The 115,343-nt window shown below is 73.3% G+C and carries 88 protein-coding genes and 3 tRNA genes (2 of these 91 running past the window's edge); 61 read left to right on the forward strand and 30 right to left on the reverse strand.

The features are described from left to right. On the forward strand, window positions 1-533 hold the 3' portion of the coding sequence (locus tag Sfr03f_RS19690; RefSeq protein ID WP_108955275.1) for a tyrosinase family protein. The gene continues 331 nt to the left of window position 1, outside the view; the window shows 533 of its 864 coding nt (coding positions 332-864); the start codon falls outside the window, past its left edge; it ends in the stop codon at window positions 531-533. Window positions 534-699: 166 nt separating this feature from the next. On the opposite strand, the gene Sfr03f_RS19695 is transcribed toward Sfr03f_RS19690, so the two are convergent. Then, on the reverse strand, window positions 700-1,005 hold the full coding sequence (locus Sfr03f_RS19695) for a chaplin (protein ID WP_108955276.1): 306 nt from the start codon (window positions 1,003-1,005) through the stop codon (window positions 700-702). A gap of 290 nt (window positions 1,006-1,295) precedes the next feature. Here Sfr03f_RS19695 and Sfr03f_RS19700 point away from each other — a divergent pair, with 290 nt between their 5' ends. Next, window positions 1,296-1,937 carry a hypothetical protein gene (locus Sfr03f_RS19700; protein ID WP_308216739.1) on the forward strand — a complete coding sequence of 214 codons (642 nt, stop codon included), beginning with the start codon at window positions 1,296-1,298 and terminating at the stop codon, window positions 1,935-1,937. A gap of 118 nt (window positions 1,938-2,055) precedes the next feature. Here Sfr03f_RS19700 and Sfr03f_RS19705 read toward each other — a convergent pair. Then, window positions 2,056-2,128: transfer RNA gene (locus tag Sfr03f_RS19705), tRNA-Arg, on the reverse strand. Window positions 2,129-2,436: 308 nt separating this feature from the next. Between Sfr03f_RS19705 and Sfr03f_RS19710 the strand changes: the two genes are divergently transcribed. The 7 genes from Sfr03f_RS19710 (at window position 2,437) to Sfr03f_RS19740 (ending at window position 11,948) form a co-directional block, all read left to right on the forward strand. After that, complete coding sequence (locus tag Sfr03f_RS19710; protein WP_108955277.1) at window positions 2,437-4,095, forward strand: dynamin family protein; 1,659 nt, start codon at window positions 2,437-2,439, stop codon at window positions 4,093-4,095. An 813-nt stretch (window positions 4,096-4,908) separates the two neighbouring features. Continuing rightward, the gene (locus Sfr03f_RS30815) at window positions 4,909-6,768 is read left to right on the forward strand and encodes a GTPase (RefSeq protein ID WP_108955492.1); all 1,860 of its coding nucleotides are present in this window, start codon (window positions 4,909-4,911) and stop codon (window positions 6,766-6,768) included. Between the two features lie 97 nt (window positions 6,769-6,865). Next, on the forward strand, window positions 6,866-7,414 hold the full coding sequence (locus Sfr03f_RS19720) for a single-stranded DNA-binding protein (RefSeq protein WP_108955278.1): 549 nt from the start codon (window positions 6,866-6,868) through the stop codon (window positions 7,412-7,414). Between the two features lie 201 nt (window positions 7,415-7,615). After that, on the forward strand, window positions 7,616-9,067 hold the full coding sequence (locus Sfr03f_RS19725) for a thioester domain-containing protein (RefSeq protein ID WP_108955279.1): 1,452 nt from the start codon (window positions 7,616-7,618) through the stop codon (window positions 9,065-9,067). Between the two features lie 130 nt (window positions 9,068-9,197). Beyond that, the gene (ettA, locus tag Sfr03f_RS19730) at window positions 9,198-10,862 is read left to right on the forward strand and encodes an energy-dependent translational throttle protein EttA (RefSeq protein ID WP_108955280.1); all 1,665 of its coding nucleotides are present in this window, start codon (window positions 9,198-9,200) and stop codon (window positions 10,860-10,862) included. 7 nt (window positions 10,863-10,869) lie between these two features. Beyond that, window positions 10,870-11,295 (forward strand): acyl-CoA thioesterase, encoded by a 426-nt coding sequence (locus tag Sfr03f_RS19735; RefSeq protein ID WP_108955281.1) that lies wholly within the window; start codon window positions 10,870-10,872, stop codon window positions 11,293-11,295. Beyond that, complete coding sequence (locus tag Sfr03f_RS19740; protein WP_108955282.1) at window positions 11,295-11,948, forward strand: DUF8010 domain-containing protein; 654 nt, start codon at window positions 11,295-11,297, stop codon at window positions 11,946-11,948. The genes Sfr03f_RS19735 and Sfr03f_RS19740 overlap by 1 nt, the downstream gene beginning before the upstream one ends. Before the next feature lie 116 nt (window positions 11,949-12,064). Here the strand turns inward: Sfr03f_RS19740 and Sfr03f_RS19745 are convergent, their stop codons facing one another. From Sfr03f_RS19745 to Sfr03f_RS19795, 11 genes are all read right to left on the reverse strand, one after another. Then, complete coding sequence (locus Sfr03f_RS19745; protein ID WP_108955283.1) at window positions 12,065-12,475, reverse strand: globin; 411 nt, start codon at window positions 12,473-12,475, stop codon at window positions 12,065-12,067. A gap of 96 nt (window positions 12,476-12,571) precedes the next feature. Beyond that, entirely contained in the window at window positions 12,572-14,329 is a 1,758-nt protein-coding gene (locus Sfr03f_RS19750) for an FHA domain-containing protein (protein WP_108955284.1), read from the reverse strand. A 47-nt stretch (window positions 14,330-14,376) separates the two neighbouring features. Beyond that, entirely contained in the window at window positions 14,377-15,756 is a 1,380-nt protein-coding gene (locus Sfr03f_RS19755; protein ID WP_108955285.1) for a vWA domain-containing protein, read from the reverse strand. Window positions 15,757-15,805: 49 nt separating this feature from the next. Beyond that, window positions 15,806-16,996 (reverse strand): PP2C family protein-serine/threonine phosphatase, encoded by a 1,191-nt coding sequence (locus Sfr03f_RS19760; RefSeq protein WP_108955493.1) that lies wholly within the window; start codon window positions 16,994-16,996, stop codon window positions 15,806-15,808. Window positions 16,997-17,007: 11 nt separating this feature from the next. After that, complete coding sequence (locus tag Sfr03f_RS19765) at window positions 17,008-19,977, reverse strand: serine/threonine-protein kinase (RefSeq protein ID WP_170145118.1); 2,970 nt, start codon at window positions 19,975-19,977, stop codon at window positions 17,008-17,010. Between the two features lie 37 nt (window positions 19,978-20,014). Beyond that, entirely contained in the window at window positions 20,015-21,343 is a 1,329-nt protein-coding gene (locus Sfr03f_RS19770) for a hypothetical protein (RefSeq protein ID WP_108955286.1), read from the reverse strand. Window positions 21,344-21,438: 95 nt separating this feature from the next. Next, on the reverse strand, window positions 21,439-22,626 hold the full coding sequence (locus tag Sfr03f_RS19775; RefSeq protein WP_471996892.1) for a glutamate ABC transporter substrate-binding protein: 1,188 nt from the start codon (window positions 22,624-22,626) through the stop codon (window positions 21,439-21,441). Between the two features lie 14 nt (window positions 22,627-22,640). Then, window positions 22,641-24,065, reverse strand: coding sequence for a GlnX family signal transduction membrane protein (locus Sfr03f_RS19780; protein WP_108955287.1), 1,425 nt, complete (start codon window positions 24,063-24,065; stop codon window positions 22,641-22,643). Window positions 24,066-24,249: 184 nt separating this feature from the next. Continuing rightward, window positions 24,250-25,119: a 5-oxoprolinase subunit C family protein gene (locus Sfr03f_RS19785; protein WP_108955288.1), complete on the reverse strand. Its 870-nt coding sequence runs from the start codon at window positions 25,117-25,119 to the stop codon at window positions 24,250-24,252. Then, window positions 25,116-25,730: a 5-oxoprolinase subunit B family protein gene (locus tag Sfr03f_RS19790; RefSeq protein WP_108955289.1), complete on the reverse strand. Its 615-nt coding sequence runs from the start codon at window positions 25,728-25,730 to the stop codon at window positions 25,116-25,118. The genes Sfr03f_RS19785 and Sfr03f_RS19790 overlap by 4 nt, the downstream gene beginning before the upstream one ends. Then, a complete protein-coding gene (locus Sfr03f_RS19795) occupies window positions 25,731-26,510 on the reverse strand; it encodes a LamB/YcsF family protein (protein WP_174721615.1) in 780 nt (259 codons plus the stop codon). A 117-nt stretch (window positions 26,511-26,627) separates the two neighbouring features. Here Sfr03f_RS19795 and Sfr03f_RS19800 point away from each other — a divergent pair, with 117 nt between their 5' ends. From Sfr03f_RS19800 to Sfr03f_RS19810, 3 genes are read left to right on the forward strand one after another with little or no spacing between them, the layout of a single operon-like run. Further along, window positions 26,628-27,161: a PadR family transcriptional regulator gene (locus tag Sfr03f_RS19800; RefSeq protein ID WP_108955290.1), complete on the forward strand. Its 534-nt coding sequence runs from the start codon at window positions 26,628-26,630 to the stop codon at window positions 27,159-27,161. Beyond that, window positions 27,158-27,847: an ABC transporter ATP-binding protein gene (locus Sfr03f_RS19805; RefSeq protein ID WP_108955291.1), complete on the forward strand. Its 690-nt coding sequence runs from the start codon at window positions 27,158-27,160 to the stop codon at window positions 27,845-27,847. The genes Sfr03f_RS19800 and Sfr03f_RS19805 overlap by 4 nt, the downstream gene beginning before the upstream one ends. Then, complete coding sequence (locus Sfr03f_RS19810; protein ID WP_108955292.1) at window positions 27,844-29,181, forward strand: FtsX-like permease family protein; 1,338 nt, start codon at window positions 27,844-27,846, stop codon at window positions 29,179-29,181. Before Sfr03f_RS19805 ends, Sfr03f_RS19810 begins: the two co-directional genes overlap by 4 nt. An 82-nt stretch (window positions 29,182-29,263) precedes the next feature. Here Sfr03f_RS19810 and Sfr03f_RS19815 read toward each other — a convergent pair whose 3' ends face one another. Further along, a complete protein-coding gene (locus tag Sfr03f_RS19815) occupies window positions 29,264-30,367 on the reverse strand; it encodes a mechanosensitive ion channel family protein (RefSeq protein ID WP_108955293.1) in 1,104 nt (367 codons plus the stop codon). Window positions 30,368-30,717: 350 nt separating this feature from the next. Between Sfr03f_RS19815 and Sfr03f_RS19820 the strand changes: the two genes are divergently transcribed. From Sfr03f_RS19820 to Sfr03f_RS19830, 3 genes are all read left to right on the forward strand, one after another. Further along, the gene (locus Sfr03f_RS19820) at window positions 30,718-31,254 is read left to right on the forward strand and encodes an HNH endonuclease (RefSeq protein WP_108955294.1); all 537 of its coding nucleotides are present in this window, start codon (window positions 30,718-30,720) and stop codon (window positions 31,252-31,254) included. Between the two features lie 177 nt (window positions 31,255-31,431). Further along, window positions 31,432-33,504, forward strand: a complete 2,073-nt coding sequence (malQ, locus tag Sfr03f_RS19825) for a 4-alpha-glucanotransferase (protein WP_245967652.1) — start codon at window positions 31,432-31,434, stop codon at window positions 33,502-33,504. 63 nt (window positions 33,505-33,567) lie between these two features. Then, window positions 33,568-33,834, forward strand: a complete 267-nt coding sequence (locus tag Sfr03f_RS19830; RefSeq protein WP_108955296.1) for a hypothetical protein — start codon at window positions 33,568-33,570, stop codon at window positions 33,832-33,834. Window positions 33,835-33,982: 148 nt separating this feature from the next. On the opposite strand, the gene Sfr03f_RS19835 is transcribed toward Sfr03f_RS19830, so the two are convergent. Next, window positions 33,983-34,576: a TetR/AcrR family transcriptional regulator gene (locus Sfr03f_RS19835; RefSeq protein ID WP_108955297.1), complete on the reverse strand. Its 594-nt coding sequence runs from the start codon at window positions 34,574-34,576 to the stop codon at window positions 33,983-33,985. Between the two features lie 127 nt (window positions 34,577-34,703). Between Sfr03f_RS19835 and Sfr03f_RS19840 the strand changes: the two genes are divergently transcribed. Beyond that, the gene (locus tag Sfr03f_RS19840) at window positions 34,704-36,176 is read left to right on the forward strand and encodes an FAD-dependent monooxygenase (protein ID WP_245967653.1); all 1,473 of its coding nucleotides are present in this window, start codon (window positions 34,704-34,706) and stop codon (window positions 36,174-36,176) included. Window positions 36,177-36,372: 196 nt separating this feature from the next. Here Sfr03f_RS19840 and Sfr03f_RS19845 read toward each other — a convergent pair whose 3' ends face one another. Next, window positions 36,373-36,903 carry a MarR family winged helix-turn-helix transcriptional regulator gene (locus Sfr03f_RS19845; RefSeq protein WP_108955298.1) on the reverse strand — a complete coding sequence of 177 codons (531 nt, stop codon included), beginning with the start codon at window positions 36,901-36,903 and terminating at the stop codon, window positions 36,373-36,375. A gap of 92 nt (window positions 36,904-36,995) precedes the next feature. On the opposite strand from Sfr03f_RS19845, the gene Sfr03f_RS19850 reads away from it, so the two are divergent. Together Sfr03f_RS19850 and Sfr03f_RS19855 are read left to right on the forward strand one after the other, a co-directional pair. Next, window positions 36,996-38,306 carry an MFS transporter gene (locus tag Sfr03f_RS19850; protein WP_245967654.1) on the forward strand — a complete coding sequence of 437 codons (1,311 nt, stop codon included), beginning with the start codon at window positions 36,996-36,998 and terminating at the stop codon, window positions 38,304-38,306. Window positions 38,307-38,431: 125 nt separating this feature from the next. Next, a complete protein-coding gene (locus Sfr03f_RS19855) occupies window positions 38,432-39,349 on the forward strand; it encodes an EamA family transporter (RefSeq protein WP_108955498.1) in 918 nt (305 codons plus the stop codon). Between the two features lie 467 nt (window positions 39,350-39,816). On the opposite strand, the gene Sfr03f_RS19860 is transcribed toward Sfr03f_RS19855, so the two are convergent. Beyond that, window positions 39,817-40,287 carry an NUDIX hydrolase gene (locus Sfr03f_RS19860; RefSeq protein ID WP_108955300.1) on the reverse strand — a complete coding sequence of 157 codons (471 nt, stop codon included), beginning with the start codon at window positions 40,285-40,287 and terminating at the stop codon, window positions 39,817-39,819. 289 nt (window positions 40,288-40,576) lie between these two features. Here Sfr03f_RS19860 and Sfr03f_RS19865 point away from each other — a divergent pair, with 289 nt between their 5' ends. Further along, window positions 40,577-43,882, forward strand: a complete 3,306-nt coding sequence (locus tag Sfr03f_RS19865; RefSeq protein ID WP_108955301.1) for a S8 family serine peptidase — start codon at window positions 40,577-40,579, stop codon at window positions 43,880-43,882. Between the two features lie 201 nt (window positions 43,883-44,083). Here the strand turns inward: Sfr03f_RS19865 and Sfr03f_RS19870 are convergent, their stop codons facing one another. Beyond that, window positions 44,084-44,818, reverse strand: coding sequence for a hypothetical protein (locus tag Sfr03f_RS19870; RefSeq protein ID WP_108955302.1), 735 nt, complete (start codon window positions 44,816-44,818; stop codon window positions 44,084-44,086). Window positions 44,819-44,820: 2 nt separating this feature from the next. Then, window positions 44,821-45,354, reverse strand: coding sequence for an RNA polymerase sigma factor (locus Sfr03f_RS19875; protein ID WP_108955303.1), 534 nt, complete (start codon window positions 45,352-45,354; stop codon window positions 44,821-44,823). A 347-nt stretch (window positions 45,355-45,701) separates the two neighbouring features. On the opposite strand from Sfr03f_RS19875, the gene Sfr03f_RS19880 reads away from it, so the two are divergent. After that, window positions 45,702-46,721: an aspartate-semialdehyde dehydrogenase gene (locus Sfr03f_RS19880; RefSeq protein ID WP_108955304.1), complete on the forward strand. Its 1,020-nt coding sequence runs from the start codon at window positions 45,702-45,704 to the stop codon at window positions 46,719-46,721. Window positions 46,722-46,899: 178 nt separating this feature from the next. Then, window positions 46,900-49,482 carry an aminopeptidase N gene (gene pepN, locus Sfr03f_RS19885; protein ID WP_108955305.1) on the forward strand — a complete coding sequence of 861 codons (2,583 nt, stop codon included), beginning with the start codon at window positions 46,900-46,902 and terminating at the stop codon, window positions 49,480-49,482. A gap of 233 nt (window positions 49,483-49,715) precedes the next feature. Here the strand turns inward: pepN (Sfr03f_RS19885) and pepN (Sfr03f_RS19890) are convergent, their stop codons facing one another. Continuing rightward, window positions 49,716-52,286: an aminopeptidase N gene (gene pepN, locus Sfr03f_RS19890; RefSeq protein WP_108955306.1), complete on the reverse strand. Its 2,571-nt coding sequence runs from the start codon at window positions 52,284-52,286 to the stop codon at window positions 49,716-49,718. A 161-nt stretch (window positions 52,287-52,447) separates the two neighbouring features. Between pepN (Sfr03f_RS19890) and Sfr03f_RS19895 the strand changes: the two genes are divergently transcribed. Next, window positions 52,448-53,107, forward strand: coding sequence for a mycothiol-dependent nitroreductase Rv2466c family protein (locus Sfr03f_RS19895; protein WP_108955307.1), 660 nt, complete (start codon window positions 52,448-52,450; stop codon window positions 53,105-53,107). A 141-nt stretch (window positions 53,108-53,248) separates the two neighbouring features. On the opposite strand, the gene Sfr03f_RS19900 is transcribed toward Sfr03f_RS19895, so the two are convergent. Continuing rightward, the gene (locus Sfr03f_RS19900) at window positions 53,249-53,833 is read right to left on the reverse strand and encodes a biotin transporter BioY (RefSeq protein ID WP_108955308.1); all 585 of its coding nucleotides are present in this window, start codon (window positions 53,831-53,833) and stop codon (window positions 53,249-53,251) included. A 335-nt stretch (window positions 53,834-54,168) separates the two neighbouring features. Here Sfr03f_RS19900 and Sfr03f_RS19905 point away from each other — a divergent pair, with 335 nt between their 5' ends. Both Sfr03f_RS19905 and Sfr03f_RS19910 read left to right on the forward strand, forming a co-directional pair. Beyond that, entirely contained in the window at window positions 54,169-55,599 is a 1,431-nt protein-coding gene (locus Sfr03f_RS19905; protein WP_108955309.1) for an amino acid permease, read from the forward strand. A gap of 114 nt (window positions 55,600-55,713) precedes the next feature. Next, window positions 55,714-56,757: a hypothetical protein gene (locus Sfr03f_RS19910; protein ID WP_108955310.1), complete on the forward strand. Its 1,044-nt coding sequence runs from the start codon at window positions 55,714-55,716 to the stop codon at window positions 56,755-56,757. 65 nt (window positions 56,758-56,822) lie between these two features. Here the strand turns inward: Sfr03f_RS19910 and Sfr03f_RS19915 are convergent, their stop codons facing one another. Continuing rightward, window positions 56,823-58,271 carry an amino acid permease gene (locus Sfr03f_RS19915; RefSeq protein ID WP_108955311.1) on the reverse strand — a complete coding sequence of 483 codons (1,449 nt, stop codon included), beginning with the start codon at window positions 58,269-58,271 and terminating at the stop codon, window positions 56,823-56,825. Window positions 58,272-58,541: 270 nt separating this feature from the next. Here Sfr03f_RS19915 and Sfr03f_RS19920 point away from each other — a divergent pair, with 270 nt between their 5' ends. From Sfr03f_RS19920 to Sfr03f_RS19930, 3 genes are all read left to right on the forward strand, one after another. Beyond that, the gene (locus Sfr03f_RS19920) at window positions 58,542-59,027 is read left to right on the forward strand and encodes a ribose-5-phosphate isomerase (protein ID WP_108955312.1); all 486 of its coding nucleotides are present in this window, start codon (window positions 58,542-58,544) and stop codon (window positions 59,025-59,027) included. Window positions 59,028-59,111: 84 nt separating this feature from the next. Next, window positions 59,112-59,936, forward strand: coding sequence for an Fpg/Nei family DNA glycosylase (locus Sfr03f_RS19925; protein WP_108955313.1), 825 nt, complete (start codon window positions 59,112-59,114; stop codon window positions 59,934-59,936). Between the two features lie 140 nt (window positions 59,937-60,076). Beyond that, window positions 60,077-61,234: a PP2C family protein-serine/threonine phosphatase gene (locus Sfr03f_RS19930; protein WP_108955314.1), complete on the forward strand. Its 1,158-nt coding sequence runs from the start codon at window positions 60,077-60,079 to the stop codon at window positions 61,232-61,234. Between the two features lie 68 nt (window positions 61,235-61,302). Here Sfr03f_RS19930 and Sfr03f_RS19935 read toward each other — a convergent pair whose 3' ends face one another. Continuing rightward, a complete protein-coding gene (locus tag Sfr03f_RS19935) occupies window positions 61,303-62,442 on the reverse strand; it encodes an acyltransferase family protein (protein WP_372514239.1) in 1,140 nt (379 codons plus the stop codon). A 560-nt stretch (window positions 62,443-63,002) separates the two neighbouring features. On the opposite strand from Sfr03f_RS19935, the gene Sfr03f_RS19940 reads away from it, so the two are divergent. Beyond that, entirely contained in the window at window positions 63,003-63,197 is a 195-nt protein-coding gene (locus Sfr03f_RS19940; protein ID WP_108955315.1) for a hypothetical protein, read from the forward strand. A 147-nt stretch (window positions 63,198-63,344) separates the two neighbouring features. Here Sfr03f_RS19940 and Sfr03f_RS19945 read toward each other — a convergent pair whose 3' ends face one another. Together Sfr03f_RS19945 and Sfr03f_RS19950 are read right to left on the reverse strand one after the other, a co-directional pair. Further along, entirely contained in the window at window positions 63,345-63,773 is a 429-nt protein-coding gene (locus tag Sfr03f_RS19945; RefSeq protein WP_108955316.1) for a hypothetical protein, read from the reverse strand. A 111-nt stretch (window positions 63,774-63,884) separates the two neighbouring features. Continuing rightward, window positions 63,885-63,958, reverse strand: a tRNA-Gly gene (locus tag Sfr03f_RS19950). A gap of 198 nt (window positions 63,959-64,156) precedes the next feature. Here Sfr03f_RS19950 and Sfr03f_RS19955 point away from each other — a divergent pair. The 5 genes from Sfr03f_RS19955 (at window position 64,157) to clpX (ending at window position 68,942) form a co-directional block, all read left to right on the forward strand. Further along, a tRNA-Pro gene (locus Sfr03f_RS19955) sits at window positions 64,157-64,230 on the forward strand. A gap of 202 nt (window positions 64,231-64,432) precedes the next feature. Continuing rightward, window positions 64,433-65,806 carry a trigger factor gene (tig, locus tag Sfr03f_RS19960; protein ID WP_159105688.1) on the forward strand — a complete coding sequence of 458 codons (1,374 nt, stop codon included), beginning with the start codon at window positions 64,433-64,435 and terminating at the stop codon, window positions 65,804-65,806. A gap of 312 nt (window positions 65,807-66,118) precedes the next feature. Then, complete coding sequence (locus tag Sfr03f_RS19965; RefSeq protein WP_170145125.1) at window positions 66,119-66,724, forward strand: ATP-dependent Clp protease proteolytic subunit; 606 nt, start codon at window positions 66,119-66,121, stop codon at window positions 66,722-66,724. Window positions 66,725-66,777: 53 nt separating this feature from the next. Then, on the forward strand, window positions 66,778-67,458 hold the full coding sequence (locus Sfr03f_RS19970) for an ATP-dependent Clp protease proteolytic subunit (protein ID WP_108955319.1): 681 nt from the start codon (window positions 66,778-66,780) through the stop codon (window positions 67,456-67,458). A 194-nt stretch (window positions 67,459-67,652) separates the two neighbouring features. Beyond that, window positions 67,653-68,942 (forward strand): ATP-dependent Clp protease ATP-binding subunit ClpX, encoded by a 1,290-nt coding sequence (gene clpX / locus Sfr03f_RS19975; RefSeq protein WP_108955320.1) that lies wholly within the window; start codon window positions 67,653-67,655, stop codon window positions 68,940-68,942. Window positions 68,943-69,024: 82 nt separating this feature from the next. Here clpX and Sfr03f_RS19980 read toward each other — a convergent pair whose 3' ends face one another. Then, window positions 69,025-69,999, reverse strand: coding sequence for a hypothetical protein (locus Sfr03f_RS19980; RefSeq protein ID WP_108955321.1), 975 nt, complete (start codon window positions 69,997-69,999; stop codon window positions 69,025-69,027). 133 nt (window positions 70,000-70,132) lie between these two features. Here Sfr03f_RS19980 and Sfr03f_RS19985 point away from each other — a divergent pair, with 133 nt between their 5' ends. From Sfr03f_RS19985 to rodA, 10 genes are all read left to right on the forward strand, one after another. Then, entirely contained in the window at window positions 70,133-72,760 is a 2,628-nt protein-coding gene (locus Sfr03f_RS19985) for a valine--tRNA ligase (protein WP_108955500.1), read from the forward strand. A gap of 107 nt (window positions 72,761-72,867) precedes the next feature. Further along, window positions 72,868-73,914, forward strand: a complete 1,047-nt coding sequence (locus Sfr03f_RS19990; RefSeq protein ID WP_108955322.1) for an acyltransferase family protein — start codon at window positions 72,868-72,870, stop codon at window positions 73,912-73,914. Between the two features lie 121 nt (window positions 73,915-74,035). Continuing rightward, window positions 74,036-75,556, forward strand: coding sequence for a bifunctional tetrahydrofolate synthase/dihydrofolate synthase (gene folC, locus Sfr03f_RS19995; protein WP_108955323.1), 1,521 nt, complete (start codon window positions 74,036-74,038; stop codon window positions 75,554-75,556). 6 nt (window positions 75,557-75,562) lie between these two features. After that, window positions 75,563-75,904 carry a DUF4233 domain-containing protein gene (locus Sfr03f_RS20000; protein WP_108955324.1) on the forward strand — a complete coding sequence of 114 codons (342 nt, stop codon included), beginning with the start codon at window positions 75,563-75,565 and terminating at the stop codon, window positions 75,902-75,904. A gap of 155 nt (window positions 75,905-76,059) precedes the next feature. Further along, window positions 76,060-76,470, forward strand: coding sequence for a nucleoside-diphosphate kinase (gene ndk, locus Sfr03f_RS20005; RefSeq protein ID WP_108955325.1), 411 nt, complete (start codon window positions 76,060-76,062; stop codon window positions 76,468-76,470). A 270-nt stretch (window positions 76,471-76,740) separates the two neighbouring features. Beyond that, window positions 76,741-77,760 carry a rod shape-determining protein gene (locus tag Sfr03f_RS20010; protein WP_108955326.1) on the forward strand — a complete coding sequence of 340 codons (1,020 nt, stop codon included), beginning with the start codon at window positions 76,741-76,743 and terminating at the stop codon, window positions 77,758-77,760. A gap of 231 nt (window positions 77,761-77,991) precedes the next feature. Beyond that, a complete protein-coding gene (gene mreC, locus Sfr03f_RS20015; RefSeq protein WP_108955327.1) occupies window positions 77,992-79,017 on the forward strand; it encodes a rod shape-determining protein MreC in 1,026 nt (341 codons plus the stop codon). Between the two features lie 18 nt (window positions 79,018-79,035). Further along, window positions 79,036-79,683 carry a rod shape-determining protein MreD gene (gene mreD, locus Sfr03f_RS20020; RefSeq protein WP_108955328.1) on the forward strand — a complete coding sequence of 216 codons (648 nt, stop codon included), beginning with the start codon at window positions 79,036-79,038 and terminating at the stop codon, window positions 79,681-79,683. Window positions 79,684-79,791: 108 nt separating this feature from the next. Further along, window positions 79,792-82,128: a penicillin-binding protein 2 gene (mrdA, locus tag Sfr03f_RS20025; RefSeq protein ID WP_108955329.1), complete on the forward strand. Its 2,337-nt coding sequence runs from the start codon at window positions 79,792-79,794 to the stop codon at window positions 82,126-82,128. Beyond that, on the forward strand, window positions 82,125-83,327 hold the full coding sequence (rodA, locus tag Sfr03f_RS20030; protein ID WP_108955330.1) for a rod shape-determining protein RodA: 1,203 nt from the start codon (window positions 82,125-82,127) through the stop codon (window positions 83,325-83,327). Before mrdA ends, rodA begins: the two co-directional genes overlap by 4 nt. Before the next feature lie 74 nt (window positions 83,328-83,401). On the opposite strand, the gene Sfr03f_RS20035 is transcribed toward rodA, so the two are convergent. Further along, complete coding sequence (locus Sfr03f_RS20035; RefSeq protein ID WP_108955331.1) at window positions 83,402-84,316, reverse strand: hypothetical protein; 915 nt, start codon at window positions 84,314-84,316, stop codon at window positions 83,402-83,404. Window positions 84,317-84,592: 276 nt separating this feature from the next. On the opposite strand from Sfr03f_RS20035, the gene Sfr03f_RS20040 reads away from it, so the two are divergent. The 5 genes from Sfr03f_RS20040 (at window position 84,593) to Sfr03f_RS20060 (ending at window position 95,130) form a co-directional block, all read left to right on the forward strand. Beyond that, the gene (locus Sfr03f_RS20040; RefSeq protein ID WP_108955332.1) at window positions 84,593-86,095 is read left to right on the forward strand and encodes a CYTH and CHAD domain-containing protein; all 1,503 of its coding nucleotides are present in this window, start codon (window positions 84,593-84,595) and stop codon (window positions 86,093-86,095) included. Between the two features lie 123 nt (window positions 86,096-86,218). Beyond that, window positions 86,219-88,171 carry a TIGR03960 family B12-binding radical SAM protein gene (locus Sfr03f_RS20045; protein WP_108955333.1) on the forward strand — a complete coding sequence of 651 codons (1,953 nt, stop codon included), beginning with the start codon at window positions 86,219-86,221 and terminating at the stop codon, window positions 88,169-88,171. Between the two features lie 122 nt (window positions 88,172-88,293). Then, window positions 88,294-89,499: a hypothetical protein gene (locus Sfr03f_RS20050; protein WP_108955334.1), complete on the forward strand. Its 1,206-nt coding sequence runs from the start codon at window positions 88,294-88,296 to the stop codon at window positions 89,497-89,499. Window positions 89,500-89,545: 46 nt separating this feature from the next. Beyond that, complete coding sequence (locus tag Sfr03f_RS20055) at window positions 89,546-90,307, forward strand: TIGR03936 family radical SAM-associated protein (protein WP_108955335.1); 762 nt, start codon at window positions 89,546-89,548, stop codon at window positions 90,305-90,307. 248 nt (window positions 90,308-90,555) lie between these two features. Further along, the gene (locus tag Sfr03f_RS20060) at window positions 90,556-95,130 is read left to right on the forward strand and encodes an Rne/Rng family ribonuclease (protein ID WP_108955336.1); all 4,575 of its coding nucleotides are present in this window, start codon (window positions 90,556-90,558) and stop codon (window positions 95,128-95,130) included. Between the two features lie 151 nt (window positions 95,131-95,281). On the opposite strand, the gene Sfr03f_RS20065 is transcribed toward Sfr03f_RS20060, so the two are convergent. Beyond that, on the reverse strand, window positions 95,282-96,421 hold the full coding sequence (locus Sfr03f_RS20065) for a glycosyltransferase (protein WP_218028161.1): 1,140 nt from the start codon (window positions 96,419-96,421) through the stop codon (window positions 95,282-95,284). Next, entirely contained in the window at window positions 96,418-99,312 is a 2,895-nt protein-coding gene (locus Sfr03f_RS20070) for a bifunctional glycosyltransferase/CDP-glycerol:glycerophosphate glycerophosphotransferase (protein ID WP_245967655.1), read from the reverse strand. Before Sfr03f_RS20070 ends, Sfr03f_RS20065 begins: the two co-directional genes overlap by 4 nt. Window positions 99,313-99,485: 173 nt before the next feature. On the opposite strand from Sfr03f_RS20070, the gene galE reads away from it, so the two are divergent. The 8 genes from galE to Sfr03f_RS20110 all read left to right on the forward strand — a co-directional run bounded on the left by galE (window position 99,486) and on the right by Sfr03f_RS20110 (window position 108,832). Then, window positions 99,486-100,457, forward strand: coding sequence for a UDP-glucose 4-epimerase GalE (gene galE, locus Sfr03f_RS20075; protein ID WP_108955337.1), 972 nt, complete (start codon window positions 99,486-99,488; stop codon window positions 100,455-100,457). Between the two features lie 218 nt (window positions 100,458-100,675). Beyond that, window positions 100,676-100,996 carry a 50S ribosomal protein L21 gene (gene rplU, locus Sfr03f_RS20080; RefSeq protein ID WP_108955338.1) on the forward strand — a complete coding sequence of 107 codons (321 nt, stop codon included), beginning with the start codon at window positions 100,676-100,678 and terminating at the stop codon, window positions 100,994-100,996. Between the two features lie 14 nt (window positions 100,997-101,010). Beyond that, window positions 101,011-101,265: a 50S ribosomal protein L27 gene (gene rpmA / locus Sfr03f_RS20085; RefSeq protein ID WP_108955339.1), complete on the forward strand. Its 255-nt coding sequence runs from the start codon at window positions 101,011-101,013 to the stop codon at window positions 101,263-101,265. Between the two features lie 131 nt (window positions 101,266-101,396). Continuing rightward, window positions 101,397-102,836 carry a GTPase ObgE gene (gene obgE / locus Sfr03f_RS20090; RefSeq protein ID WP_108955340.1) on the forward strand — a complete coding sequence of 480 codons (1,440 nt, stop codon included), beginning with the start codon at window positions 101,397-101,399 and terminating at the stop codon, window positions 102,834-102,836. A gap of 268 nt (window positions 102,837-103,104) precedes the next feature. Next, window positions 103,105-104,604: a bifunctional cytidylyltransferase/SDR family oxidoreductase gene (locus tag Sfr03f_RS20095; RefSeq protein WP_108955341.1), complete on the forward strand. Its 1,500-nt coding sequence runs from the start codon at window positions 103,105-103,107 to the stop codon at window positions 104,602-104,604. Between the two features lie 235 nt (window positions 104,605-104,839). Continuing rightward, window positions 104,840-106,879, forward strand: coding sequence for a CDP-glycerol glycerophosphotransferase family protein (locus Sfr03f_RS20100; RefSeq protein WP_108955342.1), 2,040 nt, complete (start codon window positions 104,840-104,842; stop codon window positions 106,877-106,879). 136 nt (window positions 106,880-107,015) lie between these two features. After that, a complete protein-coding gene (locus Sfr03f_RS20105) occupies window positions 107,016-107,504 on the forward strand; it encodes a MarR family winged helix-turn-helix transcriptional regulator (protein ID WP_108955343.1) in 489 nt (162 codons plus the stop codon). Next, on the forward strand, window positions 107,501-108,832 hold the full coding sequence (locus Sfr03f_RS20110; protein WP_108955344.1) for an MFS transporter: 1,332 nt from the start codon (window positions 107,501-107,503) through the stop codon (window positions 108,830-108,832). Before Sfr03f_RS20105 ends, Sfr03f_RS20110 begins: the two co-directional genes overlap by 4 nt. 176 nt (window positions 108,833-109,008) lie before the next feature. Here the strand turns inward: Sfr03f_RS20110 and Sfr03f_RS20120 are convergent, their stop codons facing one another. Further along, window positions 109,009-111,018 (reverse strand): hypothetical protein, encoded by a 2,010-nt coding sequence (locus Sfr03f_RS20120; protein ID WP_108955346.1) that lies wholly within the window; start codon window positions 111,016-111,018, stop codon window positions 109,009-109,011. 265 nt (window positions 111,019-111,283) lie between these two features. Here Sfr03f_RS20120 and proB point away from each other — a divergent pair, with 265 nt between their 5' ends. The 5 genes from proB to Sfr03f_RS20145 form a co-directional block, all read left to right on the forward strand. Next, complete coding sequence (gene proB / locus Sfr03f_RS20125; RefSeq protein ID WP_372514241.1) at window positions 111,284-112,411, forward strand: glutamate 5-kinase; 1,128 nt, start codon at window positions 111,284-111,286, stop codon at window positions 112,409-112,411. A 158-nt stretch (window positions 112,412-112,569) separates the two neighbouring features. After that, window positions 112,570-113,037, forward strand: a complete 468-nt coding sequence (locus Sfr03f_RS20130) for a DUF8830 family protein (RefSeq protein ID WP_174721618.1) — start codon at window positions 112,570-112,572, stop codon at window positions 113,035-113,037. A gap of 77 nt (window positions 113,038-113,114) precedes the next feature. Continuing rightward, window positions 113,115-114,425: a glutamate-5-semialdehyde dehydrogenase gene (locus Sfr03f_RS20135; protein ID WP_108955349.1), complete on the forward strand. Its 1,311-nt coding sequence runs from the start codon at window positions 113,115-113,117 to the stop codon at window positions 114,423-114,425. A gap of 114 nt (window positions 114,426-114,539) precedes the next feature. Then, entirely contained in the window at window positions 114,540-115,226 is a 687-nt protein-coding gene (locus Sfr03f_RS20140; protein ID WP_170145119.1) for an SCO2584 family spore wall biosynthesis protein, read from the forward strand. A gap of 93 nt (window positions 115,227-115,319) precedes the next feature. After that, on the forward strand, window positions 115,320-115,343 hold the start of the coding sequence (locus tag Sfr03f_RS20145) for an SCO2583 family membrane protein (RefSeq protein WP_108955351.1). It continues 1,164 nt past the right edge of the window; 24 of the gene's 1,188 nt are visible here — the first part of the coding sequence; it begins with the start codon at window positions 115,320-115,322; its stop codon lies beyond the right edge, outside the window.

The raw sequence follows: 115,343 nt of genomic DNA on the forward strand, positions 1-115,343 counted from the left end.
GCTCCGACCGCCAGGTGACCACCGGGCCGTTCGCCCGCCGCGAGGGCTGGGTCCTCGACGTGAACGTCACCGATACCGACTACCTCACCCGTGACCTCGGCCGGTCGCACGATCCGATCGCGCTGCCCACCGTGCGCGACGTCGCCTCGGCGCTGGAGGACCCGGTGTACGACACCGCGCCCTGGGACTCCACCGCCACGCGCGGCTTCCGCAACAAGATCGAGGGCTGGGGCCGCGGCGCGGGCTCGGCCTCCTGGCGCAACCACAACCGGGTCCACCGCTGGATCGGCGGCACGATGCTGGGCGCCGCGTCCGTCAACGACCCGGCGTTCTGGCTCCACCACGCCTACGTCGACCTGCTGTGGACCCGCTGGCAGCAACGGCACCGCCGCTCCCGGTACCTGCCGGCCCGGCCGCCGGGGCGGCGCGACGGCCAGTTCGGCCGCATCGTCGCGCGCAGGGAGCCGGTCCCGCCGTGGGAGTTCACCCCGGCGGACATCGAGAACGTCGCGGAGATCTACGTCTACGCCTGACGGCCGCCTTCCGCCCGTCCCCCGTGCCTCTCACGGGCTTGCGGTGGTTCCGCGGCACCGTCGGCGCAGCACGGGCGCATCACGCGGCGCGGACGCGCGGGAGGGCCCCGACGGGGAAACCGTCGAGGCCCTCAACGCATTACCGCAAGAGCGGAACGGCGTGGTCTCAGCGACCGTAGCCGTGGCCCTTGTTGTTGTGGTGGTCCTTCTTGCCGTGGTCCTTCTCGAACTCGCTGTCGATCGTGCAGACGTTGCCCGCGGACGGGTTCAGCAGACCGATGATGTTGATGGTGTTGCCGCACAGGTTGATCGGGATGTTGATCGGAACCTGGATCACGTTGCCCGAGATGACACCCGGGGAACCGACGGCCTGGCCCTCGGCCTCGGCGTCCGCCAGCGCCATGCCGGCGCCACCCAGAACCACAGCACCCGTGCCCAGAGCGACAACGGCAGCCTTCGCGATGCGAGACATCACGTACTCCTTCTTACTCGGTGAGGTCGGCAGCAGGTCAACGCCGCCGCACTCCCCCTTCAACGCGCCTCGGTCGTCCTGGTAACGGCATGGTTCGAGGCAATCACCCGTTTTGAACAGGAGGCTGTCCCCGATGGACGAACCGTGCCCCCGAACAGGCGGAACACCACCGCCGGACGGGTGAATCCCGCCTCCGGAGAGAAACGTCCGGGCCGGACGCCGGTCGCCGGACGCCGGTCGCGACCGTGGAGACCCGCTCGGGTGTCCGAGGGCCCCCTTACCGTGACGCCATGACCCAGGACAGGGGCGGCCGGCCCTACGCGCGCAACGCGAGCGACCCGCGCCCGGTGCCCGCGCCGATGTCGGCCACCCGCGCCGGGGCGGTGGGCGGTGCGGAGGCCGGCGTGACGGCGGAACCAGGGGAGGAGGCCGGGACCGTCGCGTACGGCGTGGCCGCGGCGACCGCCGTGCTGGAGACGCTTCGGGGCCTCCTCCCGCTGACGGTCGCCGGCGCCGCGGAGCGCTTCGCCGCCCAGGGGTGGACGCCGGGCGGCCGGTCCCGGTCCGGGGACGGCGTCCCGACGGGCTGGGGCAAGGACGGTGTGCGGGCGTCGATCCTGCCGTTCGGCGACGGGGCGATCGACGTCTCCTTCGCCGTCTGGATCCGCGACGTCGACGCCTCGGGCTACTTCGACGACCTGGACGCCGTCTACGAGGAGGGCGAGCGGGTGCTGGCGGCGGTGGTGCGGCGGATCGAGCGGTCCCCGCTCGCGCGCCGCCTGCTCCCGACCGGTCAGGAGGCGACGGGAGAGGACGAGTACATCGCGTTGCGGAGGTGGGACCTGGAGGGCCGCTGTCTCACCGCGGGCGCCGTCCAGCACGACGGCGACCTCCCGGTGATGGTCGTGATCACCCTGAACCAGCCGGCGTGACGCCGCGCTCCGGGGCGACACGCCGGTGAAGGCGCTTGGCCACGCCATCCTTCCGCCGCCCCGGCCGACCGGCCGGAAAAAGAAATGACCAGCGTTTCCGCTGGTCAGGAGGTGTTTGCGCCCCCGGCAGGACTCGAACCTGCGGCCAAGCGCTTAGAAGGCGCCTGCTCTATCCACTGAGCTACGGGGGCCGGTGTGCCGGCCTCTGTCGTGGTGCCCGGGTCCGGGCATGTCCGTGACGTTGCCGGGGACCAGGATAGGCGTCCCATCCTGTGCGTCCCCATCGCCTCGCCTCCGTGGCTCGTTGTGGAGGTTCGGTGAAGCGGTCCTGATAATCCCAGGCAGTACTGGTTCGCGCAGCGCTTTTCGCGCCTGACGCGCCGGGTGTTGTGCACTCGTTATGCGTGCGGCCCGGTCGTCCCTTCCGTATCCGGAGACGGCGGCACGCAGACATGCCCATATGCTTCAGAAAGTCCGTAAAATTGGGCATTCTTCACATGTGGTGACCTTGGACGTACGGCCTCAGCTGCTCGACGCACTCTCCGCCCTGCGGGACCGCGTCGCCGCCGCACGCTTCCCGCTGCCGCTGGCGGGCGCCCCACGGGCCCGGGCCAACCGGGACGAGTTGCTCGCCCAGCTCGACGACTACCTGGTGCCGCGCCTGCGGGACCCGGAGGCTCCGCTGCTCGCGGTGATCGGCGGTTCGACCGGCGCGGGGAAGTCCACCCTGGTCAACTCCCTGGTGGGCCGGCAGGTCAGCGAGGCGGGGGTGCTCCGGCCCACCACCCGCACCCCGGTGCTGGTCTGTCACCCGGAGGACTGCCACTGGTTCAGCGGCATGCGGGTACTGCCCCGGCTCGCCCGGGTCAGGGGCGACGACCCGGCCGAGGATCCGGTACCGGGCCGGCGCGGCGGCATGCGCGGGACCCGGACCGGACGGGGCGAACGCAAGGCTGGCACCACGACGCAGCGGGCGCTGCGGATCGAGACGGCCGAGACGCTGCCGCGCGGACTCGCCCTGATCGACGCCCCGGACGTGGACTCCCTGGTCGCCGAGAATCGGGTGCTGGCCGCCGAACTGGTCTGCGCCGCCGACGTCTGGATCATGGTGACCACCGCCTCCCGGTACGCCGACGCGGTGCCGTGGAACATGCTGCGCGTCGCCAAGCAGTACGACGTCACGCTGGTCACCGTCCTCGACCGGGTGCCGCACCAGGTGGTGAACGAGGTGTCCCGCCAGTACGCGGCGCTGCTCACCAAGGCCGGCCTGGGCGACGTGCCCCGCTTCACCGTGCCGGAACTGCCCGAGTCCGCCTCCGGCGGCGGCCTGCTGCCGGCCACCGCCGTGGCCCCGCTGCGCGAGTGGCTGACCCGGCTCGCCGAGGACCCCGCGGCACGCGGCTACGCGGTGGCCCGCACCGCCCGGGGCGTGCTGGACTCGCTGCGGACCCGCATGCCGGAGCTGGCCGGCGCGGCCGCCGCCCAGTACGCCGCCGCGCTGCGGCTCACCAACGCCGTGGACAAGGCCTACGACGCCGAGCACACCCGGGTCCGCGGCCGCATCCAGGCCGGCGCCGTCCTCGCCGGGGACGCGCTCAAGCGGTGGCGGGCCTACCCGCTCGACTGCGACCCCGCGGAGCTGCTCGACGCGCTCTGCGACAGCCTGACCGAACTGCTGCTGTGCGCCGTGACCGCCGCCGACGAACGCGCCGACGAGACGTGGCGGCGGGAGCCGGCGGCCGGTGCGCCCGGCCTGCTCGGTGACGCCCCGTCGGACGGCGGCGAGAGCGCGGAGCACCGCATCGGGATGGCCGTGCGGCGCTGGCGCCGGGAGATCGAGGAGTACGCCGAGGACGAGGTCCGCGAGCTGGAACGCGCCGCCGCGCCGGACCCGGAGGCGGTCGCCGCGCTGGCCGTCACCGCCCTGCTGGGCGGCCGCCGCGCCCGGTCCTCCGGCGAACGGCTGGCCGAACGCATCGGCCCGCACGGGGCGCTGAGGCTGCGTGACCGCGGATCGCGGCTGCTCACCTCGCTGGTGGACCGGGTGATCGGCGCCGAACGCGAACGCCGGCTGTCGCCGCTGGAGGCCCTCGACGTGCACGCCGAACCACAGGCCGAACTGATCGCCGCGCTGTCCGTACTGCAGAAGGAGAGGTGACCGGTGACCGCCGTCACTGACCACGACCCCACGGACCGCCCCGACCGCCCCGGCAAGGGGGGCGACCCCGGCCGGGAGCCCGACGGACGGGGGAGCGCCCACGCCGACGAGGCGGCGGACCCGGCCGCCGGCCACGGCGCCGACCCCGACGCGGGCGACGGGACGGGCTCCACCGGGGGCTCCGGGACGGACACGGGCGCGGGTCCGGGTACGGAACCGGGCGCGGGCCCGGGCACGAAGCCGGGTGCGGGTCCGTCCGGCTCCGACTCCGACTCGGACTCGGGTTCTGGATACGGCTCGGGCAGGGACGCGGGCGCGGGCAGAGGTTCCGGCGCGGGCAGGCCGTCCGGCACGGGACCGGGTGCGGAACCGGCCGACCCGGGCTCGGGTTACGGCCCGGGCGGGAAATCCGGCGGGGGCAGGCCTTCTGCTTCGGGCAGGGACGCGGGCGCGGCCGCCGGTACGGGCGGGGCCGCGACCGGAGGGACCGATGGGGGCCGTCGGGGTGTCCGGGGGTGGCTGCGGGCAGGTGAGGACGGCGCATCCTCCGAGCGTCAGGCCTCCCGCCGGCAGACGTCCGCCCGCCGTGACACCCCGCGGAACGCCGGCGAGGCCCCCGGCGAAGGCCGACCCGAGAGCGGCCGTGACACCGACCCGCGTGGGGCCGGGGAGGCCCGTGGGCCACGTAAAGGCCGTGAGGCACATGAGGCGAGCGAGGCACACGCGGTGGGGGAGACGGAGGAGGACCCGGGAACGGTTCCCGGGACGCACGTGCGGCGGGTCCGGGTCGACGCCCCCGGAGCGGCCAGCGCCATGGCCGACGCCGACGGCGGGGTCCGGGCCGAGGACCGCTTCGGGGTCCGCAGGGGCGCCGCCGCACCCGGCTTCCCCGGGCCCGGCGGGTCCCTCGTCCGCCGCGCCGGCCTGGCCACGAGCCCCCCGCAGCCACCCGTCTCCCGGCCGCTGATCTCCCGGGTGACGCCGTCCGCCTCCGCCGCCTCCACGCCGCAGGCCGCCGAACCGGTCTACGGGAGCCAGCTCCGGGGCCGCCTCGAGGCGTTGCGCGAACTGATCGGCATGTCCAGGGCACGCCTGGACAGCCGGGTCCTCGCCGAGGCCGGTCAGGTCCTGGACCGGGCCGCCGAACGCGGCTCGCTCTCCGGCCGGCACACCGTCGTCGCCATCGCGGGCGCCAGCGGCAGCGGCAAGTCACAACTGTTCAACGCCCTGGCCGGGGTCGCCATCTCGGAGACCGGCGTCCGGCGTCCCACCACCGCCGCCGCGCTGACCTGCAGCTGGAGCGACGGCGCCGCCCCGCTGATCGACCGCCTCGGCATCCCCGGACGCCTGCGCCGCCGCCCGCTGCAGAACGCGGAGGACGAGCAACGGCTGCACGGTCTGGTCCTGGTCGACCTGCCGGACCACGACTCGGCCGCCGTCCAGCACCGCGAGCAGGTGGACCGGCTGCTGAAGCTGGTCGACGCAGTGATCTGGGTCGTCGACCCGGAGAAGTACGCCGACGCGGTCCTCCACGAGCGGTACCTGCGGCCGATGGCCGGACACGCCGAGGTCACCTTCGTCGTGCTCAACCAGGTCGACCGGCTGTCCGGGGAGGCCGCCGACCAGGTCCTCGACGACCTCCGGCGGCTGCTGGACGAGGACGGCATCGCACTCAGCGAGCACGGGGAGCCCGGTGCGACCGTGCTGGCGCTGTCCGCGCTGACCGGCGACGGCGTGGACGACCTGAAGGACGCGCTCGGCCGGTTCGTGCGCGAACGGGGCGCCGCCGCCCGGCGCATCGCCGCCGACGTGGACGCCGCCGCGGCCCGGCTGCGGCCCGCCTACACCACGGGCGTGCGGGCCGGGCTCACCGAGGAGGCGCAGGACGAGTTCGCCGACGGCTTGGCCGCCGCGGTGGGCTCCCGGGCCGCCGGTGAGGCCGCCGAACGAGCCTGGATGCGCGGCGCAAACCAGGCCTGCGGCACGCCGTGGCTGCGGCTGTGGCGCTGGTACCAGGGGCGGCGCGCCCCGCTCACCACCCGGCGGTTCGCCGTGGCCCAGCCCGCGGACGACGAGGCGACGGCCCGGCAGCGGGTGGAACAGGCGGTGCGGACGGTGACCGAGCGGGCCTGCCAGGGCATGCCCGAACCCTGGGCGCAGGCGGTGCGCGAGGCCGCGCTGCGGGCCGCCGAGGGACTGCCGGAGGAACTGGACGAACTGTCCCGGAGGTCGGCGCCGCCCGCACGCACGCCGAGACCCTTCTGGTGGCCCGCGGCGGTGCTGGTGCAGGCGGCGATGACGCTGGTCCAGGTCGTCGGGGGGCTCTGGCTGGTGGGGCAGATCGCCGGCGTGCTGGGCGCCGAACTGGGCGTCCCCGTGCTGCTGATGGTGATCGGCATCGTGGGCGGGCCGGCGGTCGAGTGGGCCTGCCGGGCGGCGGCGCGGGCCCCGGCGCGGCGCTACGGCCTGGAGGCCGAACTGCTGCTGCGGGAGGCGGCCGAGGAGTGCGGCCGGATCAAGGTGCTGGAGCCGATCGCCGAGGAGGTCGCCCGCCACCGCGAGGTGCGCGAACAGTACGGGGTGGTCAGCGGGGCCGTACCGCTGGGCCCGGGCGGCCCGGGCGGCAGCCGTTCACCCTCCCGGGTGGGGGAGTTGTCCACAGTCTCGCTCTGAGTCCACAGCCCCCGACGGGCCCGCCCCATCGGCCGCACCCTGGTGGGGAAGCCGAACGGGACGGGCCCGTCGGCGTCCGCGGCGAAAGGGACGAGCCATGAACGAGACGGTGATCTGCGCGGTGGGGAACGTGGCGACGCAGCCGGTCCACCGGGAGGACGAGCGGGGTCACGTGGCCCGCTTCCGGCTGGCCGCCACACCCCGCTACTGGGACCGGGAGAAAGCCGTGTGGCAGGACGGGCACACGAACTTCTTCACGGTGTGGACCCGCCGCTCCCTGGCGGCGAACGTGGCCGCCTCACTGTCGGTGGGCGACCCGGTGGTGGTCCACGGCAGGCTCAAGGTGCGCACCGAGACGCGGGACGGCCAGACCCGCAGCGACGCGGACATCGAGGCGGTCGCCGTGGGGCACGACCTGGCGCGCGGCACCTCGGCGTTCCGCCGCACCACCCGGACCGAGGCGGCGACGCCGCACGACGCCGGGGCCGGCGCGGCACGGCAGGCGCCCGCGGCGCCTCCGGCGGCCGCATGGACCCGGCCCGGTGCGCCTCCGGGTGCACCTCCCGGTGCACCTCCCGGTGCGCCTACCGGCGTGCCGGACGATCCGTGGGGCGTACACCCGCCAGCGGGCGCCTTGCTGACGTGATGTCACCGGAGGTCGTCCGGATTGGCTCCGGTTGGTCCCGCTTCGGGCGGTAACAATTGCGAGTCGGAACCCCTCCCGCACCAGGCTTCCCGCGGGACGCGGCCGAGGCTTCCCTAGGATGCCGGAGTGGGTCATGGGTCGATGACGCCGCGTACGGCTCCTGCGGCCCGCGTCACCAGGCCCTGACCGGAGGGGAGTTCCGTGAGTTCGTCGTCGCAGACGGGGTGCGCGCGCCGGTCCGGCGCGGTCCGTGGCGCCGTGGTGTCGTTGCTGTCCGGCCTGCTCGCCGTCCAGGGCGCGGCCGTCGCGGTCGCCGCCACCGGTGAGGCGGGCGGTCCCACGACACCGCAGTGGAACGCGGGCGGGGCCTCGGCCGTCGCCGGCGACCTGCGCGCGTTCGGCACCGCGGTGATCCACGGCGAGGACGGCGACCGGGAGGTCCCGGCCGGGCTGTTCGAGCTCTCCGTGGACGGCGGCGGGACCCTGCAGACCTACGGCGTCGACATCGAACGCACCACCCAGCCCGGAGTCGTCTACCAGGAGAGCGACTGGCGGGGCACCTCGCTCGCGGGCAACCGCGACGCCGGGCGCATCGTCTGGGTCCTGCGGCACTCCTACCCGCAGGTCGACGACCTCGCCGACCTCGCCGCGCGGGCCCGCGCGAAGGGGCTGACCGAACAGGACGCCGCGGCCGGCACGCAGGTCGCCGTCTGGCGCCTCTCCGACGGTGCCGACGTGACGGCCGCCGACCCGCAGGCCGAGCGGCTCGCCGACTACCTGGTGAAGCACGCCCGCACGCAGAAGGAGCCCCGCGCCTCCCTCCGGCTGGACCCGCCCGCGGCCGCCGGGCGGCCCGGCGGCCGAATAGGCCCGCTCACCGTCCGCACCGGAGCCGACGACGTGACGGTCCTCCCGCCCGCCGACAACAGCCCGGCGTGGATCACCGACAGGGACGGAGGAACCGTCGAGACGGTGGACGACGGCGAGAAGCTGTACGTCGACGTCCCGGCCGAGGCCGACGACGGAGCGGCGACGCTCACCGTCGAGGCCACCACCACCGTCCCGGTCGGACGGGCCCTCACCTCCGACAGCCGCAGCCAGACCCAGGTGGTCGCCGCCTCCAGCGAGACCACCGTGCGCGCCACCGCCACCGCTGCGTGGCGGCGCGGCGGCGCCGTGCCGGCCGTGTGGGGGCGCGAGCGCTGCGAGGCCGAGGGCTCCGACAAGGCGTCCGGGCTCGACGTCACCCTGCTCAACCGGGGCGACATGGACCTCGCCTACCGGGTGGCCGGCACCGACTACGTGCTGGCCCCGGGCGAGCGGCGCACGGTCTCCCAGCCGCTGGCCGAGGACCAGGCGTACACCGTCGGGGTGGAGGCGGCGGACGGCAGGACGCTGCGCCCGGTCGTCTTCGGCGGCGTCCTCGACTGCCTCACCGAGAGCGCCGCTGCGGCCGCCCTGCGGACGCAGACGGCGTCCGGGCCGCCCAGCCCGCTGCCCACCGCCCCGCTCCCGGCCGGCGAGGACCTCGCCACCACCGGCGGAGGCGGCGGCACCGAACTCTTCATCTCGATCGGCGCGGGCCTGCTCGTCGTCGGCGCCGCGGTCCTCAGCGTCGCCCGCCGTCCCCGCCAGGACGCCCACCCGGAGTGACCGTCCGGCGACGTTCCGCGCGCACGCCGCACGGCGTCGCCCGGACGGGCCGTTTTCGTCCTGGGGTGGCGGTACGGCAAGATGGGGTGTATCTGCCCACCGCGAGTTTCAAGCTGCCGGACGGTTTCTCTTGGCTGAGTTCATTTACACCATGCGCAAGGCGCGCAAGGCGCACGGCGACAAGGTGATCCTCGACGACGTCACCCTCTCCTTCCTCCCCGGGGCGAAGATCGGCGTCGTCGGCCCGAACGGCGCCGGAAAGTCGACCGTCCTCAAGATCATGGCCGGTCTGGAGCAGCCGTCCAACGGCGACGCGTTCCTGACCCCCGGTTACACCGTCGGCATCCTGCTGCAGGAGCCCCCGCTCAGCGAGGACAAGACGGTCCTGGAGAACGTGCAGGAGGGTGTCGCCGAGGTCAAGGGCAAGCTCGACCGGTTCAACGAGATCGCCGAGCTCATGGCGACCGACTACTCCGACGAGCTCATGGCGGAGATGGGCAAGCTCCAGGACGACCTGGACCACGCCAACGCGTGGGACCTGGACGCCCAGCTGGAGCAGGCCATGGACGCCCTGGGCTGCCCGCCCGGCGACTGGCCGGTCAGCAACCTCTCCGGTGGTGAGCGCCGCCGCGTCGCGCTGTGCAAGCTGCTGCTCGAGGCGCCCGACCTGCTGCTCCTCGACGAGCCCACCAACCACCTCGACGCCGAGTCGGTCAACTGGCTGGAGCAGCACCTCGCCCAGTACGCCGGCACCGTCGTCGCCGTGACCCACGACCGGTACTTCCTGGACAACGTCGCGGGCTGGATCTGCGAGGTCGACCGCGGCCGTCTGCACGGCTACGAGGGCAACTACTCCAAGTACCTCGAGACCAAGGCCGCGCGCCTGAAGGTCGAGGGCCAGAAGGACGCCAAGCGCCAGAAGCGCCTCAAGGAGGAGCTGGAGTGGGTCCGCTCCAACGCCAAGGGGCGGCAGGCCAAGTCGAAGGCGCGTCTGGCCCGCTACGAGGAGATGGCCGCCGAGGCGGACAAGATGCGGAAGCTGGACTTCGAGGAGATCCAGATCCCGCCGGGTCCGCGCCTGGGCAACGTGGTCGTCGAGGTGCAGAACCTCCGCAAGGCCTTCGGTGACAAGGTCCTGATCGACGACCTGTCCTTCACGCTGCCGCGCAACGGCATCGTCGGCATCATCGGTCCCAACGGCGCGGGCAAGACCACGCTGTTCAAGATGATCCAGGGCATCGAGGAGCCGGACGCCGGCAACATCAAGGTCGGCGAGACGGTCAAGATCAGCTACGTCGACCAGAGCCGCGCCAACATCGACGCCAAGAAGACGCTGTGGGAGGTCGTCTCCGACGGCCTGGACTACATCAACGTCGGCCAGGTCGAGATGCCCTCGCGCGCCTACGTCTCCGCGTTCGGCTTCAAGGGTCCGGACCAGCAGAAGCCGGCCGGTGTGCTCTCCGGCGGTGAGCGCAACCGCCTGAACCTGGCGCTCACCCTGAAGCAGGGCGGCAACCTGCTGCTCCTCGACGAGCCGACCAACGACCTCGACGTCGAGACCCTGTCCTCGCTGGAGAACGCGCTGCTCGAGTTCCCGGGCTGCGCCGTGGTCGTCTCCCACGACCGGTGGTTCCTGGACCGCGTGGCGACGCACATCCTCGCCTACGAGGGCGACTCCAAGTGGTTCTGGTTCGAGGGCAACTTCGAGTCCTACGAGAAGAACAAGATCGAGCGGCTCGGCCCGGACGCGGCGCGTCCGCACCGCGCCACCTACAAGAAGCTGACCCGGGACTGATCGACTCGTGCGCCACCTCTACCGCTGTCCCCTGCGCTGGAGCGACATGGACGCGTACGGACACGTCAACAACGTCGTGTTCCTGCGCTACCTGGAGGAAGCCAGGGTGGACATGCTGTTCCACCCCGACCAGGACCATGCCTTCGCGCGGGGGACGGTGGTGGCGCGGCACGAGATCGACTACAAGCGGCAGCTGGTCCACCGGCACGCGCCGGTGGACGTCGAGGTGTGGGTGACGGAGGTCCGCGCGGCCTCCTTCACCCTCGCCTACGAGGTCAAGGACACCGGGTCCGGCGAGGAGCCGGACCTGGTGTACGCCAGGGCGTCGACGGTGATGGTGCCCTTCGACTTCGCGCTCCAGCGGCCGCGCCGGCTGACGGAGGGCGAGCGGTACTTCCTGCAGAAGTACCAGGACGACGAGGCCGCCGGCTGATGACGAAGCTCCGGTTCGCCGACGAGGGCGAGGCCGCCGATCTGTGCGCCTTCCTCACCCGGCTGCTCCACTACGACCGCGCGGCGGCGGTAAGGCTCCAGGGCGCCGGTGAGGCGGTCGCCGTCTACGGCAGCCCCGCCTCCTTCGAGGTGCTCGCGGTGCGGGCGGTGCGGCTCGCCGAGCCGGCGGAGTCCCTGGACGTGACCGTCTCCGCGGGCGAACTGCTGGAGGCGGTGGACGAGGGCGCGGCCGCGGCCGTCGTCCCGGCCGCCGTCACCGGTCCGGCGTGGGCCGGGCTGCTGCCGCCGCGTGGCGGATGGCGCACCGAGAGCGCGCTCACGGGTGAGGAGTTGCGGGGGCTGGTCGCCGCCGCGGTGGCCGAGTTCCGCGCGCTGGTCGAGGAGATCCCCCCGCAGGAGCGCACCCGTTCCGCGCTGGACGGCACCGGACGCCGCATATGGTCCCGCACCGTGGACGGCACCGGTCTTCCCGTCCGGGCCGTCCATGCCGCGCAGTCCCTCGGGTTCCTGCGCCCCGGGCCCGGTCCGCAGATCCTGTCCTGCGGCTCCTGGCTGAGGCTGCGCACCCCCTACGGCTCCGTCGCCGTGCGCCGCGCCGGCCGGCTGGGCGGTCTGGGCGTCGGCGTTCTCTGACCGGCCTCGGCTTACGACCGGCCTTGGGGCGATCGGTCTTGGGCTGACCGGTCTCGGCGTGACCGGCCTCGGCCCCGGGGTGACCGGCCGGCCGCCCTCCTTGGCGGAGGCGCCGGTCAGTCCGTCTCGGCGGTGTTGACCATGGAGGCGGCCGCGTAGGTCAGGTAGCTCCAGAGCGTGTGCTCCTGCTCCTCGGTGAGGCCCAGGTCGTCGACGGCCGCGCGCATGTGCCGCAGCCAGGCGTCGTGCGCCGCGCGGTCCACCTTGAACGGGGCGTGCCGCATCCGCAGCCGGGGATGACCGCGCTGCTCGCTGTACGTGGTGGGACCGCCCCAGTACTGGATGAGGAAGAGCCGCAGCCGCTCCTCGGCCGGGCCCAGGTCCTCCTCCGGGTACATGGCCCGCAGTTCCGGGTCTTCGGCGACCCCCTCGTAGAAGCGGCGGACCAGGCGGGTGAAGGTCTCCTCACCGCCGACCTGTTCGTAGAAGGACTCCGTCTGCAGTGTGCCGCGCCGAATCTCTTTCACCCCTCCATCGTCTCAGACGGCCGCACCCGGTCCTCAGGTCCTGTGGACAAAGGTCCGAAGGGCCCGGGGACCGGGTGCGGGTGGGTGTCCGGTCTTTCAGCCGCGGTGGACGGTGATGGTCGTCCAGGCGCCGACGTGGACGCGGTCGCCGTCCCGCAGGGGGACGGGGACGAACGGCTGGATCGGTTCCTCCGCGCCGTTCACCGTGGTGCCGTTGGTGGAGTTCTGGTCGATGACCGCCCAGGTCCCGTCGGCCTGCTGCACCAGCACCGCGTGCTGGTGCGAGACGCCCGGGTCCTCCGGCGGCACGGACAGGTCGATGTCGGGGGTGTCGCCGGTGGAGTGCCGGCGGCGCCCGATGGTGACCTGCGGACCGGTGAGGGTCAGGCTCTGCTCGGGGGAGTACGCGGGCAGGTTGAGCCCGGCGGCCTCCGGTCCGGAGCGCTGCATCATCGCCATGAAGTACGCGCGGTCCGGTCCGACGGTCGCCGTCCAGGTCGCCTGCTGCGACGGACCGGGCTGCGGGTAGCCGTACGCCCCGCCGGGACCGCCGGGACCGCCGGGTCCCCCCGGACCGCCGGGGCCCTGACCGTGCGAGGGGCCGGCACCGGGCTGGCCCTGGCCGGGGGCGCCGGGCCACGGCGGGGGACCGGGGTGGGTCGCGGGACCCGCGCCGGGACCGCCGAAGGCGGCGTCACGGCCGCCGGGACCGCCCTGGCCGCCGGGACCACCCTGGCCGCCGGCACCACCCTGAGGGCCACCGGGTGCACCCGGACCACCCGGGCCGAACGGGTTGCCGGAGCCGCCGGGACCGTCCGGGCCGCCGAAGGGGTGCGAAGGACCACCGGGGCCGCCGGAACCGCCGCCCGGGCCGCCCTGACCACCGGGACCGAACGGACCGCCTGGACCACCCGGGCCGCCGGGGCCACCAGGGCCGCCGGGACCGAACGGGTCGGCGAAGCCGCCCGGGCCGCCCGGACCGTTGCCGGGACCGCCGAAGCCGCCGCGCTCACCCTGACCACCGGGGCCACCGGGGCCACCGGGGCCAGGACCGCCAGGACCGCCGGGTCCACCGGGACCTCCAGGGCCGCCGAAGCCGCCGGGACCGCCCGGACCACCACCCGGCCCACCAGGCCCCCCGTAACCACCACGGTCACCCGGACCACCCGGACCGCCGGAACCGGTACCCGGACCCCCCGGACCGGCACCGGGACCACCCGGGCCAGGACCGCCGGAACCCCCGGGCCCCCCGTACCCGCCCGGCGCGCCGGGACCACCGGAACCGGGTCCCCCCGGACCCCCGGGCGGCGGCAGCGTCCAGTCGTCGCCCGCCGGGGCCCCGGGACCGCGCCCGGGTTCGTAGAAGGACGGCGGCGGCCCGCCCGCGCCCGGACGCCCCTGCTGGAAGGAGGCCGGCGCGCCCCCGGGCTCGCCGCCCAGCGGCTCGGCGGGACGGTTCAGCTGCGAGGGCCGCGAGGCCTGGTACTCCGACGGGTCGGGCTGGTACGCCCTCCCCCCGGGAGGCGGCGGCACCGGACCGCCGGGGCCGCCGGGACCGGGACCGCCGGGGCCCCCGCCCCCGCCGTACGACGGAGGCGGCGGCGTGTAGGAGGTCGCCGTGTTGGTGAGGAAGTTCCACCGGCACTCCTCGCAGAACGGCGCCACCCCCTCGCGGGGGGTGCGGCACTGCGGGCAGAGCTCCGGTGCGCGGCCCCCCTGGCCGCCCGGCGGCGGAAAACCGTATCCGCCGCCGGTCGGCGGAGGCGGCGGGGGCACGGTACCCGCCATGCGGTGACCGCAGACCTCGCACCAGTCGTCGGAACCCGACTGGTGTCCGTTCGGGCAGGTCGGCATGTCGGCGCTTCCCCCTCTCCCTCCCGGCCGCTCGGTGGCCGGCTCGCTCAACTCTCGTGCGGACGCCGCTTGACCCGGACGGTCTTGGTGGACCGGGTCTCCAGTGTCATCTCGTCGGCTTCCGCGACCTTCGTCTTCAGTCGCACAGTACCTGCCGCTTCGTCGACCACGTCCACCACCTTCGAAAGCAGTTTCGCCGTATCGGCGTTTCCCGACAGTCCGGCCAGCTGCACGGCCCGCCCGAGTTTGGCGGTCGCGGCGTCCGCGTCGCCCGCCTTGCGCGCCTCCAGTCCCTGCCGGATGGCCTCGGCCAGCTCGGCCTGTCCCGTGTAGTGCGCCACCTGCGGATCGATGGAGGTGGAGGCCGCCAGGTCGTCGGTCCACACCGCCCGTACCAGGCCCTGCGCGCCCAGGCTGTCCGCGCCCCCGTCGGGGCGCGGCACGACCAGCGAGACGCGGGCGGCCAGCATCTCCCGGCCGATTCCGGCGGGCGGCACCTCCACACAGACGTGGTAGTCCCGTGACTCGTCGCCCCATGACCCGGTCGGATAGTCCCCGGCCCGCGGTCCGGCCTCGCTGCGACGGTCCGTCAGGTCCTCGACCGAGGGCGCGACCTGCTTGACGAAGCGCAGCCGCGCGCCCGCCGGGGTCCACAGGCGCAGCGCGACGTCGGCGACGCCCTTGCCCATCGCCGTCTCCATGACCGAGGTGAAGTCGGCCGCCAGGTTCTGCGGGTCGGCGACGATGTCGGCGGTGCCCAGCAGCGCGGAGGCGATCGCGGTCACCTCCTTGACCTCCCAGTCGGTGCCTACGCCCCGCGCGTCACAGGTGAACCGCCCGGCGCAGTGCTCCAGCGCGGACGTCAGCGCCTCGGGGGTCTCGTGCTCGTTGCGGCCGTCGGTGAGCAGGATGCCGTGCCGGATCGTCACGTCGGCGGTCGACAGCAGGTGGTCCGCCAGTCGCAGCCAGGTGCCGATGGCGGTGCCGCCGCCCGCGGTGAGCCGGCGCAGCGCCTGCTTGGCCTGCTCACGGGTGTCCGGTCCGGCGACGGCGAGCCGCCCCTCGCCCGGGTAGATCTCCCGGGCGACGTGGGTGCCGCCGACCACCGCGAACCGCACCCCGTCGCGGAGCGTGTCCACGGCGGCGGCGGTGGCCTCCCGGGCGCCGCGCATCTTGGCCGGCGGGTAGTCCATCGAGCCGGAGCAGTCCACCATGATCACCACGGCGGCGTCCGGAGCCCGGTCCCCACCGCCCCGCTCCCCGTGACCCCCGTGACCGCCGGCGAAGGCGGGGCCCTTGAGGGTTCCCCCGCCGCTCGCCGTGACGGTCACCACCGCGTTGACCTCGCCGGCCCCCTCCGGCAGGTACTCGTTCTGGTAGACGTCCACGGAGAACCGCGGCACGTCCGGTTTCGAGAGAATCGCCATGCGTACTTCGCCCCCTCGCGCGCCCGCGGCTCCCTCGGCCAGGCACGCCTCAGCCGGATCCTGCCCCCTTGGCGGGACCGGGGAACGGCACCACCGCCACTGTTACGTTGTCGTGGCCCCCTCCGTCCAGGGCGTGACCGACCAGGACGCGGGCGCTGTGCAGCGGGCGGGTCGCGGCGTCGGCGGGGAGCACCTCGGCCATCTGCTCGGCGGCCTCGGCGTAGTTCCACAGGCCGTCCGTGCAGACCACCACCACACCGGGCCGGTCCGGCTTGAACGAGACGGTGTGCGGGTCGAGTTCGTAGGAGTCGGCGCCCAGCCAGCCGGTGATCGCGTGGGCGCGCTCGTCGGCGTACGCCTGCGCCTCGCTCATCAGCCCGGCCGCCACCATCTGTGCGGCCCAGGAGTCGTCCTCGGTGAGCCGGGCCGGGGCCGAGCGGTCGTCGGGCACCCAGTAGGCCCGGCTGTCGCCGACCCAGCCGACCACCAGCAGGCCGTCGGCGACGACCGTGGAGACCAGGGTGCAGGCCGGGGCGTTCTGCTGGACCGCGTGCTCGCGGGCCTCGGCCGGCTCGCCGGCCAGCGCGTCGACCGCGCGGGCGGCGGCCAGGATGGCCTCGTGCATCGCGGTCTGCGGGTGGGTGCCGCGGGGCAGCGCCTCGCACAGCGTGTCGGCGGCGGTGCGGGAGGCGGCGGCGGAGGCCTCGTCGGGCCGGGTGGCCGAGGAGACGCCGTCGCAGACCACGGCCACCGAGGCCGGGGTGCCGTCCGGCAGGGTGGCGACGGCCAGGGCGAACGCGTCCTCGTTGCGGTGGTGGCGCAGCCCGCGGTCGCTGACCGCGGCGACCGGCCCGGACTCCTGTTCCATGTGGTCCCGTTCGCGCGGCTGGGCGTGGCCGCAGTTCTCGCAGTATCCGTCCCCGTCGACCCGGCCGGCCCGGCAGGCCACGCACGCCTGCCCGCCGGGGGCGGCGGCCCCCGCCTCCCGCGGGTCCGCGGAGCGCGGCGCGGGAGGCTGCAGGGTGAAGCTGTCGGTCCCGGGATCGGCGGCGGGCGGCGGGACGGCGGACGGTGCGGACGGCGTGTCGTCGCGCGTCTGCAGGGCGACCGTCGGCGTGTCGGCGGCCGGGGCCGCCGCCGCGGACAGGTCCAGGCCGCAGGCGCCGCAGAAGAGGTCGGCCGGCTCCACCGGCTCGGTGCAGCCCGGGCAGACGGACAGACGGTGCTGGTCGGCAGTCATCGGAGGCACCACTACACCCACGTCCGGGGACGGTAACGGTTGGCGCGTTCCACCAGGTCGATCCTCTCCTCGCCGCCGTCCGCGAGACGGGCCAGCGTGCGGTACGAACGTTCCAGGCCGAGACGGAGTCCCCGCTCGTCCAGTACTTCGCCGAGCACCCCGCGTCCGGACGCCGCCGGTGCGGAGCCCCGGCCTCCGGAGAGTACCCAGTCGAGCGCGCAGCCCAGCACCTCCGCGGAGAGCCGCTCGCGCCGCACGGCGTCCAGGCCGTATCCGCCCAGCGCCTCCACCTGCGCGGCGGCGGCGGTCAGATCGTCGAGGAACCGCGTGTCGGCGCCCACCACCGTACGCCCCCGCAGACGCGCCCGGACGGCGGCGACCCGGGCCGCGGTGTAGTGGATGGACGCCTCCGGCACCGACTCCAGGGCGGTGACCGAGCCCTCCCGGTCACCCGACGCGAGCCGCACCCGGGCCAGTGCGAACGCCGCGCTCACGTAGCTCGGATCGGTCGACCAGACCAGGCGGTAGTACTCGGCTGCGTTGTCCAACTGCCCCAGCACCTCGGCGCACAAACCCAGGGCCAGCTTCGGCGCGGGCTCGCCCGGGAAGGCGTCGTAGAGGGCGTCGAAGGCCAGCGCGGAGGCCACGTACTCGCCGGTGACCAGCGACGTCACACCCCGGTACCAGACCACCCGCCAGTCGTCGGGCTCCTCGGCGGCCACGCCGGTGAGCTCCTCCACGGCGGCCGCCGCCTCGCCCGCCTCCAGCCGGGCGCGCACCAGCCGCAGCCGGGACTCGGGGGAGGGGGAGGGCGTCGCCGCGAGGGCGGCGATCACCTCCTGGGGCGCCGCGGTCGTCAGCGCCGCCAGGAAACCGGCGTTGGGGTCGTCGGGGTTCACCAGGGGCACCGGGAGGGCCAGCGCGGCGGCCGCGGCGTCCACCGGTTTCACCGGTCCGGGTGACACCGGCGGTGGCGGCGCGTCCGGCGCAGGCGCGAGGGCCGGACCGCGCTGGGCGGGGAAGACCGGTGCCGGAGCGTGCGAGGGCGCCGCGCCGACGGGCGGAACCGTGCCGGGCGGCCCGCCCTGGGACGCCCGGCCGTGCGGCGGCGCCCCGGTGGGCGGCGCCCCGGTGGGCGGAACCCCGACGGGCAGGGCGCCGGCGCGGCGGCGTCGGGCGAGCGGTCCGCCCGCCGGGTCGCGGCGGACGCCCAGGCGGGAGACCACCGGATCGGTGGCGTCGAACAACTGGCTGTCGGTGACCCGTAGTTCCGGGCCGAACAGGGTGGACAGCGCGGGCCGCGGCCGTCCCGTGCGCAACGAGACCACCTCGCGCAGCACGCCGGTGAGCTGTTCCGCCATCTCCTGGGCGGAGGAGAAGCGGCGCGCCGGGTCCGGATCGGTGGCCCGCACCAGCAGCCGGTGGAAGGACTCGTACCGCCGGAACACCTCGATGTCGTCCGGGTCGGGCAGCGAGTCGGCGTACACGGTGGTGTAGCCGTGGAAGTCGAGACTGAGCACGGCCAGGGTGCGCGCGACGGTGTACAGGTCGGAGGCGACGGAGGGCCCCAGCGTGGAGACCTCGGGCGCCTGGTAGCCGATCGTGCCGTAGATGGCCGACGCGTAGTCGTCCATGCGGCGGACCGCGCCCATGTCGATCAGCTTCAGCTGGTCCTCGGTCTGTATCGCGTTGTCGACCTTGAAGTCGCAGTACAGCAGGTTGCGGCTGTGCAGGTGGCCCAGCGCCTCCAGCGCCTCGATGCCGTAGGCGCAGGCCTGCTCCACCGGCAGCGGGTCACGCCGCCCCTCCGGGGTGCGGCGGTCGTTGGCGATGTCCCTCAGCGACTTGCCGCCGACGTACTCCATGACGATGTAGCCGTCGAGGGACCCGGTCCGCTGGTCGAGGTGCTCGACGAAGTTGTAGATCCGCACGATGTTGGCGTGCTCGATCTCGGCGAGGAAGCGCCGCTCGGAGATCGCGGCGGCCATCGCGTCCTGGTCGCCGGTGTCCAGCAGGCCCTTGAGGACGACCCACCGGTCGGAGACCGCGCGGTCCACGGCGAGGTAGATCCAGCCGAGTCCGCCGTGCGCCAGACAGCCCACCACCTGGTACTGGCCGTGCACCACGTCGCCGCCGCGCAGCTTGGGCACGAAGGAGTAGGGGTGGCCGCACTTGGTGCAGAAGCCCTCGGTGCGGCCGGGTCGGTCGCCGCGGGCCCGGCCCACGGGGGCGCCGCAGTCGGAGCGGGAGCAGAACCGTTTGCGCTCCGGCACCCGCGGGTCGTCCAGCACCATGGCCCGGGGGTCGGGCCGTGGCACGGCGGGCACGTCGACCAGGCCCGCGCCCAGCCGGCCGCGGCGCGAACCGCTCGACTGGGCGCCGGAGCTGCGCACCGACACCGCGCCGACGGTGGCGGCGCCGCCGAGCGTTCCGGACAGCCGGCCGGAGACCGACCGCCGGGAGCGGGACGACGACCGCGACGACGGCACGGACCCCGTCGAGCCGCCCGAACCGCCGGAGCCGGCAGGGGCGTTCCCGCCCTCGGAGCCGCCGGGGACGCCGGAGCCGCCGGAGCCGGGGACGCCGAGGCCTCCGGAAGCGCCGGAGCCGCCGGAGCCGGGGACGCCGAGGCCTCCGGAACTGCCGAAGCCGCCGGGGACGCCTGAAGTGCCGGGGACGCCGGGGGCACCAGAAGTGCCGGGGACGCCAGGGACGCCGAGGCCGCCGGAAGAACCGGAGCCGCCCGGGGTGCCCGTCGGGCCCGGTCCGCCCGGCGCAGGTCCCGCCGCCTGGCCTCCTGGGCCGGTGGGCCGGCCCGACGTGCCCGGCATGCGGCCCGTGATGCCGGTGGGCGCCGCGCCGACCATGCCGTCCGGCGCGACCACCGGCGCGAGCCCGCAGTGGTCGCAGTACAGCTCGCCGCCGCCGACGTCCTCGTAGGCCCCCTCGCAGTCCGCCCGCTGACACTTCACGTCACTCACGCCCCGTCCCTCCGCACAGCTCCCCCTCCGTCGGCGCTCACGTCTGGGCCTCCTGCGGCCGCCCGGCCCCGTCCTGGGAGGGCATCACGGGCCGCAACAGCTCGACCGCCGTGTGCTGGTAGCGCAGCACCGCCTGTTCGGCCACCCGCAGGTCGCAGGGGGCGCTCCACAGCATCCGGCGCGCGATGTCGTACCGCTCGACCAGCAGCGGGTCCTCCGCCAGCCCGTGCCGGGCCACCTTCGCCCGGTAGGCGTCCAGCCGCCCCCGCAGCTCGGCGCGGATCGCCAGCGGCGCGGTGACCGCGGTCAACGACTCGCGGGCGCGCAGCAGTTCCTCCTCCGCCCTGCGCTCCAGGTCCTCCAGCAGCGGCGACAGCCGGTGCCACAGGCCCTGGCGCCGGTACTCCGCCGCCGTCGACAGCTCCTCCTGCAGCGCGGTCGGCGGCCCGCTCACCGCGGGCACCTCGGTGGCGGCGATCTTCGCCAGCACCTCGCCGCGCGCCAGCCGCGCCTCGGCCAGCGTGCGGTCCGCGCGGCTGAGCACGTCCCGCAGCCGCATCAGCCGCGACTCGGCGTCCTGCCGGACCGTCAGCACCGCCTCGATCTCCCGCCGCACGTCCTCCAGTTCGCGTGCGTGACGGTCGTAGGCGGTGGTGTCGGGGCGGCCCGCGCCGGGCGCGGAGCTGCCCCGGTCCGGCGTCCAGAAGGACAGCGGGTCGGAGATCACCGTCCCGCGCAGCCGGGTCAGGGCCCGGGTGATCCGCTCCAGGTCGTCGCCGGCCGGGTGCTCACCGGGACGCACGCCGGCCGAGCGGGCCAGCTCCCGGGTGCGGCGCAGTTCGGCGGAGAGCATGTCGATCCGCGCGGGCAGCGTCGACCACACCGCGTCGGCGGCCACCACCATGTCCAGCGCGGCGGCGTACAGGTCGTTCATCCGGTCGACCAGCGCGGCCAGCGTGTAGCGGCGGCTGAGGCGCACGGCCGAGGTCCCGGCGAGCGCGCCGGTCCCGACGGCGGCGGCGCCGGCCACCGTGACGCTCGGGCCGCGCAGCAGTTCGGTGAGGGCCACCAGGTCCTCGCGTCCCGCCCAGCGACGGCGGGCCCGCAGCTCCCGGGCGGTGCGCAGGGTGTCCGTGTAGGCGTCGAACCAGCTCCACAGGAGGGTGATCGACGCCTCCGCCCGTTTCCAGCGTTCCGCCGTGGCCCCGGTGAGCTCGGCCCCTTCGAGAAGTCTGCGCCCCGCGTGGTCCTGCAGCGCGAGGAGCGAGGACTCCATGGCCTCGTGCTCCGCGCCGAGCCGCGCCAGCGCACGGTCCACCTCGTCCCGGTCCATCACCGGACCCGGGGCGTGTCCCGTGTCGCCCATCGATCACCTCTCAGTGCGCAGTCGGTGCGTGCGGTCGGTCGGCCCGGGGCTCCGTCGGCCCGCGCCGGTCAGACCCTGCCCAGGGCGGGCAGGGGTCAGTCGCGGTAGACGGCGGGAGGCGGGTCGGCGGGCTTCTTCATGGTCGCCTCCAGCCACTCGTCGTAGGCCCGCTCCCAGCCGCCGTCCGCGACGTAGTCACGCAGCACGGCGTTCACCCGGCGGACCAGGTCCTCCGAGTCCCGCGACATCGCGACGCCGTAGTACTCCTCGGTGAACTCCTCGCCCATCAGCGTCACCGACGGGTCCTGGGCCGCCTGGCTGGCGGCCAGCGCGCTGTCGGTGACCACCGCGTCGACCTCGCCGAGCTGGAGCCGCACCAGGCAGTCCAGCTGGTTGGGGACGACGGGGCGGATGTCCGCCTCGGCGACGGCCGGCTTGCCCGCCGCCCGGTCCTTCTCCAGCCGCAGGCGCGCCGTCGATCCGTCCGCGGTGCAGATCTTCTTCCCGGCCAGCGAGCGGTCGTAGCCCGTGATGCCGGAGTGCGCCGGGGCGAGGACCTGCTGGCCGGTGGTGAAGTACGGAGCGGAGAACGCGACGTCGTCGAGGCGGTCGCAGGTGATGGTCATGGTGCGCACCACCATGTCGACCCGGCCGTCCTGCACGGCCGGGATGCGCTGGCTGGTGGGGACGGCGGCGAAGCGGATGTTGGGCGGCTCGCCGGGCGCGCGGTGGCCGAGGATCTCGTCGGCGATCCGGCGGGCCAGGTCGATGTCGAAGCCGGAGAGCTCCACCCGCTCCTGCGAGCTGTTGGGGTCGCGGTAGCCCCAGCCGTAGCTGTTCTGGTCCACCCCGACGCGCAGGTAGCCGCGTTCCTTGATCCTGCGGATCGTTTCCCCGGTCTCGTCCCTCGACGGGGCGGGGCTGCGGGCCTCGGGGCGGTCGCACGTCTCGTCGGCGGCGAAGCGGCCGCGGCCGGTGCCGCCGCCGATCCCGTCACCGGTGCCGCCGGTGCCGCCGGTCATGCCAGTGTTTCCGGTGCCGCCCGTCATGCCGGTGTCGCCGGTCGTGCCGGCGCGGCCGGTCGCGTGCGAGCCGGCGGTCCGGGCCGCGTCGCCGCCGTCCGCGCCCGTCCCCGGGGGCCGTGGCAGCAGCAGGGCGCCGGCCGCGGCGAGCGCGCAGACGCCGGCCAGGGCGCCCACGATCAGTCGGCCCCGCCGCGGGCGGTGCTGCCGCGCCCGCGCGCCGCCCTCGTCCCCGTCCCCGTTCCCGTGCCGGCGCTGCATCGCCGTCCCCCCGTTCACCGGTACTCCGAAAGCCTGCGGCCGATCCCCAGCAGCCCCGCCGCCGCGGCCAGCACGGCCAGGGCGGCGGCGCCGACGGGCAGCCCGGTCAGCGCGGCCCGTCCGTCGGACGCGGCCTGCTCGAACTCCGTCTCCTCGTGCTCCAGCGCCTGCCGCAGGGACCGGTCGACGTTGTCGAAACAGACCCGGGTGGGCGACTTCTCGTCCGGTCCGATGATCCGGTCGAGGGCCTCCTGGTAATTCCCCGCGTCGTCGGCCTTCCGGGCCTCCGTGTGGCGCTTGCGCCACTCGAGCATGCTGCTCCGCGCCTTGTCGACCGGCTTCGCGCCCTGCGGGTCGTCGGCCAGGCGACCGGCCGCGTCCAGACCGCGGGACAGGCCCCGCATGGACTTCTCGAACGCCACCTCGAACTTGTCGCGCCGGACGGTGTCGGACACCTTCACCGTCTCCGCGCCCCGGCTGATCAGCGTCAGGTTCTCCGCGCCGCGGGCCTGCAGGGAGGCGGCACGGGTGTCGTTCAGGACGTTCAGCGACTTCACGCCGTGCTCGTAGGAGTCGTTCAGCCCGGCCCGGGCCAGGGAGTGCCCGGCCAGCAGCCACAGCAGCATCACGGTGGTGGCCGCGGTGGCGGTCACCAGGCCGGGGCTCAGCACCCGGTTGGTGCGCAGGTACTCGCGCCGCTGGGCGCGGCCGAGCGCGACGAGCGCCACGGCGCCGAGGGCCAGCGCGAACCACGGGTAGGGCGTGGCCTCGGCGTAGTCCTCGGTGAGGCGCTGGTTCTCCTGGTGGTAGAGGTCCTCGGCGGCCGGGAGCATCTCGTCCTGCATCAGGTGGTCGGCGTACCGCAGGTAGGCCCCGGCCAGCGGGTAGCCCATCCGGTTGTTGGCGCGGGCGCGTTCCACCAGTCCCTTGTAGCGGGGCAGCAGTTCGTTGAGCCGGGCCACGGTGCGGCCGGACGCCGAGTCCGGGTCGGAGCTGGCGGCGGCGGTGGCCAGGCCGGAGGCGGCCGTCCGGATGTCCCTCTCGTAGCGCTCGCGGCTGTCGGAGGTCTCGTTGCCGCCGGCCAGAAGGCCGTCGGAGGCCGCGGTGTTGGCCCCGGCGAGCGCGCGGTACACGTCGGCGGCGGCCGAGCTCAGCGGGCCGCTGTGGTGCAGCACGTCGTCGGCGGCGGCACTGCGCGCGGAGGTCTGCCAGGTGGTGACGGCTCCGAAGGCGACCACCAGCAGGGCCAGGACGGCGCCGATGATCCGCAGCCGGCCCGGCTCGGTGGTCGCGGCGGCCCGCACCCGGGCGGCGGTCTCCGCGACGGCGGTGGTCCGCCGGGGAGCCGGGGCCGACGGGGCGGCGGCCGGGACCGGTGGCGGGGGTGGCGGTGCCGCGGGCGGCGGCGGGGCGGCGCCGGGCGCCTGTGGGTATGTCATGAGACCTCCCCCGGGGTCATCGTGTCGCCGCAAGTATCGCCGTGACGGGGCGATGACGCACGGGCGTTGCGGGATCCCGCGGCTCGGCCCGCCACGACACCACACGCCCCCGGCCCGCCGCGCGGTTCCTGCGCCCCCCGGCGGGGCCGCCCGGGCCCGGCGGCGGGCCGTCCCGCGCGGAGGGTCAGGTGCCGGGCGGGGAAACCGCGGCCGGGACGAAGCGGAGGATCTGGCCCGGCCTGGCCTGGGCGGCGCGGTCGAGGTCGCGGCGCAGGACGACGGCGACGACGGGGTAGCCGCCGGTGACGGGGTGGTCGGCGAGGAAGAGGACCGGGCGGCCCCCCGGCGGCACCTGCAGCGCACCCGGGACCATCCCCTCGCTGGGCAGCTCCCCCTCCCGCGCCCGCTCCAGCACGGGCCCGTCGAGCCGCATGCCCACCCGGTCGGACGCCGCTCCGACGGTCCACGTCGCGGACAGCAGCTCCTGGACGGCGCGGGGCGTGAACCAGTCGTCGCGCGGCCCCGGCCGCACCCGCAGCGCCACCTCGCCCGCGGTCGGCGCGGCCACCGGCGCCAGGTCCACGCAGGGCGGCGGCCCCGACGCGGGACCGGCGGGGAGCACGTCGCCCACCGCGAGCGGCTTTGGCCCGAGCCCCGCGAGCACGTCCCGCGACCGCGATCCCAGCACCTCGGGCACCGTGATCCCGCCCCGCACGGCGAGGTAGTTGCGCAGCCCCGCCGTCGGCGTCCCCAGCGTGAGCCGGCTGCCCGCCGCCAGGTGCGCCACCGCGTTCACCGCGCCGCCGTCCACCGGGCACACCGCGCCCGTCACGGCCACCGTCACCGGCCGCAGCGCCCGGACGGACAGCCCGCCGAAGGTGACCTCCACCGCCGCCGCGCCCTCCGCGTTGCCCACCAGCCGGTTGGCCAGCCGCAGCGAGCCGCGGTCGGCTGCGCCGGAGAGCCCCACGCCCACCGCGGCGAGTCCCGGCCGCCCCAGGTCCTGCACGGTGGCGTGCGGTCCGGTCGCCAGTACCTCCAGCGCCGCCGTCACGAGGGGCGCACCTCCTCGAACCGCACGCGCGCCCCCGGCCGCAGCAGGGCCGGCGGATCGCGGTCCTCGCGCCACACCGCCAGGTCCGTCCGCCCGATCAGCTGCCAGCCGCCCGGCGAACTGCGCGGGTACACCCCGCTGAACTCCCCGGCCAGCCCCACCGCCCCGGCCGGCACCCGGGTCCGCGACTCGGCCCGGCGAGGTACCCGCAACTCCCGCGGCCCGCCCGTCAGATAGGCGAAGCCGGGCGCGAACCCGCCGAAGGCGACGGTCCATTCGCAGCCGGTGTGCAACCGCACCACCTCCCGCACCGGCAGGCCGGTCAAGTCGGCCACCTCGCGCAGGTCTTCGCCGTCGTAGTGGACCGGAACGCGCACCAGCGGACCTTGTTCGTGCGCCGCCGCCGTCATGTCGCGTGTGCGCAGGTCACGTTCGACCAGGGCGGGGTCCGCCGCCGGGCCGAGACGGAGCAGGACTGTGCGGGCGGCCGGGACCAGGTCGGTCACGCCCGGCGGGGACTCGCGCCGCAGGGAGCGGTACAGGCCCAGCGCCTCCTCCAGCGACTCCGTCTCCACCAGCAGAGCCTGGTCGCCGCACGGCAGGACGCGCACTCAGCCCTCCCCGCCCGCGGTGAACGCCCGCAGCGTCACGCCCGCCTCCGTCAGCCGCTCCCGCACCGCCCGGGCCACCGCGACCGCGCCGGGGCTGTCCCCGTGCACGCACAGCGAGTCCGCCTCGATCCGCAGCGGCGTGCCGTCCACCGCCGCCACCGGCTCGCCGAGGGCGATCCGCACGCAGCGTTCGGCGATCTCCCGCACGTCGTGCAGCACCGCGCCCGCCTCGCGCCGCGGCACCAGCGTCGCCTCCGGCGTGTACGCCCGGTCCGCGAACGCCTCCCGGAACACCCGCAGTCCCGCCTCCGCGGCCAGCGTCAGCCACCGCGACCCCGGCAGCCCCAGCACCGCGCAGGCCGGGTCCCAGTCCCGCACCGCCGAGACCACCGCGGCGGCCTGCTCCTCGTGCCGCACGATCGCGTTGTAGAGCGCGCCGTGCGGCTTCACGTACCGCACCCGCGTGCCCGAGGCGCGGGCCAGGGCGTCCAGCGCACCGATCTGGTACAGCACGTCGTCGGCCAGGGCCCGCGGTTCCATGTCGATGAAGCGCCGCCCGAATCCGGCCAGGTCCCGGTACCCCACCTGCGCGCCCACGGCGACGCCCTCGGCGGCGGCCCGTTCGCAGGCCCGCCGGATCACCGAGGGGTCGCCCGCGTGGAAGCCGCACGCCACGTTCGCGCTGGTCACCACGGTCAGCAGCGCGTCGTCGTCACCGAGCTCCCACCGCCCGAAGCCCTCGGCGAGGTCGGCGTTGAGGTCGATGCGCACGGGGGTCACCCTTCTCCGGTCCGGTCGGCTGTGATCACGCTTCCACGTCGCCCGGCCCGGCTCAACACCGCACGACGGCCGAGCGACTATTCACTCAGTACATGTACGTGGTGCATACTGGCGGACATGAGCACCCGTCACATCCTGCTGGGCCTCCTCTCCTCGGGGCCGAGCCATGGCTACGACCTGAAGAGGAGGCACGACGAGAGGTTCCCGCAGGCCCGCCCCCTGGCGTACGGGCAGGTGTACACGACGCTGCAGAGGCTGGTGCGCGACGGACTGGCCAAGGTCGAGGGGACCGACTCCGACGGCGGCCCGGAGCGGACCGTGTACCGCGCCACCGACGACGGCGAACGCGAACTCGCCCGCTGGACCGCCCAGACCGCGCCGCCCGCGCCGTTCGTCGCCAACGAGATCTTCGCCAAGGTCGTCGTCGCCATCCTGGCGGGCGGCGACCCGGTCGCCTACCTGCGCGACCAGCGCGCCGCCCACATGGCGCGGATGCGGCAGCTCACCAAGGTCAAGACCACTCCCGGGGCCGACCTCGCGACCGTCCTGTCGGCCGACTACGCCCTCAGCCACCTGGACGCCGACCTCCGCTGGATGAGCACCACAGCGGACCGGCTCGCCACCCTGACCGCGGAGGTCACCGCACGATGAGCACCACCACCGGCCCGCTGCTCGCGGCCCGAGACCTCGTCAAGTCCCACGGCCGCACCGACGCCCTGCGCGGCGCCTCGGCCGAACTCCACGCGGGAGAGATCCTCGCCGTCACCGGTCCCAGCGGAAGCGGCAAGTCCACCCTGCTGCACTGCATGGCCGGGATCGTCCGCCCCGACGGCGGCAGCGTCCACTACGAGGGCCTGCGCCTCGACATCTGCACGGAGGACCGGCTCAGCGAGCTGCGCCGCACCGACTTCGGCGTGGTGTTCCAGTTCGGCCGGCTGATCCCCGAACTCACGCTCACCGACAACGTGGCGCTGCCGCTGATGCTCGCCGGCACTTCCCGGCGCGAGGCCCGCGCCCGGGCCGGCGAGTGGCTCGGACGCTTCGGCGTCGGCCACCGGGGGGACGCCCGGCCCGGTGAACTCAGCGGCGGTCAGGCCCAGCGCGGCGCGCTGGCCCGCGCGCTGGTCACCGGCCCGCGCGTCGTCTTCGCCGACGAACCGACCGGGGCGCTCGACTCCCTGGCCGGCGAACAGGTCATGGCCGAGCTCGTCTCCGCCGCCCGCGCCTCGGGCGCGGCCGTCCTGCTGATCACGCACGACGCCCAGGTGGCCGCGTACGCGGACCGCGAGATCCGGCTGGCCGACGGCCGTGCCGCAGCGATGGAGGGTGCGATATGACCGACGACGTGAAGCTGGCCTGGCTGTTCACCCAGGGCTCCGACCGGCGGGAGTGGTGGCGCTTCGGGCTGACGGCGGTGGGGGCGTTCTGCGCCACCGGGTTCGCCGCGGCGGCCGCCGCGCTCGCCTCGCTGCGCGGCGGGGTGTACCGCATCCCCTACGCGGAGGGACTGTTCGACCGGTCGGGGGAGCGGTCCGGGGTCATCCTGGCCCTGCTCCTCCTGCTGATCCCGGCGCTGGGCTTCCTCGGCCAGTGCGCGCGGATCGGCGCGGTCCACCGGGACCACAGGATGGCGGGGCTCCGCCTCGCCGGTGCGTCGGCGTCGCGGGTGCGGCGGATCGCGGCGCTGGAGACGGGCCTCGCCTGCCTGGCCGGATCGGTGCCCGCGGCGCTGGTGGTGACGGCCGTCGTGCTGGGCGTCGGCACGCCGCCGCCGCTCCTGTGGGTGGCCGTGGCGGTGATCGTGCTGCTGGTGCCGGTGGCCGGCGCGCTGGTCAGCGTGCTGGCGCTGCGCCGGGTGGTGGCCTCGCCGCTGGGCGAGGTGCGGCGGGAGCGCGTGAAGGCCGGCAAGGGGACGGCGCTGGGGGGTGCCGCCGTCGTCACCGGGGCGATCCTCCTCGGCATCCTCGCCGTGGCCCGCGGTGTCGGCGTCAACGGGCCCGTGGTGCTGTTCGTCGCCTTCCTGCTCGTCGGACTGGGCGCGGTGTGGGTCAGCGGTTCCTCCGCCCGGCTCCTGGGCGGCCGTCTCGCCGACCGCACCGAGGACCCGGCCGTGCTGATCGCCGCCGAACGGCTCCGCGACGACCCGTGGGCAGCGGCCCGCACCCACGCGGCCGTCCTGCTGCTCACCGTGGTGGCGACCGGGTACACGGGCGTCCGCCAGGCGATGATGGACGACATCCTCGCCCCGGGGTCCTACACGCCGAAGACCCTCGCCTTCTACGTCACCGGCCTCGACCTGGCGGCCGCCGCGGTCGGGATCGGCCTGCTGATCACCCTCGCCGCCGTGGCCGTGGGCGCCGCCGAAGGCATCGCCGCCCGGCGCCAGGGGCTCGCCGAGCAGGTCGCGGCCGGGCTGCCGCGGCACACGCTGAGCCGGGCGCTGCTGCTGGAGACCGCGCTGCCGCTGCTCCCGGCGGTGGCCCTCGCCTCCGTCGGCGGGCTGGCCGTCGGTTCCTTCTACGCGACGCTGGCGAGCGGCAGCGCGTTCACCCTCCCGTGGACCGCGCTTCCGGTGCCCTTCGCGGTGTACGGCACCTGCCTGCTCGCCGCCGCCACCGCGATGCCGCTGCTGCGCCGCACCGTGCGTCCCACGGAGCTGCGGCACACCTGACCACCGCGACGGGGGAACGGGGGAGGGGCGGCGCCCGGAGTGATCCGGGCGCCGCCCCTCGTTCATCGTCCCTCGGGGGGTGTCACAGCCCCTTCGGCGGGATCGGCGACGCCGCCACCGACTGGGGCGAGCTGCTGCTGGCGAAGGCGGACGGCGCGGCCATGCCCGCGGTCGGGTCCACCGCCGGTTCCTCGGTGGCCTGCTCCGGGACGCCGAGCATCCGGATGCCCGCCGCGTCCAGTGCCCGCTTCATCCGCCAGCGCAGCTCCCGCTCCACGGTGACCGCCTTGCCGGGCATCGTCTTCGCGGTCACCCGGATCACCATCGAGTCCAGCAGCACGTCGTCCAGGCCCAGCACCTCCACGGGACCCCACAGGACCTCGTTCCAGGGCTCCTCCTTGGCGATCCGCTCGGCGACCTCGCCCAGCACCGACTTGACCCGGTCCAGGTCCTCCTCGGGCCGCACGGTCACGTTCACGCCGGCCGTGGCCCAGCCCTGCGAGGCGTTGCCGATCCGCTTGATCTCGCCGTTGCGGACGTACCAGATCTCGCCGTTGTCGCCGCGCAGCTTGGTGACCCGCAGGCCGACCTCGATGACCTCGCCGGTGGCCACGCCCGCGTCGATGGTGTCGCCGACGCCGTACTGGTCCTCGAGGATCATGAAGACGCCGGAGAGGAAGTCGGTGACCAGGTTCCGCGCGCCGAAACCGATGGCGACACCGGCCACACCCGCCGAGGCGAGCAGCGGCGCCAGATTGATCTGGAAGGCGCCGAGCACCATCAGGAAGGCCGTGCCGAGGATGACGAAGGACGCCACCGACCGCAGCACCGAGCCGATGGCCTGCGAGCGCTGACGCCGCCGCTCGGCGTTGACCAGCAGGCCCCCCAGGGTGCTGCCCTCGGCGGCGGAGGTGTTGCGGTTCATCCGGTCGATCAGCCGGGTGATCGCGCGGCGGACCAGCATCCGCAGGACCAGCGCGACCGCGATGATCAGCACGATCCGCAGACCCACGGCCAGCCAGGACGCCCAGTTCTCCTGGAACCAGCCCGCCGCCTCGGAGGCGCGTTCGTGCGCCTCCTGCAGGGTGGGCATGGTCGGCGCCGGGGCGGGCGAGGTCGACGAGGCGGGGGCGGGCGTCGTGGACGGGTCCGGGCCGGCGGCCGGGAAGGCGGCGGACAGGGACACGGTGCGATACCTCCAGGTGCGGTGGCTGCCCCGGTGGGGGCACGGCGACGGCCAAGGAGGCCGAAGGGGCAGCCCGACCACACTAACGGGGCAAACCGGGTGGCTTCGCCGCTTCACCGGGAAGAGAGACGGGCCTCACCAGAGGATGAGGAAGGGATAAGGGGTGACCTGGTGCACCGGGGGACGCCCCGCGCCGGGCGGGACCCGTGGTGCGTTCCTGTGGTCAGGACCACTCCGCGGGCGGCCACCCCGTTGTTGCCACGTGGTGGCGCCGCGACCAGGGCAGAGGGGAAACTGACTGCAGATCGTCCCGGCGCGAGCCACGCGCCGCCGGCGTACAAGGAGGCACCGTGCCGCACGTCCTGGTCCTCAACGCGTCGTACGAGCCGCTCGGCGTCGTACCGCTCCGCCGCGCGCTCGTCCTCGTCCTCGAGAACAAGGCAGTCTGCCTCGAGGAGTCCGGCGCCCACCTGCACAGCGCGACCCTCTCCCTGCCGGCTCCCAGCGTGGTCCGGCTCAAGCGTTTCGTCCGCGTCCCCTACCGGGGGCCGGTGCCTCTCACCCGGCGTGCCCTGTTCGCCCGGGACGGCGGCCGCTGCATGTACTGCGGCGGCGTCGCCACCAGCGTCGACCACGTGATCCCCCGCAGCCGCGGTGGGCAGCACGTCTGGGACAACGTGGTGGCCTCCTGCCGTCGCTGCAACCACACCAAGGCCGACCGCCACCTCGGCGAGCTGGGCTGGAGACTGCGCCACAAACCGGCCCCGCCCACCGGTCTGGCCTGGCGCATCATCGGCACCGGCCACCGGGACCCGCGCTGGCTGCCGTACCTGCGGCCCTACGGCGCGGACGAGGCCCTGGCCCGGATCGACGGCGTGTCCGCCTGACGTCGGTCCGGGCCTTCGCGCATCCGGCGCCCGCCGCCGCGCCCGCCGCCGCTCCCGCCGCCCGCGTCCGCGCCCCGGCCGCCGCGGCGGGCACCCGATCGGGGGAGGGCATGTCTGGCCCGGCGTTCGGTGGGTAGCCACTTGTCCGGGCGTGCTCGACCTCGACGAGGAGGAACCGTGGCCGGACCGGAGCGGGGAGAGCCGCTGACGCGGCTCGCGGAGTTGTACGGGGTGGCCACCGAGTACCGGCCGGCGCCGGACCGCACGGTGGCCGTGCCCCCGGAGGCGGTGACCGCGGCGCTCACCGCGCTGGGCGTGGACACCACCGACCCCGGCGCCGCGCTGGCTGCCCGGGAACGTGAGCTCGCCGAGCGGCTGCTGCCGCCCACCGTGGTGCTGCGCCCCGGGCGGGGCCCCGAGCTGCCGGAGGGCGCCGACGTCCGCGTGGTCACCGAGGACGGGGAGACCCGCACCGGCCCCGCCGCGCTCGAGGGCCTGCCGTACGGCGTCCACCGGCTCGCCGTCACCGCCCCCGACGGCCGCGCCGGCGAGGCCCACCTGATCGTCGCCCCCGACCGGGCGCCCGGCGTCGAGGGGCGGCACCGCGGACTGCTGGTCCAGCTCTACTCGCTGCTCTCGCACCGGTCCTGGGGCATGGGCGACCTGGGCGACCTCGCCGACCTGGCCGGCTGGGCGGGGCGCGCCCTGGACGTCGGCTTCGTGCAGCTCAACCCGCTGCACGCGAGCGTGCCGGGGCCGCCCGTGGACCCCTCCCCGTACCGGCCGTCCTCCCGCCGCTTCCCCGATCCCCTCTACCTGCGGGTCGAGGAGGTCCCCGAGTTCGCCCACGTCGCCGAGGAAGGACGCGCCCCGCTGCGGGCCCTGGCCGAGCAGGCCGCCCGGCTGCGCGAGGGGGTGCTGGAGAAGGACGCGCTGATCGACCGCGACGCCGTCTGGGAGCTGAAGCGCCGCGCCCTGGAGCTGGTGCGCCCGGTGCCCCTCGCGCCGGGCCGCCGCGCCGCGTACGCCGGCTTCGTCGCCCGGGAGGGGCGCGCGCTCGACGACCACGCGACCTGGTACGCCCTGGCCGAGGTGCACGGACCCGACTGGCACCGCTGGCCCGAGCGGCTGCGCGACCCGCGGTCCCCGGAGACCGCCCGGGCGCGCCGCGAGCTCGCCGACCGCGTCGACTTCCACCGCTGGCTGACCTGGCTCACCGACGAGCAGCTCGCCGCCGCCCAGCGCACGGCCCGCGAGGCCGGCATGGGCGTGGGCCTGATCCACGACCTCGCCGTCGGCGTCCACCCCGGCGGCGCGGACACCTGGGCGCTGCGGGACTGCTTCGCGGCCGGCATGTCGGTGGGCGCCCCGCCCGACGCGTTCAACGCCCACGGACAGGACTGGGGGCTGCCGCCCTGGCGGCCCGACCGGCTCGCCGAGACCGGCTACGCCCCGCTGCGGGACCTGCTGCGGGCCTGCTTCCGGCACGCCGGGGCGCTGCGGATCGACCACGTCATGGGCCTGTTCCGGCTCTGGTGGGTGCCGCAGGGCCGCCCGCCCACGGAGGGGACCTACGTCCACTACGACGCCGAGGCCATGCTGGCGGTCCTCGTCCTGGAGGCCCACCGGGCCGGCGCCGCCGTCATCGGCGAGGACCTCGGCACGGTGGAGCCCGGGGTCCGGGAGGCGCTGCGGGAGCGGGGCGTGCTGGGCACCTCGGTGCTCTGGTTCGAACGCGACTGGGAGGGCGGCGGCCGCGCCCTGCCCCCGGAGAGCTGGCGGGCCGACTGCCTGGCCACCGTCACCACCCACGACCTGCCGCCCACCGCCTCGCGGATCGCCCACGACCACGTCGACCTGCGTCACCGGCTGGGCCTGCTCACCCGTCCGGTGGAACGCGAACGCGAGGAGGCGGCGGCCGAACTGGGGGAGTGGCTGGCGGAACTGGACGGCCGCGGGCTGCTCGACGGCACCCGCGAGGAGGACGTCGTCCGGGCCCTGCACCGCTTCCTGTGGAGCACTCCGGCCCGCCTGGCCGGCGTGTGGCTGCCCGACGGGGTGGGCGACCGGCGGCCGCAGAACGTCCCCGGGACCTGGGACCAGTACCCCAACTGGCGGCTGCCCGTGGCCGACGGCGAGGGGCGGCCCGTCACCCTGGAGGAGCTGTCGTCCTCCCCGAGGCTGCACGCGCTCCTGGCCGGCCTGAGGGAGCCGGTGGAGGAGCCCGCCCGGCAGGAGCCGCCCGGCTGACACGCCCGCCGGAACGGCACCCCGGGCGCGCGGCCCGGGGCCGCGTCGGTTACCTTGGGCGCCGTGGACAAGAAGAACGCCCTGCGCACCGGCGCCCTGGCCGCCGGCACGACGCTGATGATGCTGCTCATGTCGTCCCCCGCGCTCGCGCTGACGCGCGACGACGGCGACGACCCCGGCACCGGCCTGAGCGTCGTCGAGACGTTGGGCCTCTACGTCGTCGCCCCGCTCGTGCTCTTCGGGGTCATCGCCGGTCTGGTGATGGTCCTGGACAAGTCCAAGGAGGAGCACCGGGTCACGTCGACCAACATCAGGACCAAGAACTCCTGACCCGGTCGCCGGCGGCCCGGAGCGCGGCCGGCCGGAACAACAGCAGACCGCCGAGGGTGCCGCCCTCGCGCCACGGCAGCAGTCCATGGCGCGAGGACGGCACCCTCGTCGTGTCCTCGCCCCGCCCGTGCGGTGACGAACCGTGCCGTCAGGGCCCGTCGGCCGTGAGGTACCGCTGCACCGTCGGCGCGAGCCACGCCACGATCTCGTCGCGGGTCATCGCCGTCACGGTCGGCACCTGTATCAGGTAGCGCAGCACCGCCATGCCCACGATCTGCGAGGCGATCAGCGCCGTGCGGCGCGGCACCTCGGCCGGGGCCGGGCAGAAGCGCGCCACCGTCGGCCCGACCTGCCGCTCCAGCAGGGCCTGCTGACGTCCCTCGTCCAGTCCTGAGGCCATCGCCACCCGGAGCATCGCGGCCAGCGAGTCGTCCGCCTCCCAGCGCTCCAGGAAGTGCCGCACCAGCGCCTCGCCCGCCTCCTCGGAACGCACGCCGGCGAAGTCCGGCATCCGCAGGTCGATCTCCGACGCGGCCCGGAACAGCCCCTCCTTGCTGCCGTAGTAGCGCATCACCATGGCCGGGTCGATGCCCGCGTCCCGGGCGATGGCCCGGATGGTGGCCCGCTCGTAGCCGTCCGCGGCGAACCGGGCGATCGCCGCGGTGAGGATCGCCGCGCGGGTGGTGTCCGACCTGCGGGGGCGGGGCGGGCCGGCATCGGCCGACGGACTGTTCTCGGTCATGTCAACAAACGTAGGCCAACGGCTGTTGACCGTCCAGAGGCAGCGGGTCTAGCGTTGTCAACAAGCGTTGGCCAACAGGTGTTGACACGCAGGTCGCACCGAGGCCACCGACCAACGGGAGGCCCTCATGACCACCATGCACGGCACCACCCCGCACCCCGCCGACGACACGTCCCGCTCCGTGGTCGTCGTCGGCGCCGGCCCCACCGGACTGCTGCTGGCCGGGGACCTCGCCGAGGCCGGCGTCCCCGTCACCCTCGTGGAGAAGCGCCCGCACCGCGTCAGCAACCTCTCCCGCGCCCTGGTGGTGCACGCCCGGACCCTGGAGCAGCTGGACGCCCGGGGCCTCGCCGACGAGCTCGCCGCGATCGGCCGCCCTCTCGGCACCCTCCGCCTCTTCGGGCGGCTCTCGCTGGAGCTCGGCGCGCTGCCCTCCCGCTTCCCCTACGTCCTGGTGGTCCCGCAGTACGAGGTGGAGCGGCTCCTGGAGCGGCGCGCCGCCGAGGCCGGGGTGCGCTTCGCCCACGAGAGGGAGGTGACCGGCCTGCGCCAGGACGCCGACGGGGTGGAGGTCGCGGTCAGGGCGCCCGGCGGGGTCACCGAGGCGCTGCGCGCCGCTTACGTGGTGGGCACGGACGGCGCGCACAGCGTGGTCCGCGACCTGATCGGGCTCCCGTTCCCCGGACGTTCGGTGATCCGCTCCCTGGTCCTGGCCGACGTGAGGCTGACCGAGGACCCCGGCTCGGTGCTCACCGCCGACGCCGGTCCGGCCGGGTTCGCGCTGGTCGCCCCCTTCGGCGACGGCTACCACCGGGTGACCGGCTGGCGGCGCGGCGACGACCGGCCGGACAGCGACCCGGTCGGCCTGGAGGAGGTCCGGGAGATCGTCCGCGGCGTCCTCGGCACCGACTTCGGCATGCACGACCCGCGCTGGATGTCCCGGATCCACAGCGACGAGCGGCAGGCCCCGTCCTACCGGGTCGGCCGCGTCCTGCTGGCCGGTGACGCGGCGCACGTCCACTCCCCGGCGGGCGGCCAGGGGATGAACACGGGACTGCAGGACGCCGCCAACCTCGGCTGGAAGCTGGCGGCGGTGCTCGGCGGGCACGCCGCCCCGGCGCTGCTCGACACCTACCAGGCCGAACGTCACCCGGTCGGACGGATGGTGCTGCTGGGCAGCGGCGCCCTGATCCGGGGCGCCCTGGTCCACGGTCCGGCCGCCCGCCTGCTGCGGGCGACGGCGCTGGACACGGCGAGCCGGGTGGGCCCGGTGTGGCGGCGGGGCACCGCCATGGTCAGCGGCATCGGCATCCGCTACCGCCGGCCGCGCGGCGCCCACCGGGTGGTCGGCGCCAGGGTGCCGGACGTCCCGCTGGCCGGCGGGGGCCGCCTGTACGAGGCGCTGCGCGGCGGACGGTTCGTGCTGCTGACCCCGCCGGGGCTCGAGGCCGCGCCGGGGAGCGAGCGCCTCGCGGTGGTGCGGTGGGCCGCACCGCGCGGCACGGCGGTCCTGGTCCGCCCCGACGGCTACGCCGCCTGGGCCGCGGAGACGGCCACCGCGGAGCAGGTGCGGGCCGCGCTGCGCGAGCACGTGGGCTGAGCGGGCCACGGGCCGCACCGGCGCGCGGCCCGAGGGGCCGTGCACGTTGCAGGAGCCGTGGTGAGGGCCCGCTGCGGGAGCCGTGGTGAGGGCCCGCTGCGGGAGCCGTGGCGGGGCCCCGCTACGGGAGCCGTGGTGAGGCCCCGCTGCGGGAGCCGTGGTGAGGCCCCGCTACGGGAGCCGTGGTGAGGACCCGCTACGGGAGCTGTGCGGGCCGGTGTTCCGTCGCGGCCAGCAACTCCCGCAGCGTGTCGGCCAGTTCGGCCGCGCGACGGTCGTCGAAGGCGGCCCGCACGGCCTGGTTCTGCTCGGCGAGCCCGGCGCCCACCGCCTCGTCGACGAGCGCGAGCCCGCGCTCGGTGAGGGAGACCCGCAGGCCGCGCCGGTCGCCCGGGTCCGGTGAACGGGTCAGCAGCCCGGCCCTCTCCAGCTTGTCCAGCCGGCCGGTCATCCCGCCGGTGGTGAGCATCAGCGTGGTGGAGAGGTCGCGCGGACTCAGCGTGTACGGCTCGCCCGAGCGACGCAGCGTGGCCAGCACGTCGAACTCCCCACGGGAGATGCCGAACGCGGAGTACGCCCGCTCCGCGCGCTCGCCCATCAGGCGGGCGAGCCGGTAGATCCGCCCGAAGATCTCCATCCCCGGCGTCTCGAGGTCGGGGCGTTCCCTGGCCCACTGCTCGATGATCGCGTCGACGCCGTCCCGGGGCCGCTGGCCGCTGCTGCTCATGCGCCGAGTATCGGCGTCGCGGGTGATCCCTCGCAAACAAATCGCTTGCCGGTAAGTAGCTTACCGTTAAGCTACTTACCGACGGTGAGGGAGTGGCGACCGTGGGGGAGGTCCGGATGGGCGGGGACGAGGGCGCGGGCAAGGGCCCGGGGCGCCGCGGAGTCGCGGGGGAGCGCCGGCTGACGGCGTCCGCGGTGGTGAACGGCATCGGGTCGGGGATGTACATCCCGTTCAGCCTGGTCTTCTTCCACCACGTCACCGGGCAGTCCTACGCGGTGGTGGGGGCCGTGCTGACGGTGGCGGGCCTCGGCGGGATGGGGCTGGTGCCCTTCATCGGCACGGCCGTGGACCGTCACGGGGCACGACGGATGCTGATGCTCTTCCACGCGATCCGGTGCACCGGGTTCCTCGCCTATCCGTTCGCCGACTCGCTCGGCGCCTTCGCCGGCGTCGCCCTGCTGACGGTGACCGCCGAACGCGCCTACGCGGGCGTCCAGACGGTCCTGGTGGACGAGGTGGCCCGGGGCGCGGACCGGGACCGCCTGCAGGCCAGGTTGCGGGCCGTGGGAAACGCGGGGCTCGGAGCGGGGACGTTGCTCGTCTCCCTGGTCGTCGGGTCGCTGGGCCCGGCCGGGTACTCCGGCACCGCACTGGCCAACGCCGCGGCCTACGCGGTGGCGGCCCTGCTGCTGCGCGCGGTCCGGCCGGTGCGGGAGGAGAGCGGCGCGGAGGAGGCGGCGGACGCCCCCGCCCCTGGCTACCTGCTCGTCGTCCGGGACCGCCCGTTCCTGGTGCTCACCGCGGCGAACTTCTTCAACGCGCTCGGCTACACGGCGCTCTCGGTGCTGTTCCCGCTCTCCGTGGTCTCCCTGGGCGGCGCCGACGTGCTCACCGGCGTGGCCTTCGCCGTCAACACGGTGCTGTGCGCGGCGGGCGGCACCTACGTGGGGCACCTCGTGCGGCGCAGCGGTGCGCGGCGGACCCGGGCGGCGGCGCTGGGGGCGCTGCTCTTCGCGGCGGGCTTCCTGACCCAGCTCGCGCCGGCGGCGGCCCGGCCGGAGTCGGCGGTGGTGCTGACGGCGGCGCTGGTCGGGGGCGTGGTGGTCGTCACGGTGGGCGAACTGGTGCACAGCCCGGCCGCCGACATGCTCGCCGTGTCCGCCGCGCCGGCCGCGGTGCGGGGCCGGTACATGGCGGTGTACCAGCTGTCCTGGTCGCTGGCGAAGGCGCTCGCACCGGCGCTGTTCACCACGCTGCTGGCGCTGGACGGGCGGGTGCCGTGGGTCTTCCTGATCGGCACGTCCCTGGTGGCGGCCGGGCTGCTGGTGGTGGCGGAGCGGTGCCTGCCGGAGGACGCGGTGCGGATGGTGCCGGCCGCGGAGCGGATGGGGGTGGCGGCGTGAGGAGGACCGCTGCCGGGACGCCGGCCGGGCGGGCCACCGGGTCGCCCCCGGCGGTCACCGGTTCCGTCGCCACGGCCACCGGGTCGACCGCGGCGGTCACCGGTTCCGTCGCCACGGCCACCGGACTGACCGTGGCGGTCACCGGTCTGGCGCAGGTCTTCTGGGGTGGCACCTACGTGGTGACGACCGAGTTCCTGCCGCCCGACCGCCCGCTGTTCACCGCGCTCGTGCGGGCGCTGCCCGCCGGGATCCTGCTGCTTGCGGTCACCCGCGTGCTGCCGCGCGGCGACTGGTGGTGGCGCGCGGCGGTCCTGGGAGCACTGAACATCGGGGCCTTCTTCCCGCTGCTGTTCCTCGCCGCGTACCGGATGCCGGGCGGGATGGCCGCGGTCGCCGGGTCGGTGGGGCCCCTGCTGGTGGCGGGGCTGGGGGCGGTGCTCCTCTCCGAGCGGGTACGGGCCCGGACCGTGGTGACGGGCCTGGCGGCGGTGGCCGGGGTGGCACTGGTGATGGCGCCGGGCATCGGCACGGTCGACGCGGTCGGCATGGCGGCGGCGTTCGGTTCGGCGGGGGCGATGTCGCTCGGCACCGTTCTCGGCAAGCGGTGGGGGAGGCCGGCGGGGGTCGGGCCGCTGGCGCTGACGGGCTGGCAGCTGACGGCGGGCGGGCTGGTCGTCGCGCCGCTCGCCCTGGCCGTGGAAGGGGCGCCGCCCGCGATCGACGCGGCGGGGGCGGCCGGGTACGCGTACCTCGCCCTGGTCAACACGGCGTTCGCGTACTGGCTGTGGTTCCGCGGGCTGGGGCGGATGACGGCCACCGGGGTCGCGTTCCTGGTGCCGCTGTCGCCGCTCACCGCGACGGTGCTGGGCTGGGGACTGCTGGGGGAGGCCCTCACGGCCGTGCAGGTGGCGGGGATGACGGTGGCCCTCGGGGCGACGGTGGCCGGGCAGACCTCACGGCGTCTCCCGTGGAGCGGGGGTGGGGGCGCTGGGCGCGCGGGCGGGGCGGCGCGGTCGCGCTCGCGGGAACGCGTGCGGGCGTGACCTTCGGCGTGGGGGTCGCCCTCACGGCGGCCTGCGCGGCGGGTCAGGTGCGGTGCGTGCCGTGGGTGCGGTCACGTTCCCGGCGGGTCACGTGCGGTGGGTGCGGTCACGTTCCCGGCGGGTCGCGTCCCCGGGGTGCGGTCCCCGGAGAGGTCACCTGGGGTGCGGTCCCCGGCGGGGTCACGTGGGGTGCGGTCCCCGGCGGGTTACGTCTCCGGGGGTGCGGTCCCCGGCGGGGTCACGTGGGGTGCGGTCCCCGGCGGGTTACGTCTCCGGGGGTGCGGTCCCCGGAGGGGTCACGTGGGGTGCGGTCCCCGGCGGGTTACGTCTCCGGGGGTGCGGTCCCCGGAGGGGTCACGTGGGGCGCGGTCCGCGGCGGGGCACGTCCCCCCGGGTGCGGACCGGTTCGCGGCGCGCCGGCCCCAGGTGACGCGCGGGCGGAAGGGTCGCCCCCTCCGCCCGGCGGGTCAGGGTGTGGCAGGGCGGGGGGCGGGTGCGAGGTGGCCGCTGCGGGGGCGCTCGCGCCAGAGGCGCAGGCCCGTGTCGACCAGCTCCACGTGGTCGAGGTCCGCGACCGCCGACAGCGGATGCCAGGCGGCCATGTCCGTGGATCCGCCGACCTCGTCGCGCAGCGAACCCCCGGTGATGCGCGCCTCGTACACCACCCGCAGCCCGTGGAAGTCGGCCCGCGCGCCCAGCCGCCGCGGGTAGGACCGGCGGACCGAGTCCACGCCGAGGAGGGTCACGGGTTCGACCGTGAAGCCGGTCTCCTCCTCGACCTCCCGCACCACCGTGTCGTAGGGGTCCTCACCGTGGTCCATGCCGCCACCCGGCAGGGTCCACCGCCTCGCGCCGTCACCCGCGACCCAGCGCGCCAGCAGCACCTGATCGTCCCGCACGCAGACGGCGTAGGCCGCCACCCTCAACTCCTCATGCATACCCAGACGTTACGGCAGGGGCGGGCGCCCGGCAGCCCGACGCGGTCGATGGACGCCCCGCAAGCGACACCGCCGGGGCGCCGTCGCGTCGTCCCACGCGACACGCCAGTCGCACGACGTGGCGGGATTACGCCATGGCAGCAATACGCCTCGGACAACTCTCCCCAAACTCAGGACTCTTAGGCAAAGCTGAGCGGGCATCCGGACCATTTCCCCGGACGTCGGCGATCCCGGGCGTTTCGGCCCGTGCGACGCCCTCCTCACTTTCCTTCACTCGCAAGGGAAACCGATGACCTCTCATTCCGAGCGCACCCGGATATCGGGCGCGAGACGCGCTGCGCGCATCGCCGCCGCCGCGGGTCTGGTGGCGGCGCTCTCCGCGGCCGGGCCGATACCCATGGCCTTCGCCGCAGGCGCGGCCCCGGCGGCCGACCAGCCCGCCCACGGCAAGTCGGCTCACGACAAGCTGGGTTCGGAAGACGCCGAACTCCTCGCCGCCGCCCAGGCGGACGGCGAGAAGAACGTCACCATGATGGTGATCACCGAGCCCGGCGAGACCGAGCAGGTCGCCGAGCAGCTCGACGCCGTCACGGGCGCGACGGTGGGCAAGTCCTACGACAAGCTCGGCTACGTCCGCGCCACGGTCCCCACCGGCAAGGCGGAGTCGGCCATCGCGGCCGCCGCCAAGCTCTCCTCCGTCCAGGGCATCGACCTGGACAAGGAGGTCAAGCTGGACGACCCGCGTCCGGACGCGGGCAAGAAGCTCTCCGGCGGCGTCGAGGCGACGGGCACCTACCCGGCCCCCGACGCGAGCACCCCTGCGAGGAACCCGTACAACCCGTCCTTCGAGACGGGCGCGGTCGACTTCGTCAAGCAGAACCCCAAGGCCGACGGCCGCGGCGTCACCATCGGCATCCTGGACTCCGGCGTGGACCTCAGCCACCCGGCGCTCCAGAGGACGACCACCGGCGAGCGCAAGATCGTCGACTGGGTGACCGCGACCGACCCGGTCACGGAGGGCGACGCGACCTGGCGCCGGATGACCACCACGGTTGCCGGCCCGACGTTCACGGTGTCGACGCAGGCCCAGGGCGCGCAGACCTTCACCGCTCCGGCGGGCTCGTACAAGTTCAACTACTTCGCCGAGTCGGCCACCCTGGGCGGCGACATGGCGGGTGACCTGAACCGCGACGGCGACACCTCCGACATCTGGGGCGTCCTCTACGACGCGACCGCCGGCACCATGACGGTGGACCTCGACGACGACCTGGACTTCACCGACGAGACGGCCATGAAGCCGTACAAGGACGGTCACCAGGTCGGCTGGTTCGGCACCGACAACCCGGACACCGAGGTCGCGGAGCGCATCCCGTTCGTCGCGGAGATCCGCAAGGACGTGGTCTACAACGCGGACGGCGCCAAGGCCGACTACGTCAACATCGGCGTCATCGAGTCCACGCACGGCACGCACGTCGCCGGCATCACCGCCGCCAACGGCCTGTTCGGCGGCAAGATGAACGGTGCCGCCCCCGGCGCCAAGCTGGTCTCCTCGCGCGCCTGCACCTGGACCGGCGGCTGCACCGCCGTCGCCCTCACCGAGGGCATGGTGGACCTGGTCGTCAACCGCGGCGTCGACATCGTCAACATGTCGATCGGCGGCCTCCCGGCGCTGAACAACGGCGACAACGACCGCTCGCGCCTCTACACCCGTCTCATCGACGAGTACGGCGTCCAGCTGGTGATCTCCGCGGGCAACTCCGGCCCCGGCGTCAACACCATCGGCGACCCCGCCCTCTCCGACAAGGTCATCTCGGTCGGCGCCACCGCCTCCAAGGAGACCTGGGCCGCCAACTACGGCTCCGTCGTGGAGAAGAAGTACGCGATGATGCCGTTCTCCTCGCGCGGTCCGCGTGAGGACGGCGGTTTCACGCCGACCATCTCCGCCCCGGGCGCGGCGATCAACACCAGCCAGACCTGGACCAAGGGCGGCCCGGTCGCCGAGGCGGGCTACTCCCTCCCGGCCGGCTACTCCATGCTGCAGGGCACCTCGATGGCCTCCCCGCAGGCCGCCGGCGCCTCCGCGCTGCTGATCAGCGCCGCCAAGCAGAAGAAGATCGACCTCACCCCGGCGAAGCTGCGCACCGCGCTGACCTCGACGGCGAACCAGATCCCCGGTGTCCAGGCCTACGAGCAGGGCGCCGGTCTGATCGACATCGTCGACGCCTGGGACTCCATCAAGCACAACGCCAAGGCCCACGAGTACACCGTCAAAGCCCCCGTCGACACCAACATCGACTGGGCGCTGGCCGAGCCGGGCTTCGGCACCGGCCTGTACGACCGTGAGGGTGGCCTGAAGGTCGGCGAGCGCAAGGTGTACGACGTCGTCGTCACCCGCACCACCGGCTCCAAGGCGAGCGTGCTGCACAAGCTGTCGCTGAAGAACAACCACGGCCGCACCTTCGACATCGTCGGCAGCGAGCTGGTCGTCCTTCCGCTGAACAAGCCGGTCACCGTCAAGGTCGCCGCGAAGCCCGGCTCGCTGGGCATGCACAGCGCGATCCTCGAGGTGAACGACCCGTTCACCGAGGGCGTCGACAAGCAGATCATGACCTCCGTGATCGCCGCCTCGGACGTGAAGCACACCTTCTCCGCCTCGGGCACCGTGCAGCGCAACAGCCACAAGTCCTACTTCGTGACCGTCCCCGAGGGCGCCACCTCCCTGGAGGTCGCGCTGAGCGGCCTGGCCGCGAAGAGCCAGACCCGCTTCATCTCGATCCACCCGTACGGCGTTCCCTCGGACCCGACGTCGACCGTGAACTGCTACCCGAACTACGCGGGCGGCGACGGCGGCTGCAAGCCCGAGGCCCGCTTCTACGCGCCCACCCCGGGCGTGTGGGAGATCGAGGTCGAGTCGCGGCGCACCTCGCCGCTGCTGGACAACCCGTACAAGCTCGACGTCACCCTGCTGGGCGCCACGTTCGAGCCGGAGACCCTCACCATCCCCGAGGCCAAGGTCGGCGAGCCCGCCGCGGCCGAGTGGACGGTCGAGAACGAGTTCGCCGCGTTCGAGGGCAAGCTGGTCGGCGGCCCGCTGGGCTCGTCCAAGACGGACCGTCCGACCATCGCGAACCACGAGGTCCAGGAGTTCACCGTCGTGGTGCCCGAGGGCGCCGGGGCACTGAACGTGTCCATCGGCAACGTCTCCGACACCGCCTCGGACCTCGACCTCAACGTCTACGACGCGGCGGGCACGAAGGTCGGCTCCTCCGCGGACGGTGACTCCGAGGAGTCCGTCTCCCTCAAGGCGCCGGCCGCCGGCACCTACACCGTCGAGGTCGACGGCTACTCGATCCCGAGCGGCTCGACCCAGTACGACTACCTCGACGTGTTCTTCTCCGAGGCGCTCGGCACCGTCGCGGTGGACGGCACCACGGTGAAGCTCGCCGAGGGCGGCAAGGCGTCCTTCTCGGGCACCGTGACCGTCGGCGCGCCGGCCCCCGAGGGACGCGAGTTCTTCGGCCAGGTCCAGCTCGTCAACGGCAACGGCACCCCGGCGGGCGTCGGCAGCGTGAAGATCGGCAACGTCACCGAGTAGTACGGCCCGCGGCCCCGGCCGCGACCGGGTGACGAAGGGGCGGGCGTCCAGCACCGGACGCCCGCCCCTCCCTTGTGCCCTGGCCCCCGCGGCGCCTGGGGAGCGCCACGGGCACGACGGGCAGTGTCGCCCGGGGCAGAACCGCGCGGGTCATTCGGGGGAGAACCACGCGGGTCATCCCGGCGGCCAGCACCGCACGGGTCACCCCGGAGGGCAGGACCCGCTGCCCGGTTCGGGGCCCGCCGCGTCGAGGGCCGCGCGTTCGGCGGTCAGGCGGTCGCCGGTGGCCCACCGGCTTCCGGAGGGGTCCTCGACCACCAGGGCGCGGGTGCCGACCGGCAGGTCGGCGCGGGCGTCCTCGGGGAGCACCGTCACCGCGACGGGCGCGTCGGAGGCCTCCTGCTCGGGAACCCAGTACCGCTCGGCCTCCAGCGTCACCTCGACATGGCCGTCGGTCAGCGGCCGCAGGGCCACCACCGTCCCCTCCACGGCCAGGCTCGCGCAGGCGACGTCCGGCCGGTAGCCGGACGCACCGGGGTCAGCCGCCTTCTCGTTGTTCCCGGCGTCGGGCTTCGCCTTGGCGTCCGAGGCGGAGTAACCGGCGTCACCGCGGACGGCGCCCGTCGCGCCGAGGTACATCACCCCGGTGAACGCGGCCGCCGCGGCCAGCCCGGCGCCCCACGTCACGGCGGACCGCCGCCGCGCGCGACGCCGCGCCGCGAGCACGTCGGCCGGGGCCGGGCCCGGGGCAGCGGCGGCGGGCGTGACCGGCGCGGCGGCGAGCGCGTCGCCGATGTCCCGCAGCGCCCCGCGCAGGAGCAGCACGTCCGCCTCGGCCGCCTCGTGGGCCTCGCGCGTCGCGTCGTCCGCGTCCGGCGCGACGGGGTCACCGTCCAGCACCGCCAGCAGCGGGTCCCACTCGTGTCCGGCGGGCATCCTCACACCACCTCGTCCTCGTGCAGACGGGCCCGCAGCGCCCGCACCGCGCTGTGCAGCCGGCTCTTCACCGTGCCCTCCGGCACCCCCAGCTCCGCCGCGATGTCCCGCACCGCCAGGTCGGCGTAGAAGCGCAGGGTGACCACCTGCCGCTGGGCGTCGGTCAGCTCGTCCAGGCCGTGCGCAACGGACAGCTGCAGCACGCTGGACTCCTCGCCGGACGGCTGCTCGGCCGGCCGCAGCGAGGCCAGGCGCTCACCCACCCGTTCCTGGCGGCGGCGCGCCCGGTGCCAGTCCATCGCCCAGTTGGACGCCACCACCGCGGCCCACGCCGACACGTCCCGCGGGGCCTCCTTGCCGGCGGCGGACCGCTCCAGCAGGCGCAGCCGCACGTGCTGGACCCCGTCCGCCAGGTCGGCCTGCGGCACCCCGCCGAGCGCCAGCACCGCCCGCACCCGCCGTTCCTGCTCAGGCTCCAGCGGGTCGGCGGGGTCGGCCCCCGCCGCGCCTCTGAAGCGCACCCGTCCGCGCAGCACGCAGCCCCTCCCGTCACGCACCTTCGCCCCTACGACGCCGGACGCCGCGGAAACGTTCGCCGTCGCAGGAAAATGGCGTTCGTCACACCGGCGGGCCGCCTCCGGAGGGATTGCGTCCCCCGCCCGTGTTCGCAGGATGCGCGCACGGGACGGCGGGCAGGCACCGCAGGATCGCCGCCGGGCCGCCGTCCGCACCCCTGTCCGACCTGCGAGAGGACGGGCAAAGGATTGGACAGGCCACCCGGTGGCCGCCGCATGATGGAAACCGGACATCGCGCACCAGGGCACGCGCGGCGCCGCACACAGGACACAGACGTCGCAGCACACAGACGCAAGGGAGTCGCACCGTGAGGGTCGGAATCGTCGGAGCCACCGGTCAGGTCGGCACGGTCATGCGCAGGATCCTCGCCGAGCGGAACTTCCCCGTCACGGAGCTGCGCCTGTTCGCCTCCGCCCGCTCCGCCGGCCGCGATCTGGACGGCGTCACCGTCGAGGACGCCGCCACCGCCGACTACACCGGCCTGGACATCGTCCTCTTCTCGGCCGGCGGCGCCACCTCCAAGGCCCTCGCCGAGAAGGTCGCCTCCCAGGGCGCCGTGGTGATCGACAACTCCTCCGCCTGGCGCAAGGACCCCGAGGTCCCGCTGGTCGTCTCCGAGGTCAACCCGCAGGCGATCGCCGACCGCCCCAAGGGCATCATCGCCAACCCGAACTGCACCACCATGGCGGCCATGCCGGTGCTGCGCCCGCTCCACGACGAGGCCGGCCTCGAGGCCCTGGTCGCCACCACCTACCAGGCCGTCTCCGGCTCCGGCGTGGCCGGCGTCGCCGAGCTGCACGGCCAGGTGCGCAAGGTGGTCGAGGAGGCCGACAAGCTCACCCACGACGGCTCCGCGGTGGAGTTCCCCGAGCCCGACGTCTACAAGCGCCCCATCGCCTTCAACGTGCTGCCCTTCGCCGGCAACCTCGTCGAGGACGGCCTCGGCGAGACCGACGAGGAGCAGAAGCTCCGCAACGAGTCGCGCAAGATCCTCGGGATCCCCGGCCTCAAGGTCTCCGGAACCTGCGTGCGCGTGCCCGTCTTCTCCGGCCACTCCCTCCAGGTGAACGCCCGCTTCGCCCGCCCGATCAGCCCCGAGCGCGCCGCCGAGCTGCTGGCCGACGCCCCCGGCGTCGTCCTCACCGACATCCCCACCCCGCTCCAGGCGGCCGGTCAGGACCCGTCCTTCGTGGGCCGCATCCGCCGCGACGAGACGGTGGAGAACGGCCTCGCGCTGTTCGTCTCCAACGACAACCTGCGCAAGGGCGCTGCGCTGAACGCCGTCCAGATCGCGGAGCTCGTCGCCGCGGAGCTCTCCGCGAAGTAGCCGCACCCGTCATCCGGCACGCCGGGCGGTCACCCTCACGGGTGGCCGCCCGGCGGCGTTTCCCGGCGTCGTCCACAGGCGTCGGTCGGGTTCGTCCACAGGCGGGGTTACCTCATCGCGCGGAGGCCGGAGCCCGTGGAAGGATGACCGGACCTACGCACAACGAGGAGATGACCGCGTGCCTGGCACCAATCTGACCCGCGAAGAGGCACAGCAGCGGGCCGAGCTGCTCACCGTCGACTCGTACGAGATCGAGCTCGACATCTCCGGCGCGCCGGAGGGGGAGACGACCTACCGGTCCGTCACCACGGTGCGCTTCACGTCCGCCCGAGACGGGGACTCCTTCATCGACCTGGTCGCGCCCGCCGTCCTCGAGGTCACCCTCAACGGTGACCCGCTGGACCCGGCCGAGGTCTTCCAGGACTCGCGGATCGCGCTGCCCGGCCTGCTCGAGGGCCCCAACGTCCTGCGGGTGGTCGCGGACTGCGCCTACACCAACACCGGTGAGGGCCTGCACCGCTTCGTCGACCCGGTCGACGACCAGACCTACCTGTACACCCAGTTCGAGGTGCCCGACGCCCGTCGCGTCTTCGCCTCGTTCGAGCAGCCCGACCTCAAGGCGACCTTCCAGTTCACCGTGAAGGCTCCCGCGGGCTGGAGCGTGATCTCGAACTCGCCCACCCCGGAGGCCAAGGACGGCGTCTGGGCCTTCGAGCCGACCCCGCGGATCTCGTCCTACATCACGGCGCTGATCGCCGGCCCCTACCACTCGGTGCACAGCACCTACGAGAAGGACGGCCGTACGGTCCCGCTCGGGATCTACTGCCGTCCGTCGCTGGCCGAGCACCTGGACGCCGACCACATCTTCGAGGTCACCCGCCTGGGCTTCGACTGGTTCGAGGCGAAGTTCGACCACGCGTACCCGTTCGCCAAGTACGACCAGCTCTTCGTGCCCGAGTTCAACGCCGGCGCCATGGAGAACGCGGGCGCGGTCACCATCCGCGACCAGTACGTCTTCCGCTCCAAGGTCACCGACGCCGCCTACGAGCGCCGCGCCGAGACGATCCTCCACGAGCTGGCCCACATGTGGTTCGGCGACCTGGTCACCATGGAGTGGTGGAACGACCTCTGGCTGAACGAGTCGTTCGCCACCTACACCTCGGTCGCCTGCCAGGCCGCCGCGCCCGGCTCCCGCTGGCCGCACGCCTGGACCACGTTCGCCAACTCCGAGAAGACCTGGGCGTACCGGCAGGACCAGCTGCCGTCCACCCACCCGATCATGGCGGACATCAACGACCTCGAAGACGTCATGGTCAACTTCGACGGCATCACCTACGCCAAGGGCGCCAGCGTCCTGAAGCAGCTGGTGGCGTACGTCGGCGAGGACGAGTTCTTCCGCGGCGTGCAGGCCTACTTCAAGCGTCACGCCTTCGGCAACACGCGCCTGCCCGACCTGCTGGGCGCGCTGGAGGAGACCTCCGGCCGTGACCTGAAGAACTGGTCGAAGAAGTGGCTGGAGACGGCCGGCATCAACATCCTCCGCCCGGAGCTGGAGACCGACGACGCCGGTGTCATCACCTCCTTCGCCGTCCGCCAGGAGGCTCCCGCGCTGCCCGCCGGAGCCAAGGGCGAGGCGCTGCTGCGTCCGCACCGCATCGCGATCGGCCTCTACGGCCTCGACGCGGCGAGCGGCAAGCTGGTGCGCACCGAGCGCCTCGAGCTGGACGTCGACGGCGAGCTGACCGAGGTCCCGCAGCTGGCCGGCACGGCCCGCCCGGACGTCGTCCTGCTCAACGACGACGACCTGTCCTACGCCAAGGTCCGCCTCGACGAGCGCTCGCTGGCCTTCGTCACCGAGCACCTCGGCGACTTCGAGTCCTCGCTGCCGCGCGCCCTGTGCTGGGCGTCCGCCTGGGACATGACCCGCGACGGCGAGCTGGCCACCCGCGACTACCTGGAGCTGGTGCTCTCCGGCATCGGCAAGGAGTCGGACATCGGCGTCGTCCAGTCCCTGCACCGGCAGGTCAAGCTGGCGCTGGAGACGTACGCGGCCCCCGCCGACCGGGACGCGCTGCTCGCCCGCTGGACCGAGGCCGCCCTGGCCCACCTGCGGTCGGCCGAGCCGGGCAGCGACCACCAGCTCGCCTGGGCCCGCGCCTTCGCCGACGCGGCCCGCACGCCGGACCAGCTGGACCTGCTCGAGGCCCTGCTCGACGGTTCCCGCAGCCTCGACGGTCTCGCCGTCGACGCCGAGCTGCGCTGGGCCCTGGTGCAGCGGCTCGCCGCCACCGGCCGGTTCGACGAGGCGGAGATCGCCGCCGAGTACGAGCGCGACCGCACCGCGGCCGGCGAGCGGCACGCCGCGACGGCCCGCGCCGCGCGGCCGACGCCGGAGGCCAAGGCCGAGGCGTGGGCGGCGGTCGTCGAGTCCGACAAGCTGCCCAACGCCGTGCAGGAAGCCGTGATCATGGGCTTCGTGCAGAGCGAGCAGCGCCAGCTGCTGGCACCGTACACGGACAAGTACTTCGAGGCGCTGAAGAGCGTCTGGGAGTCCCGCTCCTTCGAGCTGGCCTCGCAGATCGCGGTGGGCCTGTACCCCGGGGTGCAGGTCTCCGAGGACACGCTGGCCCGCACCGACGCGTGGCTGTCCTCGGCCGAGCCGGTCGCGGCGCTGCGGCGCATCGTGACCGAGTCGCGGGCGGGCGTGGAGCGCGCCCTGCGCGCCCAGGCCGCCGACGAGGCCGCCGCCGGCGTCAGGTGACGCGGCGCGGCTGACCCGCGGCCGGCCTGACTCCCGCCGCCCGCCCCCGCTGTCGCGGGCGGCGGACGGCGCGGGCCGCGCGCGAGGCAACGCAAGAGGGGGCGCCCGGTACCACCGGGCGCCCCCTCCCGCGTCACGGGCCGCGCGTGACAAGACCCGCGTCAGGGGCCGAGCATCATGGGACCCGCGCGTGACGGGACCCGCGTCGAGGGACGCGGGTCACCGAACCCGCGTCACGCGGCCGCGTCGCACCCCTGGGCGGCCAGCGCCCGGGCGAGGTCGTCGCGCGCCTCGAGGACCAGGCGGCGCAGCGCCGGCGCCGCGTCCTCGTGCGCCGTCAGCCACGCGTCGGTCGCCTCCAGCGTGGCGGTGGAGTCCTGGTGCCACGGGTACAGCCCCACCACCAGGTCCTGGCCGATCTGGATGGACCGCTCCGCCCACACCCGCTCGAGCATCGCGAAGTACCGCTCGGCGTACGGCGCGAGCAGCCCCCGCTGGGACGCCTGGGAGAACCCGCCGATGGTCGCCTCCACCAGCGCGTTGGACAGCGCGTCCGACTCCACGAGCGCGTCCCAGGCCTCCGCCTTGACCGCCTCCGACGGCCGTGCCGCGAGGCACCGCACCTGACGCCTCTCGCCCGACGCCGTGTTGTCCCGGGCCCGCTCCTCGGCGAGCGCCGCCTCGTCGGCCGTGCCGTGCGCGGCCAGCGGCTCCAGGAAGTCCCAGCGCAGCTCCTGGTCGATCTCCAGGCCGTCGATCTTCTCGGTGCCGTCCAGCAGCCCCCGCAGCAACGCGAACTCACCCTCCCCGGAGGCGACGGAGGCCAGGAACCGGGCCCAGGCGAGCTGGTGCTCGCCGCCCGCGGCGGCGGCCCGCAGCTCACGCAGCGCGCCCTCGGCCAGCAGCCGCTCGCCCTCCGGCCGCCAGGCGGGCGCCGCGTAGCGCACCAGCGCGGTGTGCGCCCAGGCGTGGAGCATCTGCAGCACGCCGATCTCGGTCTCCACCCCGGCGAACCGCACCACCAGGGCCACGAACTCGCGGGCCGGCAGCAGCGCGTCCCGGGTCATGTTCCACAGCGCCGACCAGCACAGCGCCCGCGCCAGCGGGTCCGTCAGCGAGCCCAGGTGCTCGCGCAGCGTGGCCAGCGAGGTCTCGTCGAAGCGGGCCTTGCAGTAGGTGAGGTCGTCGTCGTTGACCAGCACCAGGTCCGGCGCGTCCGCGCCGGCCAGGTCGCCGATCACCGTGCGGGCGCCGGAGACGTCGGCCTCGGCCCGGGCGTAGCGGACCAGCTCGCCCCCCTCGACCCGGTAGAGGCCGATCGCGACCCGGTGCGGGCGCAGCGTCGGGTGGGACTCGGCGGCCTCCTGCACCACCGCCAGCTCCTCGACGCGTCCGTCGGCGTCCAGCAGCACCTGCGGGGTGAGCGAGTTGACCCCGGCGGTCTGCAGCCAGGCCTTGGCCCAGGAGGTCATGTCCCGGCCGCTGGTCTCGCCGAGCACCGACAGCAGGTCGCCCAGGCGCGTGTTGCCGTAGGCGTGGCGCTTGAAGTAGCGGCGCGCGCCCTCCAGGAAGGCGTCCCGGCCCACGTAGGCCACCAGCTGCTTGAGCACGCTGGCGCCCTTGGCGTAGGTGATGCCGTCGAAGTTGAGCTTGGCGTCCTCCAGGTCGCGGATGTCCGCGGTGACCGGGTGCGTGGAGGGCAGCTGGTCGGCCCGGTAGGCCCACGACTTGCGCATGTTGGCGAAGCTGATCCAGCCGTCGGTGAAACGGGTGGCCTCGACCAAGGAGAAGGTGCCCATGAAGTCGGCGAAGGACTCCTTGAGCCACAGGTCGTCCCACCACTCCATGGTGACCAGGTCGCCGAACCACATGTGGGCCATCTCGTGGAGGATGGTGGTGGCCCGCCGCTCGTAGGAGGTCCGGGTCACCTTGCCCCGGTAGATGTACTCCTCGCGGAAGGTGACCATGCCCGGGTTCTCCATGGCGCCGAGGTTGTACTCGGGCACGAAGGCCTGGTCGTACTTGCCGAACGGGTACGGGTAGTCGAAGTTCTCGTGGAAGAAGTCCAGGCCCTGCTTGGTGATCAGGAAGACGTCGTCGGCGTCGAAGTACGGGGCCAGCCCCTTGCGGCACATCGCGCCCAGCGGGATCTCCAGCCGGGTGCCGTCGGGCAGCTCACGGCTGTAGCTGTCCGTCACGTAGTGGTACGGGCCGGCCACGACCGCCGTGATGTAGGTGGAGATCGGCCGGGTCTCCGCAAACCGCCACACCCCGTCGGTGAGTTCGCCGGCGCCGTTGCTCCACGCCGTCCAGCCCTCGGGGGCCCGCACCTCGAAGCGGAACGGCGCCTTGAGGTCGGGCTGCTCGAAGTTGGCGAAGACGCGGCGGGCGTCGGCGGGCTCGTACTGGGTGTAGAGGTAGACCTCGCCGTCCTCCGGGTCGACGAAGCGGTGCATGCCCTCGCCGGTGCGGGAGTAGGCGCACTGCGCGTCGACGACCAGCTCGTTCTCGGCGGCGAGGTCCTCCAGCTGGATGCGTGAGCCGTCGAAGACGGCGCCCGGGTCCAGGTCGCGTCCGTTGAGGGAGACCGCGGTGACGCTCGGCGCGATCAGGTCCGCGAAGGTCGCGGCGCCGGGCTCGGCGCAGCGGAAGCGGATCGTGGTGACGGAGCGGAAGGTCCGCGGGCCGTCACCCGTGTGCTCCCCGAGGGCCGAACGCAGGTCGAGCGACACCTCGTAGGCGTCGACCGACAGCAGCGCGGCCCGCTCGCGGGCCTCCTCGCGGGACAGATTCTCACCGGGCAAGGGTCGTCTCCTCCGGGTCTGGGCATCTGCGGGCGATCAGCAGGTGGTGCTGACCGGCGACGATCCTTTCACGGTGCGGCGGGGGCGGGCACCCGGGAATTGACCGGGTCGGCGGCGTGTTGGCCCAGGGAATCGACCGTCACACGCATCCGAGGAGCGCCATGCCCGAGACGACCGCCGCCAGGACCCCGGTGGACTTCTGGTTCGACCCGCTCTGCCCCTGGGCCTGGATGACCTCCCGCTGGATGCTGGAGGTCGAGAAGGTCCGGGACGTCGAGGTCCGCTGGCACGTCATGAGCCTCGCCGTCCTCAACGAGGACAAGCTCGACGAACTCCCGGCCGAGTACCGCGAGATGCTGGAGAAGAAGGCCTGGGGGCCGGTGCGCGTGGTGACCGCGGCCTGGCAGAAGCACGGGCAGGAGGTCGTCGGCCCGCTCTACACGGCGCTGGGCACCCGCATCCACAACAAGGGCGAGGGCACCACCCCCGAGGCCGTGGCCGGCGCACTGGCCGACGTGGGCCTGCCCGCCGAGCTCATGGAGTACCACGACCAGGAGGACTTCGAGTTCGACGCCGAGCTGCGCGCCTCGCACCGCGAGGGCATCGAGAAGGTCGGCCAGGAGGTCGGCACCCCGGTCATCGCGGTGCCCGGTGAGGACGGCGAGCAGATAGCCTTCTTCGGCCCGGTCGTCACCCCCGCCCCCCAGGGCGAGGAGGCCGCGCGGCTGTGGGACGGCACGCTGGCCGTGGCCTCGGTGCCGGGCTTCTACGAGATCAAGCGCACCCGCACCAAGGGTCCGGACTTCTCCAACCTGGTCTGACCCTCCCGCCCGCACCGCTCGGACGCACGCGAAGGCCCCGGCTCGCAGGAGCCGGGGCCTTCGCCGGTGCGCCGAGGGGCCCATGCCCCGAGGGGCCGGTGCCCCGAGGGGCCGGTGCCTCCAGGGGCGGGTGCGCCGAGGTCAGCGACGGCGCTCGAGCAGCTTCCACACGGCCGGCAGCACGCCCATGGCCAGCGCGGCCTTGAGCACGTCGCCCAGCAGGAACGGGGTGAAGCCCGCGGCGAGGGTCCGACCCGCCGAGAGGTCCAGGGCGAAGGACAGGTACGGCAGGCCCACGGCGTAGATCACCGCGGAGCCCAGCAGCATGGTCCCGGCCATCCGCAGCGGCGTGCGGTCGGCGCCGCGGCGGGCCAGCGCGCCCACCATGGCGGAGGCCAGCACCATGCCGATGACGTAACCGAACGACGGGGCGGCGACGCCCGAGGCGCCCTCGGCGAACCAGGGCACGCCCGCCATGCCGGCCAGCAGGTAGACCAGCATCGACAGCAGGCCGCGGCCCGCGCCCAGCGCGCTGCCCACGAGGAGCACGGCGAAGGTCTGGCCCGTGACCGGGACCGGGGAGCCCGGGATCGGCAGGGCGAACTGGGCCGCGACGCCGGTCAGCACGGCGCCCGAGACGACGAGGGCCGCGTCCCGGACGCGGGTGGCGGGCAGCAGATCGGCGAGGACCTGCCCGGAGCGGGCGGGGGCGGCTGCGGTGCTCATGGGTCTCTCCGCGGGGTGGGGGATCGGCTCGCGCCGGGCCGGCACGAACCTGCGAACAGGTCTCACAGAAGGTTGTTCGAACACGACGACGCTATCCCAGAGCGTTCGGTTGGATCACCGTCCGTGCTCGACAAAGGCCGGATCGACGACGTCGTGGGTATCGCACAAATTACCCGCGACGGAGCGCGGCGCCGAGTGACACTGCTCACCTCGGGGCCTTGTGGGGACCCGCCAAAAGGAACCGGAAGGTAAGCGGAGCCTCACCCTCCGAATTGTGGCCGTTCGCATTCCGGTCCCCGGCCCCGATCCGATGCGGCGTCGGTCAGACTCGCTGCATGTCACGCACCACCCCAGAAGCCGCGGCGGGCACGGACCCGTCCTCGCCGTCGGCCCCCGCGCACGGTCCGTCCGCCCCGGAGTCCGCCGCCCTCGGCCACGGCCTCAAGCAGCGTCACCTGTCGATGATCGCGCTCGGCGGCGTCATCGGCGCCGGCCTGTTCGTCGGTTCCGGCGCCGGCATCGCCGCCGCGGGCCCCTCCATCGTGATCGCCTACGTGATCTCCGGCCTGCTGGTCATGCTGGTCATGCGGATGCTCGGCGAGATGTCCGCCGCGTATCCCTCCTCCGGCTCCTTCTCCTCGCACGCGGAGCGGGCGATCGGCCCCTGGGCGGGCTTCACCTCGGGCTGGGCGTTCTGGGTGATGCTGTCCACCGCCGTCGGCCTCGAGGGCATGGGCGCGGCGAAGATCGTCACGGGGTGGCTGCCGGGGACCCCGGAGTGGATGTGGGTCGCCCTCTTCATGGCGGTCTTCACCGGCACCAACCTGGCCGCGGTGAAGAACTTCGGCGAGTTCGAGTTCTGGTTCGCCGCGCTCAAGGTGGCGGCCATCGTCGCCTTCCTGGTGCTCGGCGTGCTGGCCGTCGCCGGACTGCTGCCGGGCGGCGACGGGGCGGCCGGCTCCGGCCTCTCCGAGATCATGCCCGGCGGGGTGCACGGCCTGATCGTCGGTCTGCTGGCCTCCGTCTTCGCCTACGGCGGCATCGAGTCCGTCACCGTCGCGGCCGCCGAGTCCGAGGACCCGGTGCGCGGCGTGGCGAGCGCCGTCCGCACCGCGATGTGGCGGATCGGCCTCTTCTACATCGGCTCGATGGCCGTGATCGTGCTGCTGGTGCCGTGGAACGACCCGGCGCTGGTGGAGAAGGGCCCCTACGTGGCCGCGCTCGACACCCTGGGCATCCCCGGGGCCGGCCAGATCATGAACGTGGTCGTGCTGGTCGCGCTGCTGTCCGCGATGAACGCCAACACCTACACCGCCTCCCGGGTGGCCTTCTCCCTGGTCCGCCGTGGCCAGGGGCCCAGGGCGCTGGGCCGGGTCCACGGCGGGGTGCCGCGGGCGGCCGTGCTGGCCTCCTCCGCGTTCGGCTTCCTCTGCGTGCTGCTGAGCTACTGGCGTCCCGACGACGTGTTCGCCTGGCTGCTCAACATGATCGGCGCGGTGATCCTGGTGGTCTGGTTCTTCGTCGCGGTCTCGCAACTGGTGCTGCGGCGGCGTCTGGAGCGCCAGGAACCCGAGCGCATCACCGTCCGCATGTGGGCCTTCCCCGTCCTCACCTGGGTCGCCATGGCGGGCATCGTGGCGATCTTCGCGCTGATGCTCCTGGAGGCCGGCACCCGCGTCCAGGTGTTCTCCACCGGAGCGCTGACACTGGTCCTGGCCACGGCGGGGTATGTGCGACAGCGTCGGGCCGCGCGGGCCGCCGGGTAGCCCCCGCCCCGCTATCGCGCACATGTTCGCCAGAACATGGCGGAACGGTCAGCGTTCCTCGACGGCCCTGTAACAGCGGTCGGATGCTGCTCCGTTCGGGGGAGGCAAGGGGGCATGACGCACGAGTTCCCCCTGAACCCCCTGCTCCCCTCCCTCCCCGCCGCCCCCTCCGGGGCGCGGCTGCTCGTCACCGCCGCCGAGCTGCGCGCCCACGGCGTGACGCCCGCCCAGGCCGGGGCCCGCTGCCGGCCGGGCGGGACCTGGCAGCGGCTGCTGCCCGGCGTCTACCTGTTGCGGCAGGGTGCGCCGACCGGCGAGGAACGCCTGCACGCCGCCCTGCTCTACGCCTCCCGCCGGGAGACCGCCGCCGCCCCCCAGGAGCGGCCGGAGGCCACCGCGGTCCCCGCCCAGCCCCGGCGCGACGACCCGCTGCACGCGGACGCCGTGGTCACCGGCCTGGCCGCGCTGGCCCTGCGGAACTTCGCCTCGGCGCCCGCCCTGTCCCTGCTCGACACCGTCGACGTGCTGGTGCCGAGGGCCCGCCGGGCCCGCTCCACCGGCTGCGCCCGGGTGGTGCGCACGGCCCGGATGCCGGTGCCCGACCTGGTGTCCGGGGTCCCGGTCGCCCCGGTCGGGCGGGCCGTCGCCGACGCGGTGGCGCACCTGCCGGAGGACGCCGGGCCGTTCGCCGTCCGCCGGCTGTTCACCGAGGCGGTCCACGACGGCCACTGCGAGCCGTCCGCCCTGCTGCGCGAGCTGCGCCGGGCGCGGCTGACCGGGCGGCCCCGGGTGGCCGAGGCGATGGAGGTCCTGGTGTCGGAGGGACGCGCGGCCGCCGAGGAGCGGCTGTACCGGATGGCCTGGGAACACGGCCTGCCCGACCCGGTGTGGAACGTGGAGCTGCGCATGCCGGAAGGGCCCTCGCTCGGCGCGGTGGACGCGTACTGGCCGGAGCGGGGGATCGCCGTCGAGCTGGACGCCCCCGGCGACATCGGCAAGCGGGAGCGGCTGGAGCGGCTCGGGGTCACCGTGGTCCGCGTCCCCCGGGTCCGGCTGGCCACCCCCCAGGGCATGGAGCACCAGGCCGCCCTGATCCGCACCGCCCTGACCGCCGCCGGCCACGACCGCCCGGCCCCCCTGCTGGTCCTGCCGCGCTGACCCGGACGACGGAACGCCCGGCGCGGGGGTCCCGCGCCGGGCGTTCCGTCATGGTTCGGCGGGCGTCACGCGCCCGGCACGCCCGCCTTCGGCTCGTCCGCCTGCGCGGAGGCGCCGGCGTCGCGGGCCGGGGCGTAGTGCCCGAGCTTCTGGCGGACCAGCGCGATGCCGACCACGACCGCCGCGACCAGCAGCGTCAGCAGCATGATCTCCTGGTTGCCGAACTCGGTGTCGAACAGCATGTAGCCGATCACGTAGACGATGAACGCGATGCACGCCCAGGTCAGGTACGGGAAGAGCCACATCTTCACGACCAGCTTCTCCGGCGCCTCCCGCAGGATGATCCGCCGCATCCGCAGCTGCGACACGCAGATCACGAGCCACACGAAGAGGGCGACGGCGCCCGAGGAGCTCAGCAGGAAGTGGAAGACCTTGTCGGGGGAGACGTAGTTGAAGAAGACCGCGACGAAGCCGAAGGCCACCGAGGCGAGGATCGCGACCCGCGGCACGCCGTTGCGCGTGGTGGTGGCGAAGGACTTCGGCGCGTCACCGCGCTGACCGAGCGAGAAGGCCATCCGCGACGCGGTGTACAGGCCCGAGTTCAGGCAGGACAGCACCGAGGTGAGGATGATGAAGTTCATGACCTCGCCGGCGTAGGGGATGCCCAGCGAGTCGAGCGCGGCCACGTACGAGCCGTCCTCGGCGATCTTCTCGGAGTCCCACGGCAGCAGGGTGACGACCACCAGGATCGAGCCCAGGTAGAAGACGCCGATCCGCCAGATGATGCTGTTGGTCGCCTTGGTGACGGCCTGCTGCGGGTCCTCCGCCTCGCCGGCGGCCAGCGTCGGGATCTCCGAGCCCATGAAGGAGAAGACGACCATCAGGACGCCGATCATGATGGCGCCCGCACCGTTCGGCAGGAAGCCGCCGTGCGCGGTGAGGTTGGACCACGAGGCCTGCTCGGCGTCGACGCCCGGCAGCACCCCGAAGATGGCCAGCAGACCGACCACGATGAACGCGCCGATGGCGACGACCTTGATGCCCGCGAACCAGAACTCGAACTCGCCGTAGTTGCCCACCGAGGCGAGGTTGGTCGCGGTGAGCACCAGCATCACGATGAGCGCCCAGGCCCACTGCGGGACGGCCGGCACCCAGCCCTCCAGGATCACCGCGCCCGCCGTGGCCTCCACGGCGAGCACGACGACCCAGAAGAACCAGTAGAGCCAGCCGATGGAGAACCCGGCCCACCGGCCCAGCGCGCGGTCGGCGTGCGCGGAGAAGGAGCCGGAGGTCGGGTTGGCGACCGACATCTCGCCGAGCATCCGCATCACGAAGACGACGAGCGCGCCCACCAGGGCGTAGGAGAGCAGGATGCCGGGGCCCGCGGCGGCGATGCCGCTGCTGGAGCCGACGAAGAGCCCGGCGCCGATGACGCCGCCGATGGCGATCATCGTCAGGTGCCGGTTCTTGAGGCCCGCCTGAAGGCCGGAGCCCTCATGTGCGCCTGGAGTCATGGAGTTCATTCCTTTTCGCCGGGGTACGCCGGGCTACGCCGGGATGGTGCGTGTGAGGTTTCCCCTGCCCTCGTGAGGCATGCGGGGCCACCGGAAGCGACGGTCTAGTGAAACGGAGGAAACGCGTCGGTGGAACCTTGGGTTCCGGATTGTTATCGCTGTTTTGCCTGCGGTCCTATGGTGCAGGTCACAGTTTGCGAAGAGTGTGAGCTGTCCGCGGGGCGTCCCCCCACGCACACCGGCGGCCCGGGGCCGTGTCACACTCGGACCATGCGCGTCTATCTCGGCTCCGACCACGCCGGTTACGAACTGAAGAACCACCTCGTCGAGTGGCTGAAGGCCGCCGGCCACGACCCGGTGGACTGCGGCCCGCACATCTACGACGCCCAGGACGACTATCCGCCCTTCTGTCTCCGCGCGGCGGAGCGCACCGCGGCGGACGAGGGCTCCCTCGGCGTGGTGATCGGCGGCTCGGGCAACGGCGAGCAGATCGCCGCCAACAAGGTCGCGGGCGTGCGGTCCTCGCTGGCCTGGAGCGAGCAGACGGCCGCTCTCGGCCGCGAGCACAACAACGCCAACGTGGTGGCCGTCGGCGCCCGCATGCACTCGCAGGAGGAGGCGACGAAGTTCGTCGAGATCTTCCTGAACACGCCGTTCTCCGGCGACGAGCGCCACATCCGCCGCATCGAGATGCTCGCGGACTACGAGAAGAGCGGCGACCTCCCGCCGATCCCGGCCCACCACCCCCAGCAGTAGTCGCACACGCCCCTGGACCTGGCCGGCCCCCGTACGACGTGTACGGGGGCCGCGCCGTGGACGGGGCAGAACGGAGAAGGCCCCGTGCCGGAAGGGCACACCATCCACCGGCTCGCCCAGGACTGCGCCGAGCGCTTCCTCGGCTCCCCGGTGCGCGTCAGCAGCCCGCAGGGCAAGTTCGCCGACGGCGCCGCCCTCCTGGACGGGGCGGAGATGACCGCCGCCGAGGCGCACGGCAAGCACCTCTTCCTCGGCTTCCGCGACGGTGACTGGGTCCACGTCCACCTCGGCCTGTTCGGCAAGGTCGCCTTCGGGGCCGTCCCGCCGCCCCCGCCCACCGACACCGTCCGCCTGCGCCTGGCCGGCCCCTCCGCCTTCATGGACCTGCGCGGACCCACCGCGTGCGCGCTGATCACCCCGGGGGAGAAGCGGGCGATACACGACCGCCTCGGCCCCGACCCGCTGCGCGAGGACGCCGATCCGGGCCTCGCCTGGCACCGGATCTCGCGCAGCCGCACCACCGTCGCCGCCCTGCTGATGGACCAGAAGGTGGTGGCGGGCGTCGGGAACGTCTACCGCGCCGAGGTCCTCTTCCGGCACGGCGTCGACCCCTACCTGCCCGGCAGGGAACTCGCCCGCGGTCAGTGGGACGCGATCTGGGCCGACCTGGTGGAGCTGATGCGCGAGGGCGTCCGGCACAACCGGATCGACACCGTGCGCCCCGAGCACACCCCGGAGGCCATGGGCCGCGCGCCCCGCGTCGACGACCACGGCGGCGAGGTCTACGTCTACCGCCGCCACGGGCAGGCCTGCCACGTCTGCGGGGAGGCCGTGCGCACGGCCGAGCTGGCCGCCCGCAACCTGTTCTGGTGCCCGGGCTGCCAGCCGACGAACGCGCCGGGCGTGTGACCGGCGCGCGGCAGGCCGGCCGGGACGCCGCGGGGGGCGCCGGGGGCACCAGGGACCTCCGGCCCGAATCCGGCCCCGGACGGGGGACAAGTGGGACCACCCGTGCCAGGAGGGGGGTCCGCTGGATAGGGTCCCAAGCGATGGCAGCAGGACGGAAGCGGCGCTCGGCCGCCGACACGTTCACGGCCCGGATGAAGAAGCAGTTCCACCGGGCCCGCATCGGCCTGCGCAAGGCCGCGGTCGACTACTTCCGGGGCGACGGGTCCGACTGGATCGCCTTCGCCGCCCTGCTCCTCACCATTCCCCTGATCGCGAGCCTGACCCTCGCCAACGCCGTCTGGTTCACCCCGGCGGCCCTGGTGCTGCCCATCGTGGCGGGCGGCCTGCTGCTGCGTCCCGCCAGCCTGCTCGCGCTGTACGCGGCCGCCGCGACCGCGCTGATCGTGGAGGCGCTGGCCCTGCGGCCCTATCCGGACGGCTTCGCCCGGGTCACCCCCGGCGTGGTGCTGGTGGTGGCCGCCTGCGGCTTCGTGGGCCTGATGGTGGCCCAGTTCCGCAGCCGGGTCGGCGTGCCCTGGCGGCGCGGCGGCACCATGCTCTTCGACCTGCGCGAACGCATCCGCGCGCAGAGCGCGCTGCCGGACCTGCCCGCCGGGTGGCACCGGGAGATGGCGCTGCGCCCGGCGGGCGGCCAGTCCTTCTCCGGCGACTTCGTGGTCGCGGCCCGCACCAACGAGGGCCGCACCCTGGAGGTCGTCCTCACCGACGTCTCCGGCAAGGGCATGGACGCCGGCTCCCGGGCGCTGCTGCTGTCCGGGGCCTTCGGCGGTCTGCTGGGCTCCCTGCCGCCGCACGCCTTCCTGCCCGCCGCCAACGGCTACCTGCTGCGGCAGGACTGGGAGGAGGGCTTCGCCACCTCCATCCACCTGGTCCTGGACCTGGAGAGCGGCGACTACGAGCTCTACTCCGCCGGTCACCCGCCGGGCCTCCAGCTGTGCGCCGGCACCGGCCGCTGGGAGGAGAAGACGGCCGAGGGCCCGCTGCTGGGCGTCTACGACGGCGCCACCTTCGACCCCTGCAAGGGATCCCTCCGCCCGGGCGACGTGCTGATGCTGTTCACCGACGGACTGGTCGAGACGGCCGAGCGGGACCTGGTCGAGGGCATCGACCGTCTCACCGGCGAGGCCGACCGCTACGTGGTGGGCGGCTTCCAGGGCGCCGCCTGGCACCTGATCGAGGCCGTCGCCAAGGACGTCAACGACGACCGGGCGCTCCTCCTCATCTCCCGCGCCGCCTGACGGGCAACGCGAAGGCCCCGCCCGCGCTCCTGGCGCGTGACGGGGCCTTCGCCGTGTTCCTCGTCCTCTCAGACCCCGGCGGGGACCCTGGAGCGGTCCCCGGAGCCCTGGCCCTCGGCGGGGGCCGAGGTCTTCCGGGCGTTCAGGGCGGCCTGGTCCTCCCGGAAGAAGCGGTCCAGGTTCGGCTCCAGCACCGGCTTCAGCAGCGTGCGCACCGGCTTGGTGCACAGCAGCGTCACCACGGTCACGGCGAGCACCGTGCACAGCAGCGCGCCCAGCGGACCCTGCGCCCAGCCGTGGTCGAACCAGCCGAACCAGATGCCGCTCTTGATCAGGAAGCCGTGCAGCAGGTAGCCGGAGATGGTGCCGGCGCCCAGCGAGGTGAACCACAGCCGTCGGCCGGGCACCCAGGCGAAGAAGCAGGCCGTGAGCACCACCGAGCAGCCGAACATGCCCAGCGTCATCAGCGGACCGATCCACCAGTCGCCGCCCAGCTCCTCGGCCGCGTCCCGGTGGTAGAACCACGCGGTCGTCATGTTGCCCTTGGCCCACCAGCCGACGACCAGCGCGAGGGCGAGCACCGGCACCGCCAGGAGCCGCGTCCGCCAGGTGCGCACCAGCTTGAAGTGCTCCGGCTTCATGCACAGTCCCAGCACGAAGTAGGGCAGGAACTGCAGCGCGCGCTGCATGTCCAGGTCGTCGCCGATCCTCGGCGAGACGGTGGCCAGCATCGCGATCGCCAGGGCGAGCACCAGCGGGTGCCGCAGCGAACGCCAGATCGGCGTGGTCAGCCGCCAGACGAACAGGGCGGCCAGGAACCAGGTCAGGTACCAGGGGTCCAGCAGGCTGATCGGGGCGCCGGGCTCGTGCAGCCACTTGCGGAACATCGAGTACGCGAACTCGAAGAACAGGTACGGGACCACGACGCCGCTGATCAGACGCTTGATCTGGTGGGGCTTGAACGCGAACGACCGGGAGAAGTAGCCCGAGATGACGATGAACGCCGGCATGTGGAACGCGTACACGACCATGTAGAGCACGCCCATCGGGCGGTTGCCGTCACGGAGCGGTTCCCAGACGTGCCCCATGGCCACGAGGGCGATGGCCAGGTACTTGGCGTTGTCGAAGAAGGAGTCGCGCCCGTCGCCCGCTGGGAGCGTTCTGGGCAGGCTTCGCTGCTGACTGCTGTGCGGCTGCGGCGCGTTCACCGGCGACCACCCCGCGGGCGGGGGTGGGGAGACCGGACGTTCGTCGTCGCACGTGAGGGGGACGAGGCAACGTGAAACATCTGAGGCACCCTAGCGTCGGTTGTACGAATCCGTAAAAACGCCGGGTCGGTCAATTACCGCCTCGCCCTCGGATACCCCCTTATTCACCTGCGATGTCTTCGACTTCTGTGATGATCGGCACAAGGTCATGGCGGGACCATAGGGGCCGAACAGGGCTTTTAGGTCTGCGTATTTCCTTGCAAATGCTGTCAAGTCGGGCATGTGGCCCATGGCTGTCCGTGGACGCCCTGCGAGGGTTGCGTGTGAGGGGAAACGAATGTGCGGGGATTATCCGCATTATCTTCCCGAGGAATTGCCGAAGCTTTCCTCTCCTGTGATCGTCACTTTTCCGGCCCGTGCCGAACGTGCGGACGACGGGTGTCCTCGGTACCTCAGCGGCCGTACGTGAGGCACGAGTTGGGTGGCACGATGGGTTGGCCAGGGGTGGGCCGGGTACACCCCCATGCGGCGCAGCGGACCGACCGAGGGTGTGATCAGACATGGCCATTTCTTTGTCCGTGGTGCTTCTGCTGGGGATCGTCCTCGTTGTCCTGATCCGGGGCGGATCCCTGAAGGCGGGGCCCGCGATCGTCGCCATGCTGTTCGGCTTCTTCCTCGCCTCGACGGGGATGGCCGACGACATCCAGAGGTTCCTCGATTCGGTGGCGTCGATGGTCAATTCGATAAGGCTCTGACCGCGCGATCCGCCCGCCCGGCGTGCGAAGAAGCGTTTCCCCGGGCGTTCGCGTGGCCGCCCGGACGGCGGAAGGGCCGGTGCCCGCACCGTGGTGGTGCGGGCACCGGCCCTTCCCGGGTCCGCGGCGCGGACCGGCTTCCCCGGGTCAGCAGTTGACGGGCGGATTCCCTGAGGTCACCCGGCAGAAGTCGGCCCCGGACCCGCCGTCGACGACACCGGCGTTCGCGCCCACCAGGAGGAAGTCGCCGTCCGCGCCCCCCATGATCCGGCCGGTCGGCGCCGTGCCGCCGCCCGCGGTCAGGGAGTCGCCGCCCGCCCCGCCGTCGACGGTGCCGGCGACGAGGCCGTTGACGACGATGTAGTCACTGCCGCCCAGGCCGCTGACGGTGTCGCCCGGGGCGAGCGGGCCGCAACTTATCGTGTCGGGGCCGGCCGTCCCGGTGACGGTCGAGCCGGACACCGGGCTGCCGTTGACCGTGCAGGTGGTCACGGCGTGCGCCGGGGCCCCGGCGAGGGACAGGGGGACGGCCATGAGGGCGGCGGCGCAGAGCGCGCGCTTCGTGAGTGCGGTCATGCACCCCATGCACCCACGGTGACCGGGTGATCGCAACCGGTGCGGGGCGTGCCGGGGAACGGACGAAGGCCCAGGCGGAGAGGGTGCCTCTCACCTGGGCCTTCGGCGTGCTGGAGCGGGCGACGGGAATCGAACCCGCGTAGCTAGTTTGGAAGACTAGGGCTCTACCATTGAGCTACGCCCGCGAGGGGTGTGCCGGTGCCTGGGCCACGGCGACAGAAGGCATGTTAGCGGGTCACCGCGCCCCGCTGCACCTCCCTTCCCGTGCCACGCCCTCCGCGCGGCTCCCCCGAGGCGGCCGGCCGAGCGCGCTTCCCCGGCCCGCGGGGCCTGATCGGGCGGCCGGCGACCCCCGCCGCGTGTACCCTACGGATCGCACCTGACGGGGTGTGGCGCAGCTTGGTAGCGCGTCCGCTTTGGGAGCGGAAGGCCGTGGGTTCAAATCCCGCCACCCCGACGCCGAACGATCACCGGGCGCCCCATGGGGTCCGGTGATCGCCTTTTGGGCGGTGTGGCCGCTGCGGTTACTATGCAAGCGCGCCCGTGTGCAGTCAGCCGTGAAGCTTCAGAGCCTGACGCCGAAGCCGCCCCGGTGCGCGATCCGCCGGACCGCTCTGGTCCCGGCGAACCCAAGCAGTCAGCCACAAGGAGACCGAACCGTGAAGAGCGCCGTGGAGACCCTGAACCCGACCCGGGTTCGGCTCACTGTCGAGGTGCCCTTCGAGGAGCTCAAGGACAGCCTCGACGCGGCGTACAAGAAGATCAACCAGCAGGTCACGGTGAAGGGCTTCCGCAAGGGCAAGATCCCGGCCCGCGTCATCGACCAGCGGTTCGGCCGCGGTGCGGTTCTCGAGGAGGCGATCAACGACGCCCTCCCGAAGTTCTACACGCAGGCGGTCAACGAGGCCGAGGTCGACCCGCTGGGCCAGCCCGAGGTCGACATCAAGGACCTCAAGGACGGCGAGCTGCTGAGCTTCACCGCCGAGGTGGACATCCGCCCGGAGATCGAGCTCCCCGAGGACTTCTCGAACATCGAGGTCGAGGTCGACGCCGTCGAGGTGTCCGACGAGGACGTCGAGAAGTCGGTCGAGCAGCTGCGTGAGCGCTTCGCGACCACCTCCCCGGTGGAGCGCGCCGCCGAGGACGGCGACGTGGTGACCCTGGACCTCGAGGCCAAGGTCGACGGCGAGGTCCTCGAGGACGGCGTCGCCAAGGACGTCAGCTACACCATCGGCTCGGGCGAGCTGCTCGACGGCATCGACGAGGCCGTCAAGGGCGTGGAGGCCGGTGGCGAGGCCACCTTCACCTCCGAGCTCAAGGGCGGTTCCGCCGCCGGCAAGCAGGCCGAGATCACCGTCAAGGTCAGCCAGGTCGCCGCGCGCGAGCTGCCCGCCCTGGACGACGAGTTCGCCCAGCTGGCCTCCGAGTTCGACACCCTCGACGAGCTCAAGGCGGACAGCCGCACCCGCCTGGAGAACATGAAGCAGTACGACCAGGCCACGCAGGCGCAGGAGCGCGTGCTGGAGAAGCTGCTCGAGCTGATCGAGGTCCCGATCCCCGAGAAGCTGCTCGAGGACGAGATCGAGACCCGCAAGCACAACCTGGAGCACCACCAGCTCGGCCAGATGGGCCTCGACCTCGAGAAGTACCTCGAGATCCAGGGCAAGTCCGCCGAGGAGTTCGACACCGAGACGCGTGACGCCGCGATCAAGGGCATCAAGACCCAGTTCGTGCTCGACGCGCTGGTCAACCGCGAGAAGCTGAACGTCAACCAGGAGGAGCTCACCGAGCACCTCATGCGGCGTGCGGCCTCCTCCGGCATGTCCCCCGACCAGTTCGCGCAGCAGGTCGTCCAGGGCAACCAGGTCCCGATGCTGGTGGGCGAGGTCGCCCGCGGCAAGGCGCTGGCGATGGTCGTGGAGTCCGCGACCGTCAAGGACACCAACGGTGAGGTCGTCGACCTGAGCGACGACGAGGACGAGGCGGAGGGCGAGACCGCCGAGACCCCCGCCGAGGAGACCCCGGAGGCCTGATCCTCCCGGCTCCCGAGCCTCCCCGGGCCCCGGCCCCCGCGCCACCGAGCGCGGGGGCCGGGGCCCGGGCCTTTTCCTCCACCCGCCCCCGCGTTCCCCCCGGCCCCATGCGCTCACAGCGAACACTCCGGGAACCGGGATGGTACGTGACTGCCTGCGCGTTAGGGTCCATGAATACGAGGGCAGGGGAGTCCCCGTCGCCGCCGATCATCGCGGCGCGCTGCCGGGGCACGCACCACCCCCGCCCCGGCAGAACACGTGAGACGGCCCGGCGCCGTCGTAAGACGAGCAGGTGGATACGTGACGAATCTGATGCCCTCCGCCGCCGGCGAGCCTTCCATCGGTGGTGGCCTCGGCGACCAGGTCTACAACCGGCTGCTCAACGAGCGGATCATCTTCCTCGGCCAGCCGGTCGACGACGACATCGCCAACAAGATCACCGCACAGCTGCTGCTCCTTGCCGCCGACCCGGACAAGGACATCTACCTCTACATCAACAGCCCCGGCGGCTCGATCACGGCCGGCATGGCGATCTACGACACCATGCAGTACATCAAGAACGACGTGGTGACGATCGCGATGGGCCTCGCCGCCTCGATGGGCCAGTTCCTCCTGAGCGCCGGCACCCCCGGCAAGCGCTTCGCGCTGCCGAACGCCGAGATCCTGATCCACCAGCCGTCGGCCGGTCTGGCCGGTTCCGCCTCGGACATCAAGATCCACGCCGAGCGCCTGCTGCACACCAAGAAGAAGATGGCGGAGCTGACCGCGTTCCACACCGGTCAGACGGTCGAGCAGGTCACCCGTGACTCCGACCGGGACCGCTGGTTCGACGCCGAGGAGGCCAAGGAGTACGGCCTCATCGACGAGGTCATCTCCGCGGCCTCCAACATCCCGGGCGGCGGCGGCACCGGGGCCTGACGCCCGAGCCCCGCACCGGCCCTCCCCCCGCCCCGCCTTCCAGGAGACAGAGAATGAACGACTACCCCGGCAGCGGCCTCTACGACCGCACCCGCGCCGAGCTGACGGCTCCGGTCGCCGAGTCCCGTTACGTGATCCCGCGCTTCGTGGAGCGCACCTCCCAGGGTGTGCGCGAGTACGACCCGTACGCGAAGCTCTTCGAGGAGCGCGTGATCTTCCTGGGCGTGCAGATCGACGACGCGTCCGCCAACGACGTCATGGCGCAGCTGCTGTGCCTGGAGTCGATGGACCCGGACCGTGACATCTCGATCTACATCAACAGCCCCGGCGGTTCCTTCACGGCGCTGACCGCGATCTACGACACGATCCAGTTCGTCAAGCCGGACATCCAGACCGTCTGCATGGGCCAGGCCGCCTCCGCCGCCGCCGTCCTGCTCGCGGCCGGCACGCCCGGCAAGCGCATGGCGCTGCCGAACGCCCGTGTCCTGATCCACCAGCCGTACAGCGAGACCGGCCGCGGCCAGGTCTCGGACCTGGAGATCGCCGCCAACGAGATCCTGCGGATGCGCTCCCAGCTGGAGGAGATGCTGGCCAAGCACTCCACCCAGCCGGTGGAGAGGATCCGCGAGGACATCGAGCGTGACAAGATCCTCACGGCCGAGGACGCGCTGCAGTACGGGCTGATCGACCAGATCATCTCGACCCGCAAGATGAACAACGCCAGCGTTCGCTGACGCCGCGAGTTTCCGCTGGCGGCACGGACGTCTGCCGCCTCTTGGCGGGGTTCGCCCGGATCCGTTCCGGAGCGGACCCCGCCAAGGGGGGCCCGAACGGGGGGCCAGGCAAGGTACCGTCGACATAAGGCAGCACCGTGGAGACCTGGGACGCACAAGCGTCCGGGGGCTCCCAGGCGAAGGGGAAGCACACCGTGGCACGCATCGGTGACGGCGGCGATCTGCTCAAGTGCTCGTTCTGCGGCAAGAGCCAGAAGCAGGTCAAGAAGCTCATCGCAGGCCCCGGTGTGTACATCTGCGACGAGTGCATCGATCTCTGCAACGAGATCATCGAGGAGGAGCTCGCCGAGTCGAGCGAGACCCGGTGGGAGGAGCTCCCCAAGCCGCGGGAGATCTACCAGTTCCTCGAGAGCTACGTGGTCGGCCAGGAGGCCGCCAAGAAGGCGCTCTCGGTGGCGGTGTACAACCACTACAAGCGGGTCCAGGCCGGTGAGAACGGCGGCGGCCAGAGCCGCGAGGACTCCATCGAGCTGGCCAAGTCGAACATCCTCCTGCTGGGCCCCACGGGCTCCGGCAAGACGCTCCTCGCCCAGACGCTCGCGCGGATGCTGAACGTCCCGTTCGCCATCGCCGACGCGACCGCGCTGACCGAGGCCGGCTACGTCGGCGAGGACGTCGAGAACATCCTGCTCAAGCTGATCCAGGCGGCCGACTACGACGTCAAGAAGGCCGAGACGGGGATCATCTACATCGACGAGATCGACAAGGTCGCCCGCAAGAGCGAGAATCCGTCGATCACCCGTGACGTCAGCGGCGAGGGCGTCCAGCAGGCGCTGCTGAAGATCCTCGAGGGCACCACGGCCTCGGTGCCGCCGCAGGGCGGGCGCAAGCACCCGCACCAGGAGTTCATCCAGATCGACACGACGAACGTGCTGTTCATCGTGGGCGGCGCGTTCTCCGGTCTGGAGAAGATCATCGAGTCGCGGGCCGGCGCCAAGGGCATCGGCTTCGGCGCGACCATCCACTCCAAGCGCGAGCTGGCCGCCAAGGACCAGTTCGAGGACGTCATGCCCGAGGACCTGGTCAAGTTCGGCATGATCCCCGAGTTCATCGGCCGTCTGCCGGTGATCACCAGCGTGCACAACCTGGACCGCGAGGCGCTGCTCCAGATCCTGGTGGAGCCGAAGAACGCGCTGGTCAAGCAGTACCAGCGCCTGTTCGAACTCGACGGCGTCGAGCTGGACTTCGAGCGCGAGGCGCTCGAGGCCATCGCGGACCAGGCGATCCTCCGCCAGACCGGCGCGCGCGGCCTGCGCGCCATCATGGAGGAGGTCCTGATGTCGGTGATGTACGAGGTGCCGTCCCGCTCGGACGTCGCCCGCGTGGTCATCACCCCCGACGTGGTCCACTCCAACGTCAACCCGACCCTCATCCCGCGCGACGCGCGCGGCGGCCGCGGGACGGGCGAGCAGAAGTCGGCCTAGCCGCCTCGCGGTACCTCGACGGGAAGGGCCCCGGTCTCCGCAGACCGGGGCCCTTCCCGTTGCCCGTGGGACGCGACGACCGTCAGGCCGGCACCCGCACCTCGGCACGCAGCTTGGTGGCGAGGTCGGAGGCCGACTTCAGGTCGACGCCCTTGCCGCTCATCATGTCGGCCAGGTCGATCGGAACGACGACGCCCAGGGTGGAGTGGTCGGCCCAGATGCACACCGGCATGTGGATCTCCTTGGGCTCACCGGCGGCCGCTTCCTTGTTGTTGTACTTCATCTCGCGGCACTTCCCGGCGAACTTGTCGGTACCGAAGTCCGTGGGGTCGCCGACCAGTTCGCCCTCGTCGTCCTTCGCCGCGCTCTTCTCCATCTCGGAGAACATGGCGTCCATGACGGACTCGGGGTCCTCGATCTCGCCGTAGACACCCATGAACTGCAGCATCTTCAGCGAGAGCGGGTTGGCCTCGTCGCCGGCCTGGTACGCGGCCTGGACGTCCTTGGCGTCCTTGACGCCGTGCTTCTCGGCGTCCTTCAGGTCCTCCTCGGTGAAGCCGCCGCTGTCGGAGGCGCCCGTCTTGGCCTTCTTGTAGTCACCCAGCACCGTCGCCGGCGTGGTCAGCTTGTGCGCGCCGTCGTCGGCGATGTCCGAGCCGCCGCCACCGCCGATCAGGAAGTAGGCGCCCACGGCGATCGCGACCACCACGGCGGCACCGCCGAGGATCAGGCCCGTCTTCTTGCCGCCTCCGCCGCCGGGCGCGCCCTGCGGGGGCATGCCGTACGGGGGCTGGCCCGGCTGACCCGGCTGCTGGCCGTAGGGGCCGCCCTGCGGCGGGACGCCCGGCTGCTGCTGCGGGTAGCCGTACTGCGGCTGCTGGGCCTGCGGCTGCTGCGGGTAGCCGTAGCCGGGCTGCGGGGGCTGCTGCGGCGCGCCGTACGGCCCGGGCTGCTGACCGCCCGGCTGTCCGTAGGGGCCAGGCTGAGCCCCCGGCTGTCCGTAGGGCCCGGGCTGCTGGGGCTGCTGGCCGTACGGGCCCGGCTGGTGGTAACTCATGGCTGGTTTCCCTCCCTGATGCTGTCCCGCGTCATCCTTCCCTACGCCGGGCCCGGCGTGCGCCCCCGGGCGCAGACCGTTACCTAGTAATCGCGTTTCGGAACAAGACGCGGACACCCCTAAAATGACCGGCGTGACCGAGAACTCTCAGCAGCCCACAGCGCCCGAAACCGAACTGCCGACCCAGTACACGCCGGCCGACGTGGAGGGACCGCTGTACGAGCGCTGGGTAGAACGCGGTTACTTCGAGGCGGACGCGAAGAGCGACAAGGAGCCCTTCACCGTCGTCATCCCCCCGCCGAACGTCACCGGCTCGCTCCACCTGGGCCACGCCTTCGAGCACACGCTGATCGACTCCCTGACCCGCCGCAAGCGGATGCAGGGCTACGAGACGCTGTGGCAGCCGGGCATGGACCACGCCGGCATCGCCACCCAGAACGTCGTCGAGCGTGAGCTCGGCAAGGAGGGCAGGTCCCGTCACGACCTGGGCCGCGAGGCGTTCGTCGAGCGGGTCTGGCAGTGGAAGGCCGAGTCCGGCGGCCAGATCTCCGGCCAGATGCGCCGCCTCGGCGACGGCGTCGCCTGGTCGCGTGAGCGCTTCACGATGGACGAGGGCCTGTCCCAGGCCGTCCAGACCATCTTCAAGAAGCTCTACGACGACGAGCTGATCTACCGCGCCGAGCGCATCATCAACTGGTGCCCGCGCTGCCTCACCGCGATCTCCGACATCGAGGTGGCGTACCAGGACGACGACGGCGAGCTCGTCTCCATGACGTACGGCGAGGGCGAGGACACCATCGTCGTCGCCACCACGCGCGCCGAGACGATGCTGGGCGACACCGCGGTCGCCGTCCACCCCGACGACGAGCGGTACAAGCACCTGGTCGGCAAGCAGATCAAGCTGCCGCTGACCGAGCGCACCATCCCGGTCGTCGCCGACGAGCACGTCGACCCGTCCTTCGGCACCGGCGCGGTCAAGGTCACCCCGGCCCACGACCCGAACGACTTCGAGATCGGCCAGCGGCACGACCTGCCGTCCATCGCCGTGATGGACGAGCACGCCGTCATCACCGTCCACGGTCCCTTCCAGGGCCTGGACCGCCTCGAGGCGCGCTCCGCGATCGTCGCGGCGCTGCGCGCCGAGGGCCGGATCGTCGCCGAGAAGCGCCCGTACGTCCACTCCGTCGGCCACTGCTCGCGCTGCAGGACGACCATCGAGCCGCGGCTGTCCATGCAGTGGTGGGTCAAGGTCGGTCCGCTCGCCCAGGCCGCCGGCGACGCGGTCCGCGACGGCAAGGTCAAGATCCACCCGCAGGACATGGAGAAGCGGTACTTCGACTGGGTCGACAACCTGCACGACTGGTGCATCTCGCGCCAGCTGTGGTGGGGCCACCGCATCCCGGTCTGGTACGGCCCGAACGGCGAGACGGTCTGCGTCGGCCCCGACGAGCAGCCGCCGGGCACCGAGGCCGAGGGCTGGCACCAGGACAGCGACGTCCTCGACACCTGGTTCTCCTCCGGCCTGTGGCCGTTCTCCACGCTGGGCTGGCCCGAGCAGACCGAGAGCCTCGCGAAGTTCTACCCGAACTCCGTCCTGGTCACCGGCTACGACATCCTCTTCTTCTGGGTCGCCCGGATGATGATGTTCGGCCTCTACGCGATGGACGGCACCCCGCCGTTCCACACCATCGTCCTGCACGGCATGGTCCGTGACCAGAACGGCAAGAAGATGTCGAAGTCCTTCGGGAACGTCGTCAACCCGTTGGACTGGATGGACAAGTACGGCTCCGACGCGCTCCGCTTCACGCTGGCGCGCGGCGCCAACCCGGGCGTCGACGTGCCGATCGGCGAGGACTGGGTCCAGGCCGCCCGGAACTTCGCCAACAAGATCTGGAACGCCACCCGGTTCGCCCTGATGAACGGCGCCACCGTCGAGGGCCCGCTGCCGGACGCCGCCGAGCTGTCGGCGACCGACCGGTGGATCCTCTCCCGGCTCAACTCGGTGGTCGCCGAGGTGGACGCGCTGTACGAGGACTACCAGTTCTCCAAGCTCTCCGAGGCGCTCTACCACTTCGCGTGGGACGAGGTCTTCGACTGGTACGTCGAGCTGTCCAAGACCACCTTCATGGCGGGCGGCCCGGCGGCCGAGGCGAGCAAGCGCGTCCTGGGCGAGGTCCTGGACGTCACGCTGCGGCTGCTGCACCCGATCATGCCGTTCGTCACCGAGACGCTGTGGACCACGCTGACCGGCGGCGAGTCCGTCGTCGTCGCCGAGTGGCCGGGCGACAGCGGCTTCCGCGACGCCGGCGCCGAGCAGGAGATCGCCACGCTCCAGTCGGTGATCACCGAGGTCCGCCGCTTCCGCAGCGACCAGGGTCTGCAGCCGGGCCAGCGGGTCCCGGCCCGCCTGACCCTGGACGGCACGCCGCTCGCCCCGCACGAGCCGGCGATCCGTCAGCTGCTGCGCCTCCAGCCGGAGGGCGAGGGCTTCTCCGCCACCGCCGGCCTGCCGGTGGCCGGGGCGACGGTCGAGCTGGACCTGTCCGGCGTGATCGACTTCGAGGCCGAGCGCAAGCGTCTGTCCAAGGACCTCGCCGCCGCCGAGAAGGAGAGGGCGCAGGCCAACGGCAAGCTGGGCAACGAGGCCTTCCTCGGCAAGGCCCCGGAGCCGGTCGTGGAGAAGATCCGCGCCCGCCTCGCCAAGGCGGAGCAGGACATCGCGCGGATCACCGAGCAGCTGGCGAAGCTGCCCTCCGCCTGATCGACCGGCGGTGCACGACCGGCGGGCCGCCCCTCTCCCGGGGGGCGGCCCGCCGCGTTCATGTGGCGGCCCGCCGCGCGTAACCCGGCGGCTGTTCACTGCGGGGCATGAGCGCCACCCCCGCCGCCCGGACCGCCACCGCCCCGACCGCCACCGCCCCGACCACCCCGCCGCCCGCCCCCGAGGCCGTGCGCGGGCGGCGGGACGACGTCGACCTGCTGCGCGTCCTGTGCACCGCGGCCGTCGTCCTGTGCCACACCGCCGCCGCCTTCGTCGACGCCGGTCACCGCACCGCGGGGATCGCCGCCGACTCGCTCACCCGGTTCGCGGTGCCCGCCTTCTTCGCCATGGCCGGCTGGGCGGCGCTGGTGGCCTCCCCGGTGCGCGGCGAGCGGCAGCTGCTGCGGCGGGCGGACCGGATCGTGCGGCCCATGGCGGTGTGGACGGCGCTGTACGTGGCGGCGCGGGGCGGCGCCGAGGACGCGGTGGGCGCACTGTCCGGGTCCGTGGAGCCGGCGTTCCACCTCTGGTACCTGTACGTCTACGTGCCGCTGATGCTGGTGCTCGGCGCCGCCGTGCTGCTGGTGCGGCGGGCGGCCGTGCCCCGGTGGACCCTGGCCCTGCTCGGCCTGTGCGCGCTCGGGGCGACGCTGCGGGGCGACCTGGGGCGGATCACCGGACTGGAGCTGCCCGGGTGGGCGTGGGGCCTGTCGCTGTACCCCCTGGGCTACGCCCTCGCCGGGGCGGCGCTGCTGGGCGCGGCCCGGCTGCCGGGGCCGAGGTGGGCGTGGGGAATGGCGGTGGTGGCCGCCCTCGCGGCGGTCGGCGTGTACCAGCTGGGGTTCCGGTTCCCCGCCGCCTACTCCGCGCTGCCGGTGGCCGCGCTGACGCTCGCCGTCCTGGGCGTCTTTCGCGGCGTCCGGGTGCCGCGGCGGTGGCGGGGCGCGGTGCGGCGGCTGTCGGAGGCCTCGTTCGGGGCGTACCTGGTGCACCTGGCGTTCGTCGCGCCGCTCGGCCCGGCGGTGGCCGCGCGGGTCGCCCCGGGCCTGCCCGCGGCGGCGGCACTCGCCGGGACCGCGCTGGTCTGCGCGGCCGCGTCGTTCGGCGCCTCGCACCTGTGGGGGCGGCTGCGGCTGAGGGCCTGGCTGGGGTGACCGGCGCGGCGGGCGGGGACGGGGGAGCGGGTGGGCGGTGCCGTGACGGAGCCGCGACGGGGACGGACCGGGCCGGTGCCCGCGGACGAACCGTGTCGTACCCGGAACGTAGACTGGCCCCGTGAGTGAGCTCCCCCCGGACGACAGCAGTGAGCGCCCCGACCCGCTGGACGCCTTCGAAGAGATCATCTCGGAGGAGACCGAGCGTGATCCCGACCTGGCGGTGATCGAGGCCGGCAGCCGCACCCTGCGCACCCAGGGCGGCCCGCCCAGCGCCGACGTGCCGGCCCGCCCCGAGGACCCGGAGGTCGACCGGGCCCTGCGCGAGGTGGAGCAGGAGCTCGCCGGCCGCTGGGGCGAGACCAAGCTGGAGCCCTCCGTCAGCCGCATCGCCGCGCTGATGGACGTGCTCGGCGACCCGCAGCGCTCCTACCCGTCGATCCACATCACGGGCACCAACGGCAAGACCTCCACGGCCCGCATGATCGAGGCGCTGCTCGGCGCCTTCGAGCTGCGCACCGGCCGCTACACCAGCCCGCACGTCCAGTCGGTGACCGAGCGGATCAGCCTGGACGGTCACCCGATCGGCGCCGAGCGGTTCATCGAGACCTACCGGGACATCCAGCCCTACGTCGACATGGTCGACGCGGCGCAGGAGTACCGGCTCTCCTTCTTCGAGGTCCTCACCGGCATGGCCTACGCGGCCTTCGCCGACGCGCCCGTGGACGTGGCCGTCGTCGAGGTCGGCATGGGCGGCACCTGGGACGCCACCAACGTCATCGACGCCGACGTCGCCGTGATCACCCCCATCGACCTGGACCACACCGACCGACTCGGCTCCACCACCGGCGAGATCGCCACCGAGAAGGCCGGGATCATCAAGGACGACGCCACCGTGGTGCTGGCCCAGCAGCCGGTCGACGCGGCCCAGGTCGTGCTGAAGACGTCCGTGCGCAAGAACGCCACCGTGGCCCGCGAGGGCCTGGAGTTCGGCGTGCTGTCGCGGCAGGTCGCGGTCGGCGGCCAGATGATGACCCTGCGCGGCCTGGGCGGCGAGTACCAGGAGGTCTACCTCCCGCTGCACGGCGCCCACCAGGCGCACAACGCGGCCGTGGCCCTCGCCGCCGTGGAGGCGTTCTTCGGCGTCGGCGGGGCGCGCCCCGGCCCGCTCGACATCGAGACGGTGCGCCGGGCGTTCGCCTCGGTGTCCTCGCCGGGCCGCATGGAGGTCGTGCGGCGCTCGCCCACCGTGGTCCTGGACGCCGCCCACAACCCGGCCGGCGCGCGGGTCACCGCCGAGGCGGTCGGCGAGGCCTTCGACTTCAGCCGGCTGATCGGCGTGGTCGGCGCGAGCGGCGACAAGAACGTGCGCGGGCTGCTGGAGGCCTTCGAGCCGATCTTCGCCGAGATCGTGGTCACCCAGAACTCCAGCCACCGGGCGATGGGCGCCGACGAGCTGGCCGCGATCGCCGTCGAGGTGTTCGGCGAGGAGCGGGTCCAGGTCGAGCCGCGGCTGCCGGACGCGCTGGAGGCGGCGATCACGCTCGCCGAGGAGGAGGGCGAGTTCGCCGGCGGCGGCGTGCTGGTCACCGGATCCGTCATCACGGTCGGCGAGGCCCGGCTGCTCCTGAGGAAGGGCTGACTTCCCGTGCGTACCCTCTGTGCTTCCACGCTCATCGGCGAGTTCTTCGTCATCGGCTTCGCCGGACTGGTCGCCATGAAGGATCCCGACCTGTCCATGACGACGGTGTGGACGGTGTGCGGGATCGGCATGCTGGTGTCCGTGCTGCTCTGCGGCGTGATCACCCGGCCGGGCGGCGTGGCGATGGGCTGGGTCCTCCAGCTCGCCCTGATCGCCTCCGGTTTCGTGGTCCCGATGATGTTCGGACTGGGCCTCGTCTTCGCCGCGCTGTGGTGGGCCTCCGTCCACTACGGCCGCGTGATCGACGCCGCCAAGGCCGCCCGCGAGGCGGCCGCCCCGGCCGCCTGAGCCGTCCGCCGACCCGCCGTCCGCCGACCCGCCGCCCCGCCGGGCGGCGTCCCGCGCGGCGGCGGGTCGGTGTCCCTCGGTGAGGGGGCGGTGGGAGGGGGATATAGGCTCGGGGCCTGATCATCACCCACCCGTACAGCCCACCGGGAGCCCGCATGCAGCGCACCCTTGTCCTCCTCAAGCCCGACGCCGTCCGTCGCGGCCTGACCGGCGAGATCATCAGCCGTATCGAGCGCAAGGCGGGCTGGAGCATCACCGCCCTCGAACTCCGCACGCTGGACCAGGGCACCCTCGAGCAGCACTACGGCGAGCACAAGGGCAAGCCCTTCTACGAGCCGCTGGTCGCGTTCATGGCGTCCGGCCCGGTCGTCTCGATGATCGTCGAGGGTGAGCGCGTGATCGAGGGCATCCGCCGCCTCGCCGGCCCCACCGACCCGATCGAGGCCCAGCCCGGTTCCATCCGCGGCGACTTCGGCGTCATCACCCGGGAGAACCTCATCCACGCCTCGGACTCCGAGGAGTCCGCCGAGCGCGAGATCAAGATCTTCTTCCCCGGCCGCGGCTGACCGTCGGCCCATTGCCGGCGGCCGCGGCCCACCTGCCGGCGGCGGACCCGCTTGGGGGAACCTTTCCCTCCGACGGCACGTCACCACAGGCGTACCCCTCCGTCATCTGGTGAGAATGGCGGAGACCCTCGCGCAGTGTCCGGGGGCGGGCGAGACTACGATGTAGAGCCTTGCAAGCCTTCACGTCACAGCACCCACCCTTGCCGTCACCACCGCAAGCGGCTTCACGCTCAACGTGGGACGGCCAGACGATTTCTGATGGGGAACTCAATGTCGTTCATCGGCCGTGACATGGCTGTCGACCTCGGGACCGCCAACACGCTGGTGTACGTGAGGGGTCGCGGGATCGTACTCAACGAGCCGTCGGTCGTCGCGATCAACACCAACACCGGCGGCATCCTCGCGGTCGGGGCCGAGGCCAAGAAGATGATCGGGCGCACCCCCGGCAACATCGTGGCGGTGCGCCCGCTGAAGGACGGCGTGATCGCCGACTTCGAGATCACCGAGCGGATGCTGCGGTACTTCATCCTGAAGATCCACAAGCGCCGCTACCTCGCCCGCCCGCGGGTCGTGGTGTGCGTGCCCTCCGGCATCACCGGGGTGGAGCGCCGCGCCGTCATCGAGGCGTCGACCCAGGCCGGCGCCCGTCAGGTGCACATCATCGAGGAGCCCATGGCGGCCGCCATCGGTTCCGGCCTGCCGGTCCACGAGGCCACGGGCAACATGGTGGTGGACATCGGCGGCGGCACCACGGAGGTCGCGGTGATCTCCCTCGGCGGCATCGTGACCGCCCAGTCGATCCGGGTCGCCGGCGACGAGCTGGACAACGCGATCATCCAGCACGTCAAGAAGGAGTACTCGCTGCTGCTCGGCGAGCGGACGGCCGAGCAGATCAAGATCTCGATCGGCTCCGCGTACGACCTCGACAAGGACGAGCACACCGAGATCCGCGGCCGTGACCTCGTCTCCGGTCTGCCGAAGACCGTGGTCATCTCCGCCGCGGAGGTCCGCAAGGCGATCGAGGAACCGGTCAACGCGATCGTCGACGCCGTCAAGACCACCCTGGACAAGTGCCCGCCCGAGCTCTCGGGCGACGTGATGGACCGGGGCATCGTCCTCACCGGCGGCGGCGCCCTGCTCCGCGGCCTGGACGAGCGGCTGCGCCGGGAGACCGGCATGCCGATCCACATCGCCGAGGACCCGCTGGACAGCGTGGCGCTCGGCTCCGGCAAGTGCGTCGAGGAGTTCGAGGCGCTCCAGCAGGTGCTGGACGCCCAGCCCCGTCGCTGACGCCGGCCGGGTGACACGTCGTCACCCGGCTGCCGTACAGGGCACACCCGTACGGCGGACGTTCGGCCGGACCCGGAACTCCGGCGTCCGGCCCAGGCGTTTCTCCGGCGCACACGCACATCTCCGGCACGGCGCGGCCGACGCGCCCGCGCCGGGGCGACAGAGACCGCAGGACGACAGACACAGCAAGTCCGTACGACCATTCCGACAAGGAAGGCACGGCCGCCGCACGTGAGGGACACACGAGAGAGCCGGCTGCTCCTGGTGCTGCTGGTCGCGATCGCGTTCGCGCTGATCACGGTGGACATCAGGGGTGGGAAGGACTCACCCGTCGACGGTGCCCGGCATGCCGCGGCAGCCGTCTTCGGCCCGATCGAGAACGGCGTCGCCTCCGCGGTCGACCCGGTCGGCAACGCCGTCGCCGCCGTTCGCGACTCCGGCGAGCGCCACGACCGGCTCACCGAGCTGGAGCAGGAGAACGCGGCGCTGAAGGCCGAGCTCGGCAGCGACGCGCGCGACCGCAGCCGGCTGCGCCAGTTCGAGAAGATGCTGGCCACCGCCGGCGCCGGCCAGTACAAGATCAAGGGCGCCCAGGTGGTCGGCATCGGCGCCGCCCAGGGCTTCTCCTGGACGGTCACGCTGGACGTCGGCGCCAACGACGGCATCAGGCGCGACATGACGGTGCTCAACGGCGACGGCCTCGTCGGCCGCGTCACCACGGTGGGCCCCGAGACGGCCACCGTCCTGCTGGCCAGCGACCCCGACTTCACCGTTGGCACCCGTATGGAGGGCAGCGACGAGCTGGGCTTCGCCTCCGGCCAGGGCGACCGGCCGCTGCGCGTCCAACTGCTCAACGGCAAGGCCAAGGTGGAGAAGGGCGACCGCCTGGTCACCTTCGGCTCCCAGGGGGACAGGCCCTTCGTGCCCGGCGTTCCGGTCGGCGTCGTCTCGCGCGTCGACCCGGCCGGCGGCGACCTGACCCGTACGGTCTACGTCACGCCCTTCGTCGGCTTCACCCAGCTGGACATCGTCGGCGTCGTCGTCCAGGGTCCCGGGAAGGACCCGCGGGACAGCGTGCTGCCGCCCAAGCCCAAGCCGAAGCCGGTGCCCACGGTCACCGTCACCGTCACCCCCGGCGCCAGGCCGGAGGGCGAGGACGGCGGGCAGGGCCAAGCGGGCCAGGACGGCCAGGCCGCCCAGGACGGCGCCCCGCAGCAGGACGGGCAGCAGCCGCAGCAGGAACAGGACGAAGAGTAGGAACTGGGGGATTTACCCATGAAACTGAACCGGATCCTGCTCTCCGGCACCCTGGTGGTGGTCGCTCTGGTGATCCAGATCAGCGTCCTCGCCCGGCTGCAGCTGCCCGGGGCTGTCCCCGACCTGCTGCTGCTCACCGTCCTCGGCCTGGCCCTGGTCTACGGGCACACCGGCGGCGCCCTGATCGGCTTCACGGCCGGTCTCCTCGCCGACCTGGCCCCGCCCGCCGACCACGCGGCCGGGCGGTACGCGCTGGTGCTCTGCGTCGTCGGCTACCTGGTCGGCCTCGCCCGGCCCGACAACGGGCGGCTGCGCACCGCGGTCGGACCGATGGCCGTGGTGGTCGCCGCAGCCGTCGGCTCCACCCTGCTCTACGCGGGCGTCGGCGCCCTGGTCGGCGACACCGCCGCCCGCGACGTCGGCCTCGGCTCGCTGGCGTTCACCGCCGCCCTCTACGACCTGCTGCTCACCCCGTTCGTGGTGCCCGGCGTGATGGCGCTGGCCCGCCGCGCGGAGAACGACCCGCTCGTCGACTCGTCCTCCGCGGCGGGCGGCGGCGCCTCCACCGGCTCGGGCTGGCTGGTCTCCGGCACCCCCGGCCTCAGCCGCTCCCGCGGCGGCCGGGTCCGCGGCGGCGCCCGCCTGAAGGGCGTGAAGCGTCTGTGAGCAGCTCCCACCCGTCGTCCGACCGCCACCCCTCACCGAATGGGCTGCGCCCATGAGCAACGCCCTCCCGTCGCCCGACCGCCACCCCTCACCGAATGGGCTGCGCCCATGAGCAACATCCCTGAGACCGGGCGCAGTCCCCGGGTACAGATCCGCCTGGTGGTTCTCCAGATCCTGGTGCTCTCCCTGCTCGCCACCCTCGGCGGCCGCCTCTGGTACCTCCAGGTGCGCAACGGCGCCGAGTACGCGGCCGAGGCCAGCGGCAACCACGTGCAGAAGGTCGTCCAGCCCGCCACCCGCGGCGAGATCCTCGACGCGCGTGGCGTGGCCATCGCGGACAACGAGAACCGCCTGGTCGTCTCCGCCTCCCGCACCGACCTGCTGAAGATGGACGACGACGGCAAGGGCGTCCTCACCAAGCTCGCCAGCGTCCTCGGCATGAAGCCGAAGGAGGTGCTCGAGAAGGTCCGCCTCTGCGACTCCAAGACGCCGCAGCCCTGCTGGAACGGTTCGCCCTACCAGCCGATCCCGATCACCGACGAGGCGACGCCCCGTCAGGCCCTGCAGATCCGCGAGCGGTCCGAGGACTTCCCCGGCATCACCGCCGAGCCCGCCTCGGTCCGCCGCTACCCGGGCCCCGGCGGATCCAACACCGCCCAGGTCCTCGGCTACCTGTCGCCCGTCACCGACGAGGAGATCCAGAAGGCCCAGGACACCGACTCGCCGTACCTGCGCTCCGACCAGGTCGGCCGCTCCGGCCTGGAGCGCCAGTACGACAAGGTGCTGCGCGGCAAGGCCGGCGTGACCAAGTACGAGGTGGACAACCTGGGCCGCGTCATGGGCGACCCCGAGGTCGACCGCGGCGTCCCCGGCTCCCACCTGGTCACCAGCATCGACGCCCGGGTCCAGCGGGTCGCCGAGTACGAGCTGGACCAGGCGATGAAGGCCGCCCGCCAGGAGTGGGACCGCAACACCAACGAGCAGTACAAGGCGGACGCCGGCGCGGTCGTCGTGATGGAGGCGAAGACCGGACGGGTCGTCGCCATGGCGTCCAACCCGAACTACGACCCCAACGCCTGGGTGGGCGGCATCTCCGCCAAGGACTACGCCAAGATGACCGGCAAGAAGTCCAACTACCCGCTGCTCAACCGGGCCATCCAGGGCCAGGCGGCCCCCGGCTCCATCTTCAAGGTGGTCACCACGGCGGGCGCGGTCGAGGCCGGCTACCCGTTCGACGGCAGCTACCAGTGCTCCAGCGACTACTCCATCGGCGGCCAGGTCTTCAAGAACTTCGAGTCCGCCAACCACGGCATGATCAACCTGGGCCGGGCGCTCGAGGTCTCCTGCGACACCGTCTACTACCGCCTCGCGCACGAGGAGTGGAAGAAGGACGGCGGCACCAAGCCGAAGAAGAAGACCAACGACTACTTCTACAAGGCCGCCCACCAGTTCGGCCTCGGCAAGGAGACCGGTATCGACCTGCCCAACGAGGTCTCGGGCCGCATCCCGGACCGCGAGTGGAAGCAGGACTACTGGGAGGCCAACAAGGACTACTGGTGCAAGCACGGCAAGAAGGACGGCGACTACGTCGAGCGCATCGAGTGGGAGAACTGCCACGGCGGCAACGAACTGCGCGCCGGTGACTCGGTGAACTACTCCATCGGCCAGGGCGACACCCTGGTCACGCCGATCCAGATGGCCGCCATCTACGGCGCCATCTCCAACGGCGGCACCATGTACGCGCCCACCGTCGGCAAGGCCGTGATCAGCCCGGACGGCAAGACGGTCGAGGAGATCGAGCCGAAGCGCAACGGCAGGCTCCCGGTCGGCAAGGCCACCCTCAAGGAGATGGACGAGGCCCTCGAGGGCGTCGCCACCCGCGGCACCGCGGCCTGGAGGTTCGGCGGCTGGCCGCAGGACAAGATCCCGATGCACGCCAAGACCGGTACCGCGGAGGTCTACGGCAAGCAGACCACCTCGTGGTTCGCCACGTACACCAAGGACTACGCGATCGTCATGACGATCTCCCAGGGTGGTACGGGCTCCGGCGCCTCCGGCCCGGCCGTGCGCAAGATCTACGACGCGCTGTACGGCGTCCAGGCGGACGGCTCCATCGACAGGAAGCGGGCGCTGCTGCCCGAGCCGCAGAAGAAGCTGCCCAAGGTGCGCCCCGACGGCACGGTGGACAGCCCCAAGATCGGCGAGGACCCGGTGAAGGCGCTGCAGAAGGCCGCCGAGGCCGCGGCCGAGAAGGGACAGGTGGCCGGCGCGACCGGCGGCGGCCCGGCCCAGCCACCGCCGGACGAGACCGCCGGCGACCCCGCGGGCGGCGCACCGCCCGAGCAGCCGGGGGGCCGGGTGGAACAGACCGCGACCGGGAACAGGGCCACCCGCCGCCGTTCCCGTCACCGCGCCGGGCGCACAACGGGAGGCAGGCGCTCATGACCGTCGGAGTGAACAGCTTCTCCGTCTCCGGGTACGGGCCCGAGCGGTCCGCCCTGGCCCGCCTGCTCGCCCGCGACTCGACGGCCCGGCGCCTGGACTGGCCGATACTGCTGTCGGCCCTGGCGCTCTCGCTCATCGGCACCGTGCTGGTCTACTCGGCCACCCGCAACCGGACCGAACTCAACCAGGGAGACCCGTACTACTTCCTGGTCCGGCACCTGCTGAACACCGGCATCGGCATCGCCCTGATGATCGGCACGGTCTGGCTCGGCCACCGCACCCTGCGCGGCGCGGTGCCGATCCTCTACGGGCTGTCGGTGGTCCTGATCCTGCTGGTCCTCACGCCGCTGGGCGCCACCATCAACGGCGCCCACGCTTGGATCCAGATCGGCGGCGGCTTCTCGCTCCAGCCGTCGGAGTTCGTCAAGATCACCATCATTCTCGGGATGGCGATGCTGCTCGCGGCCCGCGTCGACGCGGGCGACCGTGAGCACCCCGACCACCGCACGGTCCTGCAGGCGCTCGGGCTGGCCGCGCTGCCCATGCTGATCGTGATGCTGATGCCCGACCTCGGCTCGGTCATGGTGATGGTGGTCATCGTGCTGGGCGTGCTGCTGGCCTCGGGCGCCTCCAACCGGTGGGTGCTCGGGCTGATCGGCGCCGGAGCGGTCGGGGCGATCGCGGTCTGGCAGCTCGGGGTCCTCGACGAGTACCAGATCAACCGCTTCGCCGCCTTCGCCAACCCCGAACTCGACCCGGCGGGCGTCGGCTACAACACCAACCAGGCCCGTATCGCCATCGGCTCCGGCGGGCTCACCGGCTCGGGTCTCTTCCAGGGTTCGCAGACCACCGGCCAGTTCGTGCCCGAGCAGCAGACCGACTTCATCTTCACCGTCGCCGGCGAGGAACTCGGCTTCGTCGGAGCCGGACTGATACTGGTGCTGCTCGGCGTGGTGCTGTGGCGGGCCTGCCGCATCGCGCGCGAGACCACCGAGCTCTACGGCACGATCGTCGCCGCGGGGATCATCGCCTGGTTCGCCTTCCAGTCGTTCGAGAACGTCGGCATGACGCTGGGGATCATGCCGGTGGCGGGTCTGCCCCTGCCGTTCGTGTCGTACGGAGGCTCCTCCATGTTCGCCGTCTGGATCGCGGTCGGCCTGCTCCAGTCCATCCGTCTGCAACGGCCCCTCTCGGCCTGAGGCGTCCGGACGTGAAGGAGGCGGCCCCCCACCCGCGCGGGTGGGGGGCCGCCTCCTTCGTGTAAGCGCCCCGGTCAGCCGTTGGTCTTCTTCAGCGTGACGGCGACGGTGTCGGCGGCCGTGGCCGTGACCCCGTAATCGGTGTCGTAGGCATAGGCCTGGGCCGACACCTCGACGTCACCCTGCTGGAACGGGGTCGTGCCGGTGGGCTGCGCCTGTGCCTTCCAGACGGCCGGCGTCCCCGGCGTGCAGGACACCTGGGTGCCGAAGGAGCCCCGGACGAGGACGTGCTTCGCCACCTGGGTGACCTGACCGGCGATGTCGGCCTGGACCGGCTTGGTGCAGGTCACGGTGCCCTGCACGGTGGCCTCGCCGTTCAGGGTGCTGGCCGTGCCCTTCAGGGCGATGTCCAGTCCCAGGTCGAGCTCGGCGGGCGGAGCCGGGTTGTCGATGTGGACCTCGCCGCGCAGCGCCGCCGAGTCGCCCTCGCAGTGCTGCTCGTAGGTGGCGTCGAGGGACCGCACGTAACCGTTGGGGCCGAACTCCACCTCGGCGATGGTGAAGGAGCCCGTCAGCATGTTGCAGCCGCGGCCGTTTCCGCTGAGGTCGAGGCCCGGCTCGGCGTGACCGTTGAACGGGTAGCGGGTGGCTCCGGTGTACTCCCCGGCGGTCAGCGCCTGCCCCGAGGGCGCCGCCAGGTCCAGGGACCACCAGTCGCCGTTGGCCCCGTCGACGGAGATCGCGATGTGCTGGTGGTCGCTGTCGGACGAGACGTTGAGCCGGTCCTGCGCCTCCGTGGAGTAGCTGTAGGACTGCCCGCCGCTGATGTAGTCGCCGGCGTCGCCGCTGAAGCTGAGCGAGCCCGAGCCGACGGTCTGCGCGGACGCTGCCGGAGCGACGGCCACGGTGGCTCCCGCGGCCATCGCCAGCGCGAGCCCGAAACCGGCGGCGGCGCGCGCGAGAGTGCTGCCGGACGAAAGGAACGGCATGGGTGGGATCCCCCCTGTGGATCGGACGGTGATCGACGGCTCCCCCGCCGGCGACCGGACGCCATCTCCGCGCCGGACGCACATCGAACGATTGTTCGAAGCGGAGGGCCGAGAGGCACATTACGGGGTGCCTGTACCCGCTGCCAGTCAATTCATCGCGACAGAAAGGGAGTTGGCTCTGTCCCGGCTCGGCCGGCGGAATGACCTGGGGGAACCCGGCCCTGCGGCCGGACGAATCACCGGCGTCCGGCGCGCGACCCGGTTAGCCTCGGCGGTATGGCGGACACCACACGTGAGATCGAGCGGAAATTCGAGTCCCGGGACAGCGGACTCCCCGACCTGACCAACGTGGGCGGCATCGCCTCCGTCGTGGACCAGGGCGTGATGGAGCTGGACGCCGTGTACTACGACACCCCCGACCTCCGCCTCGCCGCGTCCTCGGTCACGCTGCGCCGGCGCACCGGCGGCTCCACGCCCGGCTGGCACCTCAAGCTCCCCGTGGGCCCCGACACCCGCGACGAGATCGGCGCCCCGCTCACCGACGAGCCGCCCGCCGAGCTGCTCCGGCTGATCCGCTCCCGCACCCTCGGCGCCGCGGTGGTCCCCGTCATGCGCCTCCGCTCCGTGCGGGACGTGCGCGAACTGCGGGACGCCGACGGCGGGCTGCTCGCCGAGGCGAGCGCCGACGCCGTCCACGCCGAGCGCCTGGCCGGCGGCCACGGCGAGGCGCAGTGGACGGAGATCGAGGTCGAGCTCGCCGAGGGCGCCGACCCCGGCCTGCTCGACCTGGTCGAGAAGCGCTTCCGCCGCGCCGGGGTCCGGCGCTCCGACGCCCCGTCCAAGCTGGCCCGCGCCCTCGCCGAGACGGCACCCGAAGCCGCCGCGCCGCGCCGCGGGAAGCGCAGGCCCGTCACCGCCGGCGACCACGTCCTCGCCTACCTCCGCGACCAGCGGGACAGGCTCGTCGCCCTGGACCCCGCCGTCCGCCGCGACCTGCCCGAGGCCGTGCACGACATGCGCGTCGCCACCCGCCGGCTGCGCTCCGCCCTGCGCGCCTACCGCCCGCTGCTGGACCGCGAGGCCCTCGCCCCGCTCGCCGCCGAACTGCAGTGGCTCACCCGTGAACTCGGCGTCGCGCGCGACCAGGAGGTCCTCGACGAGCGGCTCACCGCCGCCGTGGAGGCGCTGCCCGGCCCGCTGACCACCGGCCCGGTCCGCGAACGGCTGCGCCTGTGGACCGACGCGCGTGACGGGCGGGCCCGCCCGCGGGTCGCCGCCGCCCTGGACAGCCGGCGCTACCTGGAGCTCCTGCGGTCCCTCGACGCCGCCCTCGCGGACCCGCCGCTGCGCAAGGCCGCCCGCAGGAAGCCGGAGAAGCCCCTGACGAAGGCGCTGGACAAGGAGTTCCGCCGCCTCACCCGCCTGGTCGAGCGGGCGATCGCCCTCGAGCCCGGCCCCGAGCGCGACACCGCGCTCCACGAGGCCCGCAAGAAGGCCAAGCGCACCCGGTACGCCGCCGAGGCCGCCCGCCCCGCCCTCGGCAAGAAGGCCGGCGCCCTCGCCGAGGACGCCAAGTCCCTCCAGCGTCCGCTGGGCGAGCACCAGGACACCGTGATGGCCCGCGGGGCCCTGCTGGAGATCGCCCAGGACGCCGCCAAGGCCGGCGAGTCCGCCTTCACCTGGGGCGTCCTCCACGGACGGGAGGAGAAGGCGGCCGCCCTGACGGAGGCGGCGCTGCCCGAGCGGTGGGCGCGGGTCCGCGGGCGCCGCAAGGGGTGAACGGAGGGGTGAGTCACTGCGGGTACGCTTGAGAGTCACCCTCCCCCCTCCGAAGCCGTCGGAGGCAAGCCGGCGGCACGCCGGAACAGGGAGGATCCCCAGTCCGCTCATGAAGGTTCAAGGATGTCCGAATCGGTCTTCCCGCAGCTCGAAGCTCTGCTCCCGCATGTGCAGAAGCCGATCCAGTACGTGGGCGGCGAGCTCAACTCCACCGTCAAGCCCTGGGACTCGTGCGACGTCCGCTGGGCGCTCATGTACCCGGACGCGTACGAGGTCGGCCTGCCCAACCAGGGCGTGCAGATCCTCTACGAGGTGCTGAACGAGCGTGACGGCGTCCTGGCCGAGCGCACCTACAGCGTCTGGCCGGACATGGAGGCGCTGATGCGGGAGCACGGCGTCCCGCAGTTCACCGTGGACAGCCACCGCCCCCTCGGCGCGTTCGACGTCTTCGGCCTGTCCTTCTCCACCGAGCTCGGCTACACCAACATGCTGACCGCGCTCGACCTGGCGGGCATCCCGCTGGAGGCGAAGGACCGCGGTCTCGACGACCCGATCGTCCTGGCCGGCGGGCACGCCGCGTTCAACCCCGAGCCGATCGCCGCCTTCGTCGACGCCGCGATCATCGGCGACGGCGAGCAGGCCGTGCTCGACATGACGGAGATCATCCGCACCTGGAAGGCCGAGGGCCGCCCCGGTGGGCGCGACGAGGTGCTGCTGCGCCTGGCGAAGACCGGCGCCGTCTACATCCCGCGCTTCTACGACGTCGAGTACCTGCCCGACGGCCGCATCGCCCGCGTGGTGCCCAACCGCTCCGGCGTGCCGTGGCGGGTCTCCAAGCACACCGTGATGGACCTCGACGAGTGGCCCTACCCCAAGCAGCCGCTGGTTCCGCTCGCCGAGACGGTGCACGAGCGGATGTCCGTGGAGATCTTCCGCGGCTGCACCCGCGGCTGCCGCTTCTGCCAGGCCGGCATGATCACCCGCCCGGTGCGCGAGCGGTCCATCACCGGCATCGGCGAGATGGTCGAGAAGGGCCTCAAGGCGACCGGCTTCGAGGAGGTCGGCCTCCTCTCGCTCTCCTCCGCGGACCACTCCGAGATCGGCGACATCGCCAAGGGCCTCGCGGACCGCTACGAAGAGGACAAGATCGGCCTCTCGCTGCCCTCCACCCGCGTCGACGCCTTCAACATCGACCTGGCCAACGAGCTGACCCGCAACGGACGCCGCTCCGGCCTCACCTTCGCCCCCGAGGGCGGCAGCGAGCGCATCCGCAAGGTCATCAACAAGATGGTCTCCGAGGACGACCTGATCCGCACCGTCTCCACCGCGTACGGCAACGGCTGGCGCCAGGTGAAGCTGTACTTCATGTGCGGCCTGCCCACCGAGACCGACGAGGACGTCCTGCAGATCGCCGACATGGCGACCCGCGTGATCGCCAAGGGCCGCGAGGTCTCCGGCTCCAACGACATCCGCTGCACCGTCTCCATCGGAGGCTTCGTGCCCAAGCCGCACACGCCGTTCCAGTGGGCCCCGCAGCTCTCCGCCGAGGAGACCGACGCCCGCCTGGAGAAGCTGCGCGACAAGATCCGCGGCGACAAGAAGTACGGCCGCTCCATCGGCTTCCGCTACCACGACGGCAAGCCCGGCATCGTCGAGGGCCTGCTCTCCCGCGGTGACCGCCGCATCGGCGACGTCATCCGCGCGGTCTACGAGGACGGCGGCCGCTTCGACGGCTGGCGCGAGCACTTCTCCTACGACCGCTGGATGAACTGCGCCGAGAAGGCGCTGGCCCCGCACGGCGTGGACGTCGACTGGTACACCACCCGCGAGCGCACCTACGAGGAGGTCCTGCCCTGGGACCACCTGGACTCCGGTCTCGACAAGGACTGGCTCTGGGAGGACTGGCAGGACGCCCTCGACGAGACCGAGGTCGACGACTGCCGCTGGACGCCCTGCTTCGACTGCGGCGTCTGCCCCGCGATGGACACGTCGATCCAGATCGGCCCCACCGGCAAGAAGCTGCTCCCCCTCTCGGTGAAGCAGCCCGCCGGCGCGCCGGGCGGCCACAGCCACTGACGCCCGCGCCCCCGCACCACGACGCCGCCGCCGGCTCCCGCACGGGAGCCGGCGGCGGCGTCCTGCGTACCGGTTCTGTCACGGAGCGCACCCGAAGGCCCTGTCCGGGCGTCCCACAGGACGTGGACCTGGAGAAGAGGACGGAACCCGTCGCGCATCGCCGCGACGAGGGATGCCTGGTGGCGGCCGTGCGGCTGCCGGTGCGGCTGGTGGCGCTCGTCGTGGTGCTGCCGCTGCGGATGCTGTGGGACCTGCTGGTCGTCGCCGGGCGCCTCGCCCGGACGGCCGTCCTGGCCCCGCTGTGGCGAGGCCTCGTGCGCGCCGTGACCTGGCTGGGCCGGGTGCTGCTGGTGACGCCGGCCCGGTGGCTGTACCGCTGGGTCCTCGCGCCGGCCGGGCGGGGCGTCGCGTGGGCGCTGCGCGGTGCCTGGTGGGTGCTGGCGGGGACCGGGCGCGCTGTCGCCGCGGTCGTGGTGTGGCTGGTGCGGTGGCTGCTGCTCGCCCCGGCCGTCCTGCTGTACCGGTGGGTGCTCACCCCGGCGGGGCACGCCCTGCGGTGGCTCGGGCACCGGCTCCTGGACGGCGCCCGGTGGCTGTACCGGCGTGTCCTCGCCCCCCTCGGACACGCCGGGCGGTGGCTGGCCCGCGGAGCGTGGGCGGTGCTGCGCGCGGTCGGCGTGGCGCTGGGTGCGGTGGTGGCGTGGCTGGCCCGCGGGGTGTGGTCCGTGCTGCGGGCGCTCGGCGCGGCGGTGGCGTGGCTGGTGCGGTGGCTCGTGGTCGCCCCGGCCCTCGCTCTGTACCGGTGGGTGCTGGAGCCGCTGGGGCGCGGCATCGCCTGGACCGTCCGGGGGGCCGCTGCCGCGGCGGGGTGGCTGCTGCGGTGGCTGGTGGTGGTGCCGCTCACCGCCGTCGGGCGGGTCCTCGCGGTCGTCGCCCGCGAGGTGGGGGAGGCGCTCGGACACGCCTGGCGGATCACCGGACGGATTTCCCTGGCGGTCGGCCGTCTCCTCGGCACGCTGCTGCGGTGGATCTTCGTCGAGCCGGTCCGCCTGGTCTTCCGGGCGGTGCTCGCGCCGGCCGGACGGTTCGTCCGGGACTCCGTGCTGCGCCCGGCCGGCCAGGTGCTGCGGGAGGCGGGCCGCGCCGTCGGGACGGCCTTCGCCACCGCCCGGGTGACGGTCCGTGAGGTGCGCCGTGAGCTGCGCTCCGCCCTCTTCGGGACCCCCCGCGGCACCCCGCCGGGAACGGGTGCGGCGGACCGGCGGGAACTCGGCGCCCCGGAAGCGCGTACTCTTGGTAGCAGTACGACCGCACTCACGAAGGATTAGAGCACTGGGCAAGCGACAGCCCGAAGGCCCGCCGCCGGCACCCGCGGTGCAGCGCATCCGACTGCGTTACACCAAGCGCGGCCGCCTCCGGTTCACCAGCCATCGCGACTTCCAGCGCGCCTTCGAGCGCGCGCTGCGCCGCGCCGACGTACCCATGGCGTACTCGGCGGGGTTCACGCCGCATCCGAAGGTGTCGTACGCCAATGCCGCACCCACCGGCACGGGCAGTGAGGCGGAGTACCTGGAGATCGCGCTCACCGAGCCGCGTGATCCGCAGAAGCTGCGTGAGCTGCTCGACGAGTCGCTGCCCGACGGGCTCGACGTGATCGACGCGGTGCAGGCCCGCACCTCCGGCCTCGCCGACCGGCTCACGGCCTCCGTGTGGGAGCTGCGCCTGGAAGGCGTGGCCCCCGAGGACGCCACCCGTGCGGTCGAGGCCTTCGAGAAGGCCGAGACCGTCGAAGTTCAGCGCATGACCAAGAACGGTGTCCGTACCTTCGACGCCCGCAGCGCCGTCGTCAGCCTGGAAGCCCGGGCCGCCGGTGGCGACGATGGGCCCGGTGACCACCCCTGTGCGATACTGCGCCTGGTTGTTCGGCACGTGACGCCTGCCGTGCGACCCGACGACGTCCTGTCCGGCCTCCGTGTGGTGGCTGACCTGGCGCCGCCGGTCCCCGCAGCGGTGACCAGGCTGGCGCAGGGGCTCTTCGACGAAGAGACCGGCACGGTGACCGACCCGCTCGCGCCCGACCGCGAGGCAGATCCCTCTGCCGCCGCGCAGGCGCCGGCGCCGGAAGGTCCCGCGTAGGGACGAACGCCGTAGCGCCGCCCGCGGACTCGGGAGCCACCTGGGTCGGGCAGCGCGCACGACACCACAAGACTTTCGCCAGGCCGTCCGCAAATCGGCGTACGGAACCGGCGAGACAGGACTAGTAGTGCTCCCGTGCGGCGCCCGCGCCCCGGACGGCGGCGACGCGCACAGCGCGAGCCGCGGACGTCACCGGTACCCGCCGGACCAGGCGCGGCGCCCGGGAGCCTGACGGGAGATACGCCCGCATGCTCGGACCGACCGAACCCACCAACGAGGGTTCCGAACAGAACAACAGCCCCAGCGACACCCTGCCGCCGCGTCGTCGGCGCAGGGCCGCGTCCCGGCCGGCGGGTCCGCCGACCGGGGCCACGGAGGACACCGGCGCCACCGAGGCCGCCGCCGCGGAGCAGTCCGTACCGGCCCCGGCCGCCGAGGCGGGCACGCCCGCCACCGAAGAAGCCGCCCCGGCCCCGCGCCGCCGTCGTGCGGTCCGCCGCGCCTCCGCGCCCGCCGGTACGCCCGACGCGGAGACCGGTGCCGGCGCCACCACCGAGAAGTCCGCCTCCGAGGCACCCGCGGAGACGCCGGCCGCCGAGGTCGCCGAGGTCGCCGAGGTCGGGACCCCGGCCGCCGAGGGCCCTGCCGCCGACGAGGCAGCCGCCGCGCCGCGCCGCACCCGGCGCCGCGCCGTGCGTCCCTCCACCGCGCCGTCCGCCGCCGAGCAGGCCGCCGCCGTCGCCAAGGACGAGGACGCCGCCGTCGAGGAGACGCCGGCCGAGGCCGAGGCCCCCGCCGCGGCCGAGGTCCCCGCGGCCGAGGAGGCTCCGGCTCCGCGCCGCCGTCGTGCCGTGCGCCGTGCCTCCGCGCCGGCCGGTGCCCCGGAGGCCGCCGAGGTCGTCGCGCCCGTCGAGACCCCGGTTGCCGAGACCCCCGCGGCCGAGGACACGGAGGCCGCCGCCGAGGCTGAGGCCCCCGCCGCCGAGGAGGCTCCGGCCGCCGAGGAGGCTCCGGCTCCGCGCCGCCGTCGTGCCGTGCGCCGTGCCTCCGCGCCGGCCGGTGCCCCGGAGGCCGCCGAGGTCGTCGCGCCCGCCGAGGCCCCCGTCGCCGAGACCCCCGCGGTCGAGGAGTCGGAGGAGGCCCCCGCCGTGGAGGAGACCTCCGCCGCGCCGCGCCGTAGCCGCCGCCGTGCCACCCGCCCGGCCGCCGCCCCGTCCGCGGAGGAGCTCGCCCGCGCCGAGGAGCGCCGCGCCGAGGAGAGCGCCGCCGAGACCAAGGCCGCAGAGCAGAAGGCCGCGGAGCAGAAGGCCGCGGAGCGGAAGCCGGCGAAGGCCGAGCCCGCGGCGGAGCAGGTCGCCGAGGACGAGGCCGAGGGCCGCCGTCCCCGCCGCCGTGCGGTGCGCCGCCCCGCCGGCGGTTTCACCGCGCCGCGCGGTTCCGACAGCGAGGCCCCGCGCCGCCAGGGCCGTCCGGCCGCCGCTCCCGTCTTCCAGGCCCCGGTCTTCACCGAGCCGATGTTCCAGACGCCGGAGCGCGCCGCCTACGAGGCCGCGCAGGAGGCCGCCAAGGTCACCGAGCCGGCCGAGCCCGCCGCGGTGGAGGAGTCCGCCGAGGAGACCGAGCAGACCGAGCAGACCGGCTCCCGCCGCCGCAGCCGCCGTCGCCGCGGCGGCGAGGACAGCGCTCCCGCCGCCGAGCAGACGCGCGCCGAGGCGCCCGCCGCCCAGGCCGCCGCACCCGCCGCGCCCGCCGAGGACACCGCCGACGAGGCGGACCAGGACGAGCAGGCCGACCGGGGCGACCAGGGCGAGGGCGACTACGAGGAGACCGGCTCCCGCCGCCGTCGCCGCCGGGGCGGCCGCCGCCGCCGTCGTGGCGAGTCCGGCGACGCGGACGGTGGCGAGCGCGACACCGACTCCACCGAGGAGGAGACGGAGGAGGCCGCCGCCGAGCAGGCCGAGCAGGACGCCGAGTCCGCCCAGGACGGGGAGGGCGCGGAGCAGATCGCGGAGGACGCCTCGGACGCCTCCGAGGACGTCGACGAGGACGAGCACGAGGGCGACACCGAGCGCGAGCAGTCCGGCGGCTCCAGCAGCTCCCGCCGCCGTCGTCGCCGCCGTCGTCGCGCCGGCGACTCCTCCACCGAGGCCGAGTCGTCGCAGGACGACCCCGAGCGCACCGTCGTGAAGGTCCGCGAGCCCCGCAAGAAGGAGGAGCGCTCCGGCCCCGGTGACGCTGCCGCCGACGAGGTGCAGTCCATCAAGGGCTCCACCCGCCTGGAGGCGAAGAAGCAGCGCCGCCGCGAGGGCCGCGAGCAGGGCCGCCGCCGCGTGCCGATCATCACCGAGGCCGAGTTCCTGGCCCGCCGTGAGGCCGTCGAGCGCGTGATGGTGGTCCGCCAGCACGGCGACCGCACCCAGATCGGCGTGCTCGAGGACAACATCCTCGTCGAGCACTACGTCAACAAGGAGCAGTCGACCTCCTACGTCGGCAACGTCTACCTCGGCAAGGTGCAGAACGTCCTGCCGTCGATGGAGGCCGCCTTCATCGACATCGGCAAGGGCCGCAACGCGGTGCTCTACGCCGGCGAGGTCAACTTCGAGGCGCTCGGCATGGCCCACGGGCCGCGCCGCATCGAGACCGCGCTGAAGTCCGGCCAGTCCGTGCTCGTGCAGGTCACCAAGGACCCGATCGGTCACAAGGGCGCCCGCCTGACCAGCCAGGTCTCGCTGCCCGGCCGCTACCTGGTCTACGTCCCCGAGGGGTCGATGACCGGCATCAGCCGCAAGCTGCCCGACACCGAGCGCGCCCGGCTGAAGACCATCCTCAAGAAGATCGTCCCCGAGGACGCCGGCGTCATCGTGCGCACGGCCGCCGAGGGCGCCAGCGAGGACGAGCTGCGCCGCGACGTCGAGCGTCTGCAGGCGCAGTGGGAGGAGATCCAGCAGAAGGCGAAGAAGGGCAACGCCCCGACGCTGCTCTACGGCGAGCCGGACATGACCGTCCGGGTGGTCCGCGACATCTTCAACGAGGACTTCTCCAAGGTCGTCGTCAGCGGCGACGAGGCGTGGCAGACCATCCACGGCTACGTGGCCGGCGTCGCGCCGGACCTGGCGGAGCGCCTGCAGCGGTGGACCTCCGAGGTCGACGTGTTCGCCACCTACCGGATCGACGAGCAGCTCGCCAAGGCGCTGGACCGCAAGGTCTGGCTGCCCAGCGGCGGCTCGCTGGTGATCGACCGGACCGAGGCGATGATCGTCGTCGACGTCAACACCGGAAAGTTCACCGGGCAGGGCGGCAACCTCGAGGAGACCGTCACCAGGAACAACCTGGAGGCGGCCGAGGAGATCGTCCGCCAGCTGCGGCTGCGCGACCTCGGCGGCATCATCGTCATCGACTTCATCGACATGGTGCTCGAGTCCAACCGCGACCTGGTGCTGCGGCGCCTGCTCGAGTGCCTGGGCCGGGACCGGACCAAGCACCAGGTGGCCGAGGTCACCTCGCTGGGCCTGGTGCAGATGACCCGCAAGCGGGTCGGCCAGGGTCTGCTGGAGTCCTTCTCCGAGACCTGCGTCCACTGCAACGGCCGCGGCCTGGTCGTCCAACTGGACCAGCCGACCGCCGTCGGTGGCGGCGGGGGCAAGAAGAAGAAGCGCGGCGGTTCGCGTGACGGGCAGCAGGAGCAGCCCCACGAGCACGAGCCGTCCGCCCTGGTCGCCGAGGCTCCCGGCGCCGAGGAGGAGGCCGAGCTCGAGCGCGAGGCGTCCACCGTCACCGAGTCCGCGCAGGAGCTCGTGGAGGTGCCGTCCGCGCCCGCGGCGGAGCCGCTGAAGGACACGTTCGCCCCCGACGAGGAGCTGTACAGCTCCGTCGCCGAGGCGGAGGCCGCGGCCGGACGGCGTGGCCGCCGCCGCACGAGCCGCCGGGCGACGTCGCCGGCCGGCGCTCCGCGCGCCGAGGAGACCGAGGCCGCGGAGGCCCGGGAGCCGCGCGAGACCAAGGCGCAGGCGCGCAGCCGCCGCCGGGCCGAGCAGGCCGCGCAGGACGCCCGTGCCGAGGCCGCCGAGCAGGCGGAGCCGACCGCGCAGGACGTGACGGCCGCCGAGGAGGCCGCACGCCCGGTGGTCACCGAGCCCGCCGCCGAGGCGCAGGCCGAGCCGGCCGCCGTGCAGGACCCGGTGGTTCCGTCCGCCGGGGCCGCGGAGGCCGCCGAGGCCGCCGGGCCGGAGGCCGAGGAGGCGCCCCGGCGCGGTCGCCGCCGCGCCACCCGTCGGGTGTCCGCGCCCGCCGGAGCTCCGGCCGCCGCCGAGGAGGCCGCGGTGACGGTGGTCGAGCAGGCCCCCGCTGCCGAGCCGCAGGCCGAGCCGGCGGCGGAGCCCGCCGAGGCCGCCGAGCCGGTGGCCGAGGCCGCGCCCCCGGCGCGTCCGCGTCGCCGTGCGGTCCGCAAGGCGACGGCGCCGACGGCGTCGGAGGAGGCCGCCGTGGTGGTTCTCCCGGCCGCGGGCCAGGACGCCGCCGAGGTCGCGGAGGCCGCCGAGGCCACGGAGACCGAGGCCGCGGAGGCCGAGGCGGAGACCGGGCAGGAGGAGGCCAAGCCGGCCCGGAAGACCGCCAGGAAGACCGCGGTGAAGAAGACGGCCGCCAAGAAGGCGCCGGCCAAGAAGGCCACCGCCAAGAAGGCGACCGCCGCGAAGACGACGGCTGCCAAGTCGACGGCCAAGAAGGCCACGACCAAGAAGGCCGCCGCCAAGAAGACGGCGAAGAAGACCGCTGCCGCCGAGCAGCAGTCGCCGTCCTCGGTCACCGCCTCCACGGAGGACTGACCACGGCGGCACACCCGCCGCACGAGGAAGCCCGCCGGTTCCGCTCCCCTTCCGGGAGCGGAACCGGCGGGCTTTCCGGTCCCTGCCGGGCGGGCCCCGCGGTGTCCGGCGGCGCGGGCCCCGTGGCCTCCTGCCGCTCGGGAGCGTGGACTCAGCGTTCCAGCAGGTCGAACAGCCGCTCCCACCGGTCGGTGACCGATTCGGGGGAGAAGCGCCGCACGTTCTCCCGTGCCCGCTCGCCCATCCGGTCGCGCAGCGCCGCGTCCGACAGGAGACGGTCCAGGTGACGGGCCAGCTCCAGGACGTTGCCCGGGCGCGCCAGCAGGCCGTCCTCCTCGTGCCGCACGATCTCGCGGACCCCCGGCGCGCAGTCGAAGGCCACGCAGGGCACCGCGCAGGACATCGCCTCCAGCGGGGCCAGCGGGAAGCCCTCCCCGCGGGAGGACAGGACGAACACGGACGAGCGCCGCAGCGCCCCGGCGACGTCCTCGGTCCGCCCGGCCCACTCCACCGAGCCGTCCAGGCCCAGCTCGGAGCACTGCCGCTTCAGGGCCTCCTCGTCGGGACCGGCCCCGTGGATCCGCAGCCGCCACCCGGGATGCCGGGGGACGACCTCGGCCCAGGTGTCGAGCAGCATGTCGACGCCCTTCTCGTAGCCCAGCCGCCCGATGGAGACGACCGTCGCGTCCGTGCGGGGCGAGGGCGCGGGGGAGCGCAGCGGCGTGGGGTTCGGCATGAAGCCGACGTGGTTGAACCCCTGGCCGATCCACCGGTCGGCGTCCTCGCGGGTGAGCAGCAGCAGCCGGTCGACGTCGCGGTAGTGCTCCTTGATCCGGGCGAAGCGCGAGGAGCCCCGGGAGGTGTCGAACGACTCGTGGCTCATGCCGATGACCGTGTGACCGGAGGTGTCCGCGAGGGCGACCCACTCCATGGCCCACACCTGGGTGACGATCACCGTGGCGCCCGGCCGCCGGGCGCGCAGGACGGCGGACAGCCGCCCGGCGGCCTCCCGCATCTCCCGCTCCCGGAGTGCCTCGTGGCGCACCGCGGCCAGGTCCAGCCGTCGCAGGCCGCGGGTGCGCCGCGGCGCGGACGGGCGTTCGCGGTGCAGCGTGAGGGTGTCGAAGGGCGGGTCCTCGCCCAGGTCGAAGGGCGCGCCGGGCGGGGCGACGCCGACCACGGTCACCCGGTGGCCGCGCTCGGCGAACAGCCGCGCCATGGAGGTCTGCCAGCGGCCCACACCGCCGAGTTCGTTGACCTCGTTGCCGACGAGGACGATGTCGCGGGTCACCGGTCCTCCTCGGGGCCGAAGAAGCGGTCGGCGATCCGCGCGGCGGCGTCTCCCTGGTCGTACTCGCCGTACCGGGTCATGAACTCCTTCAGCCGGGCCTTGTACGCGGCCGGGCCCGCCGGGTCGTCCAGGCGGGAGAGGACCCCGAAGAGCTCCTCGGCCGTGCGCACCACCGGGCCCGGCGCCTCCTCCGCCAGGTCGAAGTAGGTGCCGCGGCCGTCCGCGTACTCCTCCTGGTCGTAGGTGAAGAACACCATCGGCCGCTGCAGGAGCGAGTAGTCGAACATCACGGACGAGTAGTCGGTGACCAGGACGTCGGCCAGCAGCAGCACGGGGGTGATGTCGGGTTCCTGGCCGGCGTCGATCACCCGGCCGTGGACCGAGGGCGGTAGGGTGACGCTGTTGAGGTAGTGCGTGCGGACCAGCAGGGTGAGCCGGTCCCCGAACCGCCGCGCGAACTCCTCCACGTCGAAGGGGAACGTGAAGGAGCGCACCCCGCCGCCGTCCAGCGCCCGGAAGGTCGGCGCGTACAGCACCACCGGCAGGTCACGGCGGACGCCCAGGCGCAGCGCCAGTTCCTCCGCCGGGCGGGAGGGCGCGCCGGACTCGCGGGCCCGCACCAGGGCGTCGTTGCGGGGGTACCCGGTGCGCAGCAGCTTCTCCTCCGGGATGCGGAAGGCCTGGGCCAGGGTGACCTCGTCGTGCCGCCCGCGGACCACGAAGTGGTCGAAGCGGTCCACCGCCCGCTGGTAGAGCCGCCGTTCGGCCTCCGGCACGGTCCGCAGCTCCGGGGCGTCGAAGCCCATCCGCTTCAGCGCGGAGCCGTGCCAGGTCTGGATGTACGTCGTCTCCGGGCGCTTCGCCAGTTTCAGCGGGAAGCCCTGGTTGTCGATCCAGAACTCGGCCTGGGCCAGCTCCCTCAGGTACCGCCAGGACCAGCGGCGCACCAGCTCGGCGTCGGCCGGGAAGCCCCTGGGCGACCCCTGGTACGACCAGACGGCCCGCGCCGGCACGCCGCGGCGGCGCAGCTCCTCGTGGATCGCGCGGGGGCTGTCGCCGTACTGCTTGCCGAGGTGGCTCTCGAAGACGACCGTGCCCCTGCGGATCGGCAGGACGCGGATCATCCGGTGGTAGGCGTCGATCTTGCGGCGGCCCGAGCGCAGTTCCTGGCGCAGGGCGAGGGCGCCGCGCAGCGCCTTCTTGGTGAGCCGGGCCGGCGGGCTCTGCATGTGGTGGCGCAGCAGGTCCGCGGTGCGCCGGGGGAGGGTGCCGTGCTGGACCAGGTGGAAGGCCAGGTGGCCGTGGGAGGAGACCTGCGGGCGGAGGCGGTCGGCCGCCAGCCGGCTCAGCAGCGGCCGCACCCGGACGGTGCCGTCCTCGCCCCCGCCGAGGTCGGTGCGGCCCGCGGTGAGGCGGGTGGTGGTGCGTTCGCCGTCCACGGTGAGGTGCATCCGCACGTCCCACACGTCGTCCAGCACGCCGACCGGCCGCAGCCCGCGGGCCAGCGGCACGTCCGCCTCCCAGGCGATGGCCGTGCCCTCGTGGCGCACCGAGCGCACCGGGAAGCGGAAGGAGCGCAGGCTGCGGCGCCGGGCCCGGAACTCCAGCTCCGCGTCGAGGCGGGCGTCCGGCGCGACCACGCCCAGCGGGTTGACGACCGCGCCCGACAGGCTGACGCCCTCGGGCGACTCGCGGTAGCCGGTGAGCGCGTTGCGCAGGTACAGGCGGGAGACCGGCTTGTGGTGGAGGTCGAGGTCGGTGACGTCGAGGACGGTGCGGCCCAGCGGGTCGTCGAGGTGCTCCTCGCACCAGTAGACCCGGCCGTCGCGCTCGACCAGCGGGCTGGACACCTTGTTCCTGTTGAGCAGGGTGTCGACGGCCGGCATCAGGTGCTCCCAGTCCTCCCGCAGCACGAGGTAGGCGCACAGCCGGTGGACGGGCGACAGCCCCTCGTAGGCCTCCTCGGGGAACTCGCGGAGGTAGCCGTCGGCCATCTCGGCGAAGCGGCGCCGGTAGTCGTCGTCCAGGAAGGGGAGCTCGCGCAGGTAGAGGACCAGGTCGTGCTTGAGGAACTTGCGGTCCTTGTGCAGCCGCAGCTCGCCCATGCCCTCGGCGGCGAGGATCCGGTCGATCCGGCGGTGGATCTCCAGCCGGTCGGCGAAGTTGTTGATCTCGTGCCGCCGGTTGCTGATCGACTTGGCCTCGGTCTTCCGCACCACGTTCCAGTGGTAGACCGTGTTGGGGATCAGCGTGATGCGGGAGGCGGCCAGGTAGGCGCGGGCCGAGAAGAGCAGGTCCTCGTAGTGGATGCCGCGCGGGAAGGTCAGGCCCTTCGCCAGCAGCCACTCGCGGCGGTAGCACTTGTTGGTCGAGAGGGTGTCGTAGACCAGCAGGTCGGGGAGCTCGGCGATCGAGTCGAGGGTGCGGGTCCTGCGGTAGAGCCACGGGTACCAGGGGGCGGTGGTGCCCCACCGGCTGTCCACGTGCACCCGCAGGCACAGCCCGGAGACCAGGTCCGCGCCGGTCGTCTCGGCGGCCTCCAGCATGTTCCGGCAGGCGTTGGGCTCCAGGGTGTCGTCGCTGTCCAGGAACATCACGTAACGGCCGCGGGCCACCGCGACACCCCGGTTGCGAGGCTCCCCGCAGCCGCCGCTGTTCTCCGGCAGCCGCACCGCCCGCACCCGGTCCGACGAGGCCGCCAGCCGGCGGGCCACCTCGAAGGACCCGTCGGTGGAGCAGTCGTCGGCGACGACCACCTCGACGTTGCGCAGGGTCTGCTCCAGGACGGACCGCACCGCGTCCGGCAGACGCCGCTCGTCGTTGTGGACGATGACCACGACGCTGATGTCGGGCACGTCCTCGTGCTGACTCCTGTCGTGCTGGGCGGACACCGGCGGCACCTCCGTGGGTGTGCGGGGAAGGGCGACCAGGGAGAATCAGGGCGTTTCCCCATTCAACCCGCAGCGTCACCGGCCCGCGAGTCCACCGCCGCGACCCGCCCGGCTCGCCCGCGCCGGGACGATGGGGGAGTCTGGACGCCGGTCGACACCCAGGAGGTACACACATGAGCTGGCTGGTCACAGGAGGCGCCGGGTACATCGGCGCCCACGTGGTGCGCGCCATGGCCGAGGGCGGGGAGGACGTCGTCGTGCTCGACGACCTGTCCACCGGCTTCGCGGAGCGGGTGCCCGCCGGCGTGCCGCTGGTGACGGGCAGCGTCCTCGACGGTCCGCTGCTGGAGCGGACGATGCGCGAGCACCGGGTCACCGGCGTGGTGCACATCGCGGCCAAGAAGCAGGTGGCGGAGTCCGTGGAGAAGCCGCTCCTCTACTACCGGGAGAACGTCACCGGGCTGCAGACGCTGCTGGAGGCGATGGCGGCCACCGGCGTGGGCAGCATCGTCTTCTCCTCGTCCGCCGCCGTGTACGGGATGCCCGACGTGGACCTGGTCACCGAGGACACGCCCTGCGCCCCCATCAACCCCTACGGCGCGACCAAGCTCACCGGCGAGTGGCTGATCGCCGCCGCCTCCCGGGCGTACGGCATCCGGTCGGCGGCCATGCGCTACTTCAACGTGGCCGGAGCCGCCTCGCCCGAACTGGCCGACACCGGCACGAGCAACATCGTTCCCATGGTCCTCGGCCGCGTCACGGCCGGTCAGGCACCCCTGATCTTCGGCGACGACTACGCCACCCCGGACGGCACCTGCGTCCGGGACTACATCCACGTCCTGGACATCGCCTCCGCCCACCTGGCCGCCGCGAAGCACCTGGCCGGAGCCGAGGAGGGCACCGCGCTGGTCCTCAACATCGGGCGCGGCGAGGGCAGCTCGGTCCGCGAGATGATCGACCACATCCTGAAGGTCACCGGCCACGAACACCTGACGCCCGAGGCCGGCCCGCGGCGTCCCGGCGACCCGGCGAGCATGGTGGCCTCCGCCGAGCGCATCTCGAGGGAGCTGGGCTGGTCCGCGCGCCACGACCTGGACGACATGATCCGCTCCGCCTGGGACGGATGGCGGCACCTCCACCCCTGACGGCGGCCGGCCGGGGCGGTCGGGGCCGGTTTGACCCTCCAGCCCCGGTCACCGTAACCTTGACCCTCGGCGTGTCCATCGACACGCCACATCCCCGTAAACCTCATTCCTCCCGGCCGGCCGCAGGCTTCGTGCCGCGCCCCGGGAGAGGCCGGTCCCTTGTCACAGGGAGGCTGGACTGCGGGGGTGCCGTTTCCGAGCGAGAGAGTGAGATCCGCGTGTACGCCATCGTGCGCAGCGGTGGTCGCCAGCACAAGGTTGCTGTCGGCGACATCGTTGAGGTTGACAAGATTTCCACCGCCAAGGTTGGCGACACGGTCGAGCTCTCGACCCTGCTCGTTGTCGACGGCGACTCCGTGACCAGCGACCCGTGGGTCCTGGACGGGATCAAGGTCCAGGCCGAGGTCGTGGACCACCACAAGGGCCAGAAGATCGACATTCTGCGCTACAAGAACAAGACGGGTTACCGTCGTCGGCAGGGCCACCGCCAGCAGTACACGGCGATCAAGGTCACGTCGATCCCCACGGCTGCGAAGTAAGGGACTGAGGAGACATGGCACACAAGAAGGGCGCATCGTCCACCCGGAACGGTCGCGACTCCAACGCTCAGCGGCTCGGTGTGAAGCGCTTCGGCGGTCAGACCGTCAACGCCGGTGAGATCCTGGTCCGCCAGCGCGGCACCCACTTCCACCCGGGTGCGGGCGTCGGCCGCGGCGGCGACGACACGCTGTTCGCCCTCGAGGCCGGTGCGGTGCAGTTCGGCACCCACCGTGGCCGCAAGGTCGTGAACATCGTTCCGGTCGCCTGAGCAGGCTGACCGAACTCATTCGCGAGGCGGACCTCACTTCCCTCCGGGGAAGTGGGTCCGCCTTTCGCGTGTTGTGTGACACGCGAGCACTTGTTTGACCCAAGACTTACGCGTACTGGAGGCACCTGACCATGACCACCTTCGTGGACCGCGTCGAACTGCATGTCGCCGCGGGTAACGGGGGCCACGGCTGTGCCTCCGTGCACCGGGAGAAGTTCAAGCCCCTGGGCGGCCCGGACGGCGGCAACGGCGGCCGCGGCGGCGACGTGATCCTCACCGTCGACCAGTCGGTGACGACGCTGCTCGACTACCACCACGCCCCGCACCGCAAGGCCACCAACGGCAAGCCCGGCGAGGGCGGCAACCGCTCCGGCAAGGAGGGCGAGGACCTGGTCCTGCCCGTGCCGGACGGCACCGTGGTGCTCGACGGGCAGGGCAACGTGCTGGCCGACCTGGTCGGCGAGGGCACGTCCTTCGTCGCCGCGCAGGGCGGCCGCGGCGGCCTCGGCAACGCGGCGCTGGCCTCGTCCCGGCGCAAGGCGCCCGGCTTCGCGCTGCTGGGCGAGCCGGGCGACGCCGGGGACATCGTCCTGGAGCTCAAGACCGTCGCCGACGTGGCCCTGGTCGGTTACCCGAGCGCCGGCAAGTCCTCGCTGATCTCGGTGATGAGCGCCGCCAAGCCGAAGATCGCCGACTACCCCTTCACCACCCTCGTCCCCAACCTGGGCGTGGTCACGGCCGGCTCCACGGTCTACACCGTCGCCGACGTCCCGGGCCTCATCCCGGGCGCCAGCCAGGGCAAGGGCCTGGGCCTGGAGTTCCTCCGCCACGTCGAGCGGTGCAGCGTGCTGGTGCACGTGCTGGACACCGCCACCCTGGAGTCCGACCGCGACCCGGTCTCCGACCTCGACGTCATCGAGGAGGAGCTCAGGAGCTACGGCGGCGGCCTGGACAAGCGCCCCCGGGTGGTCGTCCTCAACAAGATCGACGTGCCGGACGGCCGCGACCTCGCCGAGATGGTCCGTCCCGACCTGGAGGAGCGCGGCTACCGCGTCTTCGAGGTGTCCGCGGTGGCCCGCACGGGGCTCAAGGAGCTGTCCTTCGCCCTGGCCGAGCTGGTGGCCAAGCACCGCGCCCGCAAGCCCAAGGAGGAGGCGACCCGCATCGTCATCCGGCCCAAGGCGGTGGACGACGCCGGTTTCACCGTCACCCGCGAGGAGGACGGCCTGTTCCGCGTCCGCGGCGAGAAGCCGGAGCGCTGGGTGCGCCAGACGGACTTCAACAACGACGAGGCCGTGGGCTTCCTGGCCGACCGCCTCAACCGGCTCGGCGTCGAGGCGGAGCTGATGAAGGCGGGCGCCCGGTCGGGCGACGGCGTCGCCATCGGCCCCGAGGACAACGCCGTGGTCTTCGACTGGGAGCCGACGGTCACCGCGGGCGCCGAGATGCTCGGCCGCCGCGGCGAGGACCACCGCTTCGAGGCGCCCCGCCCCGCCGCGCAGCGCCGCCGCGACCGTCAGGCCGAGCGCGACGAAGCCGTTCAGGAGTTCGAGGACTTCGAGCCTTTCTAGTCACTCCGACACGCCGAAATCCGGCCGGATCTCCCCAGCTCAGTGGGGAGATCCGGCCGGATCTTTTTTGGCACACCTGTTCGTCGATTAGCGCATACGGGTCGATAATCGAAAGGATGTATTCCGGTTGTGCATCCTGATGCGCAGGTGGAATGCGTGTGAGCAGGTTGTTTGCGGGAAACGAAACTTCGAAGGCAGTGTGGTACCAAGTGGTGGGGATCACCCGATCTCCGAGCCCGGACCGCTGATGCCAAGGATGGAATCTCCCGTGTCGCAGCGCATAACCGCTTCTCGCACGACCGCAGTGATCCTCGCCGGCGGGACCGGGCAGCGGGTCGGGCTGCAGATTCCCAAGCAGCTCATCAAGATCGCCGGAAAGGCGGTCATCGAGCACACGCTGCACACGTTCGAGCAGGCCGACTCCATCGACGACGTGGTGGTCCTGATGGCGCCCGGCTACCTGCCGGACGTCGAACGGATCGTGGAGCGCGCGGGGTTCACCAAGGTGCGGCGGATCGTCGAGGGCGGCGGCAACCGCAACGAGACCACCCGGCGCGCCATCGAGGTGCTCGGCGAGGGCCTCGCCGAGGGGGAGGACCTCGACGTCCTCTTCCACGACGCGGTGCGCCCGCTGCTCAGCCGGCGGGTCATCGACGACTGCGTGCGCGCCCTGCGGCGGTACCAGGCGGTGGACGTGGCGATCCCGTCGGCGGACACCATCATCGTCACCCGCACCCACGGGGAGGACGGGGAGTTCATCACCGAGATCCCCGACCGCTCCCGGCTGCGCCGCGGCCAGACGCCCCAGGCGTTCAAGCTGTCGACGATCCGTCACGCCTACGAGATCGCCGCCCAGGACCCGAACTTCCAGGCCACCGACGACTGCTCGGTGGTCCTCAAGTACCTGCCCGACGTGCCGATCCACGTGGTCGCCGGCGACGAGTACAACATGAAGGTCACCCAGCCGGTGGACGTCTTCATCGCCGACAAGCTCTTCCAGCTGGCCTCCACGGCGGCCCCCGAGCCCCGCGGCGAGGAGTGCTACCGGGAGCTGCTCACCGGCCGCACGGTGGTCGTCTTCGGCGGCTCCTACGGCATCGGCAAGGACGTCGCGGACCTGGCGGCGGGCTACGGCGCCTCGGTGTACGCGCTGGGCCGGTCCACCACCGGCACCCACGTGGAGAACGCCGAGGACGTCGAGAAGGCGCTCAGCAAGGCGTACGCGGAGAGCGGCCGGATCGACTACGTCATCAACACCGCGGGCGTGCTGCGCATCGGCAGGCTCGACGAGACGGACAACGACACCATCCTGGAGGCCCTGCGGGTCAACTACCTCGCGCCCGTGCAGATCGCCCGCTCGGCGTACCGGTACCTCGCCGCGACCAAGGGCCAGCTGCTGCTGTACACCTCCAGCAGCTACACCCGGGGCCGTGCCGACTACAGCCTCTACTCCTCCACCAAGGCCGCGGTCGTCAACCTCACCCAGGCGCTGGCCGACGAGTGGGCCGCCGACGGGGTGCGGGTCAACTGCGTCAACCCCGAGCGCACGGCGACACCCATGCGGACGAAGGCCTTCGGCCAGGAACCGGCGGACTCGCTCCTGTCCTCCCGGGCGGTCGCCCGTACCTCGCTGGACGTGCTGCTCTCCGACCTCACGGGTCACGTCATCGACGTGCGGCAGCAGGATCCGACGGCGGTCGCCGGCCAGGCGTCCGGATTCGAGCAGGCGCTCGCGACGGTTCTTGACCGGCACGACGGCGTGGCATAATCGGCCGCAATTGCCAGAAATCGTTCAGGCCTCCGCGGCCGCGTCGAGAGGTGCGGTCGCGGAGGCCTGAACACCTGAACAGCCGTCTCACCTGAACAGCTGAATACCGCAGGAATCGCACCAGTCGCACCAGTCGCACCAATCGGGAAAACGCACGGTCTTTTCCGGAACTGTCGGAGTTATGCGCCCACCGTTCACGCACCAAGCCGGCACCTCTCCAGGAGCAAGGTCAGACGTGATATCGACAGCCGTTCGCGCCGCCCGGGTGGGCAGCGTGGGGGAACTGGTCGCCGCCGCCGCCCTCATCGTGGTGGGTTTCCCCACCCTGATGATCGCGGCGCTGCTGCCGAACATCCCCCTGTTCTCCGTCGCCGCCGCCGTGACCTACGGGGCCGACCACTACCTGCACCGGCGCAACAGCTATCTGGTCAACCGGCTCAGCGTGGTGCGGGCGGGCCTGGCCATCCGCTTCCTCGTGCGCCAGCTCATCCTGGTGCTGCTGCTGGCCCGGCTGGGGCTGGCGTACGGGGTGTTCTTCTACGCCCTGGTCGCCTGCTTCATCAGCTTCTACGGTCTGCAGGCGGTGCACGGCGCGCTGGTGGCGCTGATCAGGATCCGGCGCACGCTGCCGGTGGCCACCCGGAACATCGCCCTGGCGACGGCCGTGCGGATACCGGACGCCCCCTCGCGGCGCCTGCTGCATCGTTCCGGCGAGAAGATGCTCCACCTGGACCTGCCGGTCTTCGTGGGCGGCCTGGTCTCCGCCTTCCTCGGCCAGGGACTGTGGGGCGGTCTCGGCATCGTTGCCACCCTCGGCCTCGGCGGCCTCTACACCGTGGTGCTGCTGCCGTACCTGATCGGGCCGCGCCGCGCCCCCTCGGCCGAGTCGGTGCTCGACGCGATGGAGACCTGGCTGCGCGCCTACCGGCCGGAGACGGTCCTGTACTTCTCCGGGGCCAAGGAGTCGGCCTACCAGGTCAACATGTGGCTGGAGACCATGGAGCGGCTGGACACCCGGCCGCTGATCATCCTGCGGGAGCGGGTCGTGCTGGAGCGGCTGGCGCCGACCACCGTCCCGGTGGTCTGCGTGCCCGGTGGCGTCCACCTGATGAACCTCGACCTGTCCACGGTCCGGGTGGCGCTGTACGCGGCCAACGTCGGCAAGAACATCCACCTGCTGCGGGTGCCGACCATGAAGCACGTCTTCATCGGGCACGGCGACAGCGACAAGGTCGCCAGCGTCAACCCGTACAGCAAGGCCTACGACGAGGTGTGGACGGCCGGCAAGGCCGGGCGCGACCGCTGGGCCATGGCGGACGTCGGCGTCCGCGACGAGGACGTCGTCGAGGTCGGCCGCCCGCAGCTGGCGCCGATCCGGGCCGGCCGCCGGGAGCGGACCGGAGTGCCGACCGTGCTCTACGCGCCCACCTGGGAGGGCTGGGACGACAACCCCGGCAACACCTCCCTGATGGCGGCCGGGGAGAACATCGTCCGCCGGCTGCTGGCGGCCGACCGGCCGGTGCGGGTGCTGTACAAGCCGCACCCCTTCACCGGCACCCGCAGCCCCAGGGCGCGGGAGGCCCACGAACGGCTCACCGCACTGGTGGAGCAGGCGGCCGCCGCGCGGGTGCTGGACCCCGGCTTCGTCCGCGACGAGGCGGCGGTCGAGGCGGCGCGCGAGGAGCTGGCCCGGATCGAGGCGCGGCTCGCGGAGCTCGCCGGTGGCGCCGCCGACGGCGACGAGGCGGTGGCCACCCGGGACGGGGTGGCCGATCTCACGGTGTACGACGAGATCGCCCGGCTGCGCGAGCGGTGGAACGACGCGTACTGGCGGTCCTTCCCCGAATGGGAGCACCGGGTGATCACCGGGCCCGAGCCGCCGCTGTACGACTGCTTCAACGTCTCCGACGCGATGGTCTCCGACATCTCCAGCGTGGTCTCCGACTTCATCGCCAGCGGCAAGCCGTACGCGGTGGTCGACTCCGCCGGTCTGGGCGCGGAGGAGTTCGTCCGGCAGAACACCGCGGTGCGCGCGGCGGTGATCCTGTCCAACGAGGCGACGGAGCTGGACGAACTGCTGGCGGCGGTGCGGGACCCGGCGGCGGACGTCCTCGCCGGGGCGCGGCTCGAGCTCAAGGAGTACCTGCTGGGAACGGACGAACCGCCGTCCCTGGTCCGGTTCAACGCCGCCGTCGCCGCCCTCGCCCTCAAGGCCGAGGCCCGCAACCTGCGCCAGATCCGCGCAGGCGCCCCCGCCGAGGTCCCCACCCACTGACCCCGTGACGGCCCGGTCCGCCCCGGGGCAGGGCCGTTACGAGGCGGCCTGCGCCCTCGCCCGGAAGAGCGGCGCCCCCGGACAACGGACGGCGCCGTCCTCCGGACCAATATGACAGTGCTGTTATATTAGCGCTGTGATATCTTCGGACCCCACGGCGCGACCCGATCCCTGGCACTCCCTGCACGAACTCCTGGCGGCGATGGACGCCGAGATCGAGCAGGTCTACGTCGAGCGCGGCATCGAGGGCGTGCGGCCCCGGTTCGCCTATCCGCTCATCCGGCTCGCCCACACCGGACCACTGACCATCCGCGAGCTGGCGAAGTCCCTGGACCGATCGCACTCCGCGATCAGCCAGACCGTCGCGGCCATGCGCAAGGAAGGCCTCGTCACCTCCGAGCCCGGGCCGGACGCCCGCACCCGGCGGATCGACCTGACCGAGCGCGGCCGCTCCCTGGTGCCGTTCCTCGAGGCGGAGTGGCGCGCCACCCACGCGGCGGTCGCCGAGCTGGACGGCGAGGTCCCGCACGCCATGACCGCCGTCGTCGAGGAGGTACGGCGGGCGCTGGAGCGCCGGTCGATGCGGCAGCGGATCCTCCACCACCTCGTGGAGCCCTCGCCGTGAGGCGGCGCGTCCGCGTCCGGTTCCTGGACACCCGCCCGCTGCGCGGCAGCAGGCCGTTCCGTGACCTGTGGATCGGCACCTCCGCCTCCCAGCTCGGCGGGCAGGCGGCCAACGTGGCGGTGCTGGCCCAGGTCTGGGACCTGACCGGCAGCCCTCTGGGCACGGGCGCCATCGGGCTGGCCACCGGGCTGCCGATGGTGCTGTTCGGGCTGTTCGGCGGCACGCTGGCCGACACCTTCGACCGCCGAACGGTGGTGCGGGCCACCACGGCGGGTCAACTGCTGGCCGCCGTCGGGCTGTACGCCCAGGCCGTGGCGGGGAACCGGAGCGTGCCGGTGCTGCTCGTCCTGGTGGCCGTGGGGGCGGGCTGCGGTGCCCTCGGCGCCCCCGCGCGGCGCACCTTCCCGGTCCGGCTGCTGCCGGACGACCAGGTCGCGGCCGGCCTCGCGCTGACCAACGTCTCGTTCCAGGCGGCGATGCTGGCCGGCCCCGCGGCGGCCGGGCTGGTCATCGCGTACCGGGGCTTCGCCGGCGCCTACGCGGTCCAGGCCGTGGCCGTGGCGGTCTCGCTGCTCGCGGTGATCCGCCTGCCCGCCATGCCGCCCGAGGGAGCCGGGTCGGCGGGTGGCCGGCGCCGGCCGGAGCGGGGCGGCTGGCGGATCGTCCTGCGCCGCCCGACGCTGTGGGGCTCGATGGCCACCGACCTGTCCGCGACGCTGCTCGCCATGCCCGTAGCGCTCTTCCCGCTGGTCAACGAGATCCGCTACGGGGGCCATCCCCAGACCCTCGGCCTGTTCCTGTCGGCCGTCGCGGTCGGGGGGATCACCGCCGGACTGCTCTCCGGCACGGTCACGCGGTGGCGCCGTAGCGGCCTGGTCCAGCTGTCCGCAGCGGTCGTCTGGAGCCTGGCGCTCGCCGGTTTCGGCCTGGCGGGACCTCTGTGGGCGGCGCTCGGCTGCCTGGCCGTGGCGGGGGCGGCCGACACCGTGTCCGTGATCACCCGCGGTGCGCTGGTCCAGCGGGAGACCCCGGACGCGTACCGGGGGCGGGTCTCCTCGGTGGAACACGTCATCGGGGTCGCGGGCCCCGAACTCGGCAACCTGCGCGGCGGCGCGCTGGCCGCGGCCACCTCCGCCTCGTTCTCCCTGGTTTTCGGCGGACTGTCCGCCGCCCTGGCGATCGCCGCCGTCTGGGCGACCAACGCGCCTCTGCGCGCCTACCTCACACCGCCCGTGCCGACGACCCCGACCAAGCGCGCCACTTCGCCCGCGAAGCCGGCCGCCCCCGCGGAGGACGGGGCGCCACCGGCCGCCGAGCAGGTGCCATGACGCCGGGCCCCGGCGAGGCCTCGTGACCTGGCGAGGCCTCGTGACCCGGCGAGGCCTCGTGACCTGGTGAGGCCTCGCGACCTGGCGAGGGCCCGGCGGAAGGGCGCGGACACGGAACCGCCCGGGTGCCGCGTCCGGGACGGGACGGGCACCCGGGCGGGCCGGGGCGGGAAGGGTCAGCCGGTGGTGAGCTCGGGGTCGCCGGTGGGGGCGGCGGCACGCTGGCCGGGGATGTGGGCCTCCCGCTCGGTCATCCGGCGCCGGTGCTGCAGCGCGGACTCGCACAGCGCCCGCATCGCGTCGTTGAACCGCACCTGCGACGGCGGCTCCGACGGTCCCAGCAGCCGCAGCTTCAGCTCCGCGCGGGCCTCCCGCAGGTCGTCCAGCTCCGGGTCGCGCACCCGCTCCAGGAGCGCCGGCACACCCGCCGCGTCCGGCGTCAGCACCGTCGCCGCCCGCACCGTCGGGAACGCCTCGCGGAAGGCGGTCTCGCTCAGGCCGGAGGTGTTGGCCACCGCGTACGGCTTGCCGCTCGCCATGTAGTCGGAGATCACGCTGGACACGTCGCTGATCAGCAGGTCCGCCCGGTTGAAGCAGGTCTGGATGTCGGGACGCGCGTCCGTGACGATCTGGTGCTCCCACGCGGGCAGCGCCGCCCAGTACGCCTCCACCCACGCGGAGGTGGCCGCGGTGACCGCGGCGGCACGCCCCGGCTCCGGGGCGGTCTGCAGCATCATCCGCTCCAGGTTGTCCGCGGACTCGCGGAACGTGGAGGTGGTGAGCCGGTCCAGCTCCGCCGTCCGTCGCGCCAGCTCGGCCACGGCCTCCGGGCCGGGACGCGCGCCGGTGCGCCCACGGTTGGCGGCCCGGATCAGCTCGCGGATGCGCAGGTCGGCCGCGCCGGCCCGCGGGTCGACCGAACCGGTCAGCGGGTGCGGCTTGTAGACCAGGCGGACCTTGGGGTCGGCCAGCAGCGCCCGCACCAGGTTCTCGCCGGCCGCGACCACCGAGGTGTTGCCAGGGTTGCCGTCCCAGCCCTCCCAGGTGGGGGCGTACAGGACGTCGGTGTACTCACCCTGCGGGGCGCCCTTGTAGGTGACGATCCCGTCCAGCTGCGGACGGCCGATCTCCACGATGTCCTTGTCCTCGACGCCGACGTCGGCCAGCGCGTACCGCTCACGGGCCTCGGGACCGGCCACCCAGACCTCGTCGTACGCCTTGGCGTACGGGTTGCAGGAGGACAGCTTGTCGCTCTCGCCGTGGTTGACGAAGGTGTGCTTGATCGTCGGGATGCGCAGCACCTGCGAGGTCTTGCCCGAGTTCGACGGGTGGATCAGGGCCTGCAGGGTGGAGTGCTCCAGCCGCATCAGGTGGTGGACCTGCGGCAGGCAGACGATCGGGATGTCGGTCGCGGTGATCTTCTGCATCATGAAGCGCTCACGCAGCACGATCACCGGACGCCCGTCCAGCTTGGCCAGCGGCTCCAGCCACATGTTGGCCTGGTAGGCGGAGGCCGCGCCGCCGGAGAAGTACATGCCGATGGTCGGCTTGTACTCGGCCAGCCACGCGTCGAACCACGCGAGCACCGCGGCCTCGGACGGCGGACGGCGGCCCGGCAGCAGGTGGCTGCCCAGCACGAACAGGCCGGCCAGCGCGGCGAGCGCGGACACCCCGGCGCCGGCGACGCCCCACAGCGCCTCGCCGCTCGCTCCCGCCCCCAGCAGGCCCGCGGTGGCGGGCAGGCCGAGGATCAGCAGCCGGTGCCCGGGACGGCGCAGCAGCAGCGCGGGCGGGGCGGCGGTCAGCGGCAGGCCGGAGGTGTCGATGTTCCGGGTGAGCACCGGGGTGGTGCGTGCCCGGCGGACGACCACCGAGACGGCCTGGATCGCGAAGTGCAGCCCGTAGAAGGCGAGCAGCACGAGCAGCGGCCCGGCCATCCCGCCCTCGTCGTCCTGCTCCTGGAGGCGGACCAGGGCGACGACGATCAGCAGGTCCCGCACCAGATGGCGCACCGTGGTGTCGACGTGCATCTTGGCGAACATCGCGACCAGGCCCCGCTGCGAGCGGTAGAGGAACACCTCGACGGCGATGGAGACGACCGCAGCCGCGATCATGGCGGGCACGTTCGGGACCACGGCCGTGACGGCGAGTGTGAGGAACGACACCGCCAGAAGAGCGATGACCATGCCTCTTTCGGCGGTCTGCCGACGGGGGACAGGTGTGGGCACTGCGTCACTCCAAAGGGCTGCGCGGACGTGTTGCGTCTAGGGACTCAGATTCAACGCGCTGGAACGCTCCGACGACACGCCTCGGACACCCGGGCACGTGTCGAGTCGCGCGCGGGGTCCGCGGCGTGCGTCCGTGGGACGGAACGCACGCGCGCCGCGACGTCCGGGTCGCGTAGATTGCCGGACGGGCAGCTGAGAACCAGGTGAGGGGACAACGTTCAAGGTGACAAGGGCAAGGCAGGCCGTGACCGGGGCTCGCAGGATCGTCGTCAAGGTGGGGTCCTCGTCGTTGACCACGGCTGAGGGCGGCCTGGACGCCGACCGGGTCGACGCGCTGGTCGACGTCCTGGCGGCGGGCAGGGACGGTGGCGAGAGGGATGTCGTCCTGGTTTCCTCCGGTGCCATCGCTGCGGGACTCGCCCCTCTGGGTCTGCGTCGCCGGCCCCGCGACCTGGCCCGGCAGCAGGCAGCAGCCAGCGTGGGGCAGGGTTTGCTGGTTGCTCGCTACACCGCGTCCTTCGCACGCTACGGCGTGCGGGTGGGTCAGGTGCTGCTGACGGCCGATGATACGAGTCGGCGTGCCCACCACCGTAACGCAGCCCGAACGCTCGACAAATTGCTCGCCATGGGAGCCCTGCCGGTTGTCAACGAGAACGACACGGTAGCGACCGACGAGATCCGTTTCGGCGACAACGACCGTCTTGCGGCGCTTGTCGCCCATCTCGTCCGCGCCGACCTGCTGGTCCTCCTGTCCGACGTGGACGGCCTGTACGACGGCGACCCCTCGCGCCCCGGCACCTCGCGGCTGAGCGAGATCCGCGGCCCCGAGGACCTGGAGGGCGTGGAGATCGGCAGCGCCGGCAAGGCCGGGGTGGGCACCGGCGGGATGGTCACCAAGGTGGAGGCCGCCCGGATCGCCGCCGAGGCCGGGATCCCGGTGGTCCTCACCAGCGCCAGCCGGGCCGCGGACGCGCTGAAGGGCCGGGACACCGGCACGTACTTCCACGCCACCGGCAACCGCTCCGCCGACCGCCTCCTGTGGCTCGAACACGCCTCCGCCCCGCAGGGCGCCCTGACGCTGGACGACGGCGCCGTGCGGGCCGTCGTGGAGCGGCGCACCTCGCTGCTGCCGGCCGGCATCGCGGGGGTCGAGGGGGACTTCCACGCGGGTGACCCGGTCGAGCTGCGGGACGCCGAGGGCCGGGCCGTGGCCCGCGGCCTGGTGAACTTCGACGCCCGTGAGATTCCTCGCCTGATCGGCCGCTCGACCAGGGAACTGGCACGCGACCTCGGCCCCGCCTACGAACGAGAGGTCGTACACAGGGACGACCTGGTGCTGCTGCGCCGCTGAGACGGACCGCGGCTTTCGGCCCGGGTGGCCGGACTCCGGTGGGGGACGTTCCGTAAAACGGCCCCACGGAGCGCCGCCGCCTGCTGCACTGGTGGGGGTCACACACGCCAGGGCAGCAGCCGGGCGACCACCGTGAGCACCGTGCGAAGGAGGCCGTTGTGAGACGAGTGCGCCCGGAATCGGCGGCGTCCCGCCCGGCCGGCGGGTCAGCGGCGTCGCGGCGCGGCCTCACCAGCGTCTCGCCCGGCGACCTGTTCCAGGGCGGGGCGCCGGCGCCCGAGGAGCTGCCGCGGCTGTGGCACGTCACCCTGAGCGTCTCCGGTGCCGAGGTGCCGCTGCCGGAGGTGCGGCGGGCGCTCGAGCAGCTGGCCCACGACCACCCCTTCCTGCTGACCAGCCGCTACGCCACCGACCACGCGGAGATCCGCTACTGGGAGGAGGCCCGCGACCTGCACGACGCCGCCGCGGTCGCGCTGCGGCTGTGGGGCGAGCACCGGCGGACGGCCAACCTGCCGCGGTGGGAGATCGTCGGCCTGGAGGTCGTCGACCGCGAGACGTACCACCTGCGGGTGGCCGCCGGACAGGGGCCGCCCCCGGCCACCCGCATGGGCGTCCACCCCTTCTGACCTCGCGTGCCGGGGCACCCCGACCGGCAGGTGGAACGGTCGTCGCCGGGCGGCCCCGCGGCGCTACCCTTCGCGGTATGAGCACGCTCACGACGACCGCAGCCGCCACGGAGTCCACGGAAGCCACGGAGCCCACGGTGAGGGACGTGGCCCGCCGCGCCCGTACCGCCTCCGCCGACCTGGCCCCGCTCCCGCGCTCCCGCAAGGACGCCGCCCTGCACGCTGTGGCGGACGCCCTCGAGGCCCGCGTCGCGGAGATCGTCGAGGCCAACGCCGAGGACGTGGCGCGCGCCCGCGAGGCCGGCACCGCCGAGTCCGTGATCGACCGGCTGACGCTCACCCCGGAGCGCATCGCCGCCATCGCCTCGGACGTGCGCGACGTGGCCGCGCTGCCGGACCCGGTCGGCGAGGTCGTCCGCGGTTCCACGCTGCCCAACGGCATCGACCTGCGCCAGGTCCGCGTCCCGCTCGGCGTGGTCGGCATCATCTACGAGGCCCGCCCCAACGTCACCGTGGACGCCGCCGCGCTCTGCCTGAAGTCGGGCAACGCGGTGCTGCTGCGCGGCTCGTCCTCCGCCTACTCCTCCAACACCGCCCTGGTGGCGGTCCTGCGCGACGCGGTCGAGGCCTCCGGGCTGCCGGCCGACGCCGTGCAGCTGGTGCCGGGCGGGAGCCGCGAGTCGGCGCACGAGCTGATGCGCGCCCGCGGCCTGGTGGACGTCCTCATCCCGCGCGGCGGGGCCTCGCTGATCCGCACCGTCGTCGAGCAGTCCACCGTCCCGGTGATCGAGACCGGCACCGGCAACTGCCACGTCTACGTGGACGCGGAGGCGGACCTCGGCACGGCCGTGGAAATCCTGCTCAACTCCAAGGCCCACCGGGTCAGCGTCTGCAACGCCGCGGAGACCCTGCTGGTCCACCGGGACATCGCGGAGGCCTTCCTGCCGCGCGCCCTGGACGCCCTCGCGGAGGCCGGGGTGACCGTGCACGGCGACGAGCGGGTGCGCGCGCTGGCCGGGGACACCAAGGCCACCGTCGTGGAGGCCACCGAGGAGGACTGGGAGACCGAGTACCTCTCCTACGACATCGCCGCCGCCGTGGTCGACTCGCTGGACGAGGCCGTCGCGCACATCCGCCGCTGGAGCTCCGGCCACACCGAGGCGATCGTCACCACCTCCCAGCAGGCGGCCCGCCGCTTCACCCAGTTGGTCGACTCCACCACCGTCGCGGTCAACGCCTCCACCCGGTTCACCGACGGCGGTCAGTTCGGCTTCGGCGCGGAGATCGGCATCTCCACCCAGAAACTGCACGCCCGTGGCCCGATGGGGCTCCCGGAGCTGACCAGCACCAAGTACATCGTCACCGGGGACGGGCACGTCCGCCCCTGACGCCGCCGGCCCCGGCGCGGAACCCGCCGCCGCGCCGGGTCGGACGGTCACGGGTTCTTCGCCGAATTTCCGTACCGTCTGCCCAAATTGACCCGGCACGTCTACCCTGGAGCGGTGGCGGAGGACGTGGGGGGCACGCCGTTCCCTGACGGCGGAGGACCTGACGACGACCAGGACCGCGGGGCGCCGGACGAGGAGTTCGCCCCCGTGGTCTTCGACGAGGACTTCGTGCGGGCCGCCCCGGTCCACGAGCCGACGGCCGTCGAGCGCCTGGTGGCGGCCGCCCAGGCACGCGCCGAGGCCTCCGAGGCGGAGGCCGCACGCCGGGCCCGCCCGGCCGGCGGTCCGGGTCCCGAGGAGGACCGGCACGACGAGGCCCCCGGCCCCGCCGACCTGGGCCTCGCCCACACCCCTCTCGGCGGTCCCGACGCCGCTTCCACCCGTGACGTCGTCGCCCGGACCGGCCAGGACCCTGGTGGTCGGGGACTGCCCGGGGGCGAGGCGGCGGCCGACTTCGCGCCGGGACTGTTCGGCCGTCCGGGCGGTTCCGTCCGGCCGGGAAGATGGCACCGGCCGGTCGCCTGGGTGCTCGCCCTGGTGATGGGGATGGGGATGGTCGCGCTGGCCTTCAGCGCCGTCCAGCGCGGCGCCGCCGGGCAGACCGGTCAGGTCCCGCCGCCCGTCTCGACCCGTCCCACACCGGCGCCCGCCCCGGACACCGCGGTCGGACCGTCCGCCTCCGCCGAGTACTCCGGACCGCCCGCGCAGGCCGTCCCGCGCACCCCCGCCGCCACACCCTGACCGCCCCGTCCCCCGCCCGCCGCGGGCGGCGGGAGCGGCAGATGGCCCGGACGGGGGCGTTTACCGCGAGGCGGCAGAACCCACTCTGAAAGTATGGGCGGGCCCGGAGAGCCACCC

Origin of the sequence: Streptomyces fragilis (assembly GCF_003112515.1) — a bacterium.
Classification (GTDB): domain Bacteria; phylum Actinomycetota; class Actinomycetes; order Streptomycetales; family Streptomycetaceae; genus Streptomyces; species Streptomyces fragilis.

Coding starts and splice junctions, on each gene's coding strand:
- Sfr03f_RS19940 (WP_108955315.1), top strand. CDS start 63,003: ATGGCCATTTCTTTGTCCGTGGTGCTTCTGCTGGGGATCGTCCTCGTT.
- mrdA (WP_108955329.1), top strand. CDS start 79,792: ATGAGCAACATCCCTGAGACCGGGCGCAGTCCCCGGGTACAGATCCGC.
- Sfr03f_RS20035 (WP_108955331.1), bottom strand. CDS start 84,316: ATGCCGTTCCTTTCGTCCGGCAGCACTCTCGCGCGCGCCGCCGCCGGT.
- Sfr03f_RS19780 (WP_108955287.1), bottom strand. CDS start 24,065: ATGACATACCCACAGGCGCCCGGCGCCGCCCCGCCGCCGCCCGCGGCA.
- Sfr03f_RS19870 (WP_108955302.1), bottom strand. CDS start 44,818: ATGCCCGCCGGACACGAGTGGGACCCGCTGCTGGCGGTGCTGGACGGT.
- Sfr03f_RS19775 (WP_471996892.1), bottom strand. CDS start 22,626: ATGCAGCGCCGGCACGGGAACGGGGACGGGGACGAGGGCGGCGCGCGG.
- rodA (WP_108955330.1), top strand. CDS start 82,125: ATGACCGTCGGAGTGAACAGCTTCTCCGTCTCCGGGTACGGGCCCGAG.
- Sfr03f_RS20010 (WP_108955326.1), top strand. CDS start 76,741: ATGTCGTTCATCGGCCGTGACATGGCTGTCGACCTCGGGACCGCCAAC.
- Sfr03f_RS19965 (WP_170145125.1), top strand. CDS start 66,119: ATGCCCTCCGCCGCCGGCGAGCCTTCCATCGGTGGTGGCCTCGGCGAC.
- Sfr03f_RS19845 (WP_108955298.1), bottom strand. CDS start 36,903: ATGAGCAGCAGCGGCCAGCGGCCCCGGGACGGCGTCGACGCGATCATC.
- Sfr03f_RS19740 (WP_108955282.1), top strand. CDS start 11,295: ATGACGAAGCTCCGGTTCGCCGACGAGGGCGAGGCCGCCGATCTGTGC.
- Sfr03f_RS19760 (WP_108955493.1), bottom strand. CDS start 16,996: ATGACTGCCGACCAGCACCGTCTGTCCGTCTGCCCGGGCTGCACCGAG.
- Sfr03f_RS19980 (WP_108955321.1), bottom strand. CDS start 69,999: ATGAGTTACCACCAGCCGGGCCCGTACGGCCAGCAGCCCCAGCAGCCC.
- Sfr03f_RS19700 (WP_308216739.1), top strand. CDS start 1,296: ATGACCCAGGACAGGGGCGGCCGGCCCTACGCGCGCAACGCGAGCGAC.
- Sfr03f_RS20135 (WP_108955349.1), top strand. CDS start 113,115: ATGAGCACGCTCACGACGACCGCAGCCGCCACGGAGTCCACGGAAGCC.
- Sfr03f_RS19930 (WP_108955314.1), top strand. CDS start 60,077: ATGGCAGCAGGACGGAAGCGGCGCTCGGCCGCCGACACGTTCACGGCC.
- Sfr03f_RS19805 (WP_108955291.1), top strand. CDS start 27,158: ATGAGCACCACCACCGGCCCGCTGCTCGCGGCCCGAGACCTCGTCAAG.
- Sfr03f_RS20120 (WP_108955346.1), bottom strand. CDS start 111,018: ATGGTCATCGCTCTTCTGGCGGTGTCGTTCCTCACACTCGCCGTCACG.
- Sfr03f_RS19800 (WP_108955290.1), top strand. CDS start 26,628: ATGAGCACCCGTCACATCCTGCTGGGCCTCCTCTCCTCGGGGCCGAGC.
- Sfr03f_RS19910 (WP_108955310.1), top strand. CDS start 55,714: ATGACGCACGAGTTCCCCCTGAACCCCCTGCTCCCCTCCCTCCCCGCC.
- Sfr03f_RS19840 (WP_245967653.1), top strand. CDS start 34,704: ATGACCACCATGCACGGCACCACCCCGCACCCCGCCGACGACACGTCC.
- galE (WP_108955337.1), top strand. CDS start 99,486: ATGAGCTGGCTGGTCACAGGAGGCGCCGGGTACATCGGCGCCCACGTG.
- Sfr03f_RS19720 (WP_108955278.1), top strand. CDS start 6,866: ATGAACGAGACGGTGATCTGCGCGGTGGGGAACGTGGCGACGCAGCCG.
- Sfr03f_RS19750 (WP_108955284.1), bottom strand. CDS start 14,329: ATGCCGACCTGCCCGAACGGACACCAGTCGGGTTCCGACGACTGGTGC.
- Sfr03f_RS19695 (WP_108955276.1), bottom strand. CDS start 1,005: ATGTCTCGCATCGCGAAGGCTGCCGTTGTCGCTCTGGGCACGGGTGCT.
- Sfr03f_RS20040 (WP_108955332.1), top strand. CDS start 84,593: ATGGCGGACACCACACGTGAGATCGAGCGGAAATTCGAGTCCCGGGAC.
- mreD (WP_108955328.1), top strand. CDS start 79,036: ATGAAACTGAACCGGATCCTGCTCTCCGGCACCCTGGTGGTGGTCGCT.
- Sfr03f_RS20060 (WP_108955336.1), top strand. CDS start 90,556: ATGCTCGGACCGACCGAACCCACCAACGAGGGTTCCGAACAGAACAAC.
- ndk (WP_108955325.1), top strand. CDS start 76,060: ATGCAGCGCACCCTTGTCCTCCTCAAGCCCGACGCCGTCCGTCGCGGC.
- Sfr03f_RS19905 (WP_108955309.1), top strand. CDS start 54,169: ATGTCACGCACCACCCCAGAAGCCGCGGCGGGCACGGACCCGTCCTCG.
- Sfr03f_RS19770 (WP_108955286.1), bottom strand. CDS start 21,343: ATGGGCGACACGGGACACGCCCCGGGTCCGGTGATGGACCGGGACGAG.
- Sfr03f_RS19915 (WP_108955311.1), bottom strand. CDS start 58,271: ATGACTCCAGGCGCACATGAGGGCTCCGGCCTTCAGGCGGGCCTCAAG.
- obgE (WP_108955340.1), top strand. CDS start 101,397: ATGACCACCTTCGTGGACCGCGTCGAACTGCATGTCGCCGCGGGTAAC.
- Sfr03f_RS19755 (WP_108955285.1), bottom strand. CDS start 15,756: ATGGCGATTCTCTCGAAACCGGACGTGCCGCGGTTCTCCGTGGACGTC.
- rpmA (WP_108955339.1), top strand. CDS start 101,011: ATGGCACACAAGAAGGGCGCATCGTCCACCCGGAACGGTCGCGACTCC.
- Sfr03f_RS19865 (WP_108955301.1), top strand. CDS start 40,577: ATGACCTCTCATTCCGAGCGCACCCGGATATCGGGCGCGAGACGCGCT.
- Sfr03f_RS19990 (WP_108955322.1), top strand. CDS start 72,868: ATGAGCGCCACCCCCGCCGCCCGGACCGCCACCGCCCCGACCGCCACC.
- Sfr03f_RS19810 (WP_108955292.1), top strand. CDS start 27,844: ATGACCGACGACGTGAAGCTGGCCTGGCTGTTCACCCAGGGCTCCGAC.
- Sfr03f_RS20045 (WP_108955333.1), top strand. CDS start 86,219: ATGTCCGAATCGGTCTTCCCGCAGCTCGAAGCTCTGCTCCCGCATGTG.
- Sfr03f_RS19970 (WP_108955319.1), top strand. CDS start 66,778: ATGAACGACTACCCCGGCAGCGGCCTCTACGACCGCACCCGCGCCGAG.
- Sfr03f_RS19900 (WP_108955308.1), bottom strand. CDS start 53,833: ATGAGCACCGCAGCCGCCCCCGCCCGCTCCGGGCAGGTCCTCGCCGAT.
- Sfr03f_RS19835 (WP_108955297.1), bottom strand. CDS start 34,576: ATGACCGAGAACAGTCCGTCGGCCGATGCCGGCCCGCCCCGCCCCCGC.
- Sfr03f_RS19920 (WP_108955312.1), top strand. CDS start 58,542: ATGCGCGTCTATCTCGGCTCCGACCACGCCGGTTACGAACTGAAGAAC.
- Sfr03f_RS30815 (WP_108955492.1), top strand. CDS start 4,909: ATGGCCGACGCCGACGGCGGGGTCCGGGCCGAGGACCGCTTCGGGGTC.
- Sfr03f_RS19860 (WP_108955300.1), bottom strand. CDS start 40,287: ATGCATGAGGAGTTGAGGGTGGCGGCCTACGCCGTCTGCGTGCGGGAC.
- Sfr03f_RS19945 (WP_108955316.1), bottom strand. CDS start 63,773: ATGACCGCACTCACGAAGCGCGCGCTCTGCGCCGCCGCCCTCATGGCC.
- Sfr03f_RS19895 (WP_108955307.1), top strand. CDS start 52,448: ATGCCCGAGACGACCGCCGCCAGGACCCCGGTGGACTTCTGGTTCGAC.